The sequence below is a fragment of the Agromyces sp. NPDC058484 genome (assembly GCF_042720415.1).
Classification (GTDB): domain Bacteria; phylum Actinomycetota; class Actinomycetes; order Actinomycetales; family Microbacteriaceae; genus Agromyces.
This window is the reverse complement of record NZ_JBHXMP010000015.1, coordinates 1-99,401: the sequence shown is the minus strand read 5'-3', so window position 1 is coordinate 99,401 and position 99,401 is coordinate 1. Positions and strand designations below refer to the sequence as shown.

General features: G+C 70.5%; 87 protein-coding genes and 1 pseudogene. 40 read left to right on the top strand and 48 right to left on the bottom strand.

Going from position 1 to position 99,401, the window contains the following annotated elements:
- Positions 1–348 precede the first annotated feature (348 nt).
- A complete protein-coding gene (locus ACFWN7_RS13185; RefSeq protein ID WP_376939268.1) occupies positions 349–885 on the bottom strand; it encodes a YbhB/YbcL family Raf kinase inhibitor-like protein in 537 nt (178 codons plus the stop codon).
- Between the two features lie 101 nt (positions 886–986).
- On the opposite strand from ACFWN7_RS13185, the gene ACFWN7_RS13180 reads away from it, so the two are divergent.
- Positions 987–1,907: a rhodanese-related sulfurtransferase gene (locus ACFWN7_RS13180; RefSeq protein WP_376939267.1), complete on the top strand. Its 921-nt coding sequence runs from the start codon at positions 987–989 to the stop codon at positions 1,905–1,907.
- On the opposite strand, the gene ACFWN7_RS13175 is transcribed toward ACFWN7_RS13180, so the two are convergent.
- The 3 genes from ACFWN7_RS13175 to ACFWN7_RS13165 all read right to left on the bottom strand — a co-directional run bounded on the left by ACFWN7_RS13175 (position 1,898) and on the right by ACFWN7_RS13165 (position 3,824).
- Entirely contained in the window at positions 1,898–2,422 is a 525-nt protein-coding gene (locus tag ACFWN7_RS13175) for a hypothetical protein (RefSeq protein ID WP_376939266.1), read from the bottom strand. The genes ACFWN7_RS13180 and ACFWN7_RS13175 overlap by 10 nt on opposite strands.
- Complete coding sequence (locus tag ACFWN7_RS13170) at positions 2,419–3,309, bottom strand: LssY C-terminal domain-containing protein (RefSeq protein WP_376939265.1); 891 nt, start codon at positions 3,307–3,309, stop codon at positions 2,419–2,421. Before ACFWN7_RS13170 ends, ACFWN7_RS13175 begins: the two co-directional genes overlap by 4 nt.
- A 92-nt stretch (positions 3,310–3,401) precedes the next feature.
- Complete coding sequence (locus ACFWN7_RS13165) at positions 3,402–3,824, bottom strand: ester cyclase (protein ID WP_376939264.1); 423 nt, start codon at positions 3,822–3,824, stop codon at positions 3,402–3,404.
- Between the two features lie 156 nt (positions 3,825–3,980).
- Here ACFWN7_RS13165 and ACFWN7_RS13160 point away from each other — a divergent pair, with 156 nt between their 5' ends.
- The 3 genes from ACFWN7_RS13160 to ACFWN7_RS13150 all read left to right on the top strand — a co-directional run bounded on the left by ACFWN7_RS13160 (position 3,981) and on the right by ACFWN7_RS13150 (position 7,653).
- Positions 3,981–5,225, top strand: coding sequence for a cysteine desulfurase-like protein (locus ACFWN7_RS13160; RefSeq protein ID WP_376939263.1), 1,245 nt, complete (start codon positions 3,981–3,983; stop codon positions 5,223–5,225).
- A 267-nt stretch (positions 5,226–5,492) separates the two neighbouring features.
- Positions 5,493–7,244 carry a hypothetical protein gene (locus ACFWN7_RS13155; RefSeq protein WP_376939262.1) on the top strand — a complete coding sequence of 584 codons (1,752 nt, stop codon included), beginning with the start codon at positions 5,493–5,495 and terminating at the stop codon, positions 7,242–7,244.
- A 22-nt stretch (positions 7,245–7,266) separates the two neighbouring features.
- Positions 7,267–7,653, top strand: a complete 387-nt coding sequence (locus ACFWN7_RS13150) for a hypothetical protein (protein WP_376939261.1) — start codon at positions 7,267–7,269, stop codon at positions 7,651–7,653.
- A gap of 211 nt (positions 7,654–7,864) precedes the next feature.
- Here the strand turns inward: ACFWN7_RS13150 and ACFWN7_RS13145 are convergent, their stop codons facing one another.
- The 4 genes from ACFWN7_RS13145 to ACFWN7_RS13130 all read right to left on the bottom strand — a co-directional run bounded on the left by ACFWN7_RS13145 (position 7,865) and on the right by ACFWN7_RS13130 (position 10,555).
- Positions 7,865–8,401 carry a hypothetical protein gene (locus ACFWN7_RS13145; protein WP_376939260.1) on the bottom strand — a complete coding sequence of 179 codons (537 nt, stop codon included), beginning with the start codon at positions 8,399–8,401 and terminating at the stop codon, positions 7,865–7,867.
- Between the two features lie 178 nt (positions 8,402–8,579).
- The gene (locus ACFWN7_RS13140; protein ID WP_376939259.1) at positions 8,580–8,906 is read right to left on the bottom strand and encodes a hypothetical protein; all 327 of its coding nucleotides are present in this window, start codon (positions 8,904–8,906) and stop codon (positions 8,580–8,582) included.
- Between the two features lie 573 nt (positions 8,907–9,479).
- Positions 9,480–9,938: a hypothetical protein gene (locus tag ACFWN7_RS13135; protein WP_376939258.1), complete on the bottom strand. Its 459-nt coding sequence runs from the start codon at positions 9,936–9,938 to the stop codon at positions 9,480–9,482.
- Between the two features lie 77 nt (positions 9,939–10,015).
- Positions 10,016–10,555 carry a helix-turn-helix domain-containing protein gene (locus tag ACFWN7_RS13130; protein WP_376939257.1) on the bottom strand — a complete coding sequence of 180 codons (540 nt, stop codon included), beginning with the start codon at positions 10,553–10,555 and terminating at the stop codon, positions 10,016–10,018.
- Positions 10,556–10,735: 180 nt separating this feature from the next.
- Here ACFWN7_RS13130 and ACFWN7_RS13125 point away from each other — a divergent pair, with 180 nt between their 5' ends.
- From ACFWN7_RS13125 to ACFWN7_RS13115, 3 genes are read left to right on the top strand one after another with little or no spacing between them, the layout of a single operon-like run.
- Positions 10,736–11,632 (top strand): ATP-binding cassette domain-containing protein, encoded by an 897-nt coding sequence (locus ACFWN7_RS13125; protein ID WP_376939256.1) that lies wholly within the window; start codon positions 10,736–10,738, stop codon positions 11,630–11,632.
- The gene (locus ACFWN7_RS13120) at positions 11,632–12,459 is read left to right on the top strand and encodes an ABC transporter permease (RefSeq protein ID WP_376939255.1); all 828 of its coding nucleotides are present in this window, start codon (positions 11,632–11,634) and stop codon (positions 12,457–12,459) included. The genes ACFWN7_RS13125 and ACFWN7_RS13120 overlap by 1 nt, the downstream gene beginning before the upstream one ends.
- Positions 12,460–12,461: 2 nt before the next feature.
- Positions 12,462–13,610 carry a winged helix DNA-binding domain-containing protein gene (locus ACFWN7_RS13115; protein ID WP_376939254.1) on the top strand — a complete coding sequence of 383 codons (1,149 nt, stop codon included), beginning with the start codon at positions 12,462–12,464 and terminating at the stop codon, positions 13,608–13,610.
- Between the two features lie 102 nt (positions 13,611–13,712).
- Here ACFWN7_RS13115 and ACFWN7_RS13110 read toward each other — a convergent pair whose 3' ends face one another.
- The 11 genes from ACFWN7_RS13110 to ACFWN7_RS13060 all read right to left on the bottom strand — a co-directional run bounded on the left by ACFWN7_RS13110 (position 13,713) and on the right by ACFWN7_RS13060 (position 22,887).
- Positions 13,713–14,084, bottom strand: a complete 372-nt coding sequence (locus ACFWN7_RS13110) for a hypothetical protein (protein WP_376939253.1) — start codon at positions 14,082–14,084, stop codon at positions 13,713–13,715.
- A 98-nt stretch (positions 14,085–14,182) separates the two neighbouring features.
- On the bottom strand, positions 14,183–15,619 hold the full coding sequence (gene hemL, locus ACFWN7_RS13105; protein ID WP_376939252.1) for a glutamate-1-semialdehyde 2,1-aminomutase: 1,437 nt from the start codon (positions 15,617–15,619) through the stop codon (positions 14,183–14,185).
- Complete coding sequence (gene hemB, locus ACFWN7_RS13100; protein ID WP_376939251.1) at positions 15,616–16,614, bottom strand: porphobilinogen synthase; 999 nt, start codon at positions 16,612–16,614, stop codon at positions 15,616–15,618. The genes hemL and hemB overlap by 4 nt, the downstream gene beginning before the upstream one ends.
- A gap of 80 nt (positions 16,615–16,694) precedes the next feature.
- Positions 16,695–17,510: a uroporphyrinogen-III synthase gene (locus ACFWN7_RS13095; protein ID WP_376939250.1), complete on the bottom strand. Its 816-nt coding sequence runs from the start codon at positions 17,508–17,510 to the stop codon at positions 16,695–16,697.
- Complete coding sequence (hemC, locus tag ACFWN7_RS13090; protein ID WP_376939249.1) at positions 17,507–18,460, bottom strand: hydroxymethylbilane synthase; 954 nt, start codon at positions 18,458–18,460, stop codon at positions 17,507–17,509. The genes ACFWN7_RS13095 and hemC overlap by 4 nt, the downstream gene beginning before the upstream one ends.
- Positions 18,457–19,599 (bottom strand): ferrochelatase, encoded by a 1,143-nt coding sequence (locus tag ACFWN7_RS13085; protein ID WP_376939248.1) that lies wholly within the window; start codon positions 19,597–19,599, stop codon positions 18,457–18,459. The genes hemC and ACFWN7_RS13085 overlap by 4 nt, the downstream gene beginning before the upstream one ends.
- Complete coding sequence (gene hemQ, locus ACFWN7_RS13080; protein ID WP_376939247.1) at positions 19,599–20,336, bottom strand: hydrogen peroxide-dependent heme synthase; 738 nt, start codon at positions 20,334–20,336, stop codon at positions 19,599–19,601. Before hemQ ends, ACFWN7_RS13085 begins: the two co-directional genes overlap by 1 nt.
- 67 nt (positions 20,337–20,403) lie before the next feature.
- On the bottom strand, positions 20,404–21,513 hold the full coding sequence (locus ACFWN7_RS13075; protein ID WP_376939246.1) for a class I SAM-dependent methyltransferase: 1,110 nt from the start codon (positions 21,511–21,513) through the stop codon (positions 20,404–20,406).
- Between the two features lie 126 nt (positions 21,514–21,639).
- Positions 21,640–21,951: a DUF3618 domain-containing protein gene (locus ACFWN7_RS13070; RefSeq protein WP_376939245.1), complete on the bottom strand. Its 312-nt coding sequence runs from the start codon at positions 21,949–21,951 to the stop codon at positions 21,640–21,642.
- The gene (locus ACFWN7_RS13065; protein ID WP_376939244.1) at positions 21,938–22,342 is read right to left on the bottom strand and encodes a phage holin family protein; all 405 of its coding nucleotides are present in this window, start codon (positions 22,340–22,342) and stop codon (positions 21,938–21,940) included. Before ACFWN7_RS13065 ends, ACFWN7_RS13070 begins: the two co-directional genes overlap by 14 nt.
- Before the next feature lie 14 nt (positions 22,343–22,356).
- Positions 22,357–22,887 (bottom strand): hypothetical protein, encoded by a 531-nt coding sequence (locus ACFWN7_RS13060; protein ID WP_376939243.1) that lies wholly within the window; start codon positions 22,885–22,887, stop codon positions 22,357–22,359.
- A 179-nt stretch (positions 22,888–23,066) separates the two neighbouring features.
- Between ACFWN7_RS13060 and ACFWN7_RS13055 the strand changes: the two genes are divergently transcribed.
- Together ACFWN7_RS13055 and ACFWN7_RS13050 are read left to right on the top strand one after the other, a co-directional pair.
- On the top strand, positions 23,067–23,813 hold the full coding sequence (locus ACFWN7_RS13055; RefSeq protein ID WP_376939242.1) for a hypothetical protein: 747 nt from the start codon (positions 23,067–23,069) through the stop codon (positions 23,811–23,813).
- Entirely contained in the window at positions 23,810–24,250 is a 441-nt protein-coding gene (locus ACFWN7_RS13050) for a helix-turn-helix domain-containing protein (protein ID WP_376939241.1), read from the top strand. The genes ACFWN7_RS13055 and ACFWN7_RS13050 overlap by 4 nt, the downstream gene beginning before the upstream one ends.
- A 17-nt stretch (positions 24,251–24,267) precedes the next feature.
- Here ACFWN7_RS13050 and hemG read toward each other — a convergent pair whose 3' ends face one another.
- Together hemG and hemE are read right to left on the bottom strand one after the other, a co-directional pair.
- Entirely contained in the window at positions 24,268–25,845 is a 1,578-nt protein-coding gene (gene hemG / locus ACFWN7_RS13045; RefSeq protein ID WP_376939240.1) for a protoporphyrinogen oxidase, read from the bottom strand.
- Positions 25,842–27,038, bottom strand: a complete 1,197-nt coding sequence (hemE, locus tag ACFWN7_RS13040; protein ID WP_376939239.1) for a uroporphyrinogen decarboxylase — start codon at positions 27,036–27,038, stop codon at positions 25,842–25,844. The genes hemG and hemE overlap by 4 nt, the downstream gene beginning before the upstream one ends.
- 73 nt (positions 27,039–27,111) lie before the next feature.
- Here hemE and ACFWN7_RS13035 point away from each other — a divergent pair, with 73 nt between their 5' ends.
- The 3 genes from ACFWN7_RS13035 (at position 27,112) to ACFWN7_RS13025 (ending at position 28,357) form a co-directional block, all read left to right on the top strand.
- A complete protein-coding gene (locus tag ACFWN7_RS13035; RefSeq protein WP_376939238.1) occupies positions 27,112–27,345 on the top strand; it encodes a type II toxin-antitoxin system Phd/YefM family antitoxin in 234 nt (77 codons plus the stop codon).
- Positions 27,345–27,749 (top strand): type II toxin-antitoxin system VapC family toxin, encoded by a 405-nt coding sequence (locus ACFWN7_RS13030; protein WP_376939237.1) that lies wholly within the window; start codon positions 27,345–27,347, stop codon positions 27,747–27,749. The genes ACFWN7_RS13035 and ACFWN7_RS13030 overlap by 1 nt, the downstream gene beginning before the upstream one ends.
- A 113-nt stretch (positions 27,750–27,862) precedes the next feature.
- Positions 27,863–28,357 (top strand): hypothetical protein, encoded by a 495-nt coding sequence (locus ACFWN7_RS13025; protein ID WP_376939236.1) that lies wholly within the window; start codon positions 27,863–27,865, stop codon positions 28,355–28,357.
- 33 nt (positions 28,358–28,390) lie between these two features.
- On the opposite strand, the gene ACFWN7_RS13020 is transcribed toward ACFWN7_RS13025, so the two are convergent.
- Together ACFWN7_RS13020 and ACFWN7_RS13015 are read right to left on the bottom strand one after the other, a co-directional pair.
- Positions 28,391–28,714: an antitoxin gene (locus ACFWN7_RS13020; protein ID WP_376939271.1), complete on the bottom strand. Its 324-nt coding sequence runs from the start codon at positions 28,712–28,714 to the stop codon at positions 28,391–28,393.
- Positions 28,715–28,881: 167 nt separating this feature from the next.
- A pseudogene (locus ACFWN7_RS13015) lies at positions 28,882–29,127 on the bottom strand (nucleotidyltransferase family protein); the annotation flags it as partial.
- A gap of 271 nt (positions 29,128–29,398) precedes the next feature.
- Between ACFWN7_RS13015 and ACFWN7_RS13010 the strand changes: the two are divergent.
- The 3 genes from ACFWN7_RS13010 (at position 29,399) to ACFWN7_RS13000 (ending at position 32,592) form a co-directional block, all read left to right on the top strand.
- On the top strand, positions 29,399–30,136 hold the full coding sequence (locus ACFWN7_RS13010) for a hypothetical protein (protein ID WP_376939235.1): 738 nt from the start codon (positions 29,399–29,401) through the stop codon (positions 30,134–30,136).
- A gap of 81 nt (positions 30,137–30,217) precedes the next feature.
- Complete coding sequence (locus ACFWN7_RS13005; protein ID WP_376939234.1) at positions 30,218–31,768, top strand: glutamyl-tRNA reductase; 1,551 nt, start codon at positions 30,218–30,220, stop codon at positions 31,766–31,768.
- A complete protein-coding gene (locus tag ACFWN7_RS13000; RefSeq protein ID WP_376939233.1) occupies positions 31,765–32,592 on the top strand; it encodes a GNAT family N-acetyltransferase in 828 nt (275 codons plus the stop codon). Before ACFWN7_RS13005 ends, ACFWN7_RS13000 begins: the two co-directional genes overlap by 4 nt.
- A 191-nt stretch (positions 32,593–32,783) precedes the next feature.
- On the opposite strand, the gene ACFWN7_RS12995 is transcribed toward ACFWN7_RS13000, so the two are convergent.
- Positions 32,784–32,951 carry a hypothetical protein gene (locus ACFWN7_RS12995; protein WP_376939232.1) on the bottom strand — a complete coding sequence of 56 codons (168 nt, stop codon included), beginning with the start codon at positions 32,949–32,951 and terminating at the stop codon, positions 32,784–32,786.
- 78 nt (positions 32,952–33,029) lie between these two features.
- Between ACFWN7_RS12995 and ACFWN7_RS12990 the strand changes: the two genes are divergently transcribed.
- Positions 33,030–34,418: a DUF222 domain-containing protein gene (locus tag ACFWN7_RS12990; protein WP_376939231.1), complete on the top strand. Its 1,389-nt coding sequence runs from the start codon at positions 33,030–33,032 to the stop codon at positions 34,416–34,418.
- A gap of 511 nt (positions 34,419–34,929) precedes the next feature.
- Here the strand turns inward: ACFWN7_RS12990 and ACFWN7_RS12985 are convergent.
- The 3 genes from ACFWN7_RS12985 to ACFWN7_RS12975 all read right to left on the bottom strand — a co-directional run bounded on the left by ACFWN7_RS12985 (position 34,930) and on the right by ACFWN7_RS12975 (position 37,765).
- The gene (locus ACFWN7_RS12985) at positions 34,930–35,670 is read right to left on the bottom strand and encodes a cytochrome c biogenesis CcdA family protein (RefSeq protein ID WP_376939230.1); all 741 of its coding nucleotides are present in this window, start codon (positions 35,668–35,670) and stop codon (positions 34,930–34,932) included.
- Positions 35,670–36,179, bottom strand: a complete 510-nt coding sequence (locus tag ACFWN7_RS12980) for a thioredoxin family protein (protein ID WP_376939229.1) — start codon at positions 36,177–36,179, stop codon at positions 35,670–35,672. The genes ACFWN7_RS12985 and ACFWN7_RS12980 overlap by 1 nt, the downstream gene beginning before the upstream one ends.
- A gap of 200 nt (positions 36,180–36,379) precedes the next feature.
- A complete protein-coding gene (locus ACFWN7_RS12975; protein ID WP_376939228.1) occupies positions 36,380–37,765 on the bottom strand; it encodes a glycine--tRNA ligase in 1,386 nt (461 codons plus the stop codon).
- A 128-nt stretch (positions 37,766–37,893) separates the two neighbouring features.
- Between ACFWN7_RS12975 and ACFWN7_RS12970 the strand changes: the two genes are divergently transcribed.
- From ACFWN7_RS12970 to ACFWN7_RS12950, 5 genes are all read left to right on the top strand, one after another.
- On the top strand, positions 37,894–39,405 hold the full coding sequence (locus ACFWN7_RS12970) for an alpha/beta hydrolase-fold protein (protein ID WP_376939227.1): 1,512 nt from the start codon (positions 37,894–37,896) through the stop codon (positions 39,403–39,405).
- A 14-nt stretch (positions 39,406–39,419) separates the two neighbouring features.
- Complete coding sequence (locus tag ACFWN7_RS12965) at positions 39,420–41,975, top strand: rhomboid family intramembrane serine protease (RefSeq protein ID WP_376939226.1); 2,556 nt, start codon at positions 39,420–39,422, stop codon at positions 41,973–41,975.
- A gap of 77 nt (positions 41,976–42,052) precedes the next feature.
- Complete coding sequence (locus ACFWN7_RS12960; protein WP_376939225.1) at positions 42,053–42,904, top strand: polysaccharide deacetylase family protein; 852 nt, start codon at positions 42,053–42,055, stop codon at positions 42,902–42,904.
- A gap of 32 nt (positions 42,905–42,936) precedes the next feature.
- Positions 42,937–43,482 (top strand): hypothetical protein, encoded by a 546-nt coding sequence (locus tag ACFWN7_RS12955; protein ID WP_376939224.1) that lies wholly within the window; start codon positions 42,937–42,939, stop codon positions 43,480–43,482.
- Positions 43,483–43,491: 9 nt separating this feature from the next.
- On the top strand, positions 43,492–44,988 hold the full coding sequence (locus ACFWN7_RS12950; protein ID WP_376939223.1) for an alpha/beta fold hydrolase: 1,497 nt from the start codon (positions 43,492–43,494) through the stop codon (positions 44,986–44,988).
- Positions 44,989–45,080: 92 nt separating this feature from the next.
- On the opposite strand, the gene ACFWN7_RS12945 is transcribed toward ACFWN7_RS12950, so the two are convergent.
- Positions 45,081–47,174: a glycogen debranching N-terminal domain-containing protein gene (locus tag ACFWN7_RS12945; RefSeq protein ID WP_376939222.1), complete on the bottom strand. Its 2,094-nt coding sequence runs from the start codon at positions 47,172–47,174 to the stop codon at positions 45,081–45,083.
- Between the two features lie 166 nt (positions 47,175–47,340).
- On the opposite strand from ACFWN7_RS12945, the gene ACFWN7_RS12940 reads away from it, so the two are divergent.
- The 4 genes from ACFWN7_RS12940 to ACFWN7_RS12925 are packed head-to-tail and all read left to right on the top strand — an operon-like array spanning position 47,341 to position 51,788.
- A complete protein-coding gene (locus ACFWN7_RS12940; protein WP_376939221.1) occupies positions 47,341–48,396 on the top strand; it encodes a LacI family DNA-binding transcriptional regulator in 1,056 nt (351 codons plus the stop codon).
- A gap of 29 nt (positions 48,397–48,425) precedes the next feature.
- Positions 48,426–49,658, top strand: coding sequence for an extracellular solute-binding protein (locus tag ACFWN7_RS12935; protein ID WP_376939220.1), 1,233 nt, complete (start codon positions 48,426–48,428; stop codon positions 49,656–49,658).
- Positions 49,659–49,662: 4 nt separating this feature from the next.
- Positions 49,663–50,865: a carbohydrate ABC transporter permease gene (locus ACFWN7_RS12930; protein ID WP_376939219.1), complete on the top strand. Its 1,203-nt coding sequence runs from the start codon at positions 49,663–49,665 to the stop codon at positions 50,863–50,865.
- Positions 50,862–51,788, top strand: a complete 927-nt coding sequence (locus ACFWN7_RS12925; protein ID WP_376939218.1) for a carbohydrate ABC transporter permease — start codon at positions 50,862–50,864, stop codon at positions 51,786–51,788. The genes ACFWN7_RS12930 and ACFWN7_RS12925 overlap by 4 nt, the downstream gene beginning before the upstream one ends.
- A gap of 93 nt (positions 51,789–51,881) precedes the next feature.
- On the opposite strand, the gene ACFWN7_RS12920 is transcribed toward ACFWN7_RS12925, so the two are convergent.
- The 4 genes from ACFWN7_RS12920 to ACFWN7_RS12905 form a co-directional block, all read right to left on the bottom strand.
- A complete protein-coding gene (locus ACFWN7_RS12920) occupies positions 51,882–52,787 on the bottom strand; it encodes a serine hydrolase (protein WP_376939217.1) in 906 nt (301 codons plus the stop codon).
- A gap of 97 nt (positions 52,788–52,884) precedes the next feature.
- Positions 52,885–54,984 carry a M13 family metallopeptidase gene (locus ACFWN7_RS12915; RefSeq protein ID WP_376939216.1) on the bottom strand — a complete coding sequence of 700 codons (2,100 nt, stop codon included), beginning with the start codon at positions 54,982–54,984 and terminating at the stop codon, positions 52,885–52,887.
- Between the two features lie 31 nt (positions 54,985–55,015).
- The gene (locus ACFWN7_RS12910; RefSeq protein ID WP_376939215.1) at positions 55,016–55,714 is read right to left on the bottom strand and encodes a potassium channel family protein; all 699 of its coding nucleotides are present in this window, start codon (positions 55,712–55,714) and stop codon (positions 55,016–55,018) included.
- The gene (locus tag ACFWN7_RS12905; protein WP_376939270.1) at positions 55,707–57,047 is read right to left on the bottom strand and encodes a TrkH family potassium uptake protein; all 1,341 of its coding nucleotides are present in this window, start codon (positions 57,045–57,047) and stop codon (positions 55,707–55,709) included. Before ACFWN7_RS12905 ends, ACFWN7_RS12910 begins: the two co-directional genes overlap by 8 nt.
- A 163-nt stretch (positions 57,048–57,210) precedes the next feature.
- Between ACFWN7_RS12905 and ACFWN7_RS12900 the strand changes: the two genes are divergently transcribed.
- Entirely contained in the window at positions 57,211–58,557 is a 1,347-nt protein-coding gene (locus ACFWN7_RS12900; protein WP_376939214.1) for an MATE family efflux transporter, read from the top strand.
- A complete protein-coding gene (locus ACFWN7_RS12895) occupies positions 58,554–59,306 on the top strand; it encodes an SDR family oxidoreductase (protein WP_376939213.1) in 753 nt (250 codons plus the stop codon). The genes ACFWN7_RS12900 and ACFWN7_RS12895 overlap by 4 nt, the downstream gene beginning before the upstream one ends.
- Before the next feature lie 87 nt (positions 59,307–59,393).
- On the opposite strand, the gene ACFWN7_RS12890 is transcribed toward ACFWN7_RS12895, so the two are convergent.
- The 8 genes from ACFWN7_RS12890 to ACFWN7_RS12855 form a co-directional block, all read right to left on the bottom strand.
- Positions 59,394–60,473 carry a LacI family DNA-binding transcriptional regulator gene (locus ACFWN7_RS12890; protein ID WP_376939212.1) on the bottom strand — a complete coding sequence of 360 codons (1,080 nt, stop codon included), beginning with the start codon at positions 60,471–60,473 and terminating at the stop codon, positions 59,394–59,396.
- A gap of 337 nt (positions 60,474–60,810) precedes the next feature.
- A complete protein-coding gene (locus ACFWN7_RS12885) occupies positions 60,811–62,010 on the bottom strand; it encodes a glycine C-acetyltransferase (RefSeq protein ID WP_376939211.1) in 1,200 nt (399 codons plus the stop codon).
- A gap of 14 nt (positions 62,011–62,024) precedes the next feature.
- Complete coding sequence (tdh, locus tag ACFWN7_RS12880; protein ID WP_376939210.1) at positions 62,025–63,068, bottom strand: L-threonine 3-dehydrogenase; 1,044 nt, start codon at positions 63,066–63,068, stop codon at positions 62,025–62,027.
- Positions 63,069–63,308: 240 nt separating this feature from the next.
- Positions 63,309–64,541, bottom strand: coding sequence for a Gfo/Idh/MocA family protein (locus ACFWN7_RS12875; protein WP_376939209.1), 1,233 nt, complete (start codon positions 64,539–64,541; stop codon positions 63,309–63,311).
- A 44-nt stretch (positions 64,542–64,585) separates the two neighbouring features.
- Positions 64,586–65,725 (bottom strand): LacI family DNA-binding transcriptional regulator, encoded by a 1,140-nt coding sequence (locus tag ACFWN7_RS12870; RefSeq protein WP_376939208.1) that lies wholly within the window; start codon positions 65,723–65,725, stop codon positions 64,586–64,588.
- Between the two features lie 3 nt (positions 65,726–65,728).
- A complete protein-coding gene (locus tag ACFWN7_RS12865; RefSeq protein WP_376939207.1) occupies positions 65,729–66,628 on the bottom strand; it encodes a carbohydrate ABC transporter permease in 900 nt (299 codons plus the stop codon).
- Positions 66,621–67,595: a carbohydrate ABC transporter permease gene (locus ACFWN7_RS12860; protein WP_376939206.1), complete on the bottom strand. Its 975-nt coding sequence runs from the start codon at positions 67,593–67,595 to the stop codon at positions 66,621–66,623. The genes ACFWN7_RS12865 and ACFWN7_RS12860 overlap by 8 nt, the downstream gene beginning before the upstream one ends.
- Before the next feature lie 5 nt (positions 67,596–67,600).
- Entirely contained in the window at positions 67,601–68,881 is a 1,281-nt protein-coding gene (locus ACFWN7_RS12855) for an ABC transporter substrate-binding protein (protein ID WP_376939205.1), read from the bottom strand.
- 316 nt (positions 68,882–69,197) lie between these two features.
- On the opposite strand from ACFWN7_RS12855, the gene ACFWN7_RS12850 reads away from it, so the two are divergent.
- Positions 69,198–70,436 carry an MFS transporter gene (locus ACFWN7_RS12850; protein ID WP_376939204.1) on the top strand — a complete coding sequence of 413 codons (1,239 nt, stop codon included), beginning with the start codon at positions 69,198–69,200 and terminating at the stop codon, positions 70,434–70,436.
- A 237-nt stretch (positions 70,437–70,673) separates the two neighbouring features.
- Here the strand turns inward: ACFWN7_RS12850 and ACFWN7_RS12845 are convergent, their stop codons facing one another.
- Positions 70,674–74,237, bottom strand: a complete 3,564-nt coding sequence (locus tag ACFWN7_RS12845; protein WP_376939203.1) for a family 20 glycosylhydrolase — start codon at positions 74,235–74,237, stop codon at positions 70,674–70,676.
- 1,406 nt (positions 74,238–75,643) lie between these two features.
- Between ACFWN7_RS12845 and ACFWN7_RS12840 the strand changes: the two genes are divergently transcribed.
- The 3 genes from ACFWN7_RS12840 to ACFWN7_RS12830 all read left to right on the top strand — a co-directional run bounded on the left by ACFWN7_RS12840 (position 75,644) and on the right by ACFWN7_RS12830 (position 78,378).
- Positions 75,644–76,747: an ATP-binding protein gene (locus ACFWN7_RS12840; protein ID WP_376939202.1), complete on the top strand. Its 1,104-nt coding sequence runs from the start codon at positions 75,644–75,646 to the stop codon at positions 76,745–76,747.
- A gap of 127 nt (positions 76,748–76,874) precedes the next feature.
- A complete protein-coding gene (gene nucS, locus ACFWN7_RS12835; RefSeq protein ID WP_376939201.1) occupies positions 76,875–77,570 on the top strand; it encodes an endonuclease NucS in 696 nt (231 codons plus the stop codon).
- Positions 77,571–77,652: 82 nt separating this feature from the next.
- Positions 77,653–78,378 carry an HAD hydrolase-like protein gene (locus ACFWN7_RS12830; protein WP_376939200.1) on the top strand — a complete coding sequence of 242 codons (726 nt, stop codon included), beginning with the start codon at positions 77,653–77,655 and terminating at the stop codon, positions 78,376–78,378.
- Here ACFWN7_RS12830 and ACFWN7_RS12825 read toward each other — a convergent pair.
- On the bottom strand, positions 78,375–78,800 hold the full coding sequence (locus tag ACFWN7_RS12825) for a hypothetical protein (RefSeq protein WP_376939199.1): 426 nt from the start codon (positions 78,798–78,800) through the stop codon (positions 78,375–78,377). The two genes, ACFWN7_RS12830 and ACFWN7_RS12825, sit on opposite strands and share 4 nt — an antisense overlap.
- Before the next feature lie 302 nt (positions 78,801–79,102).
- Between ACFWN7_RS12825 and ACFWN7_RS12820 the strand changes: the two genes are divergently transcribed.
- Positions 79,103–81,973, top strand: a complete 2,871-nt coding sequence (locus ACFWN7_RS12820; protein ID WP_376939198.1) for an immune inhibitor A domain-containing protein — start codon at positions 79,103–79,105, stop codon at positions 81,971–81,973.
- An 81-nt stretch (positions 81,974–82,054) separates the two neighbouring features.
- Here the strand turns inward: ACFWN7_RS12820 and ACFWN7_RS12815 are convergent, their stop codons facing one another.
- Positions 82,055–82,711, bottom strand: a complete 657-nt coding sequence (locus ACFWN7_RS12815) for a TetR/AcrR family transcriptional regulator (RefSeq protein WP_376939197.1) — start codon at positions 82,709–82,711, stop codon at positions 82,055–82,057.
- Positions 82,712–82,906: 195 nt separating this feature from the next.
- On the opposite strand from ACFWN7_RS12815, the gene ACFWN7_RS12810 reads away from it, so the two are divergent.
- Entirely contained in the window at positions 82,907–83,605 is a 699-nt protein-coding gene (locus ACFWN7_RS12810) for a GAF and ANTAR domain-containing protein (protein ID WP_376939196.1), read from the top strand.
- Positions 83,606–83,642: 37 nt separating this feature from the next.
- Positions 83,643–84,416, top strand: coding sequence for a GAF and ANTAR domain-containing protein (locus ACFWN7_RS12805; RefSeq protein ID WP_376939195.1), 774 nt, complete (start codon positions 83,643–83,645; stop codon positions 84,414–84,416).
- A gap of 78 nt (positions 84,417–84,494) precedes the next feature.
- On the opposite strand, the gene ACFWN7_RS12800 is transcribed toward ACFWN7_RS12805, so the two are convergent.
- A complete protein-coding gene (locus ACFWN7_RS12800) occupies positions 84,495–84,812 on the bottom strand; it encodes an ATP-dependent DNA ligase (RefSeq protein ID WP_376939194.1) in 318 nt (105 codons plus the stop codon).
- A 206-nt stretch (positions 84,813–85,018) separates the two neighbouring features.
- On the opposite strand from ACFWN7_RS12800, the gene ACFWN7_RS12795 reads away from it, so the two are divergent.
- Together ACFWN7_RS12795 and ACFWN7_RS12790 are read left to right on the top strand one after the other, a co-directional pair.
- Complete coding sequence (locus ACFWN7_RS12795) at positions 85,019–86,536, top strand: leucyl aminopeptidase family protein (RefSeq protein ID WP_376939193.1); 1,518 nt, start codon at positions 85,019–85,021, stop codon at positions 86,534–86,536.
- Between the two features lie 113 nt (positions 86,537–86,649).
- Positions 86,650–89,307: a DUF4062 domain-containing protein gene (locus ACFWN7_RS12790; RefSeq protein ID WP_376939192.1), complete on the top strand. Its 2,658-nt coding sequence runs from the start codon at positions 86,650–86,652 to the stop codon at positions 89,305–89,307.
- Positions 89,308–89,322: 15 nt separating this feature from the next.
- On the opposite strand, the gene ACFWN7_RS12785 is transcribed toward ACFWN7_RS12790, so the two are convergent.
- The 3 genes from ACFWN7_RS12785 to ACFWN7_RS12775 form a co-directional block, all read right to left on the bottom strand.
- Positions 89,323–92,358 carry an AAA family ATPase gene (locus tag ACFWN7_RS12785; protein WP_376939269.1) on the bottom strand — a complete coding sequence of 1,012 codons (3,036 nt, stop codon included), beginning with the start codon at positions 92,356–92,358 and terminating at the stop codon, positions 89,323–89,325.
- An 86-nt stretch (positions 92,359–92,444) separates the two neighbouring features.
- A complete protein-coding gene (locus tag ACFWN7_RS12780) occupies positions 92,445–92,633 on the bottom strand; it encodes a hypothetical protein (protein ID WP_376939191.1) in 189 nt (62 codons plus the stop codon).
- 364 nt (positions 92,634–92,997) lie between these two features.
- Complete coding sequence (locus ACFWN7_RS12775; protein ID WP_376939190.1) at positions 92,998–93,483, bottom strand: pyridoxamine 5'-phosphate oxidase family protein; 486 nt, start codon at positions 93,481–93,483, stop codon at positions 92,998–93,000.
- 11 nt (positions 93,484–93,494) lie between these two features.
- Between ACFWN7_RS12775 and ACFWN7_RS12770 the strand changes: the two genes are divergently transcribed.
- From ACFWN7_RS12770 to ACFWN7_RS12755, 4 genes are all read left to right on the top strand, one after another.
- Complete coding sequence (locus ACFWN7_RS12770) at positions 93,495–93,935, top strand: LysM peptidoglycan-binding domain-containing protein (protein ID WP_376939189.1); 441 nt, start codon at positions 93,495–93,497, stop codon at positions 93,933–93,935.
- A gap of 288 nt (positions 93,936–94,223) precedes the next feature.
- Entirely contained in the window at positions 94,224–95,270 is a 1,047-nt protein-coding gene (locus tag ACFWN7_RS12765; protein WP_376939188.1) for an iron ABC transporter substrate-binding protein, read from the top strand.
- A gap of 104 nt (positions 95,271–95,374) precedes the next feature.
- Positions 95,375–96,856, top strand: a complete 1,482-nt coding sequence (locus tag ACFWN7_RS12760) for an ABC transporter permease (protein ID WP_376939187.1) — start codon at positions 95,375–95,377, stop codon at positions 96,854–96,856.
- Entirely contained in the window at positions 96,853–97,962 is a 1,110-nt protein-coding gene (locus ACFWN7_RS12755; RefSeq protein WP_376939186.1) for an ABC transporter ATP-binding protein, read from the top strand. Before ACFWN7_RS12760 ends, ACFWN7_RS12755 begins: the two co-directional genes overlap by 4 nt.
- Positions 97,963–98,459: 497 nt before the next feature.
- Here ACFWN7_RS12755 and ACFWN7_RS12750 read toward each other — a convergent pair.
- Positions 98,460–99,401: transposase (locus ACFWN7_RS12750; RefSeq protein ID WP_376939185.1), on the bottom strand; the 942-nt coding region annotated here is incomplete at its 5' end.

Below are 99,401 nucleotides of genomic sequence, written 5' to 3'. Positions count from 1 at the left end.
GCGCTGTGCGAGGCACCCGCGAAGTTGCGGCGCTGTGCGAGGCACCCGCGAAGTTGCCGCGCCGCGCGAGGCACCCGCGACGTTGCGGCGCTGTGCGAGGCACCCGCGACGTTGCCGCGCCGCGCGAGGCAACCGCGGAGTTGCCGCGCCGCGCGAGGCACCCGCGAAGTTGCGGCGCTGTGCGAGGCACCCGCGACGTTGCGGCGCTGTGCGAGGCACCGCGGTGTTGTGGCGCCGCGCGAGGCACCCGCGGAGTTGCAACGTCGCGCGAGGCAACACCGCTGTTGCGGCGCCGGGCGAGGCACCCGCGCAGCTGCGGCGATGTGAGCCACCGGCGTCCGGCAGCGATCAGTCGCCTGACGCGGTGCCGATCAGGATGCCGCGGGCGATGCCGTGGAAGTGCAGACGCATGCCGAGCACGGCCGGTGCGGCGTCCGGCGGGACGGCGACACTCGGCACGTTGAGCGCCGTCACGACGAAGAAATACCGGTGCACGCCGGTGCCCCGAGGCGGCGTCGGCCCCGCGTACCGCCGCTCGCGATCGTCGTTGGGCAACGTGAGCGCGCCGGCGGGGAGCTTGGCGCCGCGTGCGGCGCCGGCATCCGTGTCGAGGCTCGTCACCGTGGCCGGGATGTTCGCGACCAGCCAGTGCCACCAGCCCGATGCGCTCGGTGCGTCGGGGTCGAAGCAGGTGACCGCGAAGCTGACCGTGCCGGGCGGGAAGCCCGACCAGCGCAGCTGCGGCGACGCGTCGCGACCGCCGGCCGCGGCGCCCCACTGCGGGCGTGCGAGCTCGTGTCCGTGTCGCACGTCGTCGCTCGTGAGCGAGAACGTGCCCATCGGCTTCAGCTGCTGGAGCAGCGCGTACGGATCGAAGTCGAGCATCGCGACCCTCCTCGGCGGATGCCGCCAGCCTACGCGCGCCGGCACACGGCGAGCACGTGGCATCCGCTCGTGGAATCTGCGTCTGCCCGTAAGATCTGGGGGTGGCCGTCGCCAAGATCCTCCTCTACTACGCCTTCACCCCGCTCGCCGACCCCGACGCGGTGCGGCTGTGGCAGCGCGACCTCGCCTCCTCGCTCGGACTCCGCGGGCGCATCCTCGTGTCGGAGCACGGCCTGAACGGCACCCTCGGCGGCGAGATGGGCGCACTGAAGCGCTACGTGCGCAAGACACGCGACTACCCCGCGTTCCGGCACATCGACTTCAAGTGGAGCGAGGGCACCGGCCTCGACGACGCCGGCGAGAGCCTCGACTTCCCGAAGCTCAGCGTGAAGGTGCGCGACGAGATCGTCTCGTTCGGAGCGCCCGGCGAGCTGCGCGTCGACGACCGTGGCGTGGTCGGCGGCGGCACGAGGCTCACGCCCGACGCGCTGCACGCACTCGTCGCCGAACGCGGCGACGACGTGGTCTTCTTCGACGGGCGCAACGCGCTCGAGGCGATGATCGGGCGATTCCGCGGCGCCGTGATGCCCGATGTCGAGACGACGCGCGACTTCGTCGAACTCCTCGACTCGGGCGAGTTCGACGAGCTGAAGGGCAGGCCCGTCGTGACGTACTGCACCGGCGGCATCCGTTGCGAGGTGCTCTCGAGCCTGATGGCGAGCCGCGGCTTCGGCGAGGTGTACCAGCTCGAGGGCGGCATCGTGCGATACGGCGAGCGCTTCGGCGACGACGGCCTGTGGCAGGGCTCGCTCTACGTCTTCGACGGGCGCGGCTCGATCGACTTCAGCGACCACGCCGCGGTGATCGGCGTGTGCACGGGTTGCGGCGCCGGCACGAACCGCACCGTCAACTGCACGGATGCCGCGTGCGACGCCGAGTTCGTGCTCTGTGCGTCGTGCGGGGCTGCCCGGTGCCCGACCCCGGCGGCTCAGCGGAGCGACCCGCAGCCGGGTTACGCGTGACGCGCGGGCCGCGGCCGTCGCGCGTACGCGCGGGCGGCGCGACTCGAGAGCGCGAGCATCACGAGGATGTCGAGCGAGAGCGTGAGGAGGGTGGTCTGCAACGTGATCTCCTGGTCGCCCGCCCACCAGGTCACGAACGACCCGCCGATGCTGAGCGTCGCGAACACCATCACCACGATGCGCGGCCAGTTGAGGCCGAACCAGATGAGCACGGCGAGCACGAGCTCCACCGACAGCACGACACCGCCGGCGACGAGCACCAGCGCGAGTGCGCCATCGGCGGCCGCCTCGAGGTCCTCGCTCGACATCTCGAGGCCGGAATCCCCGACCCCGCCCGCGAGGATGCCACGCCACTGGAACGCCAGCGCCGCGAGCCACAGCACGCCGGCGAGCACCCGCAACACGACGAGCGCCGCCCCGACGCTCGTCGCTGCCGGCCGGCGCATCGCGGGGTCCACAGGCACCGGTGCGACGAGCACCGTCGGCGACTCGAACGCGGAGCGCTTGTCGGTCATGACACCGGCTCCGCGGCATCCGTCGCCTCGATGGCGGTGACGGGCATCGCTCGCACATCGATCACCGGCAGGTCGCCGTCGGTGCGGATGGTGTCACCGCCGCCGTTGCGCGAGTGGTAGCCGGTCGAGAAGTCACGGATCTCCTCGACCTCGACCGCGGGGTCGGCATCACGGAGCGTCGCCACGATGTGGTCGCGTTCCACGTCGGTGTCGGTGTCGATCTTGTGCGTGATCTGCAGGGTGAAGAGCGAGAAGCCCACGGCGCGGTCGAAGGTTCCTGCGGCGAGCCAGTCCACGCGATACCCGCCGGGGAGCAGCCACCCCTCGGGGCAGCGCCAGAACCGCACATGATGTCGCTTGGCGGGATTGCCCGCCACCTCCTGCTGGTAGGCGGCATCCTGCTGCCGACCGAAGAGGAAGAGCGGGCTCACGGGCGCCTCGTCGTAGCTGCGGCGGGTCAGGGTCGACGTGATGATGCGCCAGGATGAACGCGCCGTGATCTCGTCGGCCCGGGTCCAGCCGGCCTGGAGCATCGCCGCGTGCAGCTGTCGCGCGTCGCCGCGCACGGCGAGGTTCACCGGATCGCCGAGCAGGCCGTCGCTCGTGCGTGCCCTGCCGATGAAGTAGTCGGGCACGTAGATCGTCGTGAGAATCCGGTGCAGTCGGGGCAGCACCAGGTACGCGAGCACCGCCCAGAACAGGATGAGTCCGAGGATGCCCCACCAGCCGAACGTGAACGACTCGCTGAACAGCAGCCACGCGAGCCAGATCGCGGCAAGCCCGGCGAACACGAAGAAGAAGCCGTCGAGGGCGGCGTTGACCGAGTACCGGCGCCGCGTCGCAGATCGCAGTGCCGTGTCGGATGCCGCGGCCCCCGCCCCGTTCATGTGATGCATGGTATCCCGGGCGAAGCGGCCGGCGTCGGTCGAAACCCGTGCTCGGCGTGGGTATCGGTCTGGCGCCGGGCCCCAGCCGTGGGTCATCCGCTGAGCGGGATGACGCCGAGTTGCCGGTAGAGCCCGAGCCGGTCGTACTCCACCCAGTCCTCCGCGAGCCTGCCGTCGGCGAAGCGGCCGATGATGATGACGGTCCATTCCGCCGCTTTGCCGGACGCGGCGATCCCGGCCCAGTCACCGTGCTGGGTGCCGCGCCAGTGGCCCCGCCACACGCCGCGGTCGCCGGCGAAGAACAGCTCATCGAGGGTGTACGTGAGATCCGGAAACGCGGTGAAGAAGTCCGTCATCGCCGCCCGCCACGCGCGGAGTCCGTGCAGGGTCTGCTGACCCAGCCAGTGGGACGACAGGTCTTCGATCCAGTACGATCCCAGATCGTCGAGCTCATGCCGGTTGAACACGGCCTCGATGTAGTCGCGGATCAACGTCTCGTGTGGCGATGCTGACACGGCAATGGCTCCTTGAGACTCGGCTGCTGATGGTGGGCATGATTTCGCCTCTCCTTCAGGCTGGCCCGAACGGGCCGACCGCGTCAATCGGGCAACGTGCAATGTTTCCGAGGCGATCAAGGTGCCAACCGCCGGGCCGTCGGTAGGCTTCCCGTCATGGCCTACGACGTCGCGCGCATCCGTTCGGAGTTCCCGTCGCTCGAGAGCGGGTGGGCGCAGTTCGACGGGCCGGGCGGCACGCAGACCCCACGGGCGGTGGGCGACGCCGTGGCATCCGTGCTCACCGGTCCGCTGTCGAACCGCGGCACCATCGGCGTGTCCGAGGAGCGGGCCGAAGCCGCGGTGCACGGGTTCCGGCTCGCGATGGCCGACCTCGTGAACGGGCATCCGCGCGGCATCGTGCACGGCCGCAGCGCGACGCAGCTCACCTACGACTTCTCACGCCACCTCTCGCGGGCGTGGGGCCCGGGCGACGAACTCGTCGTCACCCGGCTCGACCACGACTCGAACGTCAGGCCGTGGGTGCAGGCCGCCGAGCATGTCGGCGCGACCGTGCGCTGGGTCGACTTCGACCCCGAGACGGGCGAGCTCGCGACCGAGGCGGTCGCTGCCGTGCTGTCGGAGCGCACCCGGCTGGTCGCCGTGACCGCCGCCTCGAACCTCATCGGCACGATGCCAGACGTGGCTGCGATCGCCGCGGCCGTGCACGACGCCGGCGCACTGCTCTACGTCGACGGCGTGCACTACACGGCGCACGAGCTGCCCGATGTGGCCGGGCTCGGCGCCGACTTCTTCACGTGCTCGCCGTACAAGTTCCTCGGCCCGCACTGCGGCGTGCTGGTCGCGCGTCCCGAACTGCTCGAGACGATCGCGCCCGACAAGCTGCTCCCCGCGACGAACGCCGTGCCCGAGCGCTTCGAGTTCGGCACGCTGCCCTACGAGCTGCTCGCCGGTGTCACCGCGGCCGTCGACGTGCTCTCGGGGCTCTCGGAGGCCGCGGCTCCCTCGGGCGAGGCGGATGCCGCGGACGGCACGCATGCCGCGCACTCGCGCCGCGACCGGCTGGTCGCGTCGTACACCGCCCTCCACGAACACGAGGAGGGGCTGCGCGCGCGACTCGAGGAGGGACTCGCCGACCTGCCCGGCGTGACGCTATGGTCGCGGGCGTCGCGGCGTACGCCGACGCTGCTCGCCACGTTCACCGGCCACGCGGCATCCGACATCACGAAGGCCCTCGCCGCCGGCAAGGTACTCGCCCCGTCGGGAAATTTCTACGCGCTCGAGGCGTCGCGGCGCCTCGGACTCGGCGACGACGGCGGCCTGCGGGTCGGCCTCGCCCCGTACACGGATGAGTCCGACGTCGACCGGCTGCTCGAGGGGCTCGCGGCCGCGCTCACCTGAAACGCAACCCGCTCGAGTCGCGCCGTCTGGGGAGTCACACGACCGGCGGCGTGTATCGCATGTTCCCGAGTTCAGGTCGGCGTCTCTTCATGTACCCGTAGCGCCCAAACTGGACACGGTCTCGGCCGGCCCTTTGGAGCCGGTAACGCCCAAGTAACGGACGGGACGTACAAAAGGCACACGAGATGACCCGAATTCGGCTCATATCGGGAGGCCGAGAGAGTGTCCGCTTGCAAGAGGGTCCGAACCTGGATCACCAGGAATGTCTTGGTACCAGTCACTGCGTTCATTACGGAGGCACGAAAGAAGTGCCAGGAAGTACGGCAGTGGGTCGAAGAGAAGATCAGCAAGCCTATCGAGCGGTGGGAATCGCGACAGGAGAAGCTCTGCAAGAAGCTGCCGTGGTGGAACCCGCTGCGTTGGTTCTGCGAACTCGTCATGGTCATCGTCAAGGTGATCGTGTGGGTGGTTGTGACGGTCGTCAAGTGGGTCGTTACCATCGTGTGCCAAGTAGTCACCTTTGTGGTCGGCATCATCATCAAGTTTGTTCTGCGGGTAATCGGCTGGTTTGTCAGTTTTCTTGTCTGCCTATTCACAGATCCGCTCGAAGCACTCAAGTCCTTCCGTGACCTCTGGCCGATTGTCGTCGACGTGGTCGGAGAGATCTTCGACTTCATCGGAATACTGATCGATGACGTGATCGGGATCCTGCAAGACCTCGAGGATCTGCTCGATTCGTTGGCGGCGTCGATGGGATGGCTGGGCGTGATCCTGGGCTTTGTCAAAGGGATCGTCGGACTCATCCGCGGATGGATATCCGTCATCAAGGACGCAGTGGGCGCCCTTGGCGCCATCATCCAGGGCATTCTTAATCTCAACCTTTGTGATGTGATCCGCGGCCTCATCGATCTGGGAACGGCGATTGGCCGCGCGCTCTTGACCACAGGATTCGCCGCACTGCTTGTCATCTGGTTCCCATGGCTGGCCGCGATACTCCTGCTTGTGCGCGTTCTGGGTGCAGGCGCGGGTGGCGTGCGTGACACCGTCGACCGCATGCGCCTCGAGAAGGTCATCACCGACGCCATCAACACGGCTTTTGGTCAGGGCAGCGAACGAGCCACCCGCTCTATCGACTCCGTCGGCATCGGAGCAGCCCCGATGGGACTACCCTTCCACGCTGACGCCCGACGCCTCTACTTGGGTTCGGACGACCGCGAACCGGATCTCCGAGCACTCCATGAGGCAGGGATCATCGACCTGTACGCTCTCGCTGGCTATCTTTCGGACTGCGACGGTGCCCTAAATGAGCCCGACGGCGAGGTCGTCTACGCCGGAACAGACCTTCGGGTCTCTTATGCCGACCTTGAAACGTTCCTCAACGACGGACCCGGCTCAACGCCCGAGTTTCACGTCTTCCCCATTACGCGCGACCTGTTCCGCGTGCATCTGGAGACAGCACAACGCAAGGCGGCTCATCTGGGCGTCCAGCTCTTCTATTCGATCGGCGAGCTTAAGGCCACGTCACCCGATCATTTGCCACTCAACGTGGGCGAGGAGCGTCCCCCCGCAGGGCCCGGTGATGCCGTCCAACAAAGCCTGTTCGAACAGATGGGTCGCACAGGCGTCGACGACGATCTGTCGAGAATCCCTGCCATAAGCCATTTCCACTACGTCCTCGACAGTGACGGCAAGGAACTGTTCGGTCTCGCATCGTGGTTCCGCCCGTCGGTGAGGGACGCACGAAAGAGCGGAGTTACCTATCGGAATCGTGCGCCCGCCTGGGGATTCCTCTGGGTCTTGGTTCATGAGCTGGGCCACTATTGGGGCCTCAGCCACACGAACCGTTCCGGCGGCACCCGTAGTTTCAACGAGATCATGTACAAGAAGGATCCAGACGTGACGCTTGATGTGCTCCTTGAATACCTTCTGCTCGGCGGTGAACCGCGCTTCACACACGACGATGCTCTTACTACATGGGATTGGATCACCACCGACGGCGCAGCATCCCTGTTGCCGTAAGGATCACCGTGAGGAAGATCTGATGGACATCATCATCGAAAACCCAACCGAACTCCATACCCTCACCAACCGGCGCGCACGTCGTGGCGTAGAGCGGGTCACACTAGTCATCCCCGGCGCAGAAGAAGAAGCTCTCCGTCGGACCGAACGAGCCATCAACCGTGGCCTCCACGCCTGCGGCTGTGAGACCGGCGCAGTGTTCTTGGTCGCCGGTGCCGTCCTGCTCGCCGGTAGGGCACTGCTAGACCCGAACCAGATGGAATGGGCCAGTCCTCCGACGTGGTGGGGCGCAGGTCTCGTACTATTCACCGCAACGCTACTCGGAAAGATGGTCGGATTGGTCTGGGCGGAGTGGCAATTTCGCGCGGCCATCAACCGATTCCCGGAAGTGACAGACAGCGAACACTGAGCGGAGGCCACGCGATGGCCGAAGCCTTTCAGCTCGCTCTTCAAAGCCGAGTGCATCCGACCCCGCCATGCGCTCAAGGGCGGCTAGAAGCACGTCGGCGACGTAGAGATCGCCGCCAAGTACATCGACTCGTTCAACCACCGACGCCTGCACGGCGAACCTGGACAAACTCGCACCCGTTGAGCACGAGAACTGACGGACCCGAGGTCCGTTACGTACGCAGGATTAGACTGCTGGTTGGGGACGTCCCCATCACAGGCGTCGTGGCCGCATTGGCCGCCTTCCCCCAAACGTCGAAGCTGTAGATGCAGCCGGGCTGGAAGGCCAAGGTGTTGATGTCGTAGCCGACGGTCAGGCTGCTGGGAGCCTGCATGTCTGTCACCTCCCCCTCCGCTCGTGCCATCGGCTTTCCGTCGCGGAGCCCGGGGCCGTCCTTCTGACTGAGGTCATCCCCGATCGGGCAGGTCTCCCCGATCGTCATCCAGAGTTCGACGTAGCTCACGCCTCCTGGGTCCTCGGCCTTCACCGCGATGGTTCCTCCCGGCATCGTGAGCTCGACGTTCTTCTGCCCGGTGATGCTCAACAAACCCGTGTCCACTTGCTTCGCAGCAGTGACCGTCAGCGATAGCTCAGGCGCGGTGGTGTCGCCGGTGTCGCGGGTCACCGGCGGACCTTGGCAGGCCGTCAACAGCAGGATAGTGCTGGCGGTAACGCCCAGCACCAGCTCCGTCTTCCTGATCCGCCACATCTCGCGCCCTCCTCGTCGTTGAGCGCTTTCGCGTTGATGTCTCCGAAGCCCAGAGCGCGATCACGACCTTCGGCGTCGGCTGGCGGGCCACCGGGTGAATGGCCGTTGATGACCACGGAAGCCCCGGTCGGTCTCGGACCTGAAACGGGGTACCGCAACGTGGTCGACCGATGGCGCGCTAGTCAGCCCACCAGTGGCACCGGTTCCACCACCAGTGGCAGCACCGGTAGTAGGGATATCGGTAGTGCCACCACCAGCACCACAACGGGCGCCACGGGAAGTAGACCTCCGGGCGAAGGAAGGGATGCACGGGGACGAAGTCGGGCAGTTTCAGCTCGGCGAGGACCCGCTCGTCGATCTCGAGCCCGGCACTGCGGGCGACATCGAGGATTGAAAGTTGACTTTCCCCCTCGTCCACCTTTCCATTCACGATCTTGAACAGGGCTCCGAAAGCCTCGTTCGCCTCAGCATTCGCTCGCAGATAGACATCGTCGTCTTCAGACATTCCCGTTCCCCCCTCGTCTTGACGCATCGGACCCCGTCCGGTCCGATTCGGTCGAACGTAGCAAGGAGGCGTTACCTTTGCGTTATCGCCAGTCGCCCAGCACCACACGGGACGGTGACCCATTGATCCTCGCCGGGATGCCGGGCAGGGCAGGTCATCCTGACCTTGAGAGAGAATCAAAGCGAGTGACCGCTGCCGCTATTGCGGCTGTTCCTCGCAAATGGTTGGCGATGCTCCAATCTCGATGGAATAAGGCGCTGTGAAACGGCATCCGCTCGCGCCCCGCGGCCCGGGCGTGAGGCGCGACCGATCTACCCGACCGCGGAGTGCGCCGCTGCCGTTCGCGGCAGCCCGTCGGCGTCGGGCCGCCACCACAGCCCACAGCTCACCGGCGATCACGTGCATGGAGAGACCAAGCCAGAGGCCGGGGCGAAGCTCGACTCGAACGGCAGAAGACCGGTAGCGATGAACAGGCCGATCCACAACCTGATCGTGCCCACCCCGAGCCCGACGGCGAACGCGCGGATCCTCCACCGCCGGTGAATCCGTACGTTCCCCGCCCGACGTTGCGCATCACACTTCCACGGATGCGCGTCGGCGAGCCCTGCCGAGCGCCCACGGAAGCAATCCCCACAACACGAGCAGCGGGCTGATCAGTGCAAGCGGGCTGATGCGAGGGTCGGCGTCGTCCGCCACAGACGCGCTGCCGACGAATATCCACACGCCGGTGGCGACGGCGGCGAACCCCGCGCTGAAGATGACGGCGGCGGGCGACGCATCTGCGTTCCGTAGCGCCGACGTCGCGAGCATGCTGCACCCCCCACCGATCACGATCGCGCCGAGGGCGACGAGCCAGCCGGGCATGGTCGAGACGATCTCGTCTCCGTTCCACCGCGTCGGAAGGTCGACACTGAGAAGCCGCCCCCAGATCACGGTGAACACGATTGCGATCGCCGGTGGCACCCAGCAGAGCACGGTGGCGAGCGTCAACCGGGTGCGGGAGCGCGGAGCCGCGGTACTGACGTCGTCCATCCCTTTCAAGGTATGCCACTGAAGATGGTGGAGCCCACGGGTGGCCCCCTCGTGCACCTCGATGACGCTTTGCGGCATCAACCGGGGTCCGGGTCGGGCAGGAGCGTCGTCGAGAGCACGACGCGCTGCTTGCCTTCGCCCGGGTCGGTGAGGTACGGGCCGAGGAGCGCGGCGAGGCCCTCCTGGATCGTGGCGAGATCGGCGGTCGAGACGTAGAGGGGCGCTTGGCCGAATCCCAGGTATTCGCGAAGGTCGGCCGCGTTCACGGCGCCGGCGAACCGGTCGAAATCCCGGCCGAGGTGGGCGAGGAAGGTGACGAAGAACCGCTGCAGGTCCTCCGACTCCATGGCACGGAGTTCGGGCGCCTCGACCTGCGCCATGCGCGGGCCGAGGGTGAGCGTGCGTTCGACGGCGCCTCGCACGCGGCGCTCTTCGGCGACGGCGACGATCTCGGCGTCGACCAGCGCGGCGACGTGCCGATAGAGCGTGGCCTGGGCGACGTCGGGAAGCGCGGCTCGGAGCTCAGCGGTGGTGAGGTCGCGACCGCCGAGCTGCTGGATGATGCGCATCCGAACGGGATGCATGACGACATCGGCCAGGCGAAGCGATGAAGGCATCCGTTCCACCATTCTCAGCGTGATAACATTCTCGTTGTTGGCTCGATTCTACCGATCCGACAGCAGCTCATCGCTTGATGACGGCCTTCAAGATCCCTCGCACGACGGACGCCCCTGGCACGCATCGCTGGCTAGGGTGGCCGTGAGCCCGGGCCCATCCCCAACAGGTAAGGAGTGTGCATGCCGAGCGGCATCCCCATCGAGATCACCGGACTGAGCAAGCGATTCGGGCCGGTGACGGCCGTCGACGATCTCAGCTTCACCGTGCAACCGGGCCGGGTCACCGGGTTCCTGGGCCCGAACGGCGCCGGCAAGACCACGACCCTGCGGGTGCTGCTCGGCCTCGAGCGCGCGACCGCGGGCGGCGCGACCTTTGCGGGCACCACGTACCGCGACCTGCCGCGACCGCTCGCAACCGTGGGCGCCTCGCTGGACGCGAGCTTCCACCCGGGCCGCACCGCCCGCAACCACCTCAGCGTCTATGCCACTGCGGCCGGCATCCCCGCCTCGCGCGTGCCCGTCGTGCTCGACCAGGTCGGCATCGGCCAGTACGCGAACCGGCGCGTCGGCGGGTTCTCGCTCGGCATGCGGCAACGCCTCGCGCTCGCCTTCACCCTGCTCGGCGACCCCGGCGTCTTCGTGCTCGATGAGCCGGTCAACGGGCTCGACCCCGAGGGCATCAAGTGGATCCGTGGGTTCATGCGGGCACTCGCCGCCGAAGGCCGCACCGTGCTCGTGAGCTCGCACCTGCTCAGCGAGGTGCAGCAGAGCGTCGACGACGTCGTCATCATCTCGAAGGGCCGACTGGTCAAGAGCGGCACGCTCGCAAGCCTCGAGGCCGACATCGCGCCCCGCACGGTGGTCGACTCGCCCGACCGGCTGCGACTCGCTGCCGCTCTGGATGCCGCGAGGCTCTCCTACGCCGAGAACTCCCACGGGTTCATCGTCGACGAGCCCGATCCCGCGCTCGTCGGCCACGCGGCGTTCGTCGGCGGCGTCGAACTCGTCGCGCTGCACCGGATGACCACCGGACTCGAGGACTCGTTCCTCGCGCTCGTGGGCGGAGGTGCGGAGTGATGTCGTTCTTCCGCGCGACCGCCGCAGAGTTCTCGAAGGTCTTCACGACGCGCATGTGGTGGCTGCTCGCCATCCTGCTCGTCGCCTACGTCGCATTCATGGCGGGCGGGTTCGGCGCGTTCCTCGGCTGGGCGGTCGGGAATCCCGATGCCGCGGCCGGCGCCGGCCAGGCCCCGCTGCCGACCGGGATGCCGCTGGCACCGCTGCTCTACAGCTTCGCCTCGTCGATCGGCTACGTGTTCCCGGTGCTGCTCGGTGCCCTCGCCGTGACCGGGGAGTTCCGGCACAAGACGCTGACGCCCACGTTCCTCGCGGAGCCGCGCCGGTCGAACGTGCTCAGCGCCAAGTTCGGTTCTCAGCTCATCGTCGGCGCGGGCCTCGGTGCCGTCGCCTTCGCCACGTCGGTCGCCACCGGCGCGGCCGCCCTCGCGGCGTTCGGCCTCGACACCGAACTCGGCTCGAGCGACACGTGGGCACTCATCGGCCGCGGCGTGCTCGCGATGGCGCTGTGGGGCGCCGTCGGCGTCGGCCTCGGCGCGCTCGTGCCGAACCAGGTCGCGGCGATCGTGATCGTCATCGCGTTCACGCAGTTCATCGAGCCCATCCTGCGGCTGGCGGCGTCCCTGAACGACGTCACGGCGAACATCGGGCAGTTCCTGCCGGGCGCCGCGAGCGACGCATTGGTCGGGGCATCGTTCTACACCATCGCCGCGATGGGCTCACCCGAGTCGCTCGAATGGTGGCAGGGCGGGCTCGTGCTGTTCGCCATCGGCGCAGTCGCGGCGATCATCGGCGGCCTGACGACCTGGCGCAGGGACGTGTCGTAACGGTGGACCTCGCCGAACTCCGGTCGAGGCGGCTGTTCGCACAGGGGTTGCGCGGCGGTCCGCCGGTGACGGCGACGCCGACACCGGTCGAGGTGGTTTCGCGATCGATGGCGGTGCAGGCGCAGGAGTACCTCCCCGCCCAGTGGGGGCTCGCCCAGCGCCTCTCGGGCGACGGGCGACCGGATGCCGCGGGGGTCGCCGCGCTCGTCGACGGCGGTGAGATCCTGCGCACGCACGTGCTCCGGCCGACCTGGCACTTCGTGACCCCGGCCGATGCGCGGTGGCTCGTCGAGTTGTCGGCCGAGCGGGTGCACCGGGTGAACGGAACGTACTACCGTCGGCACGGCGTCGACGGAGCGGATGCCACGGCGAGCCTCGACGTCGTCGCCGCCGCGCTCGCGGACGGGCACCGCACCCGGGCCGAGCTGTCGGCCGCGCTCGAGGCCGCCGGCCGGCCGTCGAGCGGACTCGGATTCACCCTGCTGCTCATGTACGCCGAGCTCGAGCGCATCGCGATCTCGGGCGCGAGCGCCGGCAAGCAGCGCACGTACGCGGCTTTCGACGAGCGGGTGCCGGCCGCTCCGCCGAGGCCGCGCGCCGACGCGCTCGCCGAGCTCGCCGAGCGGTTCCTCCTCACCCGCGGCCCCGCTTCGGCGCGCGACTTCTCGGCGTGGTCCGGCTTCTCCCTCGGCGATGCCCGCACCGCGCTCGCCGACGCAGCCGACCGCACTGCAGGCCGTATCGAGCCGATCACGGGGCCCGACGACGAACAGCAGTGGCAGGATGCCGCGATCGCCGCCGCCTGGAGGGCGCGGTACCGGCCCGACGACCCCGGTCGGAACGTCGTCGACCTGCTGCAGGCGTACGACGAGTACATCATGGGCCATGCCGCGCCGCGCGCGTACCTGCAGCCGTCCGACCGCGCCGACCCCGTACACCCCGAGTTCCCGCTGCACGCGATGATGGTCGACGGCGTGATGGTCGGTCGGTGGGCGCCGGTGCTGGAGGCGAAGCGCGCGGCCGTGCGCATCGTTCCGTGGCGAGTGTTCTCGCGCGCCGAGGAGCGGTCACTCGCGGCATCCGTCGCCGAGGTCGAACGGTTCCTCGGCGTGCCCGTCACCGTTGAGCGAGAAGAGCCCACCGGGCCCTGATCGCCGGGCAGGCTACTCGTCGGGTTCGTGCTGTTCCTGTTCGTCTGAGCTCGCGCCCTCGGATGGGCCGAAGATCGATGAGCCGGTCGGGTCGGGCGCAGGTCACTCCGCGGGTTCGTCGGCCGCGGGTTCGACCTTCAGGCGATCGATGAGGGCCGCCGCGTGGTTGGTGCTCAGGATGATGCGGGCGAACTCGCCGGCGGCGAGCTCGAGCACGACGGCCTGGCGCTTGCCCTTCACGATGACGAAGTCGGTGCCGCCGTGGTACTTCCACGCGCCGACCGCGACCACGAGGGGAACTTCGGCGCCGCGCCGGCGGATCCCCCGGATCCATACCCACGGGTCGTCGGTGACGGTCGCCGAGCGGATGTCGTCGCGCTGCACGACGAGGTCTTCGGCGCGCAGCGCGAGCGTCTTCTCGGCCGGGGTGAGGTGAACCTCGATCCGGTCGTTGTGCACGCGAAGCCTGGCCATGGTTCCATCCTGCCCGAGTCGCCCGCCGAGGGCGGTGTCGACGCCCCACAAAGGCGCAACGCGTTCGTATCCCGTTTCCTGCGAACCGGGCGAGCCGGTTACGCGGATCGAGCGGATGCCGCGGCCCGAGCCGCGGCCGGAAGCGCCTCGATGATGCGGCCGATCGCCGCGTCGTCGTGTGCGGCCGTCACGAACCACGCCTCGAACACGCTCGGCGGCAGGGAGACGCCCGCGTCGAGCATCGCGTGGAAGAACGGCGGATACCGCCACGCCTCCTGGCGCTGCACCGTCGCGTAGTCGCGCACCTCGCCCGCGGCGGCCTCCTCGCCGAACACGAAGCTGAACAGGTTGCCGGCACGCTGCACCCGGTGCGCGACGCCCTCCGCGGCGAACGCGTCGGAGACGGCGTCGCCGATCGTCTCGGCGGCGGCGTCGAGCGTCGCGTACACCGCGGCATCCGCTGCCCTGAGGGTGGTGAGGCCGGCGGCGACGGCGACCGGGTTTCCCGAGAGGGTGCCGGCCTGGTAGACGGGCCCGAGGGGGGCGAGCCGGTCCATGATGTCGGCGCGGCCGCCGAGGGCGGCGACGGGCATGCCGCCGCCGATGACCTTGCCGAAGGTCATGAGGTCGGGCGTGTACGTATCGCTCGCTGAGCCCGCCGAAGCGCGCCCTTCGGCAAGCTCAGGGACCGAGTTCTCGAGCCCCCACCAGCCCGCCGCTCCGACGCGGAACCCCGTGAGCACCTCGTCGGAGATCACGAGCGCGCCGTGCGCGTGCGCGAGCTCGACGAGCGCGCGATTGAAACCCGGGGCGGGCGGCACGACGCCCATGTTCGCCGCGGCCGCCTCGACGATGACGGCGGCGATGCGATCGCCGTGCTCGGCGAAGGCCGCGCGCACCGCGTCGAGGTTGTTGTAGGGCAGCACGAGCGTGAGCGCCGCGATGTCGGCGGGCACGCCCGCCGAGCCCGGCAGCGCGAACGTCGCGAGCCCCGAACCCGCATCGGCGAGGAGCCCGTCGGAGTGCCCGTGGTAGTGCCCGGCGAACTTCACGAGCACGTCGCGGCCGGTGAATCCGCGGGCGAGGCGGATGGCGCTCATCGTCGCCTCGGTGCCGGTGGAGACGAGGCGCAGCTTCTCGACCGGCGCGACGCGTGCCTCGACGAGCTCGGCGAGCTCGGTCTCGACGGGCGTCGACGAGCCGAACGAGAGACCGCGGCTCGCGGCATCCGTCACCGCCTCGATCACGCGCGGGTCCGCGTGGCCGAGGATCGCGGGACCCCAGCCTGCGACGAGGTCGACGTACTCGCGTCCCTCGGCGTCCGTGACGTACGCGCCGCGTGCCGACACGAGGAAGCGCGGCGTGCCGCCCACCGACCGGAAGGCGCGCACGGGCGAGTTGACGCCGCCCGGGATCGCGGCCTGCGCGCGGGCGAAGAGCTCGGCGTTCGTCGCCCCGGTCCCTGAGCTTGCCGAAGGGCGCGTGCCGGTCGTGTTCCCTTCGACGGGCTCAGGGAACGAAGCGGTGCCGGTCATGCGGCGTCTCCGTTCCGGATCCACTCGGCCAGTTCGACCGCCCAGTACGTGAGCACGGCGTCGGCACCGGCACGGCGGATGCCGCGCACCGACTCGATCACCGCGCGCGTGCGGTCGATCCAGCCGTGGGCCGCGGCGGCCTCGATCATCGCGTACTCGCCCGACACCTGGTATGCCCAGACGGGGACGTCGCTCGCGGCGGCGACATCCGACAGCACATCGAGGTAGCTGCCCGCGGGCTTCACCATGACGACGTCGGCGCCCTCCTCGATGTCGATCATCGCCTCGCGCAACCCCTCACGGCGGTTACCGGGGTCGAGCTGATACGAGCGGCGGTCGCCCTCGAGGGTCGACTCGACCGCGTCGCGGAACGGGCCGTAGAAGGCGCTCGCGTACTTGGCCGAGTAGGCGAGGATCGCGACATCGGTGAAGCCGTCGTCGTCGAGCGCATCGCGCACGGCGGCGACCTGACCGTCCATCATGCCCGAGAGGCCGAGGAGCTGCGAGCCCGCGCGGGCCTGTTCGAGCCCCATCGCGACGTAGCGCTCGAGCGTCGCGTCGTTGTCGACCCGCCCGCGCTCGTCGAGCACACCGCAGTGTCCGTGGTCGGTGAACTCGTCGAGGCAGAGGTCGGTCTGCACGACCAGGCGGCCCGCGGATGCCCGGGCGGCGACGCGCGTGGCGACGTTCAGGATGCCTTCGGGGTCGGTGGCGCCCGTTCCGGTCGCGTCGCGATGCTCGGGGACGCCGAACAGCATGACGCCGCCGATGCCGGCGGCTGCGGCATCCGTCACCGCCTGCGGCAGGCTCGCGAGCGAGTGCTGCACGACGCCCGGCATCGACGAGATCGGCACCGGGGCGGAGACGCCCTCACGCACGAAGATCGGCAGCACGAGCTCGGCGGGGGCGAGTCGGGTCTCGGAGACGAGTCGTCGCATCGCGGAGGTCTCACGGAGGCGGCGCGGGCGGACACGGGGAAGGGGGGTGGGACTCACCCGAACAGCCTACGTCGGGGCGCCTGGGCGGGCGCCCGCCGGAGGCCCGGCCTCACGGGGGTGTGCGAACCCCGCCCGCGTCAGGCGCTCGCGGTCGCCGTGTTCACGACCGCGTCGATGAGCGACTCGGCGGTGCGCTCGCGCGCGACCACGTCGACGCGGAGCCCGAGCCTGGCGGCGTCCCGCTGCGTCTGGGGGCCGATCGCGGCGACGAGCGTCGACTCGGGAATCGGACCGAGCTGCTGCTGCACCTGCTCGGCGACGCTTCCGGATGTCACGAGCACGGCATTGACCCGCCCGGCGCGCACATCGTCGGCGACCTTCGACGCGACGGGCACGCCGACGGTGCGGTATGCGATGACCGCCTCGACATGGTGCCCGGCCCGCGCGAGCCCGACGGAGAGCACCTGCTTCGCGATGGCGGAGCGCAGGGCGAGCACGCGAAGCGGCCTGACGCCCTCGGTGGCCGCCTCCCACTCCTCGAGGAGGCCCCGGGCGGAGTTGTCTTCGGAGGGCACGATGTCGGCGTGGTAGCCGGCAGCGGTGAGCGCGGCCGCGGTGGTCTCCCCCACCGCGGCGACCCTCGTCGAGGCCGGGATGACCGCGCCATAGGAGGAGAGCACGTCGACCGTGGTCGCGCTCGTGATGGTGACCCAGTCGAATCCGCCGGCGGCGAGCTTCGCGAGCGCCGTCTCGAGGGCCGGCTGGTCGTCGGTCGGCGCGAAGTTGATGAGCGGTGCGATGACCGGCGAGGCGCCCCTCGCGCGGAGTGCCGCTGCGACGCCGTCGCCCCAGGGCCCGCCCCTCGGCACGAGCACGCGCCAACCCGCGAGCGGCTTCCCGCCGCCGGCGACGGGGATGTTGATGGCGCCCGTCAACGCCTCGAATTCGCTCACCGTGACTCCTCAGGTGGTGCAAGATCGGCGGCGCCGTTGCCGAGGAGTTCTGCGACGGCCCGTTCGGCGACGTCGCGTGCCGCGTCCGCCAGGTCTGCGGGCGAGCGGCTGTCAGGGGTGGCCGCGTGCGAGCTGGTCAGCCGCCGCGTCCCGTCGGCACTGTACACCGTCGCGGTCAGGAAGAGAAGTTCGTCGTCGAGGAAGGCGGTCGCGCCGATCGGCGCGGAGCACCCGGCCTCGAGGCCGGCGAGCACCAGCCGCTCGGCAAGCACGGTCGCACGTGAGGGGCCGTGGTCGATCGCATCGAGCGCCTGCTCGAGGTCGCGGTCGCCGCGCTCGCGCCGCACCTCGATCGCGAGGGCGCCCTGCCCCGGCGCGGTGGGCCACACGTCGAGGCCCAGGAGTTCGGTCGCGGCATCCGCTCGTCCGAGCCGACCGAGTCCTGCGGCGGCGAGCACCACGGCGTCGAGCTCTCCGGACTCGACCCGGCCGAGGCGCGAGTCGACGTTGCCGCGGATGTCGACGGCGACGACGTCCGGCCGGGCGGCGCGCAGCTGCGCGATGCGCCGCGGCGATCCGGTGCCGACGCGGGCGCCCTCGGGGAGGGTCGCGAGCGTGAGCCCGTCGCGGGCGCAGAGCGCGTCGCGGGCGTCGGCGCGCTTCGGCACGGCGGCGAGGCGGAGACCGGGATGCTCGGCGGTGGGCAGGTCCTTCAGGGAGTGCACGACCACGTCGCACTCGCCGCGGAGCAGGGCCTCGCGCAGTGCGGCGGCGAACACGCCCATGCCGCCGATCGATGCGAGCGAAGCCCGCGAAGTGTCGCCCTCCGTCGTCACCGGCACGAGCTCGATGTCGGCCTTCGCGGCCTTCGCGATGCGCTCGGCGACCTGCGTCGTCTGCGCCATCGCGAGTGCGCTCGCGCGGGTACCGACCCGGATGACGTCGGTCATCGCGGCGTCGCCTCCGCCGGGGTGCTCGCTGAGCCCGCCGAGGCGAGGTCAGCGTTCGCGGCGCCCCCTTCGACGGGCTCAGGGAGCGATGGCACTACCCGACCGGCGGCCACCCGCTCGTGGTCGGGCCACGGCCCGAGCGACGTGACGTGCGGCCGCTCGCCCTGCGGCACGTCGTTCACGCGCTCGAGCACCAGGTCGACGAGACCGGACACGAACGACGGATGCACGCCGGGCGTGGGGACGCGCCGCACCGCGAGCCCGTGCTCGCCCGCCGTCTCGACGGCCTCGTTGTCGAGGTCCCAGAGCACCTCCATGTGGTCGCTCACGAACCCGAACGGCACGATCACGACGGCGTCGATCGATCTGGTCCCTGAGCCTGCCGAAGGTGCGAGCTCGGCGATGGCGTCGTTGATGTCGGGCTCGAGCCACGGCGTGCGCGGGTCGCCCGAGCGCGACTGGTAGACGAGCGACCACGGCGAGACCGGCGCGGCGGCGTCGTTGATGACGGATGCCACGGCCAGATGCTGCGCGACGTACGCGCCGCCCTCGCCGAACTCGGGCCCCGAGGCGTCCGCGGCCGCGGTCGGGATGGAGTGCGTGACGTAGAGCACATGCGTGCGTGACGGCGCGACGCCCTCGGCCGCGAGGGAGGCCGCGGCATCCGTCACGCCCCCGATGAGGGGATTCACGAACCCGGGGTGATCGAAGTACTCGCGGATGCGGTCGATCGAGACATCCGTGCCCGTCGTGGCCTTCTCGAAGTCCTCGCGGTACTGGCCGACTCCCGAGTACGACGTGTAGGCGCTCGTGACGAGCCCGAGCAACCGGGTGTGCCCGGCCGCCGACGCCTCGCGCACGACATCGCCGAAGTACGGCGGCCAGTTGCGGTTGCCCCAGTAGACGGGCAGGTCGATGCCGCGGGCGGCGAGTTCGGCCTCGAGGGCCGCCTTCAGCTGCCGGTTCTGCTCGTTGATCGGGCTGACGCCGCCGAAGTGGCGATAGTGCTGCGCCACCTCCTCGAGCCGCTCGTCGGGGATGCCGCGGCCGGCGGTGACGTTGCGGAGGAACGGGATGACGTCGTCTTGGCCCTCGGGGCCGCCGAAGCTCGAGAGCAGGATCGCGTCGTACTCGGCCACTACTGCACCACCTCGACGAGTTCGGCGGTCGAGATGCGGCGGCCGGTGTAGAACGGCACCTCCTCGCGCACGTGGCGCCGCGCGGCGGTGGCGCGCAGGTCGCGCATGAGATCGACGAGGTCGGTGAGCTCGTCGGCCTCGATCGGCAGCAGCCACTCGTAGTCGCCGAGCGCGAAGGCGCTGACGGTGTTGGCGACGGCGCCCGTGAACGCAGCGCCCCTGCGCCCGTGCTCTGCGAGCATCCGGCTGCGCTCCTCGGGCGGCAGCAGGTACCACTCGTAGCTGCGCACGAACGGGTAGATCGTGAGCCACGACTTGGGCTCGACGCCGCGGAGGAACCCGGGCACGTGCTGCCGGTTGAACTCGGCGTCGCGGTGCACGCCCATGGCGTTCCAGGTGGGCAGCAGCGCACGGAACAGTCGCGTGCGGCGCAGCTCGCGGAGCGCCCACTGCAGCCCCTCGGCGGTGGGGCCGTGCAGCCACAGCATCACGTCGGCGTCGGCCCGCAGGCCCGAGACGTCGTAGATGCCGCGCAGGGTCACGCCCTCGTTCTCGACGAGCGAGATGACGTCGTCGAGCTCGCGCACGAAGCGCGGCACGTCGTGTCCGTCGAGGTCGTCGGGTCGGGCCGGGTCCTTCCGGAGCACGGCGAACACCGTGTAGCCCTCGGGAGACTGCTCGGCTTCGGGTTCGGTCTGGAGCGCGTCGGCTGCCGCTTCGGCAGCGGGGGAAGACATGTCTCCAGTCTCCCCCTTTCATCGTCATCGGCCAAAAGCACGAACGACGGATGCCGCGCACCCGCGTTCAGCGCAGCAGGCGCGTGAACCGGAAGAACGCGAACCCCTCGATCGGCAGTTCCTCGATCCCGGCGAAGCCCGCCTCGCGGGCGTAGCGCTCGAGCGTCGACTGCCGCATGACCGTTCCGGTACCGACCGAGTCGGGCGTCGACAGGCTGTCGGGCAGGCAGACGAGCAGGCTGTAGCCGTACATGATGCGTTCGACGTCGTCCCCCTCGGGCGCGAAGCCGGATGCCACCGCCTCGTCCATGATCACGACCTCGCCGTCGGGCTTCACCGCGCGGCGGATCGCCGCGAGCACGTCCACCGGGAACGGCATGTCGTGCAGCGCCTCGAAGACGAACGCGACGTCGAAGTGGGCGTCATCGGGGAGCGCCTCACCCGCGACGTGGTGGAAGCGCACGCGGTCGGCGACGCCCGCCGCCTCCGCGTGCTTGCGCGCAGCCGCGATCGAGGGGCCGTCGACGTCGAACCCCTCGACACGTGCGTCGGGATACCCCTGCGCGATCCCGATCGCCGACCAGCCGTGCCCGCTGCCGACATCCGCGATCCGGGCTCCCGGGCGCGAGAGCACCGAATGCACGGAGGGAACTCCGGCGAGCGCGGGGGCGAGTCGCTGCAGGAACCATGGGCGGTTGATGTCGCCCTGGGCGTCGCGGGCGTCCTCGCCGAGCCGCGCCCACGCGACCCCGCCGCCCGTTCGGTACGCGTCGAGCAGCGCAGGGAACTGTCCCGCCGTCGCGGCCAGGAAGCGCCCGAGCGGCGCCAGATAGGCGAGGGAGTCCGGGTTCGCGAGCACCTCGGCGTGCGCGGGCGGCAGGGAGAAACGGCGAGCGGATGCCGCAGCATCGGCGTTCTCGACGGTCACGATGCCGCTCACGGCCTGGTGCTCGAGCCACTCTCGCGCGTAGCGCTCGTGGGTGCCGGTGCGGGCGGCGAGCGTCGGCGCATCGAGCGGCTCGCCATCGGCGAGGGCGCGATACCAGCCGAGCCGGTCGCCGAGGTAGATGCTGAACAGCTCGATGCCGCCGAGCGCCGACGCGAAGACGCGGTCGGCGAACGCCGTCACCGCGTCTTCGCCGTCGTGATCGCCCTGGGTGCTCTGTTCCGAGGTCATCGTCGTTCCCCTTCGATCCGGTGACTCATCGCCGGCGTCTCACCGCCGACGAGCGGGCGGATGGTCTGCTCGACGTGCGCGCCTGCCGTGTCGCGGGGCGGTATCGCGGCGTCCGCTCGCTCTGGGCTACTTGCCGTCGACGGCAGCGCGAACGACGAGCCAGACGGTGACGCCCACCGCGGCGACGACGCCCACGGCGACCGCGACCGCGGCGACGGGGTTCTCGTCGGCGAACCTGCGCGCCTTCGCCTTGACCTCTGCCGACGTGCGACGCACCTGCTTCGGCACGTTGAGCTTGTCTTCGAGCGCGTTCAGCGTGCCGGCGAACTCGGCACGCGCCCGCTCGGAGTTCACCCTCGCCTCGAGCCGGGTGAGGTTGCGCTGGCGCGTCTTGGCGTCGCGCTTCTTGACCGGCCGGCCGGGGTCAGTAGCGGTCATACTCGCCGGTTCCCTTCACCACGTCGAGGTCTTTGCGAAGACTCTCGATCGACTCGAGCGGCTCGCTGCCGCGCTTGAAGTTGACCACCGCGATCCAGACGAGGATCGCGATGACGACCAGCAGGATGCCCGAGACGGTCAGCGCCGCAGCCCACCCCGGCATCACCAGGGCGAGCGCGAAGATGGCGGCGACGATGAGCGTGAAGAGCAGGAACACACCGACGACCGCGGCGCCGGCGGCGAGGCCGGCACCGATGCCGAAGTGCTTGACCTTGTAGCTGATCTCGGCCTTGATCTGGTCGATCTCGGCGCGAACCAGGTCGGAGACCCGGTCGGGGAGCTCCCCGACGAGGGTGAACAGCGAGCGTTCGTCATTCGACGGTGCGGCCATGTTCTCCTCCGCGATCAGGAGTCGGAGTCGGATGTCGCGGAGGAGCCGCCGGAGCCCGACTTCGACGCGGTCGCGGACTTCGACGCGGTCGCCGACTTCGAGGCGGCATCCGATGCGGTCGCCGACTTCGATGCGGTCGCCGACTTCGATGCGGTCGCCGGCTTCGATGCGACATCCGATGCGTCGTCGATCGCGTCGTCGAGCTTCGAGGCGGCGGTGTCGACGGCTGACTTCGCGGCATCCGCTGCCTTCGAGATGTTCTGCTTCGCCGAGCGGGCGGCGCTTCTCACATCGTGCTTCGTGGCGCCCGAGCCCTTGGTCGCGTTGCCGATGAGGCCCTTCACCCCGTCGAGCACGGTGTCGCCGAGGTCGCCGACGCGGGTCTTCGCGAACTCCTTCACGGTGCCGACGCCCTGCTGCACCGCCGGCGTGTTCCACACGCTCTCGGCGGCCTTGCGGATCTGCTCGTACCGTTCGCGGCCGGCACGAGTGCCGAGGACGTACCCGACGCCGAGCCCGACGACGAAGAGGACCTTGCCCTTCATGTGCACCCCATCTCCCCTGTGGATCGCGCTCGGTCGATCACCGTGGCGCCCATTTCCAGCGTAGACCCCGAGCCGAGGGGCGCAAGGGGGTTGCGCCGGAGTATTCCGTTTCGGCTATGTGTTCCCATCCGGACAGCGACGAGGCTTCCACTGTGTATCAGATCAGATACACTTAGTGCATGGCTGCACCGTCCGGCGAAGCAGGAGCGAACCTCCCGCACGCGTATGGCGAGCTCCATCCCGACCTGCAGCGAGTGCTCGAGTCCGCAGCGCAGCTGCAGGAACTCGTCGACGACACCGTGCTCGTCGGTGGTTCCGCAGCCTCGCTCTACGCGCAGCATCGCGCTTCGTACGACCACGACCACACGCTGCGCGACCTCCGCGACCGGTTCGACGTCGTGCTCGACGCACTCGAACGCGAGGGCGAGTTCGTGTTGAACCGGGTCGTGCACGGCAAGATCATCCTGGGCGAACTCGGCGGGATCGAGACCGGCCTGCGCCAGCTCATCCGCACGCGCCCGCTCGAGACACAGCGATTCCGGCTGCCCTCGGGTCGATCACTCACGGTCCCGACGATGGCCGAAACCCTGCGGATCAAGGCCTACCTCGTCGTGAAGCGCAACCAGACGCGCGATTACCTCGATGTCGCCGCGCTCGCAGCGCGCTTCGGCGCCGACGCGGCAGCCCGCGAGCTCGCGGCGATCGACGAGTACTACGCCGACGACTCCAAACCGGCCGACGAGCGCTCGGTGCGCGACCAGCTGATCCGCCAGCTCGCCGAACCGCTGCCGAAGGATCGGCGCACGACCGCGCGACTCGCGCAGTACAAGGGGCTCGTCGCCCGCTGGCAGGACTGGAACGACGTCACGGAGGCCTGTCGTGAGCTCGCCCGCGCGATCCTCGACGTCGTCGGGGGTGATGCATGATGGCGCTGCGGTTCCGAAACCTCACCGTGACCCCCGACGACTCGGTCGACCGGTGGGGCGTCGAGGGCATCCTCGCCGCGATCGACCGCGGCGGCGCATCGAACTGGGCGAAGGTCGCACACGCCGTCGAGGCGGCACCGCACGGCCCGGTCGCCGCCGATCTCGAGGAGGCGCTCTCGATCGCCGAATCGGTCGGTGTCACCGCACTCTTGCGCGCCGTGCTCGATGACGCTCGCGCGACACCAGAGCAACGCACGGTTCGCCGCCTACGCCGGCTCGCTCGTGCCACCGACCTGTCGCAGCAACAGCTCGCCGAACGGCTCGGCACCTCACGGAGCCGGCTGAACAGCTACCTGAACGGCGCCGTGACCCCCTCGGCCGCGGTGCTCATGCGGCTCGAGGACATCGCCCGCAAGCGGCGGGCGGAGATCGTCTGACCCCGATCCGGGGCGCGTCATGCGTCGTCGCCGGGCGAGACCGCGAGGTGACGGATGCGTCGTGCCGCCTCGAGCGCGTGCGGAATCACCGATGCCAGCCCCGTGCCGGCGACCCACGATCCGGTCGCCTCGATGCCGGGCTCGCCGGCGAGCAGGTCTTCGAGGGCGCGCACGCGGTCGCGCTGGCCGATCGCCGCCTGCGAGAGGGCGTCGCGCCAGGCGCTGCGGCCCGCGGCACGGAGATGCGAGGCGTCGAGCGGCACGCCGAGCAGCGTGCTCGCGTCGGCGAGCGCGAGCGCGGCCACCTCGTCGTCGGTGCGTCCGCCGAGCGGGTTCGGCTCACCCGCCCGCCCGTACGAGAGGCGCACCACATGGCGTGGGCCCGCGGCATCCGCGAGCCATCGCCACTTGGCGGTCGAGTGCGTGAGGGCCTTCGCGGCGACGCCGGGGGTTCCGGCCGCGACGAGCACGCCGGTTCCGCGCGGGGCGGCGTCGAGCGCGGGCGCGTCGAGCACGAGGGTCACGAGCTCGACGGATGCCGCGGCGGGCCACTCCGAGGCATCCGCCCAGCCGATCTCCGCCTCGTCGAGGAGCCGGCGCGACGTGTCGGCGGGTGCGGCGACGATGACGTGGGTCGCGTCGATTCGCAGGGGCGGCTCGTCGCCGCGGTCGGCCTCGACCCACCAGGCGGGAGCTTCGTGCTGAATCGCCGGGTTTCGAGACGCGCCGGGCTTCGCCGGGCGCCCCTCGGCCCGCGAGGCGAGACGACCGAGCGCCGTGGCCTCGGCGCCGGTGACGACCTCGACCCCGAAGCGGTCGAGCTCGGCGGCGAGCGCGTCGACGAGCCGGTGCATGCCGCCGCGCAGGCCGAGCACGGCGCTGCCGGCCTTGCGCTCCTCGACGAGCTGGCCGACGCCGCCCGAGAGCGAGCCCACACGGGTCATCGCCTCGTTGAGGCCGGGCGCGACGAGGTCGAGCTCGAGCTCGTTCGGGTCGCTGGAGTACACGCCCGCCGAGATCGGGGTGACGAGCCGGTCGAGCACCAGCGCGCCCATGCGCGAGCGCACGAGTCGGCCGAGGCTGTGCGCGCGCCCGATGCGGAGGATCGGCATCAGCCGGTCGGCATACGCACGGATCGCACCCCTCCAGCCGATGATGCGGCGCACGTCGTCGCCGAGCGGGTTCGCGGGGATGCCGAGCATGCCCGTGCGCGGAAGCGGCGCCGCATCTGGCGCGCCGCCGCCGCCCGGCCACACGAGCCAGGCGCCGGCGGGATTCGGCTTCACGATGTCGTCGGCGAGGCCGAGGTGCTCGAGGAGCTCGGCGACGCTTCCGCCGCGGGTGGCGAAGGACTCGGCGCCGCTGTCGAGGGTGAGTTCGTCGAGCTCGATGCGGCCGGCGCATCCGCCGATCGCGTCACGACGTTCGAGCACGGTCACCTGCAGACCGATCTTCGCGCACTCGAGCGCGGCGACGAGGCCTGCGACGCCGCCGCCGACCACGACGACGTCGGCGGTGCGGGGCGGGGCGGCGTGCTCGTCCGCGTCGGCGGCGTCGTCCATGTGTGCGTCGTTCCCGCCGGTCGCGGCGCTCATGCGGCGCCCGCCTCGTGCACGAGCTCGACCACGCGGGTGAGCACGGTCGGGTCGGTCTCGGGCGGCACGCCGTGTCCGAGGTTGAAGACGTGCGCCGGGGCGGCCGCGCCGCGCGCGAGCACGTCGCGCACCGCCGCCTCGAGCACGGGCCACGGCGCCGCCAGCAGCGCGGGGTCGAGGTTGCCCTGCAACGGCACGTCGGCGCCGACGCGCTGGGCTGCGACATCCAACGGAATGCGGTAGTCGACGCCGACCGTGTCGACGCCGATGTCGTGCATCGCGCCGAGCAGCTCGCCGGTGCCGACGCCGAAGTGCACCACCGGGACGGGTCGGGTGATCGCCGCGCCCGCGGCATCCGCGCTGTCCTGAGGCTCTCGAAGGGTCGTCTCGTACTCGAGGTCGTGCACGAACGACAGGGCCCTCGCCGACGCCGGCGCCACGTGCCGCTCGTAGTCGGCCAGCGAGAGCGCGCCCGCCCACGAGTCGAAGAGCTGCGCGGCGGATGCCCCGGCGAGCACCTGCGTGCGCAGGAACCGCCCGGTGAGCTCGGCCGTCCAGTCCATGAGCGCGCGCCAGGCGCCCGGGTCGGCATGCATGAGCGTGCGGGCGGCGAGGTGATCCTTCGACGGGCCGCCCTCGGCGAGGTACGCGGCGAGCGTGAAGGGTGCGCCGGCGAAGCCGATGAGCGGGGTCGCAGCGCCGGATCGGACCTGCCCTGAGGCCGTCGAAGGGTCGGTCGTGTTGAGCTCCGCGACCGTGCGCTCGACGGCCTCGGTGATCGGCCCGGATGCCTCGTCGAGTCGCGCGGGGTCGATGCCCGTCAGCTCGGCGACGCCCGCGGCATCCGCATATCCCCTGCTGAAGACCGGCCCGCGGCCCGGCTGGATCTCGACGTCGACGCCCACGAGCTTCAGCGGCACGACGATGTCGCTGAAGAAGATGCCGGCGTCGACCCGGTGTCGTCGCACCGGCTGCAGCGTGATCTCGCTCGCCAGCGCGGTGTCGAGGCACGCGTCGAGCATGCGGGTGCCGACGCGCAGCTCGCGGTACTCGGGCAGCGACCGGCCCGCCTGCCGCATGAACCACACGGGTGTCGTGTCGGAGCGCTCTCCTCGATAGGCGCGCACGAGGCGCGAATCGCCCGTCAGGCCGGCGGACAGGGGATGCTGCGGGGGGAGGATCACGCGTGCCATTGTCGCGTATCGCGCTGGGTGACACTGCACGAGAGGCTTTCAAATTAGACCCGTCTTCGACTAGTCTTTATGAGTGAGCACGATCAGCGCATACGACGCCAAGACCCATTTCTCGTCCCTCCTGGAACGTGCCGGCGAGGGTGAGACCGTCATCATCACGAAGCACGGGCGGCCCGTCGCCAAGATCGTTCCGGTCGACGCGCAGCGGCCTGTCGGCGACATCATCGATACGCTGCTCGAAGCGCGCGCGGGGGTTCGACTCGGGCTGACCGCACGCGAGCTCATCGACGACGGGCGCCGCTACTGATGGCGTTCGTACTCGACGCATCGGTCACGCTCGCGTGGTGCTTCGAAGACGAGGCGACGACCGAGTCCGACGCTCTCCTCGCCCGACTTCGCAGCGATACCGCGACCGCCCCCTCGATCTGGGTCTTCGAGATCGCGAATGCCCTCACCGTCGCCCAGCGCAGAGGGCGACTCGTCGAGGCGAAGGCCCTGCTGTTCGCCTCGACCCTGCGCTCGCTGCCCATCGAGGTCGCCCCCGTGCAACCGATGGCCTCGATCATGGCCGTCGCCATGACGCACGGGCTCAGCGCCTACGACGCGGCCTACCTCGAGTTGGCCGAACGCACCGGCAGGCCGCTCGCCGCGCTCGACGGACGGCTCCGCGACGCCGCGATCACCGCCGGCGTCGACGTGCTCCCGGAGTGACCGATCGCGCGGCCGACGCTCACGCGCCTGACCCTTCGTGCCCTGTGGATTCGAACGGGGGAGGTCACCCGCGCTGGAAACGCTACGGAGGCACCGGCATGAGAAGGGGAACGATGTCGCACGATCTCGTCACGCGCAGTTCGGTCGCGCCGCTGGGCGCCGAGCACTCCGCATCGAGCGCCTCGACGGCCGATTCGGACTTCAGTGAGCGAGTCTGGTCGGTGGACGACGTACCCCGTCTCCGAGACTTGTTCGAGGCGCTCGGAGTGTTCCGACGCAAGCGACGGCGATACCTCGACACACTTGCCGCTGCACAGCAGTGGGAGCGACTCTTCAACTCCGCCTCACGTGGCGGACGGCAGCTCCAATGGATCATCCAGTCGGCACCGATCATGAACGGCCAGAAGACGAACGCGTTGACCCAGTCTGCAGATGGAACCACGCGATCCGATCTGTGGATCTGGGGCTGGTTTCCGAGCGGACTCTGGATCGACTACCTGACGGCGAGCCAGTCGGTGGCCGGCTTCGCTCCGGATTCCGCCCAGAGGGCGTGGCACGCGCTGGATCGCCGAGCGCGCAATGCTCCGTCCACTCGTCCGCGCGCATAGACGATCACGAGGAACCACGTTTCGCTCGGCACGTCAGCGCGATTCGTCGGTTACGGCGTCGCGGAGCCTTCGCACGAGACCCGGAAGGTACGTCGTCACGGTCGACCAGAAGACCTCGTCGTTCATATCAGCGTTTCCGCCGTGCGAGATGATCTTCCGGATCGTCTGCAAGCCCCGGGACTCCTCCTCGGTGAGCACTTCACGAGCGCGCGCGGACTCCGACCGCTCGAGTATCCCGGCAAGCCGTACGACGGCGATCGAGGCCGAGTCGTACGTCGGCGATCCGTCACGGAAGTCGTTCCGGTCCGACTGGCGCACCCGCTCGAGTCGTTGATCGATCTTGGCGAGCTCCGCCAAGAAGCCGAAGCGATCGCGCTCGGTGCCGCTCGAGGAATCACGGCGCCCTGCGCGACCGAACCGCCCCGTTCTCTCCGGCGGCTCATCGGTCGCGGTGGAACCGCTTCCCGAACGATCCTCGCCGCGCCGGCGGTTCCGGACGCGCCGGGATCGGCGACGACATCGGTCGGGAACCCCGTGAGTTCCTCTACGTCGGCGGCCAGCGCCGCGAGCGTGAACAGCGTCGCCTGCTCGGACGGCGATACCAGCAGGTCGATGTCGCTGTGGAAGTGATCGTCACCACGAGCCACAGACCCGAAGACTCGTGGGTACCTGAGGCCGCGATGTTCGGCGAGCTCGCGTATCCGCGCTGCGTATCGCTCGACCGGAAGCGACGGCCGATAATCGGCCGCGCCGAGGATGCGTTCCAGCATTTCGGGCGACGGGGTTTCGCACTGTCGCGCGAGTCGTTCATCCGCTCGAATCTGGGACGAATGCCCCACAGATCGGCGTTTCGCCCTGTTGCACGCGAGCGCTCCCGCGCTAGGGTCGGTTCCGTTGTGCTTCCCCCCGAGTACGACGACGCGCCACCGGCGGCGCGCCTCCGCCACCCACGGAGAAGAAGGACGACGTGTTCCCGATCGTGTCGACGTTCCCGCCCATCACCAGTCCGAGTGGCCGGATGCCGCGCGCCCGAGCCGTGCGATGAACCCCGCCGCCCCGCACCGTGCCGTCCTCACCGTGCTCGTCGCACTCGTCGCGGCCGCGGTCGTCGCGGGACTCATCGCCGGCTCGCCGGTGCTCGACCGGCTCGTGCCCAGGCTCCCCTCGATGCCCGAGCCGCAGATCGGCGTCGCGTTCGCCGCCGCCGGCCTCGCGGCCCTCACGGTCTGGGCGGTCGTGCGACTCGCGGGGGTGGCGCGCACCCGCGCCCGTCGCGCCGCGATCGCGGCCACGCTGCGTGGAGAGCTCAGCTGCGGCATCCGGAGCCGGCTGCTCGTGCAGCGCCTGAACGAGCTCGTCCCCGAAGACGGCAACCCGGTGCGGCTCGGCAGCCGCTACTCGATCGTGGTCGACGAGCTCGGCATCGCGTTCTGGAACGGCGGGAGCCGGCCCCGGCGCGCGATGCACGTTCCGTGGCGCGAGGTGCGGAACATCCGCAGCGACTCGATGGTCGTGGGCGGGTCGGTCGTGTCGGTGCTCGAGCTGCGCGTGCGGCGGGGCGGCGTCAGCATCGAGCTGCCGATCGTGCTGGGCGACCGTCGCGTGGGGCGCTATGCGCTCGCAGATGCGCCGTTCTTCGCGGTCGTGCGCAGCTGGAAGGCGAAGCACCGCGCGGCGCTCGCGGCGCTCGCGGCCGAGGGTATCGAGCCGCCGCCACTCACGGCGCCGATCCCGATCATCGGCGCCGAGTCGGCTTCGGCCGACGGAGTTCGTCGGTAGGCGGCAGCTGCGGCATCCGGATGTCTCGTCCGGTGTCAGCCCTGATCGGACCCCCATTCGAGGGCAGGTAGAATCCCTTTCGTGCTCATCTGCCTCACCGCGAGTCACAAGAACGCCGGGTTCGACATGCTCGAGCGTCTCTCGGCGACCGCGGAGCACGCGGCAACGCGCATCCTCGATGGACACGACGCCGTGCGGGGCGCGGTCGTCGTCGCCACGTGCAACCGCTACGAGGCCTACCTCGACCTCGACACTCCCGAAGGTGCGTCGCCGGTTCCCGCGGTCCACGAGGCGGTGCGGGCGGTCGGCACGGTCGCAGGCCTCCAGGCCGACGAGCTCCGCACTACCTTCGGCTTCGTGCACGGCAACGCGGTGGCCGGGCATCTCTTCTCGGTGGCGTCCGGGCTCGAGTCAGTCGTCGTCGGCGAGGGCGAGATCGCCGGCCAGGTGCGCCGCTCGCTCGAGCGCGCGCGCACCGAGGGCACCACGACGCCCGAGCTGGAGCGCCTCTTCCAGCGCGCCTCGCAGACCTCGCGCCGGGTGAAGAACGACACCGGCATCGGCGGCGAAGGGCGCTCGCTCGTGCGTCTCGCGCTCGACCTCGCCGAGAGCCGCGTCACCGACTGGGCGCAGACGCGGGTGCTGCTCGTCGGCACCGGACGCTTCGCCGGCGCCTCGCTCGCCGCGCTCCGCGACCGCGGCGTCACCGACGTTCGCGTGTACTCCCCGTCGGGCCGCGCCGGCCGGTTCGCCGCCGGCCACGACATCGCGGCCGTGGCGCGCGGCGAGTACGCCGTCGCCGCCGCGAGCGCCGACATCGTCGTCACCTGCACCACGGCCGAGCACCACGTGGTCGACCGGGCGCTGCTGGCCGCCGGGCGCGGTGAGCTCGCGGCATCCGTCGCCCGGATTTCCGGGGGCGGTGCGACCGACGACGCTGCGCTGCCTGGCCGTGCTGCGCTGCCCGACGCTGCGCTGCCCGGCCGTGCTGCGCTGCCCGACATCCGCCAGCTCGTGATCGACCTCGGACTTCCCCGCAACGTCGCGCCCGACGTCATCGAGGTGCCCGGGGTGGAGCTGCTCGACCTCGAGACCATTCGCATCCACGCGCCGCTCGAAGAGCTCGGAGCGACGGATGCCGCGCGCGCGATCGTGCGCCGCGACGCCCGCGCCTTCGGCGACATCGCCGAGGAGCGCGACCTCGCCCCCGCGGTCGTCGCGCTGCGCCGGCACGTGTTCGACATCCTCGACGCCGAGATCGCGCGCGCGACGGCCAGGGGCGACGACGACGGACGCACCGAGTCCGCCCTGCGCCACATGGCCGGCGTGCTGCTGCACACGCCGATGGTGCGTTCCCGCGAGCTCGCCCGGTCGGGCGAGCAGGCCGCGTGGATCGACGGGCTCGAGGCGCTGTTCGGCGTGAAGCCCGACGAGGCGGCGCAGGGTGTGCGGGGCGTGCCTGGCGCGCGGGGCGTGCCTGGCGCGCGGGGCGTGCCTGGCGCGCGGGGCGTGCCTGGCGCGCGGGGCGTGCCTGGCGCGCGGGGCGTGCACGGCGCGCAGGGCGTGCACGGCGCGCACGACTTCCGGTCGGCGGATGCCGCTGACGGCGGCGCGCGCGCCGACGCCTCGTGACGGGCGGCGCCGTTCCGACCGAGGCCGGCCGGGTCGCGGCATCCGATTCCGACGGGCCGCCCGCGCTGCGGTTCCCGTACGACGCGTCGGTGCTCGCGGAGCGGCCGCTCCGAACGGAACGTCTCGTGCTGCGTCCGCTCGCGGCATCCGACGCCGCCGATGTCTTCGAGTACCAGCGCCTCCCCGAGGTGATCCGCTACCTGCCGTGGCCTGAGCGCGATCGTGCCGAGGGCTACGCGCACACCGCGAAGCGCGCCGCCGCACGCGTGCTCGCCGCCGACGGCGACTTCGTCGTGTTCGCCGCGACCCTGAACGGCGAACCGGCAACCGGCTCGCCGCCCCGCGCCGCCGCCCCACGCGATCGTGTCGGTGTCGGCGCCCCCCGCGACCGTGTCGGTGTCGGCGCCTCCCGCGACCGTGTCGGTGTCGGCGCCCCACGCGACCGCGTCGGTGTCGGTGCCCTCCGCGACCGCGTCGGTGTCGGTGCCCTCCGCGACCGCGTGATCGGCGACGTCATGGTGCGCGTCTCGAGCGTTGAACACGCGCAGCTCGAGCTCGGATGGGTGCTGCACCCCGACTTCCAGAGGCGCGGGTTCGCGCGCGAGGCCGCCGGAGCTGTGCTCGCCTTCGCGTTCGAGACGTTGAACCCCCACCGCGTGCAGGCCTTCCTCGACGCGCGGAACGCGGCATCCGCTGCGCTCTGCGAACGACTCGGGATGCGTCGCGAGGCGACCATCCTCGAGGAGGAGTACCACGATGGTGAGTGGACGGATACCGCGGTGTACGGCATGCTGCGCCGGGAGTGGGCGGCGGCGCGGGGCTGAGGGCGCGGGCTGAGGGCGCGGGGCGTGTCGCGACGCCTGCGCCATCTTCCCACCGCCGCATCCGTCGCCGCCGCCGCCGCGGCATCCGTTGCTACCGCCGACGGCCCCGCGGCATCCGTCGCGCCGCCGCGGCATCCGCTACTACCGCCACCGGCCCCGCGGCATCCGTCGCGCCGCCGCGGCATCCGCTACTACCGCCGCCGGCCCCGCGGCATCCGTCGCGCCGCCGCCCGCCCCGCGGCATCCGTCACTACCGCCACCGACCCTGCGGCATGCGTCACTGCCGCCGCGGCATCCGCTACCACCGCCCCCGCGGCATCCGTCACTACCGCCGCCGCCCGCCCGCGGCACTCGTCCACGGCCCGGCGTTTCTCCACAAGTTCTCCACAACTGTGGAACACATGTTCGAATGTCTGTCGTCCGCGAGAGAATGAGACATGGCCGAATCACCCGCCGACACCCCAGACTTCCCCGACATCGTCGGGCGTCTTGTCGGGCCGGCGGTGTCATCGGCCACGTTCCACACGCTCGACGATGCGGCGCTCCTTTCTGCCGTCGAGTCACTCACCGCGCTCCGACACGAGGTCGAACGAGGCCAGGCCCTCGCCACGGCCGAGGTGGCACGACGCTCCAGCACGCGCTTCGGCGTCCAGGGCCTCGCTCGGCGCACCGGTCATGCGACCACGGGTCATCTGCTGCAGTCGATCACGCGATCCTCCAAGCGCGAGACGGCGTCGCTCGTCGACGTGGGGCAGATGATCGCGGCGACGGATGCCGCGGCCGAACTCGAACGGGCGAGGCAGGCCGATCCGGCCGTCGCCGACCTAATGCCAGAGCCCATGCCGCCGTGGTTCGCCGAGCTCGGAGCGGCTGTGGCGACCGGGATGCTGACCGTGGAGGTGGCGGGGGCGATCCGCTCGGGGCTCGGTGAGCCCGGCGGCGATGCCGACGAGGCGATGCTGGCGGCCGAACTGTCTTCCCTCATTCCCGCGTGCCGCCACGCGAACGTCGACGCGGCCCGCCGAGCGGCGAGGCAGGTCCGCGACCGCATCGACGCAGCGAGTGTCGCCGCCCGCGCCGACCGGCAGCGCCACGATCAGTTCTGGCGGCTCTGGGTGAAGGCCGATGGCATGATCCGCGGGGAGTTCGAGCTCGAACCCGAAGGCGGCATGCTGGTGAAGGCCGTATTCGACCAGCTCACGCATCCGCGGCACACCGACGAGAAGATCCGGCGCTCGTTCGGCCATCCGCAGCTCGGTGACGAGCACTACGCCGAAGCCCGCGCGGCACGCGAGCGCGAAGCCGCCGATGGCCTCGTGCAGCTCCTCAGGGCGGGCGCCTCTGCGGACTCGACCAGACTGCTCAACGAGAAGAAGCCGTCGGTGCGACTCGTGGTCAACACCAACACGCTGGCGACCGGTCACGGCACCGGCATGATCGAGGGGCACCCCGATCGGGTCCCGCTCGCCTCGATCCACACCGGGCTCTGCGAGGGCTACCTCCCGGTGAAGTTCGATGACGACGGCGCATGCCTCGACCTCGGGCGCGACGAGCGACTCTTCACCGAGAAGCAGAAGATCGCCCTCGCCATCCGCGACGGCGGGTGCATGGACCCAGGCTGCACACGACCACCGTCGTGGACCGAGGCGCATCACATCGAACATTGGCTCCGCGACGACGGTCGCACCGATTCGCCGACGGCATCCTCCTCTGCCGACGAGATCACCTCCGGTATCACAACCAGGGATGGGAGGTGCGGCGCGATGGCACGACCTACTGGCTCATCCCGCCGCCGACCGTCGATCCCGAGCAGACCCCGAGGTTGATGAGGCCGAAGACGCCGACCGACATCATCAACCCGGTCGATCCGGTCCGTCTCCCGTGGCGGGTCCGAGACGCCAGACCGCCGGAGCCGCTCCTCGCTACAGGGTAGGGGTCTGCCAGAAGCGTCGGGCAGGCGAAGCGCCGGTGGGCCGGTAGCGGCGTGCCGAAGGCGCCGCGCTGACTGAGCGCCGGTGGGCCGGTAGCAGCGTGCCGAAGGCACCGCGCTGACTGAGCGCCGGTGGGCCAGTAGCAGCGAGCTGAAGGCGCCGCGCTGTCGAAGCGTCGCATTGTCGAGGCTTGCCTGCCGGGTGGAGGTCTGCCGAAGCTCGGCATGCCGTGGCAGAGCCCCTCCTGCGACATCCGACGTCTGAGGGACTCAGCTGTCCGCGCTGCCCGGCCCGACGTCGCCGGCAACGGGCGCAAGCGCGATGCGGAACCGACTACCCGCTCGACGCGGCGTTCGACCATGACCGTGCCATCGTGCGGAGCACGAACCGACCGTCGAGCGCCGACTCAGCCGCCACCGATGAGCTCCTCGAGCTGCGCGATCGGCGCGTACCAGCCGAGATCGAGGATGAGCGACTGCAGCTGCTTGTCGAACCCGACGACCACGACGACACCGACGAGGATGAACACGATGCCGACGATACGCCGGAACCACCCGCGCGGGTCGGCGAGCCATCCGAGGCGTCGCACGAGCGAGCGCCCGAGGAGCGCCACGAGCAGCAGCATCGCGGCGAGCCCGACCGCATAGGCGATGACGTAGCCGAGTCCTTCGACGAACGAGACCGGCAGCACCGCCGCGACGATGAGGGCATAGGTGGGGCTGCAGCTGCTGAAGACCGGGCCGAGGGCCGCACCGGTGAGGATGTCGCCGCCGACGCTCTGCCGAGACACCGAGTGATCGAGCATCGCCGCACTTCGCGACTGGAGCCCGAGCGCGATCGACACCCGATCCCACAGCGACGGGAACAGCAGGTCGATGCCGAGCACGATGACGATCGCGCCTGAGATCACCTGCCACACCTGTGGCGGCACCCCGAGCAGGGCCGTCGTCGCCTTGAGCAGCAGGGTGAACGCCACGACGCTCACGGCAAGGGAGGCGGCGATGACATAGGGGCGCCAGCGAGCGCGCCGCTCGTCGCCGCCCCGAACGATCGACCCCCCGACGATCACCGGCAGGAGCGGCAGCACGCACGGGGCGGCGACGGTGAGCACACCCGCGGCGAGGCTGAGGACGAGCGACGCGGTCATCAGTCCGGCATCGCGGCGACGAGCGATGCGACCGACGGGTCGTCGTAGAGCACCGTGCTCGAGATGGCGTCGCCCGTGTCGTCGACGAACACGATCGTCGTCTGCAAGGTCACGCCGTACCGCTGGCGCAGGTCGGTGCGGCTGTCGTAGTCGACCTTGAACACCGTGAGCCCGTCTGGCACGCCTGCCGTGAGGAGGTCTTCCTCGAGCGCGCGGCACTTCGGGCACCAACTCGCGTGGAAGAACAGCGCCTTCGCGCCCGTCGTCGCCTCGATCACGCCGTCGGTGTAGTCGACATACGCGCCGGGTGTCGCTGCGGGCTGCGGCGCCTCGGATACCGCATCAGCAGGCGGAGCCGAAGTGGTCGGAACCGGCGTGGTCGTCGGCGATGGGGCGGTGGTCTCGACCGCCGGCGGCGACGAGGCGGCATCCGTGGACGAGGCGGCGCAACCCGACAAGGCCAGGACGGCCACGAGCACCGCGGCGGCACGGCTCGTTCGTGCATGCATGGCCTGCTCCTGACCGCGGGCGAATCGGGGTCCCACTCGGTTCCACGGTAGCGTCGTGCGCGCCGCGCGGGAGCTGGAAGTGATTACGGAATCGTGACGGCGGGCGGGCGGGCGGATGGGTCTCGATACCCGGCTTCGCCGCTACTCGACCGGCGTGCGAACCCGGCTTCGCCGCTACTCGACCGGCGTGCGACTGAAGCTCACGCGCCGACGAGGCGCGCCGCCAGGAACCCCTCGAGTTCCGCGATGGGCACCCGCTCCTGCCCCATGGTGTCGCGGTCGCGCACGGTCACGGCGTCGTCGTCGAGGGAGTCGAAGTCCACCGTGATGCAGAGCGGCGTGCCGATCTCGTCCTGACGCCGGTACCGACGGCCGATCGCGCCGGCGTCGTCGAAGTCGACGTTCCAGTGCCTGCGCAGCGTCGACGCGATCTCGCGCGCGAGCGGCGACAGCCGCTCATTTCGACTGAGCGGAAGCACCGCCGCCTTGACCGGCGCGAGGCGTGGGTCGAGCTTGAGCACGGTGCGGGTGTCGGTGCCGCCTTTCGCGTTCGGCACCTCCTCCACGTGATAGGCGTCGACGAGGAAGGCCATGAGCGAACGGGTCAGGCCCGCCGCCGGCTCGATCACGTACGGCGTCCACCGCTCGTTCTTCGACTGGTCGAAGTACGACAGATCCTTGCCGGAATGTTCGGAGTGGGTCGACAGGTCGAAGTCGGTGCGGTTCGCGACACCCTCGAGCTCGCCCCACTCGCCGCCCGTGAAGCCGAAGCGGTACTCGATGTCGATCGTGCGCTTGGAGTAGTGCGACAGCTTGTCGGCGGGGTGCTCGAACAGCCGGAGGTTCGACGGGTCGATGCCGAGATCGGTGTACCACGCCCACCGGTAGTCGACCCAGTACTGGAACCACTCGTCGTCGGAGCCCGGCTCCACGAAGAACTCGAGCTCCATCTGCTCGAACTCCCGCGTGCGGAAGATGAAGTTGCCCGGTGTGATCTCGTTGCGGAACGACTTGCCGATCTGGCCGATGCCGAACGGCGGCTTCATGCGCGCGGCCTGCAGCACGTTCGCGAAGTTCGTGAAGATGCCCTGCGCGGTCTCGGGGCGGAGGTAGTGCAGCCCCGCGTCATCCTCCACCGGGCCCAGGAACGTCCGAAGCATCATGTTGAAGTCGCGGGGCGGGGTCCACTGGCCGCGGGTGCCGCAGTTCGGGCACGCGATGTCGCCCATGCCGTTCTCGGGGGCGCGGCCCTTCTTCTCCTCGAACGCCTCGAGCAGGTGGTCTTCGCGGAATCGCTTGTGGCAGTGCAGGCACTCGACGAGGGGGTCGGTGAAGACTCCGACGTGACCGGATGCCACCCACACCTGCTTCGGCAGGATGACACTCGAGTCGAGGCCGACGACGTCGTCGCGCGAGGTGACCATGTACCGCCACCACTGCCGCTTGATGTTCTCCTTCAGCTCGACGCCGAGGGGGCCGTAGTCCCAGGCGGAACGGGAGCCGCCGTAGATCTCACCGGCCTGGAAGACGAAGCCCCGATGCTGGGCGAGCGCGATGACGGATTCGAGACGGCTGGGTGCGGCCACGGTGGCTCCAATGGTCGTGAGTTCTGAACTGATGCTGAGATCGGGCGACTGCCCGGAAACGACACGGCCCCACCATCCTATGGGCGCTACGCTGTGGCCTGACACGACCACGGTCGGAGGGGGCGACGGTGCCGGATCTCGTGCGCGACGTCGACCTCGTCGGGGGGACGGGCATCCTCCAGGGGACGTTCGACAACGTCGAGGGGACGTTCGACAACGTCGAGGGGACGTTCGACAACGTCGATGGGGCATTCGACAACATCGAGGGGACGTCCGACGCCGTCGAGGGCACGTTCGACGCCGTCGAGGGCACGTTCGACCTCGGCGAGGGCACGACGGTGTGGCACCTGGTGCTCGACGTCAGCGTCGTCGACGGCCCGTTCCTTATCACGATGTGCCTCATCGCCGCCGCGTTCTTCATCTACCTCCTCGGTCGCGGCGACGGATGGTCGTGGGTGCTCACGGCGATCGTCGTGCTCGTCGTCGGCGCGATCGTCGGCGGCGGCATCCTCTGGGTCGCGGTGAACGTGCTCGACTCGTTCGGCGGCCCGGTGGCGGATGACACGTGGCTCTGGATATCCGCCGCGTTCGCCGGCATCGCACTCGCGATCTGGAACCTCTGGCACTCGAGGTGGTGGCGCAAGCTGATCGCCGTCGTCGCGATCCCGGTGTTCTCCCTGACGGCGATGTTCGGCATCAACGCCGCCTACGGACTCGACCCGACGCTCGGCGCCCTGCTCGGCATCTCCACGGCCGACACCATCGACGTCGACCCGCCCGGCGAGACCGCGGCGGCCGACCCGGCCGAACCGCTGTACCTCACCTGGACACCGCCGCCCGACATGCCCGCGACGGGCACGATCGGCATCGTGGGCGACGGCGTGCCCAACACGAACTCCGGCTTTCCGGCTCGGCCGGCCCAGCTCTACCTGCCACCTGCCGCGCTGGTGACGGATGCCCCGCGCCTCCCCTTGGTCATCATGATGATGGGTCAGCCCGGCGACCCCGAGGCGAGCTTCATCGGCGCGGTGCTCGACGGGTTCGCCGCGGAGCACGACGGCCTCGCGCCGATCGCGCTCGTCGTCGACCAGCTGGGCGATCCGGCGCAGGACCCGCTCTGCCTCGACACCGACCTGGGAGACGTCGAGACCTACCTCATGCAGGACGTCGTGCCGTGGGCGAGGGCGAATCTCAACGTGCTGCAGGGCCGGCAGTTCACCACGGTCGCCGGGTATTCGAACGGCGGAGGGTGCGCGGCGTACTTCGGTGCGAAGCACCCCGACGTCTTCGGCAACCTCCTCGCCATCTCCCCCGTCGAGTTCGCGGGCGCCGAGCGGCGCGATGACGTGCTCGCCTCGGCCTTCGACGGCGACAAGCTCGCATACAACGCGGTGAAGCCGGCGAACATCATGGCCGCGATGGCGCCCTATCCCGACACGACGGCGATCTTCACCGTCGGTGCGAATGACGGTGCGTTCGTACCGGGTACGCAGCGGTTGGCGGATGCCGCCCTGGCCGCCGGCATGGCGACGACCTTCTTCCTCGTCCCCGATGCCGACCACGGCGTCTCGGGACTGAACGGCGGCCTCGAGAAGGGCTTCGAGGTGCTGTACCCCCGACTGGGACTCTCGGAGCGATGACGGAGGCAAGCAGCATGGAACCCGTGCCGAACGACGTGATCGACGCCGAGCCCGCGGGACGGCTGCGCACGACCGCCGAGTCACTCGGAGGATTCATCCGGCGCGTGCCGTTCAGCATCGCGCTCGCGGCGGTGCTCGTGGCGACCTCGATCGTGACCGGCACGATGTTCGGCAGCGCGTCCGAGGCGACGACGGCGACCTGGGCCGCCGGCGTCACCACGACGATCGAGGCGGGCCGATGGTGGACAGCGGTGACGGCCCTGTTCATCCCGTTCGACCCGTTCCAGCTCGTGTTCGGCGTTCTCGCGGCGGTGCTGCTGCTCGGCGTCGCCGAACGGCGCATGGGAACCCTGCGGACGATCGCCGCGTTCCTGGTCACGGGCGTCGCCGGCGTCGCGCTCGGCACGCTGCTGCAATGGATCGGGTCGCTCGCGGGTGAGTGGTGGGCCGCCGGCACGGCCGCCGACCTGACCCTCGACCCGCTCACCGGCATCGTGGGCGCGCTCATCACGGCGACCGCGTTCATGGGGGCGCTGTGGCGCCGGCGCATCCGGATCGTGACGCTCGCCTTCATCCTGGTGTTCGTGCTCTACGACGGCGACTCGTCGAACGCGTACCGGCTCATCGCGGCCATCGCTGGCACCTTCCTCGGCGCGATCCTGACGGGCGACGCATCGACCCTGCGAGCGCACCGGAGCTCGCACCAGGAGACGCGAACCCTCGTCGCCGCGATCGTCGCCGTGACCGCGATCGGCCCGATCGTGGCGCTCGTGAACCGCACCGACCTCACGCCGTTCAGCTTCGGCTCCTACCTGTTCGCCGACGAGCCGATCGACCTCGACACCGTCAGGTCGCAGTGCGACGCCACCGCGACCGCGCTCGGCGACGAGTGCCTGAGACAGCTCACCCTCTTGAACGCGCAGGGATTCGGGATGTTCCTGCTCTCATTCGTGCCGGTACTGCTGCTCCTGCTCGCCGCGTGGGGCCTGCGCATCGGGCGCCGGTTCGCCCTGTGGCTCGCGATCGCCGTGAATGTCGCGATCCTGCTCTTCGCACGCACCGCGTTCGAGGTCACGATCACGACGGCCGACGTGGAGGCGGGCATCTGGTCGGTGTTCGACATCGGCGAGCTGATCGTCTGGGCGCTCGCGGTGCTCGCCCTGCCGGTCGGCATCATCGTGATGCTCATCGTGACCCGCCGTCACTTCCAGATCAGGTCGCCGCACGTGCCGTTCGTGCGCTTCGTGGTCACGGTGACGGCCGCCTTCCTGCTGCTCGCGGCCCTGTACTTCGTGATCGGCCTGATGACCATCGGCGAGTACTGGCCGGCCGCCACCCCGGTCGACCTGCTGATCGACACGTTCAAGCGGTTCGTGCCCCCGCACTTCCTCGCGGTGATCGACCCGATCGTCCTGCCCGGCCACGACCTCGCGAGCGTCGCGTACCAGGTGGTCGGTCCGCTGTTCTGGGCGTTCTTCATCGTCTCCGCGGTGCTGCTGATGCGTCGGACCGATTCGACGACCCGGTTCGCGGATGCCGCGAACATCCGCAGGCTCCTCCGCCGCAGCGGCGGCGGCACCCTCGGCTTCATGGCCACGTGGCCGGGCAACGCGTACTGGTTCAGCGACGACCGGGACTCCGCCGTCGCGTACCGGGTCATCAACGGGATCGCGATCACGACGTCCGACCCGATCTGCGCGCCCGAGAAGGCCGGCCGCGTCATCCGCGAGTTCGCCGCCTTCTGCGATGCGCGCAGCTGGACGCCCGTGTTCTACAGCGTGCACCCGCAGTACCTCCCGGTGTTCGAGGAGCTCGGCTGGCAGCACACCTCGGTCGGCGAGGAGACGCTCGTGCGCACGACCGGGCTCGAGCTCACCGGCAAGCCGTGGCAGAAGGTGCGGCAGGCGTTGAATCGCGGCATCAAGGAGGGCATGACGACGGTCTGGACGAGCTGGGACGAGCTGCCGCTCGCCACCGTCGCCGAGATCAACGCGATCTCCGAGGAGTGGGTCGCCGAGAAGGAGCTGCCCGAGATGGGCTTCACGCTCGGCGGCATGGAGGAGCTGAAGGACCCCGAGGTGCGCCTCATGCTCGCGGTCGCGCCCGACGGCCGGTTGCAGGCCGTGACGAGCTGGCTCCCCGTGCATCGCGACGGCGAGGTCGTCGGCTGGACGATCGACTTCATGCGCCGAGCCGACGGCAGCATGAACGGCATCATGGAGTTCCTCATCGCCTCGGCGGCGCTGCACATGAAGGACACGGGCGCCGAGGTGCTGAGCCTGTCGGGCGCGCCGCTGGCGACGAAGCCGCTCGCCGACGGCGAGGAACCGCCCGAGCCCACCGTGATGACCCGGCTGCTCGAATTCCTCGGCAACACCCTGGAGCCGGCCTACGGGTTCACGTCGCTGTTCCGGTTCAAGGCGAAGTTCAACCCCGACTACGAGACCATCTCGATGGCCTACCCCGACCCGCTCGCGCTGCCGACGATCGGCCTCGCGATCGGCAAGGCCTACCTGCCCGAGGTGTCGCCGCGCGAGATGGTCGCGCTCGTGCGAACGCTGACGAAGTAGGACCGGAAACGAAGAAGCGAAGAAGAAGAAGAAGAAGAAGAAGAAGAAGAAGAAGCGAAAGAGAGAGGGAGTCACGGATGCCCCAGCCGACCCGTCGTGCAATGCTCGCGTTGGGCGCGGCCGCCGCCGTCGGCGCGCTCGCGGGGTGCGCCCAGGCGCCGGGGCCGGGCTCCGGCTCGACCGCGACCGCGACCACCGGAGCGTCTGCGTCCGGGCGCCCGCAGCCTGCGAATGCGCCGCCGCCGGCACCCGTCGACGTGCCCCCGGCGCCCCCGCCGGCACCCGACCTCGTCAAGGCGCCCGCGCCGCACGGCACGATCGATGCCCTGCCCGGCGAGGGTTCACTGCTCGCATGGACCGTCGACGACGGCTCGAGCGCCGAGGTCATCGGCGCGTACGCGGCGTTCGCGGCGGCGAGCGGCACCCGGCTCACCATGTTCGTGACCGGCACGTACCCCGCGTGGGGTGAGAATGCGGCGACCCTCGCCCCGCTCGTCGCGTCGGGGCAGGTGCAACTCGGGAACCACACCTGGTCGCACGCCGATCTCACCACTCTCAGCGACGCGGGAATCGTCGACGAGCTGCAGCGCACCCACGACTTCATCGGCGACACCTTCGGGGTCGACGCGCGGCCCTTCTTCCGACCGCCGTACGGCTTCCACGACGACCGGGTCGACGCGATCGCCGCCGACCTCGGCTACACCGTGCCGACGCTCTGGTACGGCTCGCTGTCGGATTCCGGCGAGATCCCCGCGGAGATGATCGTCGACTTCGCCCGCCAGTGGTTCCTGCCGCAGCACATCGTGATCGGCCACCTGAACTTCCCGCCGGTGACGACGGTGTTCGACCAGCTGCGGGCGATCATCACCGAGCGCGGGCTGACGACCGTCACGCTGAACGACGTGTTCTCGAGCGAGTACCACCCGTGACGTGGTTTCCCCGCTTGAGCGGGCTCGCGGCGGTGCTCGGCGGGCTGCTGCTGGCGCTCGCCGCGGGCCTGCATGCCCTGGAGCCATCGGGATGCGCCGGCGCGGAGTGCGACGTCCGGCCGATGCGCACCGCCACCACCGTCGTCTCGATCCTGGCGCCGGTCGCTGCGCTCCTGATCCTGATCGGACTCGGTGGGCTGACCCTCCTGGCGCGTCGGGCCGGGCGCCGTCGGGCGCTGGCGACGTCCGGTCTGATCTGTGCGGGCGCAGGCGTGGTGATCCTGTTCTCAGCCGGAGTGATCCAGGCGTTCTTCTTCGCCGGCGACTTTCCCTGGATGCCGTTCTTCGTCCTTCCGGGAATGCTCTGCGTCATCGTCGGCGTGGTGCTGCTCGGGGTGTTCATCCTCCGCTCGGGAGTGCTCCCGCGCTGGCTCGGCATCCTCCTCGCGGTAAGCGGTGCCCTTCTCCTGTTGGCCAACGAGCAGTTCGTGACGGTCCTCCTCGCGATGCCGTTCGGGCTGACCATGGCCGTCGTCGGGCTCTTCATGTGGAACTCGGGTGAGCAGACCCGCGCCTAGACTGCGGTCATGGCGACGACCCGCGAGTTCGTGAGCGGCACGCGCGTCATCGTCATCCGCGAGTCGGGCACCGGCACCGGCCCCGCCTACGTGCTCGTGCACGGGCTGGGGATGGCGCACGAGTACTGGCACGCCGTCGCGAGGGTGCTCGAACCGACGGGCACCGTGTACGCGCTCGACCTGCCCGGGTTCGGCGACTCGCCCGAGCCGGAGGAGCCGCTCAGCATGGCCGAGTCCGGCGAGCTGCTCGCCGAACTGCTCGTGGCCGAGGGCATCGCACGCGCCGTGCTCGTCGGCCACTCCACCGGCGCGCAGGTCGTCGCGGAGACGGCGTCGCGGCATCCGGAGCTCGTCGACCGCGTGGTGCTCATCGGAGCCACCGTCAACCCGCGGGAGCGGACGCTCGCGAAGCAGTCGCTGCGGTTCCTGCAGGACATCGCCCTCGTGAACCCCAGGGCGCTCGCGGTCGGCCTCACCGCCTACCTGCAGGTCCGGCCGCGGTGGCTCATCGCGAACCTGAGGCCGATGCTCGAGCACCGCATCGAGCTCGCCCTTCCGCGCATTACGGCCGAGACGCTCGTGATCCGCGGCGAGGACGACCGCGTCGTGCCGCGCTACTGGGGCGAGGAGATGGCGGCACTCACGCCGCGCGGCCGCTTCGCGGAGGTGCCCGGCCGCGGCCACGAGGCCATGCTCGTCACCGGGCTGCGCGTCGGCGAGCTCGTCGCCGCGCACGCTCGCGGCGAGGCCGTCGGTCGCGCCGTGGCGCAGCCGACACCGCTGCCGCCGCCGGCCGAGCGGATGAACCGGCTGAGCGCCGCGGGCTGGTGGGCGCGCGACTACGCCTATGCCGTCGGGAGGCAGTTCGCCGTGTTCGGGGCGCGACGGCCGCCTGCGCGATGGCGCACCGGGGATTCCGCCAGGCCCGAGATCGTGCTGCTGCCCGGGGTGTACGAGCACTGGTCGTTCCTGCGCCCCCTCGGCGACACCCTGAACGCGGCCGGTCATCGCGTCGCGGTGGTGCACGGCCTCGGCGCGAACCGGCTGCCGATCGCCGAGACCTCGGCACGCCTCGAGCGGGCGCTCGGACGAGTGCGGGTTCCCGCCGCCGGACGCGTGATCGTGGGGCACAGCAAGGGCGGCCTCATCGGCAAGCACCTGCTGTTCGACGGTCGCGGCGAGGCGCTCGGCATCCGGGGCGTCGTGGCCGTGTGCACGCCCTTCGCCGGGGCGAGGCGGGCACGGCTCTTCCGCGACCCGAGCATCCGGGCGCTGCTGCCGGGCGACGAGACGATCGTGATGCTCGGGAGCGCGGCATCCGTCAACTCGCGCATCGTGTCGATCTTCGGCACGTTCGACCCGCACGTGCCCGACGGCAGCGTGCTCGACGGCGCGACGAACGTGCGGGTGCCCGTGGCCGGCCATTTCCGGGTGCTCGGTGAGCCCGAGACCGTGCTCGCGGTGCTCGACGGCGTCGCGCGGCTCGTCGCGGCGACCGCTCCCTGAGCTCGTCGCGGCGACCGCTCCCTGAGCTCGTCGCGGCGACCGCTCCCTGAGCTCGTCGCGGCGACCGCTCCCTGAGCTCGTCGAAGGGCGCCTCAGCCCACGCGAACCGACACGTCGCGCGCGCCGAGGCGGAGCCCGTCGACCGAGACGGCGCCGAACGACGACACCGGGGTCGTGTGCAGCTCGTCGCCGTCGGGTTGGAGTCCGAGCACGGCGGTGAGCACCGCGACGGATGCCGCGGCCGACCACGCCTGCGGTCGGCACGCCGCCGGGTAGGGCACGGGCACCGCCACCTCGGTGGCCGGGTCCCCGGAGTGCAGCTCCGGCATCCGGAAGCCGAATGCGGATGCCGCACGCAGCAGCCCCTCGATGAGACTCGCCGCGTCGGAGCCGCGTCCCTCGCGGGCGAGCCCGAGGATCGCGATCGCGGTGTCGTGCGCCCACACCGAGCCGCCGTGGTAGCTGAGCGGCCAGTATCCGGCGGCGTCGGTCGACATGGTGCGCAGGCCGTAGCCCGAGTCGAGCGCCGGGCTCGTGAGCCGGCGCACGACGAGCTCGACCTGGTCGGCGTCGAGGATGCCGGTGCCGAGCAGGTGTCCGAGGTTCGAGGTGACGGTGTCGACCGGGCGCTTGGCCGCGTCGAGCGCGATCGCCGGGTAGGCGCCGGCGGGGTCGTCGATCCAGAACTCCGAGAGGAAGCGCTCGCGGAGTCGTGCCGCCCAGGTGCGCCACTCGTCGACGGTCTCCGCAGCGGCCCCGAACGCCTCGAGCAGCTCGGCTCCGCGCATCGCCGCCTCGAAACCGTACCCCTGCACCTCGGCGAGCGCGATCGGGCCCTCGGCGAGCGATCCGTCGCGCCACTGCACCGAGTCGCCGGAGTCCTTCCACCCCTGGTTCGCGAGGCCCCGACCCGAGCGGTCGATGTACTCCAGCAGCCCGTCGCCGTCGGCATCGCCGTGGTCGCGCATCCAGGCGAGGGCGGCCTCGAGATGCGGCAGCAGCGCCCGCACCTCGTCGTCGGGCAGACCCCACCGCCACGCGTCGGCGAGCAGCACGATCCAGAGGGCGGTCGCGTCGACCGTGCCGTAGTAGAGCGGCGGCAACCGCCCTGCACCGTCGTCGAGCGTGAGCGCGGCCCGTCGCAGCTCGTGCATGATCTTGCCGGGTTCCTCGGCGGTGGCGTCGTCGACGACGCGCCCCTGCATTCCCGCGAGCACGCGCAGGGTGTCGCCGGCGAGCGTCGTGCCGAGCGGCAGCAGGAAGCGCGCGGTCCAGATCGAGTCGCGGCCGAAGAGGGTGAAGAACCACGGCGCTCCCGCCGCCACGAACTCGGCGTCGGGGTGACGCACGGCCGTCATCCGCAGCGCGTCGAGATCGGCGAGCGCGCGAGCGATCCACTTCGCGAGGCGGTCGTCGGAGGCGTGCACCGTCGGCGTGCTCCACGGCGCCGGCCCGGCCACGCCGCGCACGACGGCGGCGGCATCCGTCGCATCGAGGCGCCAGGCGACCCGGGTCTCGCCGGCCGCGGGCACGACGAGATCGGCGACCAGGCGGATGCCGCGGTCGCCCGCCTGCACGTCGAGCCCCTCGCCGCGCAACGACGCCGAGACCTGCCCGGCGCCCCACGTCGCGACGCCGTCGGCGACGACGGGCGCGGGCGCCGGGGCACCCGCTCGATCGGCGACACCGAGCTTGACGAGATCGACCGGGCTCGCATCGGTGTCGAGCTCGACGACGAGGTGTGCGTCGAGGGCGACCGGGCGCCGGTTGCATACGGTGATGGTGTCGGTCAGGCCGGTCGCATCGACGACGCGGTCGAGCGCGAGACGCACGCCCGGGTCGGGCGACGGGTCGTCGAGCCGGCGCAGCAGCGCGTCGATGCGCACCGCGTCGCTGCGCTCGCCGCCGGTGGCCAGGTGCTCGGGCACAGTGCCGTCGACGGTCATGCGGATGCCTCGGACCAACCGCACGTCGGAGAAGTACACGCCGTGCACGGGCGCCGACCCGATCGTGCCGTCGGGCGCCGACCACACCTGCGTCGGGGCGCGGAGCACGGCCAGCGCATCGTGCAGCAGCGGCTGGAGCGGCGGCGGCAGCGGTTGCCGCAGCGGTTGCCGCAGCGGTTCGTGCGGCGGCTCCGGCTGCAGCGCTTGGAGCGGCCGGTGCCGCTGATGCGATGCAGTCACGATGTGCCCTCGTTTCTCGATCGTTACACGGTGGTGTCCGGCGAGCCTTGACACCGCTGTCGTGACGTGCGCAACATTAGCAAAGGATTTGATCGATCAAATCGGCGAATCCGCGGCTCGTCCGCACGGACGCGGCGGAGCGCTCCCGAGGCCGAAGGAGGCGCGAGTGTCACGGAAGCCGACGGTCGACGACGTGGCCGAGGCCGCCCGGGTCTCCCGTCAGACCGTCTCGAACGTGCTCAACAGCCCGGCGATCGTGCGGGAGGACACCCGCAAGCGCGTGCTCGACGCGATCGACCTCCTCGGCTATCGGCCGCATGCCTCCGCACGGCGGCTGCGCACCCGCAAGTCCTCCACCATCGGCGTGCGCATCGACCCGATGCGCGACGGCATCTCGGGCGCGGTGCTCGACCGGTTCCTGCACAAGCTCACCGAGCACGCCGACGCACGCGACCTGCGCGTCATGCTCTTCACCGCCGCCGACCCGCAGGACGAGATCGCGCACATCCGGCGCCTGCGAGACGGGTCCGATATCGATGCCTTCGTGCTCACCGCAACCGTGCACGGCGACCCTCGCATCGCCTGGCTCATCGAACAGGACGTGCCGTTCGTGTCGTTCGGGCGCCCATGGGACCCCGGCGCGCAGACGCCCCGCCACCGCTGGGTGGACGTCGACGGCAGGGTCGGGGTCGCCGAGGCGGTACGCCACCTGCGAGCGGGCGGATCCACCACCGTCGCCTGGATCGGATGGCCCGAGGGCTCGGGCAGCGGCGACGAACGGCGCGCGGGCTGGCAGTCCGAGTGCGGGCTCTCGGCCGATGCCCGGACGCACTACTCCCGCCGCACCCTCGACGACGTCACCGAGAGCACCCGAGCTGCGGCCGAACTGCTCGACCTGCCCGAACCTCCCGACGCCATCGTCTGCGCGAGCGACTCGCTCGCCCTCGGTGCGATGACGGCGGCCCGCATGGCCGGGCTGCCTGCGCTGCCCGTCGTCGGCTTCGACGACACCCCCGTCGCCCGGGCCGTCGGCATGTCGAGCATCGAGCAGCCCCTCGACGAGGTCGTCGCCGCGGCGCTCACCCTCCTCTTCGGCCCCGAGGGCGACGACGTGCGCCCGAACCCCCGCAACGACGAGGAGCCGACGAATCGCCTCCTCGCACCCCGGCTCGTCGAGCGGAGGCCTGGACACCTGCAACTCGACGCGACAACCGGCGGATGAGGCCGGCAATCACATCGAAGGGATACATCGTGAGGACATCGCAATGGAGTGCCGCCATCCTCGCAGCGGGACTCGTCACCATCCTGGCCGCGTGCTCCCCCGGAGGGGGAGGAGACGGCGGCGGTGAGACATCCGGCCAGGAGCTCACCATCCTCATCGGGTCCTCGGGCCAAGCCGAGACCACCGCGGTGGAGGAGGCCGCGAACGCGTGGGCCGACGAGACGGGCAACACGGTCGAGGTCATCGCGGCGAACGAGCTGGTGCAGCAGCTGGGCCAGGGATTCGCCGGAGGAGATCCGCCCGACCTATTCTACGGGCCGTGGGACCAGTTCCAGACCTACGCGTCGCAGGGGTTCCTCGAGCCCTACGCCGAGAACCTCGAGAACGCCGACCAGTTCATCCCTGCGCTTCGCGAGCAGTTCAGCTACGACGGAACGTTCACCTGCGCGCCGAAGGACTTCTCGACCCTCGGCCTGCAGATCAACACGGACGCCTGGGCGGCCGCAGGCCTCACCGACGCCGACATCCCGACCGATTGGGAGAGCCTCACCGCGGCGGCGCAGAAGCTCACAACGCCAGAGCAGGTGGGTCTGTCGTTCGGGCGCGAGTACGCGCGACTCGGCGTGTTCATGAACCAGGCCGGAGGCGGCGTGCTCACCGACGACGAGATCACGGCCGACTCGCCCGAGAACGTCGAAGCGCTCTCCTACGTGCAGTCGCTCATCGACGCGGGCTCGCTCAAGTGGCCGCAGGACCTCGAAGCCGGCTGGGCCGGTGAGGCGTTCGGCCTCGGCAAGGCGGCGATGGTGATCGAGGGTCCGTGGATCGAGGGCGCCATGAAGAACGACTTCCCCGACCGCAAGTACCTCACCGTCGAGCTCCCCGCAGGGCCCGACGGGCCGTCGACGTTCGCGTTCAGCAACTGCTGGGGCATTCCGGCCGGATCGGAGACGCTCGAGGCGACCGTGTCGCTCGTCGAACACCTCACGAGCGAGGAGCAGCAGCTCGCGTTCGCCGAGGCGTTCGGTGTGATCCCGTCGATCGAGTCGGCCGCCGAGGCGTATGCCGAGCAGTTCCCCGACAACGAGGCGTTCGTCACGGGCGTCGAGTACGCGGTGGGCCCGGTCGCCTTCCCCGGCGCCGCCGATGCGATCGCCGACTTCAACGCCTCGATCGAGACCGACGGCCTCAGCAACCCAGGGGCCGTCCTCGCGCCACTGCAGGAGAACCTGCAGGCTGCGTACGAAGAGGCCAACGGCTGACGACATGAGCAGGGCCGCGTCCGGGTCTCGTCGCGGCGGAGGCATCCGCCGCGGCGAGACCCGCGCGGGCTGGCTCTTCGTTCTGCCCGCGATCGTCATCACCGGGGTGTTCCTCGTCATCCCGATCTTCCTCGCCCTCTGGGTGAGCTTCAGCGGCTGGAACGGGTTCCGTTCGCCGCTTGCGCCGACCGTCGACTTCGTCGGCCTCGAGAACTACGCCGCCATCACCGTCGAGCCCGGCCTCGACCAGGAGAACTTCGGCACCGCGGTGCGGAACAACTTCTACTACGTGCTCTTCGTCGTGCCGCTGCAGACGATCGTCGCCCTCCTCCTCGCGGTGCAGGTGAACCGCGCGGTACTGCGCGGTCGCGGGTTCTTCCGCACGGCGTTCTACTTCCCGTCGGTCACCTCGGTGGTGGCGATCGTCATCGTGTTCCAGTTCCTGTTCACGGCGTCCGGTGCGGTGAACGCCGTGCTCGGCTTCTTCGGCATCGACGGGCCGAACTGGCTCAACGACGGCACGGGCATCTTCCACGCCGCCGCAGCCGGACTCGGGGTCGAGAGTCCGCCGCAGGCGCTCGAGACCGACGGACCGCTCGGCATCACGTGGTGGGACTGGCTGGCCGGCCCCTCGGTCGCGATGTCGACGCTCATCATGCTGGCGATCTTCACCACCTCGGGCACGTTCATGCTCTTGTTCCTCGCCGGCCTCCAGAGCATCGGCGCAGAGATCGAGGAAGCAGCGCTCGTCGATGGCGCGGGCCCGGTGCGCACCTTCTTCTCGATCACCCTGCCGATGCTGCGCCCGACGCTGTTCACCGTGCTCACGCTCGGCCTGATCGCTTCGTGGCAGGTCTTCGACCAGATCTACGTGCTCGGCGGCACGACCGCGGGCGGCACGATCGCCACTCCGGCCTTCCTCGCGTACAGCACGTCATTCCAAGACCTGCAGTGGGGCCAGGGTGCGGCGATCGCGTTCATCCTGTTCGTGTTCATCATCCTGCTCACGCTGCTGCAGCGATGGCTCCTCCGTGAGCGCACGCGGGAGTTCCGTCCGCGATCGCCGCGTGCCGGGCAGAACCCGGATGTCGCGGCCGGCGTCGTGGGCGGCGACCCGACGGACCGCGCGCTGGTCGGCGCGTCCGACCCCGGCGACGACGAGGCCCGACCGGATCGGGCTCGGCCGAATCGGAAGGGGTCGCCATGAGCGTCGACACGCCGGCCACGGCTTCCCCGGTCGAGAACCGTGCGGATGCGACATCCGCTGATCGCAGTGCGCCCAAGCGGCGTCGTCAGGTGCCCCTGAAAGTACGGTCGGGTCTCTGGCTGAGCTACCTGATCCTGGTGCTGCTGGCGCTCGTCTACATCTACCCGTTCGTCGTGTCGGTCGCGGCCTCGTTCAAGACCGACGCGGATGCCACGCAGAACCCGCTCTCGCTCGTGCCCGAGACGATCACCTTCGCGGCGTACGACCGGTTGTTCACCGACGTGCCGTTCCCACTGTGGTTCGGCAACACCGTCTTCATCTCGATCGTGGTGACGCTCGGCCGGGTGTTCTTCGACTCGCTCGCGGGATACGCGCTGTCACGATTGAAGTTCCGCGGGCGTACGTCCGTGTTCGTCGGGTTCATCGCGGTGCTCGCCGTGCCGAGCGTGGTGCTCCTCATCCCGAGATTCCTGATCCTGAAGGAACTCGGGATGTACGACACCTACGCCGGCATGATCGTGCCGCTGCTGTCGACGGCGGCCGGCGTGTTCATCATGAAGCAGTTCTTCGATTCGATCCCGGTGTCGGTCGAGGAGGCGGCGCGCATCGACGGGGCCGGCACGTTCCGCACGTTCTGGACGATCGTGCTGCCGATGGCCCGGCCCGCGCTGATCACGCTGTTCATCCTGTCGTTCCAGGGATCGTGGAACGAGCTCGCCCACTTCATCGTGTCGCGGCAGAGCCCCGAGCTGAACACGCTCACCACCGGTGTCGCGTCGCTCGTGTCGGGTCAGCTCGGTATGGGCAACCAGTTCCCGCTGCAGCTCGCCGCCGCGGTGCTCATGACGATCCCGGTGGCGATCCTGTTCTTCATCTTCCAGCGCCGGATCATGAGCACGACGGAGGGCGCCGAGAAGGGGTAGGCCGGCGGTCGAGGTGCAACGAAGCCCCCGGTGCCTGAGCTCGTCGAAGGGCGCCGAATCGTGCGCATCGCGGCATCCGCTCAGTGCACGGGCTCAGTGCGCGTACTCGAGCAGGTCGAGCCCGACCTGGCGCATGCCGTCGAGCACCGCGAGGCGCGACGAGAGCATCGTGTCGGCGTAGTACATCGACACCGCGTAGGCGATGCCCGCGCGGGGCCCGCGGAGCACGCCGACCTCGCTGCGCACGCCGCCGTCGGTGCCGGTCTTGTTCATGAGCAGCACGCCGTGGTCGGGCCTGCGATGCGCGAGCGGGTCGAGCCCGAACGCGCTCGCGACCATCGAGAGGTCGGAGTTCAGCGACAGCCAGCCGACGACACGCTGCGACACCTCGGGGCTCACGATCTCGCCGCGGGCGAGCGAGGCGAACAGCCATGTGAGCTCCTTCGCCGAACCGATCGAGAGCTGCGGCGCGTCGTCAGGGCCGCGGTGGTCGCGCACCAGGTCGAGGAGCGCCGTGCGGGTGAGTCCGAGCGCCTCGGTGCGGGAGCGCACGGCCTCGAGGCCGACGTGGCGGATGAGCACGTTCGTCGCGAGGTTGTCGCTCGTCGCGCCGATGAGCGCGGCGAGGTCGGCGAGCGGGAGCGATGGCGACTGCATGTGCTGCCAGATGCCGGAGTCGCCGACCGAGTCGCGCGGCGCGCGGTCGAGCACCGTGAAGGCCTCGGAGTTCGCGCCCGACAGGCGCGAGGCGACCTCGACGAGGAGCAGCACCTTTCCGATCGACGCCGTCGGCATCACCACGTGGTCGTCGACCGAGAAGAGCACCTTGCCCGTCGCGAGGTCGGTGGCGCGAGCCGACACCTGCACGCCCGCGAGCGCGAGCTCGCCGAGGGCGTTGAAGCCGCGCGCGAAGTTCTCGTCGTGCTCCTCCGTGCGGTGCCGCCCGTGCCGGATGCTCGCATGCCTCGCTCGCCGCTCCGAACCCTGCGACGACGTCACCACGGTGATTGCACGCTCTTCCTCTGCGCTCGGCGCTCCCCCACCGCGGGACGCGGCGCGCACGAGAAGGATGGACTGGACGGTTGGCTGAAGTCGACTACCAGATGGTCACCCGCTCGGCCGGATCGAGCCAGAGGGCGTCTTCGGAGGTCACTCCGAAGCCAGTGTAGAACTCATCGATGTTGCGCACGATCTGGTTGCACCGGAACTCGTTCGGCGAGTGCGGATCGATCGCGAGCAGGCGGATGACCTCCTCGTCACGACCCTTCATCTGCCATGCCTGCGCCCACGAGAGGAAGAACCGCTGCGCGCCCGTCAGCCCGTCGATCACGGGACCCACGCTCGCTGAGCTCGTCGAAGCGTTCTCGCTCCCTTCGGCAGGCTCAGGGAACGAAGTGCCGAGCGACAGCACGTACGCCTTCCACGCGATCGCGAGGCCACCGAGGTCGCCGATGTTCTCGCCGATCGTGAGGGCGCCGTTCACGTTGTGGTCGTCTCCGTGCTCCTCGAGGTCGAGCTGGGCGGGCCGCAGCGCGTCGTACTGGGCGATGAGCGCCTTCGTGCGGTCTTCGAACGCCGCGCGGTCGGCCTCGGTCCACCAGTCGGTGAGCCTGCCGTCGCCGTCGTACTTCGAGCCCTGGTCGTCGAAGCCGTGCCCGATCTCGTGCCCGATCACGGCGCCGATCGCACCATAGTTCGCCGCGGCATCCCGACCCGCGTCGAAGAACGGGAACTGCAGGATCGCGGCAGGGAACACGATCTCGTTGAACCCGGGGTTGTAGTACGCGTTGATCGTCTGCGGGGTCATGAACCACTCGTCGCGGTCGATCGGCTTGCCGATCTTGCCGAGCTCGCGGTTGAACTCGAACTCGGCCGTCGCGCGCACGTTGCCGACGAGGTCGGAGGGGTCGACCTCGAGCGAGGAGTAATCGCGCCACTTCACGGGGAAGCCGATCTTCGGCGTGAACTTCTCGAGCTTGTCGAGCGCCTTCGCACGGGTGTCGTCGCCCATCCAGCCGAGCGCCGTGATCGACTGCCGGTACGCCTCGACGAGGTTCGCGACGAGGTCGTCCATCGCCGTCTTCGCCGCCGGCGGGAAGTGCCGCTCCACGTAGATGCGACCGACCGCCTCGCCCATGGCGCCCTCGACGAGCGAGACGCCGCGCTTCCAGCGCTCGCGCAACTGCGGCGTGCCCGTGAGGGTGCGGCCGTAGAAGTCGAAGTTGGCCTCGACGAAGTCGTTCGAGAGGTACGCCGCGTTCGAGCGGATCACCTGCCAGGCGAGCCAGTCCTTCCACGCCGGCAGGCGCTCGGCGGTGAGCAGGGCTCCGAGTCCGGTGACGAAGCTCGGCTCGCGCAGCACGAGCTCGTCGAACGCACCGTCGGGCACGCCCATCGCGTCGCGCCACACCTGCAGCAAGGTCGCTGAGCCGGACTCCCCTGAGCCTCGTCGAAGGGTCGAAGCGCCCCCTTCGACGGGCTCAGGGAGCGAAGCGAACGCGGCCGCGGCATCCGGCCACTGGTACAGGTTGTACGTCTTCTCGCTGTCGCGGGTGTCGACGTTGTTCCAGTGCGCCGCGGCGATCGCGGTCTCGAGGTCGAAGACCCGCACGGCGCGATCGGCGGCGTCATCGAGCCGGGCGAGCGCGAACATCCGCTCGAGGTGGGAGTTGTAGGCGCTGCGCACCTCGGCGAACCGCTCCTCGCGGAAGTAGCTCTCGTCGGGCAGGCCGATGCCGCCCTGCTCGACGAAGACGAGGTAGCGCGAGGGGTTGCCGGGGTCGTTGTCGACGTAGAGCTGCACGAACCCCGAGACGCCCTGCCGTTCGAGGCGCCCGAGGGTGCCGAGAAACGACTCGATCGAGTCGATGAGCGACACGTCGACGAGCTGGCCCGCGATCGGCGCGGCGCCGAGCAGGTCGACGTGCTGCTCGTCCATGAAGCTCGCGTAGAGGTCGCCGACCTTGCGCGCCTCGGTGCCGGGCTCGGCCTGCTGCGCCTCCTCGATGATCTCGCGCACGGCGTGCTCGGCCTCTTCGTGCAGCACGAGGAACGAGCCGTAGCGGGCCTTGTCGGCCGGGATCTCGGTGCGTTCGATCCACCGCCCGTTGACGTGCCGGAACAGGTCGTCTTGCGGTCGCACCTCCCCGTCGAGTTCGTCCTTCGCGATGCCTGAGGGGAGCGTGACGTCGGTCATCCCCCCAGCCTAAGCGGGCGGATGCCGCAGCTCACCGCAGCTGGGCGAAGTTCTCGGCGCTCGAGGTGGGTCCGACCACGAGGATCGTGTCGCCCGACTCGAGGATCGTGTCGGCGTCGGCGTTCTTCCACGATTCCGCGTCGCGCTTGAACGCGGCGATCGTCACCCCGTAGGCGCTGCGGAGCCCCGTGTCGCCGAGGCGCTTGCCGAGGAGCACGGCGGGCGCGGAGGCCTTCACGAGCGCGTAGCCCCGGTCGACCTCGATGTAGTCGAGCGCCGCGCCGCGCACGAGGTGCGCGACCCTGCGGCCCATGTCCTTCTCGGGGTAGATCACGTGATGCACGCCGAGCTGCTCGAGGATGAGCCCGTGCCGGTCGTCGACGGCCTTCGCCCAGATGACGGGAATGCCCATGCCGAGCAGCACCGAGCACGTGAGGATCGATGCCGAGATGTCGTCGCCGATCGCCACGACGACCCGGTCGAACTCGTCGATCGCGAGCTGGCGCAGCGCCTCCTCCTTCGTGGAGTCCGTGCGCACCACCTGCGTGAGCCGGCCGTTCAGCGCCTGCACGAGGTCTTCGTCGAGGTCGATGCCGAGCACCTCGGTGCCGTGGGCCATGAGCTCGAGGGCGAGCGAGCTGCCGAAGCGCCCGAGGCCGATGACCGCGACCGAATCGGCCTCGGCGATGCGGCGGGAGGTGTCGCCGCTGAAGAGCGAGAATCTAGCCAATGGCGGGCCTTTCCTTGGGGTACTCATAGAGGATGCGGCGCTCGCGCAACGCGATCGCCGAGCCGAGGGTCAGCGGCCCGAGCCGGCCGAGGAACATCAGTGCCACGAGCACGAGCTTCGCGGCATCCGGCAGGTCGGCTGTGATGCCGGTGGAGAGGCCGACGGTGCCGAACGCGGAGACCGCCTCGAAGAGCAGCCGATCGAGGTCGAGCCCGGTGAGGAACATGAGCGCCAGGGTGCCCGCCATGACCGCCGCAACCGCGATCAGCACGACGGTGATCGCCTGGCGGTGCACCGCCCGTGAGAGGCGCTTGCCGAAGATGTTCACCGCACCCTCGCCGCGCAGCTCGGTCATGAGGATGAAGAACAGCACGGCGAAGGTCGTCACCTTGATGCCGCCGGCCGTGCCCGCGGGCCCTGCGCCGATGAACATGAGCACGTCCATGCCGAGCCACGTCTCGTCGTGCATGGCGCCGATGTCGATCGCGTTGAAGCCCGCGGTGCGCGTCTGAACCGAGTGGAAGAACCCCGCGAGCACGCGTGCGGCCGGATCGAGCGCGCCGAGGGTGGCGGGGTTGTTCCACTCGATGAGGGTGATGTACGCCGTGCCGACGACGAGGAGCACGACCGTGCCCCACAGCACGAGCTTGGTGTTCATCGTCCAGTGAAGCGGGCGCCGGAACTCCCGGCGCAATTGCATGATGACCGGGAACCCGAGACCGCCGAGGATGATCGCCGCCGCGATCGGCAGGCAGATGAACGGGTCGCTCGCGAACCCGATGAGGTTGTCGCTGTACAGCGCGAAGCCCGCGTTGTTGAACGCGGACACCGCGTGGAACCCGGCGTGCCAGGCCGCCTCGCCGACGGCGTAGCCGTACCCGAGGAGGAACCGGAGGAACAGCAGCAGGAACGCCGCCGCCTCGATCACGAAGGAGATGAGCACGATGCCGCGCACGAGCCCGCGCACGTCGTCGATCCCGACGGCCTTCGCCTCGGTCAGCGTGTTCAGCCGCGAGCGCACCGACATCTTGCGCGCGAGCACGAGCCCGATGAGCGAGGCGAAGATCATGATGCCGAGGCCGCCGAGCTGGATGAGCAGCATGATCGCGACCTGGCCGAACGGACTCCAGAAGGTCGGTGTGTCGAGCACGGCGAGGCCCGTGACGCAGACGGCGGATGTCGCGGTGAAGAGCGCGTCGACGAACGACGGCGACCGGCCGTCCATCGTCGAGACGGGCAGCAGCAGGAGCGCGGTGCCCGCGAGGATCGCGGCCGCGAATCCGACCACCACGGCCTGGGCCGGGTGGAGGCCGAAACCGCGGCGCCGGGGCATCCGTCGATCGGAGCGCAGCGACTCGCGTGTGGTCACGGAGCCACACTAGACCCGGCGTGGGAAGGAAGGGCCGAGCGGATGCCGCGAGCGAATGCCCGGGCGGATGCCGCGAGCGGATGCCGCACCCCCGGTGTCGGCGGCCACGCGTAGGCTCGACGCGGACATGACCGACACCACCGCCTCCCGCCGCATCGTCGACCGCGACATCCTGCGCCTCGCCGTGCCCGCGCTCGGCGCGCTCGTCGCCGAGCCGCTGTTCCTGCTCGCCGACACCGCGATGGTCGGGCACCTCGGCGCGACCCCGTTGGCAGGCCTCGGCCTCGCGAGCGCGGTGCTGCAGACGATCATCGGGCTCATGGTGTTCCTCGCCTACGCGACGACGCCCGCCGTGGCGCGCCGGTTCGGGGCCGGCGACGAGCGGGGCGCCGTGGCATCCGGCGTCGACGGGCTGTGGCTCGCGCTCGCACTCGGCGTCGTGCTCGCGCTCGCGGGTTGGGTGTCCACACCGTGGCTCGTCGGGGCGTTCGGGGCGTCGGCCGAGGTCGCGGCCGCGGCATCCGTCTACCTCTCGATCTCGATGGCGGGGCTCCCGGCGATGCTCGTCGTGTTCGCATCCACCGGGCTGCTGCGCGGCCTGCAGGACACCCGCACCCCGCTCTGGGTCGCCGGCATCGGATTCGCCGCGAACATCGCGCTGAACGCGGTCTTCATCTACGGACTCGGCTGGGCCATCGCGGGGTCGGCGGTCGGCACGGTCATCGCGCAGTGGGGCATGGTCGCGGCGTACGTCGTCGTGGTCTCGCGGCACGCGGGCCGGGTGGGTGCGAGCCCGTGGCCGCACCATGCGGGGGTGCTGCGGGGCGCGGCATCCGGCGGCTGGCTCTTCCTGCGCACCCTCAGCCTGCGCGCGGCGCTGCTGCTCGCGACCTGGGCGGCGACCTCGCTCGGCTCCGACGAGCTCGCGGCCTACCAGGTGGCGATCACGCTGTACTTCACGCTCGGCTTCGCGCTCGACGCGCTCGCGATCGCGGCCCAGGCGCTCATCGGGCGCGCGCTCGGCGCGGGCGACCTCGAGCAGGTGCGTGCCGTGCTGCGCCGCTGCGTGCAGTGGGGCGTCGGCTCGGGCGCTGTGCTCGGCGCGCTCGTGATCGCGACCGCCTGGGTGCTGCCCGCAGTGTTCACCTCATCGGCCTCGGTGGCGGCACTGCTGCCGCCGTCGCTCGTGCTGCTCGGGCTCTCGGCGCCGCTCGGCGGGCTCGTGTTCGTGCTCGACGGCGTGCTCATCGGCGCGGGCGACGCGCGATACCTCGCGTGGACGGGCCTCGTGAACCTCGCCGCATTCGTGCCGCTCGCGCTCGGCACGGTCCGGTGGGCGGATGCCGCGGGGCTGGCCGGCGCGGCCGCACTCGCGTGGCTCACCGCGTCGTTCGCGATCGGCTACCTCGCCGCCCGAGGTGTGACGCTCGGGTTGCGGGCGCGCGGCACGGCGTGGATGGTCGTGGGCGTATGAGCTCGATCCTCGTCACCGGCGGCACCGGCCGTCTCGGCGTCCCGACGGTCGAACATCTGCGCGCGGCGGGTCATGACGTGCGCGTGCTGAGCCGCCGCGATGGCCCCGGGCACGTCATCGGCGACCTGCGCACCGGTGCAGGTGTTCGCGAGGCGGTCGCCGGAACCGATACCGTCGTGCATCTCGCGACCGCGAACGGTCTCGGCGCCGGAGAGGCGGCGCTCATGAAGACGCTCCTCGCCGCATCGCGCGATGCCGACATCGGCCAGCTCGTCTTCATCTCGATCGTCGGTATCGACCGGATCCCGCTCGGGTACTACCGCCAGAAGCTCGAGGCGGAGCGCGTGCTCGAGGCGTCGGGGCTTCCGCACACCATCCTGCGTGCGACGCAGTTCCACGACCTCGTCGTCGCGCTCTTCGCGGCGCAGCGGTTCAGCCCGGTGGTCTTCGCCCCGAACCTCTCCTTCCAGCCGATCGCCACCGGCGACGTGGCGGTCCGGCTCGGCGAGCTGGTCGCCGGCACCCCCGCCGGCCGCGCTGCCGACGTCGGCGGACCCGAGCAGCTCGCGGCCCGGGAGCTCGCACGGCAGTGGGCGGATGCGGCATCCGTGCGCCGTCGGATCGTTCCCGTGTCGTTGCCGGGCAAGACCTTCGCCGCGTTCGCCGCGGGGCACAACCTCGCTCCCGGTTCCTCGTACGGCACGACCACGTTCTCGGAGTTCCTGGCCCGCCATGGGGTACGCGCATGACGCCGGTGCCGGGCTGGCCCTGAACTGACGCCGGTGCCGGCGCGACGCGGCGAGTCTTCCTCGATGAGCAGTGCAACCCTGCCGCGCTCAGCGGCGCGGCGGGGCCGTCGTGTCGCCGATGTGGAGGGTGCTCGTGAAGCACGTCGAGACCGGCGGCTCGCCCGCGAGCAGGCTCACCACCGCCTCGCCCGCCGCGCGCCCCTTCGCGACGCTCGGCTGCACGAGGGTCGTGAGGTCGTGCTGCAGGCCGTCGACGCGGATCCCGTCGAAGCCGATCACGCTCAGCTCGGCGGGCACGGCGATCTCGAGCTCCTCCGCCGCCTGCAGCACCCCCGCGGCGAGCAAATCGCTCTGCGCGATGATCGCCGTGGGCCGGTGCGCCGGATCGGCGAGCAGCGCAAGGCCGGCCTCGCGCCCCTCCTCGATCGAGCTCGCGGCGGCGGCGCGGCCCGTGACCTCGGGGAACACGTCGCGGGCGCCGCGCAGGCGCTCGGTCGTGGTGTCGGCGGTGCTGTCGCGCTCGAGTTCGGGCGTCACCGGACCCCGCGTGCGGGCCGCATCGAACGGGAGCGTGACGAGCGCGACATCCGTGTGCCCGATCTCGCGCAGGTACCGGGCGCCGAGTCGCGTGGCCTCGCGGTTGTCGATCGAGATCTCGGGGATGTCCTCACCAGCGGCGCCCTCGATCGCGACGGCCGGGATGCCGCGGCGGCGCAGGGCCTCGACCGAGTGCCCGAGCCGCGGGCTGCAGCCGATGAGCACCACCGCGTCGACGGGGGCGCTCTCGATGCCCACGGCGTGCCCGCCCTCCTCGCCCGTGTCGGTGAGCAGCAGCAGGCCCGCGCCGAGCGGTGCGATGCCCTCGGTGATGCCGTCGAGCATCTGGATCTTCACGGGGTCGAGGAACGCCGCGCGCACGCGCTCCTCGAGCACCACGCCGACGATCCCCGAGCGGCCGCGACGGAGTGAACGGGCGCGCGGGTCGGGCCCCCCGTAGCCGAGAGCGGATGCCGCGGCGAGCACGCGCTCCTTCGTGGCCTCCGACACCGGACCCGAGCCGCTGAACGCGAGCGACGCCGTCGACGCGGAAACGCCGGCCTTCGTCGCGACATCGGCGAGCGTCGGGCGCACGATCGGCTCGGTTCGCGGAGCCGGCTCGGTCTGCATGCGCGCCATCCTAGCTCGAATCGATTCGACCCGGTCGGTCCCTTCCGTCGGTCCGAGCACCGCGACGGGTGGCGAGCTCCCCTTCGCGGCCTGCCGGCCACCCTCGCCTGGCGTTCGCAGGACGAGCGCACGTTCGCACCCTCCCAGGAGGGGTGTGTCGGCTCTCATCCTGCGAACGCTTCAGCGGATGCGCCGCAAACGCTGGGGCGGTCGAGGTGCGGCGCAGCCGCGCATCGAGACCGGCGGACGGGGTCTCGGTACGCTCCTTCGTCGCTACCCGACCGGCGGAGTCGCACCTCGATCAGCGGAGTCGCCCTACTCGACCGGCGGAGTCGCCCTACTCGACACGCGATGCCGTCGCCATCACCTCGTCCCGCGCCGCCACGAACGCGGCGACGCAGCGGCGGATCTCGTCCTCCGAGTGCGCCGCCGAGAGCTGCACGCGGATGCGCGCCGCCCCGCGCGGCACCACCGGGAAGCTGAACGCCGTCACGTACACCCCGCGAGCCTGCAGCGCGTCGGCGATGCGCGCGGTGAGCGCCGCATCGCCGAACATCACGGGCACGATGGGGTGCTCGCCGGGCAGCAGGTCGAAACCGGCATCCGTCATCAGGGAACGGAACAGCGCCGCGTTCGACTGCAAGCGCGCGCGCAGCTCGCCCGAACCCTCTACGAGCTCGAGCGCCTTCAGAGTGCCCGCGACGATCGCCGGCGCGAGCGTGTTCGAGAACAGGTACGGCCGGGCACGCTGGCGCAGCAGGTCGACGATCTCCTGGCGGGCGGCGACGTAGCCGCCGGATGCCCCGCCCAGCGCCTTTCCGAACGTGCCCGTCGTGATGTCGACCCGGCCCTCCACCCCGCAGTACTCGGGCGTGCCCCGCCCGTGCTCCCCGACGAAGCCGACGGCGTGCGAGTCGTCGACGAGCACGAGCGCGTCGTACCGGTCGGCGAGGTCGCAGATCTCGCGCAGCGGCGCGATGTAGCCGTCCATCGAGAAGACGCCGTCGGTCACGATCACCCGACGCCGGGCATCGGATGCCGCGACCAGCTGCGCCTCGAGGTCGGCCAGGTCGCGATTCCTGTAGCGGTAGCGCCGCGCCTTCGAGAGCCGGATGCCGTCGATGATCGACGCGTGGTTCAGCTCGTCGGAGATGATCGCGTCATCCGGCCCGAAGAGCACCTCGAAGACCCCGCCATTCGCGTCGAAGCACGACGAGAACAGGATCGTGTCGTCGTACCCGAGGAACGAGGAGACCCGCCGCTCGAGCTCGAGGTGCAGCTCCTGCGTGCCGCAGATGAACCGCACGCTCGCGAGGCCGTAGCCCCACTCGTCGAGGCCGCCGTGCGCGGCCGCCACGATGCGCGGATCGTTCGCGAGCCCGAGGTAGTTGTTCGCGCAGAAGTTCAGCACCTCGCGCCCCGCGACCTCGATCTCGGAGGACTGCGGGCCACGGATGCCGCGCTCCCGCTTCGTGAGCCCGGCCGCCTCGATCTCGTCGAGCTCGGCTCGCAGCTGGTCTTTCACCGATCCGTACATGCGCGACCCCGTTCCTACAGTTCGGTCCAGTCGAGGATGACCTTGCCGACGCCGCCGGATGCCGCGGCGTCGAACGCCGCACGCCACTCGCGCGCCGGGTACCGGTCGCTGATGATCGACGCGATGCTCGCACGCAGCTCGGAGCTGGTCTGCAGCATGGCGCTCATCGAGTTCCACGTCTCGAACATCTCGCGTCCGTAGATGCCCTTCATCGTGAGCATGTGGGTGACCATCTTGCCCCAGTCGATCGCGAACGGCTCGGCGGGCAGGCCGAGCAACGCGATGCGGCCGCCGTGGTTCATGTTCTCGATCATCTCGGGGAGCGCGCGAGGCGACCCCGACATCTCGAATCCGACGTCGAAGCCCTCGCGCATGCCGAGCCTGGGCTGCACGTCGGCGACGCGCTCGCGCGAGACGTCCACGACCGCGTCGGCGCCCATCGACATCGCGAGCTCGAGGCGTGCGGGCGAGACATCCGAGGCGACGATGAACCGCGCGCCGACGTGACGGGCGACGGCGATCGACATGAGCCCGATCGGGCCGCAGCCCGTGACCAGCACGTCCTCGCCGACGACCGAGAACGCGAGCGCGGTGTGCACTGCGTTGCCGAATGGGTCGAAGATCGCACCGACCTCGGGCTCGACCGACGCGTGGTGCACCCAGACGTTCTCGCCGGGGATGACGATGTACTCCGCGAATGCGCCGTCGCGGTGGAGGCCCACGCCCTTGGTGCGGATGCACATCTGGCGGCGCCCGGCGCGGCAGTTGCGGCACATGCCGCACACGATGTGCCCCTCGCCCGACACGTGGTCGCCCACGGCGACATCGTGCACGAGGTCGCCGACCTCGACGACCTCGCCGTAGAACTCGTGGCCCGGAATGAGCGGCGCCGCGATCTCGGCGGCCGCCCAGTCGTCCCACTTCTCGATGTGCAGGTCGGTGCCGCAGATGCCGGTGCGCAGCACCCGGATCTTCACGTCCTCGGGACCCGTCTCGGGCTCGGGCCGGTCGACGTACTCCAGGCCGGCGTTGGGTGCCGGTTTGAACAGGGCCTTCATCGATACCTCGTCGTTCGGTGCGTGAGCCGCTGGATGCGGCGGCTCACGCGAGTGGTCCGGTGGGTGCGCCGGATGTCCCAGCCCATCGTATCGGCGGGTTCGGCGGCGGTCGGTTCGGCGGTGGTCGGTTCGGCGGTGTCGGGTGGGCGGCGATCAGGCGCGGGCGCCGACGGCGCCGTCCTGAGCCTGCCGAAGGGATGCCGCGACATCCGTCGGCCGCTCGCGCCGCAAAGCCTCGGGTCACGCCTTCGAGAGTGCAGTCGTTGGTGCTTCTCCGGCGGCAACTGCACGCTCGGTGGGCTCAGCGGCCTGCCCGCGCTCGAAGTACTCGACGAGGTCGGCATCGAGCTGAGGCACGTCGAGCGTGTTGCTGCCGCCCCGCAGCGACTCGGTTGCACGGATGCCGGCCACCACCGCCTCGCGCGCCGCGACCGGCGACGTCTCGGTGCGCCCGCCTTCGCGCACGAAGCGCAGGAACTCCGCGACGAGCAGCGCGTCGGCGCCGTCGTGCCCGGAGTCGGGCGCCGCCTCGGGCACGATGAACGTCTCGTCGGCGGCCGCCGCGCCGTTGTGGCGGCGGTTCCACAGCCGCACCTCCGACCCCGCGACGTCCCCGAAGTTCTCGATCCGCCCCTCGGTGCCGATGACGGTGTAGTTTCGCCAGTAGTCGGGTGTGAAGTGGCACTGCTGGTACGACGCGAGCACGCCGTTGCCGAGGCGCAGGTTCACCATCGAGATGTCCTCGACGTCGATGACCGGGTTCAGGCCCGTCTGCGCCTTCGGGGGCCAGTTGTCGAGGCTGAACCAGTCGCGCATCCGCTCGCCGGAGCGGTCGCGGCGGTCGGCGATGTCGCCGTAGACGCTGAGCGAGCCCATCGCCTGCACCTCGGTGGTGTAGGCGCCGGCGAGCCAGTGGATGACATCGAGATCGTGCGCGCCTTTCTGCAGCAGCAGGCCCGTCGTCTTCGACCGCTCGGCATGCCAGTCCTTGAAGTAGTAGTCGCCGCCGTTGCCCACGAAGTGCCGGCACCAGATCGCCTTCACCTCGCCGATGCGCCCCTCCAGGATGAGCCGGCGCATCAGCAGCACGACCGACATGTGCCGCATGTTGTGGCCGACGTACAGTCGCGTGCCGGTGCGACGCGCGGTCTGGAGGATCGCGTCGGCATCCTCCACCGTGATCGCGAGCGGCTTCTCGCAGAACACCGGCACCCCGGCCTCGAGCGCGGCGATCGCGACCGGCGCGTGCTGGTGGTCGGGCGTGAGCACCATGACCGCGTCGACGCCGCTCGCGAGCAGCCCGTCGAGTGAATCGGTGACGGATGCCTCCGGCAGGGCCGACCGCGCCTGGTCGCGAGACCGCTCGGCGAGATCGCACACGGCGGTCACGCGCGAGCCGTGCCCGGGCCGGTGCGCCTCCTTCCACAGCGAGGCGCGCGCGCCGAAGCCGACGATGCCGATGTTCAGGTCCACGGGATGGTGCTCCTTCGGGTGCAACCGGTTCTGCCGGTCGGGTGTCACGGGGTGCGCTCCGCGCGCGGCGGGGCGTCGAGGTCGGTCGAGCCGCCCGGGAAGAGCGACCAGGGGAAGTCGTGGAGCGTCGGCTCCGGGGTGTGGGGCTCGAGCGCCCGGGCGACGATGATCTGAGCCTGGCGGTCGTAGAAGTCGGTCGGGCCGACGGTGGTCAGGGTGGGTGTGCTGAGCCGGGCGTCCGGCGTGTTGCCGACGCCGACGACGGCCACGTCGTGCGGCACGCGCAGGCCGAGCATGTGCGCCGCGTTGATCGCCGCGATCGCCGCGAAGTCGGTGGTCGCGTAGATCGCGGTCGGCCGGTCGTGCTGCGAGAGCAGGGCGACGGCCGCGGCGAACGCGCTCGCCTGCGTTCCGGCGTAGGTCGCGGTGTGCGCCGGATCGACAGGGAGCCCGCGCTCGCGCATCCGCTCGAGGTAGGGCGTGTACCGCGAGCGCCCGGCACCCTCGGCCGCGCGCTCGGCGTCGTCGGCCGCACGCACGGCGCCCTCGGCCGCGAGGCATCCGATCGCCGTGTGCCGCTCCAGCAGGTGGTCCATCGCGAGGAAGCACCCGGGAATCGCGTCTGAGCGGATCACGTCGTAGCCGTCGGGTTCGAGCGTCTCGGAGAACACGACGAGCCGCTGGCCGCGCTCCACGAGGGCGGCCAGCTTGCGCCTGCCCTCGTCGGTGTCGGCCGCGCCGTCGAGGTAGGCGACGTCGCTCTCGACCCGGTCGAGCGACGCGTACCAGTCGCCGTCGGCGAGGATCAGCGTCGTGAGGCCGTGCCGGACCGCCTCCGCGTTCACCGCGCCCGCCACCGCGAGCGACCACGGGTCGCTCAGCATGTGCAGCGAGAGCTGCACGGTGTCGCTGCGGCCGGTGCGGATGGTGCGCGCGGCCCGGTTCGGCCGGTAGTTCAGCTGTTCGGCGGCGTCGAGCACGCGCCGCTCGGTGTCGGGCGCCACGCCCGAGTCGCCGCCGTTCCGGCCCGAGAACACGTACGACACGGTCGCGGTCGAGACGCCGGCGGCGTCGGCGACCATCCGCAGCGTCGGCCGGCGGCGGCGGCCGGCCACGACCACGCGTTCGCCGGCCGTGTCGGCGTGCGGCACGGTCGCCTGGCCCGTCTCATCAGCTCGCGACATCCGTCACCCCTTCGTCCCAGAGAACGCGATGCCCTGGATGAACTGCTTCTGCAGGATCATGAACGTGATCAGCATCGGCAGCGTCGCGAGCAGCGCGCCGGCCATCAGCACAGGGTAGTCGGTGCCGTGCAGGCCCACGAGCTGCGCCAGCCCGACGGAGAGCGGCATCTTCTCGGGATCGGTCGTGACGATCAGCGGCCACAGCAGGTCGTTCCACGACCACAGCACGGTGAACACGACCAGGGCGACGACGCCCGGCTTCGCGAGCGGCACCATGATGCGCCAGAACGTCTGCCACGGATTCGCGCCGTCGATGCGGGCGGCCTCCTCGAGCTCCGACGGCAGCGACATGAAGAACTGCCGCATCAGGAACGTGCCGAACGCGCTGAAGATGCCGGGCACGATGAGCGCCTGCAGCGTGTTCAGCCAGCCGAGCGACTGCATGATCTCGTACTGCGGCAACAGGAACAGCTGCGAGGGAACCATGAGCACCGAGAGGAACAACACGAACACGACGTTGCGGCCCCGGAACGGGATGCGCGCGAACGCATAGCCCGCCATGGTGCACAGGACCACCTGGCCGATCGTGCGCCCGATCGTGAGCACGACCGAGTTCAGGAACATCTGACCGAACGGCATCGACTCGAACACCTCGGCGAAGTTCGTGAACACCCACGGGTCGGGCAGGATCGTCGGCGGCACCTGCACCGAGTCCTGGAACGTCTTGAACGCCGTGAGGGTCTGCCACACGAACGGGAAGACCATCGCGATCGCGCCGACCGCCAGAATGAGATGCACCAGCCAGTGACCGCGCGTCGTGCGACGACCCCGGCGGGCGCCACGGGCATCGGATGCCTCGGGCGCGCCCGTCATGGCGCGGGTGTCGAGGGCCTGGTCACTCATAGTGCACCCACTTCTTCTGCAGCCGGAACTGCACCGCGGTCAGCACCAGGATGATGACCAGCAGCAGGAACGCGATCGCAGCCGCGTAGCCCTGCTCGTTGTCGAGGAAGCCCGCCCCATAGAAGAGGTAGACGATGGTTCGGGTGTTCGGCATCGCCGGGTTGCTCGCGCCGAGCATCATGTAGATGAGGTCGAACACCTGCAGGGCGCCGATCACGCTGATCACGGTCACGAAGAAGATGCTCGGGCTGAGCAGCGGAATCGTGATCGAGAAGAACTTGCGCACCGGGCCCGCGCCGTCGAGATCGGCGGCCTCGAGGATGGTGTCGGGGATGCCCTGAAGGCCCGCCAGGAAGATCACGACGGCGGAGCCGAGGCCGGCCCAGATGCCGACCACCGCGATCGCTGCGAGCGCCGTGTTCGGGTCGGTCAGCCAGCTGTTGCCCGGGATGCCGAACACGCCGAGCACCTCGTTGAGCACGCCGTAGTCGCCGTTGTAGATCATCTTCCACACGAGTGCAATGGCCGCGGGCATCGTGACGACCGGGATGAAGTACAGGGTGCGGTAGACACTGCGCCCACGGAGCCCGTGGGTGTTGAGGAGGGCGGCGATGGCCACAGCGATCGGGATGCCGATCATCACGATGATCGTGTACAGCGCCGTGTTGCGAAGGGCGCCGATCAGCTCGGGATCCTGGAACAGCTCGATGTAGTTGTCGAACCCGACGAACTCGAGATCGCCGCCGAACGGCCCCGTCTCGGTGAACGAGAGGATGAAGGTTCGTACGGTCGGCCAGAGGTAGAACACGAGAAGACCCGCGGCGGTGGGGCCGATGAACAGGAGCGCCCACCAGCTGGACTGCCCGGGGCCGCGGCGGCGGCGGGCCTTGGGGGCGGCCGACCCCGGCCGCCCCCCGTCCAGCTCGGAGATCGGCGCCGCGGTGCGCTGCGCGATCAGGTCACTCATGAGGACTACTCCGACTCCTCGTCGAGTGCGGCCTGCATCTCATCCGCGAGTCGCTTCAGGCCCTCCTCGGGGGTGACGTTGCCCGCCCAGACCTGCGCGAGAATCTCGCTCTCGAGCGAGGTCCATGCCGAGGTGTTCTTCGACACCGGGTACGGCACGGCCGTCTCGAGCGCGTCGATGTAGACCTGCAGGTCGTACTGCGGCAGCGCGTCGACCCATGCCTGCTGCGTGCCGTTGAACGCCGGGATCACCGTGCCCGTCTCGGCCATGATGTTCGCGGCCTCCTCGCCGCTCGCGAAGGCCGCGAACTGCTTGGCAGTGTCGAGGTGCTCGCTCTTCGCGTTCGCGACATTGGCGATGCCGTGGATGACGCTCTGGTTGCCGGCGGGTCCCTCGGGCAGCGGCGCGACGTTCACCTGGTCGGCGATGTCGGGGTTGTCGGCGTACGCGATGGCGGCCCAGGATCCGTTCTGGAACATGGCGACCTTGCCCGAGAGGAAGATGTCCTCGGGGTTCGTGTCGATCATCTGCTGAGCGGTCGGCGAGTAGCCCGCCGCGATGAGGTCGGTCCAGAGCGTGATGCCCTCGAGCGCCTCGGGAGTGTCGTATCCCGTCTTCGTGCCGTCGGCGTTGATCACCTCACCGCCAGCCTGGGCGATCGAGTTGTAGAAGTTCTCCTGCCCGTACTGCGAGGCGGCGATGCCCCACTGGCCCTTCGCCGGGTCGGTGAGCTTTGCCGCTGCGGCCGTGAAGTCGTCCCAGGTCCAGCCGGCCTCGGGATACGCGACGCCGGCCGCGTCGAAGAGCGCCTTGTTGTACCAGAGGGCGACGGTGTCGAAGTCCTTCGGTGCGCCGTAGACCTCACCGTCGAACGTGTACAGGTCGATGAGGCCCTCGGGGTAGTCGGCCGCGTCGACGAGATCGCCGAGCGGGGCGAGCACGCCGTTCGACGCGTAGAGCTGGAAGTTCGGGCCGTTCATCCAGAAGACATCGGGTGCCTCGCCGCCCGAGACGGCGGTCTGCAGCTTGGTGAAGTACTGGTCGTACGGCGTGAGCTGGATGTCGACCGTCACGTTCGGGTGCTCCGCGGTGAACGCGGCGGCGATCTCCTCCATCGCGGGCTGCTGGTTCTCGTCCCAGATGCCGTACGAGATGGTGACGTCGCCGGACTCGTCGCCGCCGCCGCCGCTTCCGCCGGCGGCGCAGGCGCTGAATCCGAGCAGGGCCGCGGCCGACACGGCGATGGCGGCCGCGACGGTGCGACCGGTTCGGGTGTTGCGGAGCATGGTTCTCCTTCTTGGAGGTCTTCGGTGAGTGCGGAAACGAGTTGTTAATCGTTTAGCAGAGGAAATTAGCGTGCTCGAACGGATGCCGCAAGACCCGTGCCGCAAGTTCGGGACGAGTGGCTGGCGGAGGCGGTCGTACGACCGTTCTGTCGCACGACGACCTTTCGGAAACTCCGTACGCCGGGAGAAGGGTCGTACGGCATTTCCGACCGGCCAGAGAAGGCCACCGCCCGGTTGCGAGCGCCGAGGCCGGCGGATAAGGTTCACGAGAGGCGTATCGAATCGATTCGACACCCACCACGACGTACCGGAGAAGATGACGGAACCAGCACCGCAGACGGTCCATCGCCGCCGCGCAACCCGCGAGCTCGTGGCCTGGCGCAACGCGATCTTCGCGATCTTCTTCCTCTCCGGGCTGAGCCTCGCGAGCTGGGTCGCCCGGCTCCCGGCGATCCGCGACGACCTCGAGCTCAGCACGCAGGGCGTCGGGCTCATCATCCTCGCGGGTTCGATCGGCTCGGTCCTCGGCCTCGTCGCCGCACCGTGGCTCATGGCCCGCTTCGGCGCACGTCTCGGCATGGCCGGGGTGCTCATCGTGGTCGCGGTCGGCCTGACGCTCGTCGGCGTCGGCGGCTCGATCGCCCCGTCGGTGCCGCTCGTCGTGGTCGGCCTCGCGCTGTTCGGCTTCGGCAACGGCGCCGTCGACGTGATGATGAACGTCGAGGGCGCCGAGGCCGAGCGCGAGATCGGCAAGACCCTCATGCCGCTCATGCATGCGTTCTTCAGCTTCGGCACGGTCGCCGGCGCCGGGCTCGCGGCCGCGGCATCCGCCATCTCACTGCCGGTGTGGGCGCACCTCGGCGCCATCGCCGTCGTGATCGCGCTCGCGGTCGTCGTCGCGGTGCGCTTCGTACCCGTGCGCGAAGAGCTCGGCGACGACGCGCACACCGGCGCCCCGCGCGACCCGTGGACGGTGCGGCTCAGGCGGAGCCTCAGCGTCTGGGCCGACGCGCGGCTGCTGCTCATCGGCGTGATCATGCTCGGCATGTCATTCGCCGAGGGCAGCGCGAACGACTGGCTGGCCATCGCCGTGGTCGACGGGCACGGCTACGACGAGACCATCGGCGCCGTCGTGTTCACCGTGTTCACGATCGCCATCACCGGCGCACGCGTGCTCGGCGGCCCGTTCATCGACCGGTTCGGCCGAGTCGCGATGCTGCGGAGCATGTCGGTCATCGGCGTTGCGGGCCTTGCGCTGTTCATCTTCTCGAGCGAGCCGTGGATGTTCATCGTCGGCACCCTGCTCTGGGGCATCGGCTGCTCCCTCGCGTTCCCGGTCGGCATGTCGGCCGCTGCCGATGTTCCCGATCGAGCGGATGCCGCGGCTCGCGTCAGCGCCGTGGCCATGATCGGCTACTGCGCGTTCCTGGTCGGCCCGCCCCTGATCGGATTCCTCGGCGAGCAGTTCGGCATCCTCAACGCGCTCATCCTGCTGCTCGGGCTCATGGCGGTGGCGGGGCTCGCCGCGCCGGCCGCGCGAGAGCGGTCGCGCTGAGAGCGGGCTCGCCTCCCGTACGCTCGCGGCCGCGCTACCCGGGCACAGGAGAGCGGCCGCGCAACCGGGCACAGGAGAGCGGCCGCGCAACCCGGGCACAGGAGAGCGGCCGCGCTACCCGGGCACAGGAGAGCGGCCGCGCTACCCGGGCACAGGAGAGCGGCCGCGCAACCCGCACGACCGCTCTCCTGCCCCCGTCATGCCGGCTTCACCTGAGGCTCACCGGCGATCCCCACGTCACTGGCACGACGCCGCCTCATAGGGCGCATCGACGGAGACCGTCACCGGCACCCCGTCGACCGTCGCCGTCGCCCGGGCGGTCACCGATCCCGCCGGCACGCTCGCCGCGCGCGTCGTGAACGCGTGCACCGCGTTCTTACCCGGCGCGACCGACGCGAACGACTTGGTGCCGTACGCCGACTCGATCGTCAGCGCCACCGGAACGTCCTCGTTGTTCGTCGCCTTCGCCGAAACGAACACCTTTCCGGCGATGCATCGCGTCGACGCGACCGCCGACACGTCCAGGGCCGGCCCGGGCAGCGTGCCGCCGATGTTGATCTCCGCGGCGCCGGCGAAGGCGTTGCCGAGCAGCGAGTTGAGCCCGACCAGCTTCACGTAACGGCCCCGCGTGACCTCGAGCGCCACGTTCTGCGGCGTCTTGGCCGTCGAGAACGAACCCGACGCCACCGGCTCGCCCCACGTCACGCCATCGGCCGAGACGTACACCTCGTAGTCCTTGATCACCGAGTTGTCCTGGTTCTGGCGCCGCACGTACTGCAGGCCGCTCACGTCGTACTCGGTGCCGAGGTCGATGGTGATGTGGTGCGGGAACGCGGGCTGCGCTCCCTGCCACTGCGTGTGCCAGAACGTCGCGGGGTTGCCGTCGATCGCGTTCGTCGCGGCGCCGTTCTCGCCGACCGTCTCCTGGCTGTCGACATCGGCGATCCGCAGCGTCGACTGGTCGATCAGGTCGGGCAGCGGCCGCACGTCGGAGTCGACGACGACGGATGCCTCCGCGGTGCGCGTTCCCTCGACGGCCGTCACGGTCGCCGCACCCGCCTCCGTCGCGGCCGGCACCGGCACGTAGCCGTCGAAGGCGCCGGCGGGGCCGGTGCGCACCGTGGCGAACGGCGTGGAGCCGATGCGCAGCTCCACGTACTGGCGGTCCTCGAAACCGTCGAGCTGCACCCGGGTCCAGTCGCCGGCGACGAGGTCGGCCTCGCCGTCGTTGATCACGAGCTCGGGGTCGGTGGTCGGCGAGAACGGCTCGGCCGGCAGCGCGGCATCCGCGGCGACCTCCACCCCGACCGGCGTCGAGGCCACCAGGCCGCCACTCGTCTCGAGAGTGCACGACTCTGCGGCGGTGAAGGCGCGCGACGCGGTCGCGGTGTAGAGTGCCGCCCCGTGCAGGTTGTCGCGCACCTGTTCGGTCGTGAACGCGACCGGCGTCGTGCCCGACGGGCAGACGAGCTGCGCGGTCACGGGCGCGGTGAGCGCCGAGCGGCTCGCCTGGTCGCCGTCACTGGTGACGGTGTCGGGCGTGAGCGTCGCACCGTCGGCGGAGACCTTCGTACCGGGGGCGGCGATGCTGCCCACCGGCCAGTCGGCCTCGGTGCCGGTGCGGGCGGAGAGCACGCTGCCGGAGACCGAGGCATCCCACGTGGCGCGGGCGGACTCGTAGTAGTTGCTGTCCTCAACGGTCAGACGCTTGCCGAGCAGGCCGAGCCGCTGCGTGAAGTCGTCGACGTTCTTCGCGTCCTTGGCCGTCCAGCCCGTCTCGAGCACGGCGATGGCACGCGGAAGCACGAGGTACTCGGACTGGTCGCCGCCGCGCACCGTCTCCGACCACAGGGGCGCCTCGACGCCGAGCACTCCGGCCTCGGCGACCCCGCCGGCGACCGTCGTGGTGGGATCCCAGTTGTAGTAGCGGTCGAAGTCGCAGCTGCCGGAGCACGCCCAGGTCAGGCCGATCGCCGTGCTCGAGTCGTACTTCTGGTCGAGGTAAGCGCCGCCGGCCGCCGAGACGATCGCCTTGCCGCCCTTGGCCACGAAGTCGCGCACCCAGTCGCCAGAGCCGATCCAGTACTGCACGACGGACCCGTTCCAATAGCCCGCGCCCTGGCTCAGCCCGGCCTCGGCGTACTCGCTCCATCCGATCGTGCCCACTCCCGTGGCTTCGCGCACGCGGGGAACCACCTCGGTGACGAAGTCGACGTAGCGGGTGTGCCCCATCGCGTGCGACTCGTCGCCGCCGATGTGCACGTAGTCGCTGCCCGTCAGCTCGGCGAGCTGCGAGAACACGTGCTCGACGAAGACGTAGCTGAGCTCGTGCTGCTCGTCGAGCGCCGAGTAGCCCACGTTGCCGGTGCCGTTCCATCCCACGACGCCGGTCTGCGGGTCGCGTGCCGGGAGCGAGCGAGCGGTGTTCAGCTCGGGGATGGCGTGCAGCGCCGCGTTCGTGTGGCCGGGCACGTCGACCTCGGGCACGACCTGGACGAACCGGTCGCGGGCGTACTCGACGATCTCGGTGTAGTCGGCTTGCGTGTAGAAGCCGGTGCGCCCGATCTCGCCGCGGTACCCGTGCAGGTTCATCGCCGTGTTGGCCGAGACATCCGTCAACCGGCTGTAGTCGATGGGGTCGCCGGCTGCCTTGCCCTCGTTGGTGATCTCGATGCGCCATCCCTGGTCGTCGGCGAGGTGCAGGTGCAGCGTGTTCATCTTGACGCCAGCGAGCGTGTCGATCTGCGCCTTGATCTCGTCGACGGTCTGGAACGAGCGCGCGACGTCGATCATCACGCCGCGGTAGCCGAACCGGGGGGCGTCGCCGATCTCGACGGCGGGCACGGTGAGCGGGGTGGTCGTCGGGGTCTCCGATGCCGCCCACACCGGCAGCAGCTGCCGCAGGGTCTGCACGCCGTTGAACACGCCGTGCCCGGTGGCCCCGGTGATGACGACGCCGGACTCCGTGCTCTCGAGGAGGTACGCCTCGTCGGCGACATCCTGGCCCGCGCCCCCCGCCGGGTAGTCGGCGTCGACGTCGACGGTGAGCCTGATGTCGCCGTCGCCGTCCGACGTCTCCTCCACCGGGATCGCGAACCCGGTCGCCTGTCGCAGCTGCTCGGCGAGGAGTGCGGCCGGTCCGGCCGCGTCACCGGATGCCACGATGGCGGTGTTCTGCGAGACCGTGAACGGTGCCGCGTCGGTGTGCTGCTCGACCGACAGCGGCTTCGGCACGAGCGGAAGCACCGCGGCCGGCGCCGCCTCGGGGCCGTCCCAGACCTCGAGCTCCCAGAGCGACACGCCGTACTTCTGGCCGCCGATGGGTGTGCGTGCGATGGTCTGCATCTTCACGTACTGGTACGCGGTCGCCGGGTCGGCCGATGCGCCGATCGTCTGCGTGTCCTCGGTGCCGCAGGTGGGCGCCACAGTGCCGGTCGCGTCGACCCACGTGGTGCCATCGGTAGAGACCTGGAGCTTGTACTGCGCCGCGCACGCGGACTCCCAGTGGATGTCGACGTGGTCGATTACCGTCGGCGCGGCGAGCTTCACCGTGATCCAGGCCGAGTCGGAGTAGTCGGACGACCACCGCGACGTGTTCTGACCGGCGGGTCCCGACGTGATGCCGTCGATCACCTTGGCGGGCGTCCAGCCGTAGCTGCCGTTACCCTCGCTTCCGGAGGCTGTGACGGTGCCGCCGGCGCTCGCCAGCGCCACATTCGTGCCCGGGCCGGCGGCCGCGGCCGCCGCGACATCCTCAGATGCCGGTGCTGCGAACGCCGCGCCGGCCGCCGGAATCGCCATGGCGGTGGCGAGGGCGAGAGCGCATGCGACGCGAAGAGATCGTCTGGTTGTGCGGGCCAAGTCTGCTCCACTTCGTCGTAAAGATGCCTGACACGCGTCCACGGTGTGCGTGGAATTGAGTGATTCGCGTGACTTACAGTCAGGTTCGGTCAAAAGCTAGCGAAGCGGCGACGGGTTAGTACACCCTCCAAACAAAACCCGTTATCGAATCGTTATGCGCTTCGGGATGATTGAAGTCCGGTTTCACAAGATTCCCGGTCCTGAATCAAGCTGCCGGGGCCGGTCGAGCGCTGGTGAAGTTGTTCACCTCAGATCTTCAGCCCGCCAGGGACCGGCACCCTGCGGTCTCGTCCAGTCAGCTCAGCAACGGGAGTCGTCACCAGCGCCCCTCCGCTGAGGGATCGGCATCCGGGTCGGCGCGAACGCGTCGCCGACAATCACAGTCCGGCACCCGTCGGCTGCATTGCCTTCCAGCGGGCACGGGGCTGCCCTAAGCTGGCGCACTTGGCTGATCGCGGGCTAGTTCTCGTCCGCGCAGGTCCGTGTGAAACTGAAAGACCAGGAGCACACGTGACGAACAACACCAGCCTCGTGCCGATGACCCCCGCAGCAACCGCTGTGATCGAAGCGATCGCTGCCGCCGGCAGTCGACCCCTGGGCGTCGGCGGTTCCGTCCGTGACGCGCTCCTCGGCCATCCGAGCAGGACGTCGATCTTGAGATTCACGGACACACCGGCATCGACGAGCTCACGGGCCGGCTCTCCGCACTCGGACAGGTCGATCACCGCGGTCCGTCCGCGAAGCCGAGCCCGGCGAGCCCGTGGCTCGAAGTCGCCGCAGACACAATGGTCGGCGACGCACCACGGAAGGGCATTCTCACAGGCGAGCACCTCATCGCGCGTGGGTACGCACCCGGGCCGGGGTTCAAGCCCGCACTCTCCGCCGCGGTCGAGGCGCAAGACGACGGCGTGATCCACGACGAGGACAGTGCTCTCGTATGGCTCGACCAGTACGAAGCGAGTCACAGCGACGCTCAGGGCCCCCAGTCCTGATCCAGCACCCGTGACGGGGCGAGAGCCCCGATCGCGCCAGCATCGCGGTGGGCCCTCCGGTTCCGGCCCGGCTCGAACGGGCTGCCACCCTCACCGAGTTGCTGGTAGGTCGCGACCTTACCGGGTAGGCGCGACTTGGGCGGAATCACGTCAAGGATAACCAGCGGGGCCTGGTAGGGGATCCCTTGCGGGCGCATTCCGGACGGTCGAGGCTGTTGCGCAGCAGGTGACAGGTCTAGGACGCTTCGCTCAGCGATGGACGTGAGGATCGCAAGGGGCTCGGGATCTCGAGTATACAGATACATCGGATACACTGAAGTACACTGTGTACACAGCAGATCACACGAGGATCCGATGACGATCGACCAGATACAGAACCCTTTCCGACCCACGGCGGGTGCCGAGCCCCCGCAATTGATCGGCCGTGCCGGGTTGCTGGACGAGTTCGTCTACGGACTCCGTATCCGCTCCGGGGCGCCGGGCCTCTTGACCATCTTCACCGGCGCTAGGGGCATCGGCAAGACCGTCATGCTGGGCGAGGCCGAGGACGCCGCGCGCACCCGAGGATGGGTCGTGGTATCGGAGACCGCAACGCGTGGGTTCCTGGGTCGGATCGGCGAGTCCATGCGCACGGTCGCCGAGGAACTCGGAGACGGACCCGTCGGTCGGAGGGTCACCGGGATCGGCGCGGCGGGGTTCTCCATCACCACCGAACTCCCCCCGGGGCAGCAGGCCGGATGGCGCCAGGTGGGCGAAAAGCTGCTGCGACTGCTGGATGGACAACGAACCGGGCTGGCCATCACCCTGGATGAGATCCACGGTGCCGACCGGGACGAACTGGCCCAGCTGGCCGCCTCCGTCCAGCATTTCATCCGCGACGGACTGCCGATCGCCCTGGTCTTCGCAGGTCTTCCCGCGGCCGTGTCCGACCTGCTCAACGAAGGCGTGGCGACATTCCTGCGGCGCGCCGACCGTATCGACCTGCACACCGCGGCAATCGACGAGGTCGAGACCTCCTACCGCGAGACGTTCGCCGGACTCACCCACCCGCTGGATCCCACGCTCATCCGGACCGCCGCCGTGTCGACCGGCGGCTACCCGTTCCTGATCCAACTGGTCGGTTACCACATCTGGCAGCTGGCCGAAGTCACCGAGGCTCCGCTGACGGCCGAGGACGTCGACCTCGCCCTGTCCGTCGCTCACCGGCGCAACACTCGCGTCGTCATCGACGCCGCACTCTCCACCGTGTCACCCAAAGACCTCGACTTCCTGCGGGCCATGTCCGAAGACGACGGACCCGCGACGACCGCGGACATTGGTCGGCGGCTCGGAAACCAGAAGAACACCATAGGCAACTACCGCGCCCGGCTCATCGACGCAGGCCTGATCCAGCCGGCGGGACGAGGCCGGCTCGACTTCGCAATCCCCGGCCTGCGTGAGCACCTCCGCCGAATCTGAAGTTCCAGCCCGCCCGGTCGGGCCCACCTTCGAGGGAGGATGACCCGAACCCACTCGACCAGCCCAGCAAGGGCGAGGTCGCCGGGCTGGCGCTCATCCTCCCTTTCGCGGATCGTAGACTCGTCGGGTGCGCCTCGTCATCGCCCGCTGCTCCGTCGACTATGCGGGCCGGCTCTCCGCCCACCTGCCGCTCGCGACGCGACTGCTCATGGTGAAGGGCGACGGCAGCCTTCTCGTGCACTCCGACGGCGGCAGCTACAAGCCGCTCAACTGGATGAGCCCGCCGTGCACGCTCGCGACCGTCGAGCCCGACGACGACCAGCGGTCCGCGGGCGTCGTCGAGGTCTGGAAGGTCACGCATCAGAAGACCGCCGACCAGCTCCTCGTCTCCATCCACCAGGTGCTGCACGACTCGGCGCACGAGCTCGGTATCGATCCCGGCCTCCGGAAAGACGGGGTCGAGGCCCACCTGCAGCAGCTGCTCGCCGAGCAGATCGAGCTCCTCGGCGAGGGTCACCGGCTCGTTCGGCGCGAGTACATGACGGCCATCGGCCCGGTCGACATCCTGGCGACGGATGCCGCGGGCGCGAGCGTGGCCGTCGAGCTGAAGCGGCGCGGCGACATCGACGGCGTGGAGCAGCTCACCCGCTACCTCGATCTCATGAACCGCGACCCGCGGCTCGCCCCCGTGACGGGCGTCTTCGCGGCCCAGGAGATCAAACCGCAGGCTCGCACGCTCGCGGAGGATCGCGGCATCCGGTGCGTCGTGCTCGACTACGACGCCATGCGCGGCATCGAGGGCGGGCACGCTCGGCTGTTCTGAGTCGATTCGTGCACCCTCGTTCCGAGCCCTCACCACCACGTTCCTGAGAACCTCTCAGGGTGAATCCTCGTAGACTGACCCGATGACCACGATGCCCACAAGGACCGTGGCGCCTACCCGAACCTGGTCGACCGTGCTGTTCGATCTCGACGGCACCATCGTCGACTCGGCAGCCGACATCACGGCGTCACTTGCCCACATGTTCACGCAGCTCGGGCTCGACGTGCCATCCGACGACGCGCTCCGCTCGTACGTCGGCCCGCCGCTGCTCGACAGCCTGCGCCTCACCGCCGGCTTCGACGACGCCGAGGCCTGGGCGGCGCTCAACCTCTACCGCGACCACTACGGCGAGCACGTGCTGCGCTCGCCCGTGTTCCCCGGCGTGGCGGGCGTGCTCGAGCGGCTTCACGCCGCCGGCATCCCGGTCGCACTCGCGACATCGAAACCCGAGTCGATGGCGCGCACCGTGCTCGACCACCACGACCTCGCGAAGTACTTCACGGTGATCGCCGGCGCGAGCGACGACGAGGAGCTCAGCACGAAGGCCGATGTCGTGCGCGAGGCGCTCCGCCGCCTGCAGGCGAAGGGCATCGACACGTCGAATGCGGTCATGGTGGGCGACCGCGGCTACGACGCGCTCGGCGCCGCGGCGAACGGCGTGCCCACGATCATGGTCGAGTGGGGCTACGGCTCCCCCGCCGAGGCCGGCGACGCCATGTCCGTCGTGCACTCGGCCGACCAGCTGCGCAACCTCCTGCTCGACCACGGGCGCACTGCCCAAACGACGGCCCAGGACGCGCTCCGCTAGTACCCCGTCGTCTTCGGCACGACCTCCACCGTGAAGGTCAGCGTGTCGCCGGTCTCGCCGTTCTCGAGCGTCACCTCGGTGTCGCCGACCGACTTCGCAGTCAGGCCCGGGTTGAACTGTGCGCTCCCGTCGTCACGGCCGGGCACGAACTCGACGACCTCGGGATCGGAGATCTCGGCCGTCCACTCGGTGGTGGTCTCGTCGTCGCCGGTCAGGTCGACGGCACCGCCCTCGGGCACCTCCACCGTCGTGCCGTCGACGGTGTCGAGTTCCACGATCACCGGCGGCAGCGCCGACGAATCGCCTGACGACCCTGCCGGCGAGCATCCGGCCAGGCCGAGCGACCCCGCTCCCAGCACGAACACCCCCGTGACGGATGCCGCCACGCCACCCCGTGCGATCGATCCGCGAATCTTCCGCATCGTGCATCACCCCCTGCGACAGATCGTACGCCGCAGCGCGCTGCCGCGGCATCTGGAGCCTGATCGGCGCGCCTGTCGTTGGAGCTGACAAGACCTCAACTTCGGCGCCAAGTGCCCCTCGTACGGGGGTGAGACGGATGATTCGTGCGAACGGGCGCAACGGATCTGCGTCGTTCTCCACAGATTTCGGATCGGTCTTTCGCCGATGCCGAGCGGCAGGGCAGGATTCCGCTTACGTCCGTCTACAGGCGGGCGTCATGTTGTGCCCAGCGGGATCCCGCCGGGCACTCGAAGGGAGATGCATGTCTGGAAAGACCACACGCGCGCGCAGGCGCGTGGTGGCCGCCATCCCGGTCTTCGCGCTCGCAGCCGCCGGGCTGGCGGCCGTGGGCACGACGGGGGCTGCCGCCGCACCCGGTCCGATCACCGCTCCGGTGATCAGCGACTCGGAGTACTACATGAACTATGTCGAACCGCGCGCCGAGGAGGCGTTCGGCACCGACCTGTTGGTCACCGAGGGCGTGAACGCCGAGCAGTCGAGGTCTGCGATGGAGGTCGCCGAAGCCGTCGACCAGAAGTTCGCCTCGGGCAACCCGATCGCCGCGCAGGGCCTCGCGCAGCTCGAAGCCGCGTCGATCGAGACCGGCAAGAGCCCGAAGGAGTTGAAGCGCGAACGCGATCGCGATCGCGATCGCGACAAGAACAGGCACGGGAAGCGCGACTACAAGCAGGCCGACGAGACGCAGGAAGCGAAGCTGCTCACGATCCTGGTCGAGTTCAACCCGAACGCGAACGACGACTTCACCGGCACGCAGGTGCCGACCGAGTTCGGCGCGACCGACTGCAAGCCCGGAGACGTGCAGAACGGGCCGCTGCACAACAGCATCCCGAACCCCGCCGACTACGAGCTCGAAGACAACAACTCGATGTGGGTGCCCGACTTCTCGCCCGAGCACTTCAACAAGATGCTCTTCACCGACGAAGGCATCACCGAGCGAGTGCGCAAGGACCTGAGGGGTCCCGACGGCCGTCGCGGCATCGACATCTCGGGCTACACGATGAAGGCGATGTACGAGGAGATGTCGCACGGCGCCTACACCGTCGGCGGTGAGGCGACGCCGTGGATCACCGTGCCGCACTCCGAGGCCTACTACGGCGCGAGCGTCTGCTTCCAGAACGAGGAGGGCGTCTACGAGGCCGGCGCCGTCCAGGACATGCAGGGCCACCCCGACAACCCGCTCGGACCGGGTCAGCTCCCGATCGACGCCGTTGCGGCGCTCGCCGAGGCGGATCCCGGCTTCCCGTGGGCCGACTACGACATCGAAGACCAGGGCGACCGCGACGGCGACGGGAACTTCCTCGAGGCCGACGGCGTCATCGACCACGTCGTGCTCGTGCACGCCGGCGAGGACAAGTCGGGTGGCGGAGGCGCAGAGGGCACCGGTGCCATCTGGGCGCACTCATCGACCGTGGTCGGCGGCGCGTCGATCCCCGGCACCGATCTCGTGCTCTCGAACTACATCGTGCAGCCCGAGGACTCGGGTGTCGGCGTGTTCGCTCACGAGTACGGCCACGATCTCGGCCTGCCCGACCTGTACGACACCTCCGGCGCCGGCAACTCCGACGTCGACTTCTGGGACCTCATGTCGTCGGGCTCGCATTCGGGACCGATCTTCCAGTCGATGCCCACGCACATGGGCCTCTGGGACAAGTGGGTGCTCGGCTGGGCCGACCCGCTCGAGATGAACCCGGGCGACGCGCCGCAGTCGGTCAAGGTCGGCCAGAACTCCCGCCCGCTCAAGGGCACGGAGGACGGCATCAAGATCAACCTCCCCGACAAGGTCGTCACGCTGGCCGCTCCGCACAGCGGAGCGAACATGTGGTACTCGAGCGCCGACCAGGACTGGGCCGACGTGCGCCTGAGCCGCAGCCTCGGCACGGTTCCGGCCGACGCGAAGTTCTGGATGTACAACGACTACGTCATCGAAGCGGAATGGGACTTCGGCTTCGTCGAGGTCTCCACCGACGGCGGTGCCACCTGGACGGAGGCGAAGGTGTACGACGAGACCGGAGCCGAGGTCTCGACGCCCGACGGATACGGCGACCCGAACGGCCGCATGGTCGACTTCGGCAACAAGAAGTACGGGCTCACCGGCTCGACCGAGGGCTGGGCGCACCAGTACATCGACCTCGCTGCCTACGCTGGACAGACCGTCGAGGTGCGGCTCCGCATGGCCACCGACGAGGCGTTCGCCGAGCGCGGTTGGTTCTCCGACGACTTCTCGCTGACCAGCGGCGCGGAGACGGTGTGGAGCGATGACGTCGAAACGGGCGACAACGGCTGGACTCCCGAGGTGGCCTCGTTCGCCGGCACCACCGGCGAGGGTTGGCACATCGACTCCGGCACCTCGACGCAGGCGCAGTACTACCTGGTCGAGTGGCGCAACTTCGACGGCTTCGACGAGGGCCTCAAGTACGCCTACGACACGGTGTACAGCGACGGCGCGTGGAAGGTCGACAAGCTCAAGTACAACGCGCCCGGCGCACTCGTCTGGTACCGCGACACCACGTACGGCGACGCCAACCACGTGAAGGGCAACCTCACCGCGATGCCGAGCGGCGGCGCCAAGGGCGGCCTGCTCATCGTCGACAGCCACTTCGACCCGCTGCGGCGCACGGGCGAAGCGGCGACGGTCGACCCGACGGTGTTGAAGAACCTGCCGTCGCGTGCCCAGTCGTCGAACGCCGCGTTCGGCCTGAAGCGCACGTACCCGTTCACCGAGTGCATCACCGGCGCCGTGCCGACCGATGAGTACTGCACCCAGGTGCCCGCACTGGACCCGGTGCGCACCTTCACCGACGAACAGGGCTGGGTGCCCGGGCTCGAGGTCGTGGAGACCGGAGACCCCGAGGTCGACGGGTTCTACTGGCGCTTCTCCGACGGCTCGGCGGTCGTTCCCTCGGTCGGGAACTCGCCGTACACGACGCGGGTCGTGCACTCCGACGGCAGCCCGTACACCGAGTTGTACGGCACTGACCTCGGCTTCAGCCTCGCGGGAAGCGGCAATCCCGCCGACGCCGGAGTCGGGTTCGGCACCGTCGTCGAGGTGAAGAGGTCCTACAAGCACAACACCACCGCCCTGATCGAGGTCACCCCGCCTCGCGCGGAGTGACCTGAGACGAGGCACCAACGGCGAGGCGCCGGCACCCTGGGGTCGGCGCCTCGTCGTGTCGCGTGACGGGCGCCTGGCCGATCAGGAAGCGGAGAGTGCCGCTGGAACCGCGACCAGCCCGTCGAACAGTCGGTCGAGACCCCAGCGGAATGCGTCGTCGGCGCGGGCGGCGTCGGCCGTCGCCGCGGTGAGGGGGAAGCGCGCGGCATCCGTCCACAGGGCCTCGGGCCCGGTCGAACCGACGGATGTCGCGCCGTCGCCGGCGCGCTCGGCCGCGTCGATCGCGGCGACCCCGAGCACGTACGCGCGCACCGCGTGCGCGGCGCGGGCGGCGTCGGCCGGCGGCATCCCCTCGGCGGTGAATCCGGCGATGAGCGCCTCGTTGAGGCCCAGCGCGTGGGGGCCGTCGAGCGGACCGCTCGTCATGAGCACCATCGCTCCGGTGTGCTCGGCGAGCCGAGCGCGGAGCGCCCCGGCGAGCGCGCCCACCCGGTCGCGCCAGGCGAGCCGGGCATCGGATGCCGCACCGAGATCGATCGTCGACAGCAGCTGCTCGACCATCGCCCGGAGCAGGGCGTTCTTCGACGCGAAGTACGTGTACATCGCGGTGGGCGTGAGGCCGAGCGCCGCGGCCACGCCACGCACCGACACCGCGGCGAAGCCCTTCTCCTCGAGGATGCGGAACGCCGCGTCGACGATGTCGACCTGGCTGATGCTGCGCCTCGGTCCGGGTCTCATGCTGCTGGCGGCTCCTCGTGGTTCAGCCACTCACGCTAACGCACGGAGAGGCGCCCCGGATCCCCGGGGCGCCGGGGCGTGAGGTCTCGGCAACCGCTCGCTCATGGCAAGGGGTTGTTCTGGTCGACCTTCTGCGCGAGATTGGTTCTGCAACCGGTGGTGTTCGTCCGGTTCGGTGAGGTCTGAGAGCGGCGGATGATCGACGATGGCGCAGGGACGCGGGCCGATCCGGGTGGCGCGCCGTCGCCCGGCGCCGAGCTCTGTTCGCGGTTCGTCGAGCTCCTTCCCGTGACGGGGGTGTCGATCTCGGCGATCGGTGCGCCCGGGCAGTCGACGATCGGCGCGAGCGACACGGTCGCCGCACGGCTCGAGGAGTTGCAGTTCGAGCTGGGTGAGGGGCCGCACTGGGAGGCGCTGCGGAGCGGTCAGGCCGTCCTCGTGCCGGATGTGGGCGAGCGCGACCATTCGTGGCCGGTCTTCGGCGCCGCTGTGCTCGAGCTCGGCGTGGGCGCGCTGTTCGCCTTTCCCCTTGTCATGGGGGCGGTCACCGTCGGCGTGGTGGACATGTACCGTTCCGCACCGGGGAAGCTGGATGCCCGGGAGATCGCGACGGCCCACTCGCTCGCCGCATCGACCGCGGGCACCGCCCTGCGCCTCGCCGCCCGATCCGCGGGCGAGGATTCGCCGGCCCGTGGGGGCATGGGTCCCGAGCTGCGACGCGAGGTGCATCAGGCCACCGGGATGGTCCTGGTGCAGCTTCAGGTGACGGCCACGGAGGCGTTCGCCCGCCTGCAGGCCCATGCCTTTTCGACGGGCCAGACGGTAGAATTGGTCGCGCACGCGGTGGTGACGCGGCGGCTGAGATTCCTCATCGACGGTGTCGAAGAGGCGTAGCCATCCCGGTCTCGTCGGAAGGGCGGGTGACTGTCGTATGACCCAGAACTCGAGAGAAGCACGACTCAATGCCGCGTTCGTCACGCTCGCCGACACGTTGACCGCCGAGTACGACGTCGTCGATCTCCTCCACACCCTGATGAGTGAGTGCATCGAACTCGTGGATGTGCAGGCGGGTGGCATGGTGCTCGCGAACGGCCACGGCGAACTGGAGCTCGTTGCGTCCACCAGTGAGCGGGCCGACTTCGTCGAAGTGCTGCAGCTGAACGCGGGGGCGGGGCCATGCGTGGCGTGCTTCGAGGAAGGAAGGGCCATCTCGGTCGCCGATGTGAGCGAAACGGGCGCGGACTGGTCGGAGTTCCGTGATGCGGCCCTCGTCCAGGGATTCCACGCGGTGCATGCGGTGCCGATGCGGCTGCGTAAGGAGGTCATCGGTGCGATGAATCTCTTCCGCACGAGCATCGGCGAACTGAGCGCACGCGACGCAGCGGTCACTCAGGCGCTCGCGGATGTCGCCACGATCGGCATCCTGCAGGAGCGTCTCATCCGCGAAAGCGCCATCGTCACCGAGCAGCTCCAGCGTGCGCTCGACAGCAGGATCCTGATCGAACAGGCCAAAGGGGTGGTTGCAGAGTCCGGAGGAATCGACATGGATGAGGCGTTCGGGATGCTCCGCACATACGCGCGCGCCAACAACCTCACCCTGCGTTCCGTTGCCGAAGGGGTCATCGGGCGCACGTTGGACGTCTTCAGCGACTCGCGTTCGGAGACATCCGACTCGCGTTCGGAGACATCCGAATCGACGCGATAGCCGGCCTCAGCCACCAGCCTTCGCAGGCGCCTCGGATTTCGCAGGCGCGGCGGCTCCCTGCCCGATCGCGGCTTCGCCCTACCTGGTCCCGGCCTCGGCGATGACCTGGTCGGGGATGATCTGCAGGCCCGCGACCTGGAAGGTCGTGTTCATCAGGCCCGTGGCCCATTCCCGGCTCATCTCCGGCACCACGCTCGTCGGATAGTCGAAGACGACGGGGATGTGCCGATCGATCCACACGCTGGTTCGCCCGCCGCCGGCCTCTTCGGCCTTGGTCCAGCTGAAGATGAACGACTCGTTCCGGCGCAGCTTGGTCATGATGACCCATTGCAGGTGCGCCAAGAGCCGATCCTCGAACTCCACCGTGAGCGTGCCGTTGTACGTGAATGTGCCCATGTCGACTCCTTGCGAGAATCAGGGCTGCGCATTCGCGACGGGGTCTGGGTCACCGCCGGCCGGCGGGTGAACAGACAGCTGTGAGCATTATATCCCGGGCGCTCCTGCTCGGCCGGATATTCTCGCATCAGGGAGCCGGGCCCAGCGCCCGGCATGGCGATCTGGGGGCCACCATGAGTTCAGCTACGACACCTTCTGCTTCGACGATGACCCGCAGCCCGAACAAGCTCATCCCCGACGACTTCACCGCGACGCCCTCGCTCGCCGCCCCGGCCGCCGTCGCCGTGGTCGACGAACTCGACGAGAGCGGCCTCGACGCCGTCGGCGTGCTCGTCACGAATGATGGCGACCTCCCCGCGGGCATCGACCTCGACCGCGAGGCGCTCACCCGAGCCGGGTTCGAGGCGACGGCCGGCACGTCGCTCCTGCTGCCGTACGGCGCGGGCCCGCTCACGGTGCTCGTCGGCGCGGGTCCGACGGGTGTGCTCGACGCAGCCCGCCTGCGCGATGCCGCGGCCGCGTTCGCGCGCGCCACGTCGCGGTTCGGCCGCATCGGCCTGCGGGTGCCGACGATCGGATCAGCGGATGCCGCGGCCGCCGCGCAGGCGCTGGCCGAGGGCGCACTGCTCGCCCGCTACCGCTTCGCCGCCCTGAAGCGCGAGCCGAAGGACGTGCCGCTCGAGCGGCTCGAGCTCCTGATCGACGGGGTCGATCGCGTCGCGGCATCCGCCGGCGCGAAGACCGGCACCGTCACCGCGCGCGCCACCGGCATCGCCCGCGACCTCGCCAACTGCCCGCCCGGGCACCTCACCGCGACCGAGATGGCCGACGTCGCGGTCGCGCTCGGCAAGCGGTTCGGGTTCGACGCCCTGGTGTTCGACAGGCAGCAGCTCATCGACCTCGGCTGCGGCGGCCTCCTCGGGGTGAACGCCGGCAGTGCCGAGGAGCCGCGCATGGTGAAGCTGCGCTACACGCCGCCCGGGCGCTCATCGGGACACCTCGGCCTGGTCGGCAAGGGCATCATGTACGACTCGGGCGGCATCAGCCTGAAGCCGTCGGATCCGATGCACCTGCTCATGAAGATGGACATGGGCGGTGCGGCATCCGTGCTCGCGACGTTCACGGCGCTGCGCGCGCTGCACGCCACCGCCGCCGTGACCGGCTGGCTCATGTGCACCGACAACATGCCGTCGGGATCGGCGTACAAGCTCGGCGACGTGCTGACGGCGCGCGGCGGGCGCACCGTCGAGGTGAAGAACACCGACGCCGAGGGCCGGATCGCGATGATGGATGCGATCGTGCTCGCGAACGAAGACGGCGTGGACGCCATCATCGACATCGCCACCCTCACGGGTGCGGCGCTCATGGCGCTCGGGCCGTCGATCGCGGCGGTCATCGGCAACGATGCGGCGACGATCGGTTTGGTGAAGGATGCCGCGGCCTCGACCGACGAGCCCGTCTGGGAGCTGCCGCTCGAGCGGAAGTATCGTCCTCAGCTCGATTCGGATGTCGCCGACATCTCGAACCTCGGCGGCCCGTACGCCGGTGCGACCACCGCGGCGCTGTTCCTCGCCGAGTTCGTGGGCGAGACGCCCTGGGCGCACCTCGACATCGCCGGCACCATGCAGTCGGAGAAAGACGACCTGTGGAGGTCGAAGGGCGCGACGGGATTCGGCACTCGCATCCTCATCGACGTCGCGCGGGGGTTCCGGCCGAGCAGCTGACCTGGCGCAGGCGCCGCTCTGCTCGGGGTGGTGGACGACGGCGCGAGCGCGCCCCACAATGTCTGCATGGGCCGTCGAACGGGATGCACCCCGGTGAAGCAGGCCGTCTCGCCATGAGCGGCAGCGCTCCCGAGGCCCGGATCCGCACGCCCGACCAGCGACTGCGGGTTTTCGTGAGCTCGACCCTGAAGGAGCTGGAGCCCGAGCGGAGGGCCGCACGGGCGGCCATCGAGCGGCTGCATCTCGCGCCGGTGATGTTCGAGCTCGGCGCCAGGCCGCACCCGCCGCGCGCGCTGTACCGCGCCTACCTCGAGCAGAGCGAGGTGTTCGTCGGCATCTACTGGCAGAAGTACGGGTGGGCCGCGGCAGGCGAGGAGGTCTCCGGCCTCGAGGACGAGTACCGGCTCGCGCCGCACGACATGCCGAAGCTCATCTACCTGAAGCTTCCGGCGGAGCGCGAAGAGCGGCTCGCGCGGCTCGTCGCGGCCATCCGCGACGACGACACGACCTCGTACAAGACGTTCGAGACCCCGGCCGAACTGGCTGACTTCCTCGAGGCCGACCTCGCGACCCTGCTCGCCGAGCGGTTCGAAGCCTCGCGGGAGCGGGCGACCGGGGACCCTGCCCCCGACCCGGCCTCGGCACCCGACGCGGGTGCCTCCGACGACGCAGCCGATCACCTCCCCGCGTCGTCGGACGAGGTGCTCGGCCGGGAGACCGACCTCGCGACCCTCCTCGAATGGCTGGGCGGCGGCGATCCTCGGCGGCTCGTCACGCTCGTCGGACCGGGTGGGATCGGGAAGACCCGACTCGCCGTCGAGGCAGCGAGGCAGGCCCGTGACCGGTTCGACCGGGTGACGTTCGTATCGCTCCAGAATCTCCGCGATGCAGCGGGGGTGCTGCCCGCCGTCGCCCGTGAGCTCGGCGTGCGCGACGACGGCGGCGCAGCCCCGCTCGAACGGCTCGCCGTCGCGCGTCGGCGCCGCCGAGACCTCATCGTGCTCGACAACTTCGAGCAGGTCATGGCCGCCGCCCCGCAGGTCACCGAACTGCTCACCGAGCTGCCTGACGCGACCGTGCTGGTGACGAGCCGGTCGCGGCTCCGGATCCACGGCGAGCAGGTGTTCGACGTCGAGCCACTCGGGCTGCCAGACGATTCCGCCGCGGAGTCGCTCGCGGAGATCGCCGAGGCGCCCGCCGTACGCCTGTTCCTCGAGCGCGCGCACGCCGCCGACTCGAGGTTCGACCTCACCGTCGAGAACGCTCGAGACATCGCCGACATCTCCCGAGCACTCGACGGCGTGCCTCTCGCGATCGAACTCGCCGCCGCGTGGATCCGCGTGCTCACGCCGAGAGCAATGCTCGAGCGACTCCACCACGTGCTCCCGCTCCTGACGACCGCCGACCGGGATGTCCCGGAGCGCCAGCGCACGATCCGGGCGACCGTGGAGTGGAGCATCGACCTGCTCGGGCCTGGCGCACGGGCCCTGTTCGTGCGGCTCGGCGTCTTCGCCGGCGACTTCAGCCTCGCGGCCGTCGAGGCGGTGGCGGGCGACGAGGCGTGGGCTGTCGACCTGCCGGTCACGCTCCTCGAACTCGTCGACGGCAGCCTGCTGCGCCAGCGCGATGTCGGGGGCGTCTCGTTCTTCTCGATGCTCGTCCCTGTGCGCGAACTCGCGGCGCTTCGGTTCGGGCGCGAAGCGGATGTCGCGGCGGCGCGCCGAGCCCACGCCGAGTACTACGTGCGACTCGCCGTCCAGCTCGAGCCGCTGCTGCGGGGCTCCACCCAGCAATCCACTGTGGAACGACTGCAGGCCGAACGGGACAACCTCCGCGCCGGCTACCTGCACCTCATCGCGATCGGCGAGGTGGACACCGTCGCGGACGCGGTCTGGCGGCTGCTCCTGTACTGGTGGATCCGCAACCTGCTCCCGACGGCGAAGGCCTGGATGGACCGCCTCCTCGACACCGGCGTGCCGCTCGCGGACCGCAGCCGCGCGATCGCGATCACGTTCTCGTCGTGGGTCGCACTGTCGCATCCCGGCGCCGAGGTGGACCGCGGGCCGCTCCAGGAAGCGGCCGGCCTGTTCCGGGCGGCCGGCGACCGATTCGGCGAGGGCTCTGCATTGACGGTGCAGGGGATCGCGTGCGCGACCGCGTCGATCCCCGACCTCGAGAGCGCCGAGGCGCTCCAACGGCGAGCCCTCGAACTCGTCGGCCCCGACGACGACGCGACCTTCCATGCGCTGTTCCGCGGTCAGCTCGCCAGCGTTTCGCTCATCCGCGGCCGCACCGCCGACTCGCTCGCCACGTTCGAGCAGCTCATCGCGGACGCGGCGCGACTCGGCGATCGGTTCGTCGAGATGATCGAGGACTCGAACGCGGGGTGGGCACGGCTCGCACTCGGCGAGGCACATCCCGAACTCTTCGCGCGGCAGCTCGAGCTGACGCTCCGGCTCGGCAACGAGGAGGGCGTCGAGAATGCCATCGAGGGGCTCGCCGCCTGCGCCGTAGTGCTCGGCGACCTCGAGCGTGCCGGGACGCTCTTCGGCGCAGTCGACACGCTGCGTACGCGCATGGGCCGGGTCTCCCAGCGCACCTACGTCACCTCGGGCCCGATCATCGAACGCGTGCTCGACTCCGACCGCGCGGCGGAGTTCGACGAGGCACGGGCGCGCGGGCGCGAGATGTCCCGCCGGGCGGTGCTGCGATACGCATTCGGGTGGGTGGAGGCCGAGGCGGCGCGTGCCTCGACACCGTCGGCGTCGTGACCGCGGTGGGCCGTGCTATCGCAGCGCGCCCGCGCGGTAGGCGGCCTCGGTGCGGGTGGCGGCGCCAAGCTTGCGCAGGATCGCCGAGACATGCACGCTCGCGGTCTTGCCGCTGATGAAGAGGCGCTCGCCGATCTGGCGGTTGCTGAGCCCTTCGGCGATGAGATCGAGCACCTGTCGCTCGCGGGCCGTGAGCTCGGCCGCCGCCAGCACGTCGGCATCTGACGCCGAAGCCGCCACGCCGCCCTCGTGCACGACCAGCGCGGCACCGCCGCCGACGCCCTCGAGGGCGATGCCCGCCGCCGCCGCCACGCGCAGCACGCGGTCGCGCACCGCGAGCACGCCGCCGGACTCGGCGACGTCGAACGCGGCCTGGAGCGACGGGCGTGCAGCCGTTCGGTCGGCGGCGGCCAGTTCGGCCTCGGCCTGGCGCAGCAGCGCGTAGGGCGCGAGGAAGCCGGGCGCCGCCGGGGCGGCGGACGACTCGACGGCGGAACGCCACGCGGCGACCTCACTGCCCGGCACGCCCGCTCCGGCGCCGTCGGGCGCCTCGGCGAGCTCGGCCTCGAAGAGTGCCGCCCACACCGGGTGCGTCGGCCAGGACGAGAGCCGCCCGAGCAGGGCCCGCAAGTCGGGCACCGACGCCTCGATCTCGTCGACCATCGACTCGCTGACGGCATGGGGCCGGGCGCGCGCGGCCGCGACCACCCGGGCGGCCACCCAGAGGAACGGCAACGCGTAGCCGGCGAGGGGCCGATACGGCTCGTGCAGGAGGGCCCGCGACTCGCGCCAGGCACCGGGCAGATCGTCGCCCGCGAGCGCGAGCTCGGCGGCGACACGGCCGACCCCGAGCCGGGTCTGCATCTCGACCTCCATCACGGCGACCATCGCCGGCCGGGCGCTGCGGTACAGCCGATCGGCCCGCTCGATCTCGCCGCGCCACAGCAGCGCCCAGATGCGGGCCCGCTGCAGGTACACCGTGAACGTCGTGGGCGGGTCGAGTGCGAGGGCCCGGTCGATGAGCTCTTCGGCGCGTTCCCATTCGCCGAGGGCGAAGAGTGCGTCGACCGCGTTCGAAGCCAGGATGACCCCCGAGCTGCGCTCCACGCCCTGCGCGCGCGCCTGCGCGAGTCCCTCCTCGGCGAGCCGCACGGCCTCGTGGAAGTTGCCGACCAGGTAGTGCTGGTCGGACGCGTTCACCCAGTACCGCAGCAGGGCCGCGCCGTCGCCGTCGGCGAGCTCGCGGGCACGCTCGAGGAGGGCGAGCCCCTCGTCGACCTCCCCGCGGTCGGCGCGGCTGATGCCGGAGATGTTGGTGGCGATGGACGCGTAGCGGGCCGAGCCGATCTCGGTGGCGACCTCGAGCGCGCGCCCGGCCGTCTCGACCGCGTCGTCAAGGCGACCGTCGATCATGAGGCGGCCGGCCAGCGCGGTGAGCGTCGTCGCGCGGAGCTCGCTCGGGCCGGTCTCGCCGCGCGCGTCGAGTGCTTCGAGCGCCTGCTCGAGCACGGCCACCGAGCCGCCCTTGCCCACGTTCGCGAGGTAGAGGGCCTTGTCGCGTAGGAGCCGGGGATAGTTCGGGTCGTCGCGCGGGCACTCGGCGAGCGCCGCCTTCACGAGCGCCAGGCTGCGCTCGCCCTCGCCGGCGTTGCGCAGGTGCGAGGCGGTGCGGCCCATGAGCTCGAGCTTGCTCATGCCCGCGGCCGCGGCCGGGTCTGGCACCACGTCCCACAGGCCGAGGGCCCGCTCGCCGAGCTGGGCCGCTGTGGCGTATGCGGCGGCGGCCCGCGCCTCGCGCATCGCCTGCATCGTGGCGGGGAACGCCCGCGCGGCGTCGTGCGCACCGAGCCAGTGGAAGGAGATCTCGGCGGCGAGCCGGCGCGCCCCCGCCGCCGCGGCCGCCTCGTAGGCCTCGGCATAGCGCGCGTGGAATCGCGCCCGCTCGCCGGGCAGCAGGTCGTCGAGGATCGCCTCGCGCACGAGCGCGTGCCGGAAGGCATAGTCGTCGCCCTCGATCGTGAGCACCCCGAGGTGCACGCTCTGCCGGGCGGCGGCGTCGAGCTCGTCGGCCGCGCCGGTGTACACGGCGGCGAGCATCGCGTGCGAGATGCGCACGCCGCCCGTGGAGATGAGGCGCAACAGCTCTTGAGCCGCGTCGGGGAGCCGCTCGTAGCGGGCGAGCAGCAGCTCGCGGAGGGTGTCGGGCACGAAGCCCTCGTCGCGGCATCCGTCGATGCCGACGAGCTCCTCGACGAAGAAGGGGACGCCGTCGCTGCGGCGGAACACCGTGTCGAGCACGCGATTGCTCGGCGACTCGTCGACGATGAGCGACTTGGCCAGCTTCTTCACCTGCCCCCTGGTGAGCCGGCCGAGCTCGCGGCGCTCGACCCACCGGTCGCGCTCGGCCTCGGAGAGGAAGTCGCGCACCGGATGCCCCCGCGTCACGTCTTCGGTGCGGTAGCTCAGCACGGTGAGCACGCGGCTCGACCCGAGCGCGCGCATGAGGAAGCGGAGGAGCGCGAGGCTCGCCGCGTCGATCCAGTGGAGGTCTTCGATGACGAAGACGATCGGCCGCTCGCGCGAGAACGTCTCGAGGAGCACGGCGATGGCCTCGTGCAGCTGCCCGGCCGCGGCGCCGGCTGCGGCCGGTGCGGATGCGGTCGTCACGGCCGCGGCCGCGGCATCCGTCGCCGTCTCTGCACCGGATGCACCGGATGCCGCGAGCTCGGGCAGAAGGGCGACGAGGGCGGCTCGCCCGGGGCCGACCGCCTCGAGCACGCGCTCTGCGCCCTCTTCCGCGACGAGCGTGCGCAGCGCCGCCTTCACCGGCGCGTACGGCGCCGCGACGCTGCCGAGGTCGACGCACTGCCCGGCGAGGAGCCGCACATCGGGCGGGAGGCCGCGCTCGAACTCGCGGATGAGCCGCGTCTTGCCGATGCCGGCTTCGCCGCCGACGATGACGGTGAAGGGCGCGCCCGCCCGCACCTCGTCGAGGCGTTCGTCGAGTCTCGCGAGATCGGCGTCACGGCCGATCATCGCCGGCGCTGACATGGTCACCTCTCCATGGTGCCACTCACCGCCGACATTGCGCGGCGAGCCCGCGCTACGCGGCGCCGAGAGCCCCGCGCCCGCCACGCTCAACGAAGTGCGAGGCGGGGCGCACGGCGGTGCACGCGGTGGCGGCGGTGCGAGGCGGGTTCGGGCGACGCCCCCGCGTCGCCCGAGCCGCGCTCCTCGGCACGCATGCGCAGGCCGATCTCACGCTCGGCGCGCTGCACGTCGGCGTGGTGCATCCCGAGTGCGACGAAGTCTGCCGAGAGTTGCATGATTCCTCCTGATGTCGGTCCGATGCTTCCGATCGGATGCCTTCAGCGTGCGCGCTAAGGCATCCGTCACCCATCGGGCGATCGCCCTATTTCGGGGCTTGGGTGGGCTCAGGCACCTCAGATGCCTGAGGTGGCGGTCTGAGGCGACCGGGCGTCAGCGTGCCCGGGCGTGCCGTTCGACGGGAGCCGAGCGGGAGGCGCGTTCGTTCGTCGGGTCGTGTCGACTCGAGTGCCGGCTCAGTGCAGCAGGGTCGGCCGACGGTGGTAGCCGTCACGCCGGAACTGCACGAGCGCGGTCGTGATCGCCGCAACGGCGATCAGTCCGAGCACGAGCAATGTCGCGAACATCGCGCACCTCCTTCCATCAGTGAAGTCTGTGCTCCGCGCGGGAGCGAGTCGTCAGGGCGACCACCGAATCCGGGGTCGGGGTCCCCGCTGGCGTCAGCGGAGAGGGCTCGGGCGCGCCCCAGGTGCGCCCGAGCGGCACGACGCCGGCCCAGACCGTGTGGTCCTCGCCATCGCCCTGGTCTTCGGATGCCCCGGCCGCACGCGACTTCATCACGACGTCGTCGAGGGCGAGCCGCAGCACGCGGGTCGCTGCGACCTCCTTGCGCGTCATGGCACGCACCTCGGCGGCCCGGCCCGGCATGAGCCGTTCGGAGAGGGCGAGCAACGCGGCATCCGCCCGCTCGTCGTCGATGGGCTCGAGTACGCCGTAGACGACGGCGCAGGGATTGCGCCGGCCCGCCGGATCGATAGGCTGGCCCGAGCCGGCGCGCCGACCCAGGTGCGCCGTTCGGCACGTCGGTCGGGGGCGCAGTGGGGCGAGGAATCGGTAAGGCGGCGGCATCCGTCGGTCTCGTGGGATGTGCCGCCCTGTTGCTCGGCGGATGCATCGCGGCGCCCATCCCCACCCCGCCGCCGGTCACCGTCACGGCGACGGTCACGCCGACGCCGACGCCGACGCCCACGCCGGCGCCGACCCCCGAGCCCGTGCCGCCCGCCCCGGCCCCCGAGCCGGCCGCCCCCGAGCCCGTGCCGAACGCGCCCGCGCCCGTCGTCGAGTGGGGTCCGGCCTACGACACCGGCTCGCGACCCGGCGCCACCGGATCCCCCGTGCTCGACGGCGCCGGCGTGCCCGCGAGCTACGCCGTCGTCGAGGGCGACAGCTTCTTCGACATCGCCCAGCGATTCGAGCTGCCGCAGCAGCAACTGCTGCGCATGAACCCGCAGGTCCACGACTTCGGCGAGACCGTCTACATCGGCGACGTCATCAACCTCGACTGGACGAAGACGAGCTGAGCCGCCGAGCCGAGCGGATGCCGCGAGCGTACGCGCTGAGGCAGGTCCGCGCGCATCTCCGCGCGTTCGTGTGAGGGTGCCGGCGCCCACCGAACGAAGGACCTTGGGCCGATCACCCTCCGTGGGGGCCGTGAATCGCCTCTGGTCCTGCGAACGGTTGAGTGAGGCGACGCGACACCAGCGGCCCGCGAGGGGCGGGGAGCGTCTTCCGGTGAGAACACGGAACGTCATACCCGCGGCCGGCGGGTTAGGATAGCCTTTCCTGCCACGCGACTGCGAGAGAGCCTCATGAAACCCCGCCGACTCCTCACCTCCATCGTGCCCATCGCCATCGCCGCGGCCGCCCTCACCGGCTGCGCCGCCGACGGTGCAGGCGCAGGGGCAGGCGGCGAGGCCCCCGCCTCCGATGACGCGCTGGTCGTCTACAACGCCCAGCACGAGCAGCTCACCGAGGAGTGGGTCGCGGCGTTCACCGAGGAGACCGGCATCGAGGTCGTGCTGCGCAACGGCAACGACAGCGAACTCGGCAACCAACTCGTCGAGGAGGGCGACGCGTCGCGTGCCGATGTGTTCCTCACCGAGAACTCGCCCGCCATCTCGCTCGTCGAGAACGCCGGGCTGCTCGCGCCCGTCGACCAGGCGACGCTCGACCTCGTGCCCGAGCAGTACCGCCCGTCGAGCGGCCTGTGGACCGGCATCGCCGCGCGCTCGACGGTGTTCGTGTACAACCCCGAGCTGCTCGACGAGTCCGAGCTGCCCGCTTCGCTCCTCGATCTCGCGAATGCCTCGTGGAAGGGTCGCTGGGGCGGCGCTCCCGGCGGCGCCGACTTCCAGGCCATCGTCTCGGCGATCCTCGAGCTCACCGGCCCGGAGGCCGCGGCCGAGTGGCTGAGCGGTATGGACGAGAACGCGACGGTGTACCAGAACAACATCGCGACGATGAAGGCCGTGAACGCCGGCGAGGTTCCGGGCGGGGTGATCTACCACTACTACTGGTACCGCGACCAGGACGGCACCGAGGAGAACAGCGCGAACACGAAACTGCACTACTTCGGCAACCAGGACCCCGGTGCCTTCGTGAGCGTCTCGGGCGGTGGCGTGCTGAAGTCGAGCACGCACCCCGACCAGGCGCAGCAGTTCCTCGCGTTCCTCGCGGGTGCACAGGGTCAGGAGATCCTCGGCGAGGGCTACAGCTTCGAGTACCCGGTCGCGAGCGGCGTGCCGGCGAAGCAGCCGCTCCCGCCGCTCGACACCCTCGACGCGCCGGCCGTCGATCCGTCCACCCTCAACGGACCCGAGGTCATCGACCTCATGACGGAGGCGGGGCTGCTCTGACCTCGACGGCGATTCCGGCACCGAGCCGTGAAGCCCCGGCCCGCAAAGCACGCCGCGGCGGATCGGGCGACGGCAGGAGGCCGTCGGCCACCCTCCTCGCGCTCGTGGCCGTGCTCGCCGTCGCCATGCTCATCCCGGTCGGCTACGTCGTCGCGACCGTGCTCGACCTCGGCTGGGCGGAGCTGCAGCCGCTCGTCTTCCGGCCCAAAGTCGGCGAGCTCCTCATGAACACCGTGCTCCTCCTCGCGCTCGGCGTGCCGGCGACCGTCGTGCTCGGCGTCGGCGGCGCGTGGCTCGTCGAGCGCACGGATCTGCCCGGCCGCCGCTTCTTCGCGGTGCTGCTCGTGGCACCGCTCGCCATCCCGGCGTTCGTCTCGAGCTACGGCTGGGCGAGCGCCATCCCGTCGATCAACGGGCTCGGCGGCGGGCTGCTCGTCGCCACCCTCGCCTACTACCCGCTCGTCTACCTGCCCGCGCTCGCGACGCTCCGCGGCCTCGACCCTGCGCTCGAGGAGTCGGCCCGGTCGCTCGGTCAGAGCTCGTGGGCGGTGTTCGGCCGCGTCATCCTGCCGCAGCTGCGCCTCGCGATCCTCGGCGGCGGCCTCGTCGTCGCGCTGCACCTGCTCGCCGAGTACGGCGCGTTCGCGTTCATCCGGTTCGACACGTTCACCACCGCCATCGTGGTCGCGTACCAGTCGACGTTCGCCGGGTCGTCCGCCGCCGCGCTCGGCGTCGTGCTCGCCACGCTCTGCCTCGTGCTCCTCGTGATCGAGGCGGCGGCGCGCGGACGCGCCCGGTATGCGCGCGTCGGCACGGGGAGTCCGCATCCGGCGGTGCCCGTGCCGCTCGGGCGGGTGACGCCGCTCGCGATCGCGGCGCTCGTCGTGCTCGGGGCGGCGGCCACGGTCGTGCCGCTCGTGAACGTGGTGCGGTGGCTCGCGGCATCCGACCCCGCCGCCCTCGGTGAGATGCCGGCGGCGATCGCGCAGACCGTGCTGCTCGCGACCGGCGGGGCGATCGGTGCGCTGCTCGTGGCGCTGCCGGTCGCATGGCTCTCGGCGCGGCACCCGGGCCGGCTGAGCCGCGCGCTCGAGGCGCCGTACTACGTGGCGAGCAGCCTGCCCGCGATCATCGTGGCGCTCGCGCTCGTCACGGTGACGCTGCGGCTCGTGCCCGCGATGTATCAGACCGCCGCCACGGTCATGGCCGCGTACGTCGTGATCTTCCTGCCGCGCGCGCTGGTGTCGCTGCGCGCCGGCATCGCGCAGGTGCCCGAATCGCTCGAGGAGGCGGCGAGATCGCTCGGCGCTGCGCCGATCGCGGCCCGCCTACGCGTCACCGCGCCGCTGCTCCTGCCGGCGATCGCGGCCGGCGGCGCCCTCGTCGCGCTGGGCGCCGCGAACGAGCTCACCGCGACGCTCCTGCTCGCGCCGACCGGCACGCGCACGCTCGCGACCCAGTTCTGGTCGGCCGCGTCGGCCATCGACTATCCGAGTGCTGCGCCGTATGCGCTGCTGCTCATCCTGCTGTCGGTTCCGGCCGTGGCACTCATGTTCGCCCAGACCCGAGGAGGTCGCTCCCGATGATGCTCACCGTCTCCGGCGTCTCGAAGTCATTCGGCAGCACCCCCGTGCTCGAGGACGTCTCGCTCGCCGTGCCGCAGGGGTCCCGCACCGCGATCGTCGGGGCATCCGGCAGCGGCAAGAGCACACTGCTGCGACTCATCGCCGGATTCGAGCAACCGGATGCCGGGAGCATCCGCCTCGGCGATCGCACCCTCGCGGCGCCCGGCACGACGGTGCCGGCGCACCGTCGCGACATCGGCTACGTCGCGCAGGACGGGGCGCTGTTCCCGCACCTCAGCGTGGCGGGCAACATCGCGTTCGGACTGCCGCGGGGACGCGGCCGGGATCGTGCCGCCCGCGTACGGGAGGTCATGGAGCTCGCCGCCCTCGACCCCGCCCTCGCCGATCGGTACCCGCACCAGCTCTCGGGCGGACAGCAGCAGCGCGTGGCACTGGCCCGTGCGCTGGCGCCGCGACCGGGCATCATCCTCCTCGACGAGCCGTTCAGCGCGCTCGACACCGGCCTGCGCGAGCAGACCCGCCGCGCGGTGATCGACGCACTCGGGCGCAGCGGCATCACCGCGGTGCTCGTCACCCACGACCAGGACGAGGCGCTCTCGTTCGGCCACGCGATCGGCGTGATGGTCGACGGCCGGCTCGCGCAGGCCGGCGCGCCCGACGCCGTCTTCGACTCCCCCGAGACCCCCGAGATCGCCGCCTTCCTCGGTCCGGCCGTGCTGCTTCCCGCCAGGCCCGGCGACGGATGCGTCGACTGCGCGCTCGGCCGCATCCCGCTGCGGCACGACCGGGGCAACGGCGCGGTGGCCGGGCTCGCTATGGTGCGTCCGGCGCAGATCGACCTGAGCACGAGCACGGATGCCGCGGAGCTGAACGCCGTCGTCAACGACGTGCGCCCCATGGGACCCATCGCCGAGGTGTCGCTGCTCGCCGGCGACGCCGACCCTGTGCTCATCGACGTGCGCGTGCCGCTGCACGAGCTCGGCGACCTGCGCCCCGGATCCCGGGTCGCGGTGCGCGTCGACGGCGGCGCGGTGTTCTACCCGGCCGACGGGCCCGCCGCGCTCGACCGCGTCGGCGGCGAGGCGCCGCAACCGGTCGGCGTCTGAGCCGCGACATCCGTTCCCTGTCCTCACCGTTCGTCGGCGACGCGCCGAAGCCGGTCGGCGCGTAGCACGCGCGGGTTCGCTGCACTACGCCGCTGCCGCCGCCGCTACCGCTACCGCCGTTGCCGCCGCCGCATCGAATCCCGCCTTGGTGCGACTTCACCCGCACAAACCCGGGACTCGACAGGCGAGGAGTTCCCTCGGCCGCGGCGTCCCACGACTTCCGCGCGGCCGCTGCCGCCCACATCGACGCCCGGGTTTCGGCGTGTCGACCCGCAGGAACCCGGAACTCGATCGGCTGGGCGGCGAGCGCAGCTAGGAGACCGCTGAACAAGTGGGTGGTTGGTCGGCGTGGCGGCGGGCGAGGTGCCACCAATGGCCGTCAAGCGGCGTGTTCTGGTCAGCACTCAATGGTGCGACAACGGGGTCATCTCGCCCACCTCTGACCATCGTCACCCGTGCGTGGGTAGTCGTCAATGGGTTCGTGGCGCTGGTGTTCGTCAGACCAGCGCCCATGCCTCGTTCTGGCGGGTCAGGCCGAGTGCGAGGAGGCGTTTGAGGTTGATCCCGGCGGCTCGGGTGGCCCACCAGGCGTTGTTCTTGGCCACACCGCGGTAGGGGACGCGGCGTGCGCCGCGGGTGAGCCACGCGATCGAACGTTCGACCATGGGCCGGTGTTGCCGGTACACGGCTTGGAACTCGGGCTCACGGGCGTGCGCGCGGTGCTCGCGTTTGATGCGGTCGTGCGGGGTCAGATCGAGCTTGCGCCCCCGCGCCGAGGTCGTGCAGGCCGCCTTGAGCGGGCAGCCGGTGCAGGCCGCACCGTAGGTGACGCGCCCTTTGGGGCTGATCGGCCGGGTGGTCCCGGCCGGGCAGGTCGCGGTACCGGCGGCCTCGTCGACGGTGAAGTCATCGATCGTGTACCCGCCCGGGACCGGGCGGGGCAACGGCATCGGTTTGATGAGCGGGGTGTGCCCGGCTGCGGTGATCTGGGCGAGGAGTTCACCGCTACCGTACGCCGAGTCGGCCAGCACCTGCACCGGCCCGTCGATGCCCCGGTCCGCGGCGAGCAGTTCCGCCCCGCGGACCGCGTCGCTGTTGCCCTGCCCGGCAGCCTTGGTCAGCACCGCGGCGGTGACCAGGCCCGTGTCGGGCTCGATCACGACGTGCGCCTTGAAGCCGTCCTGCTTCTTCTCCCGGGTCTTGTGCGCGTGCCGGGTGTCGGGGTCCACGGTCGAGATCACCCGGTCCGGTGCGACCTTCCGGGCGATCCGCCACCGCCCATCGGTGCCGTCCGAGTCCTCGGCGGGTTCGACGTCCTGCCCGGCGACCAATGCCAGCAACGCGACGGCGTCTTGCTGCTTCTGGTTCAGTTCGGCACCCTCCAACCCGGCGAGCAGGGTCAGCGCGTCGCCGACCAGGCGAGAGACGAGCTCGTCCCT

Bases quoted from the DNA above. Each gene is read 5' to 3' on its own strand.
- ACFWN7_RS12915 (WP_376939216.1), bottom strand. From the start codon at position 54,984: ATGACCGACGTCACGCTCCCCTCAGGCATCGCGAAGGACGAACTCGAC.
- hemG (WP_376939240.1), bottom strand. From the start codon at position 25,845: ATGAGCGCCGCGACCGGCGGGAACGACGCACACATGGACGACGCCGCC.
- ACFWN7_RS12925 (WP_376939218.1), top strand. From the start codon at position 50,862: ATGAGCGTCGACACGCCGGCCACGGCTTCCCCGGTCGAGAACCGTGCG.
- ACFWN7_RS12980 (WP_376939229.1), bottom strand. From the start codon at position 36,179: ATGCATGCACGAACGAGCCGTGCCGCCGCGGTGCTCGTGGCCGTCCTG.
- ACFWN7_RS12950 (WP_376939223.1), top strand. From the start codon at position 43,492: ATGGCGACGACCCGCGAGTTCGTGAGCGGCACGCGCGTCATCGTCATC.
- ACFWN7_RS12790 (WP_376939192.1), top strand. From the start codon at position 86,650: ATGAGCGGCAGCGCTCCCGAGGCCCGGATCCGCACGCCCGACCAGCGA.
- ACFWN7_RS13170 (WP_376939265.1), bottom strand. From the start codon at position 3,309: ATGAACGGGGCGGGGGCCGCGGCATCCGACACGGCACTGCGATCTGCG.
- ACFWN7_RS12885 (WP_376939211.1), bottom strand. From the start codon at position 62,010: ATGTACGGATCGGTGAAAGACCAGCTGCGAGCCGAGCTCGACGAGATC.
- ACFWN7_RS13140 (WP_376939259.1), bottom strand. From the start codon at position 8,906: ATGTCTGAAGACGACGATGTCTATCTGCGAGCGAATGCTGAGGCGAAC.
- ACFWN7_RS13065 (WP_376939244.1), bottom strand. From the start codon at position 22,342: ATGGCCGCACCGTCGAATGACGAACGCTCGCTGTTCACCCTCGTCGGG.
- ACFWN7_RS13025 (WP_376939236.1), top strand. From the start codon at position 27,863: ATGTCGCACGATCTCGTCACGCGCAGTTCGGTCGCGCCGCTGGGCGCC.
- ACFWN7_RS13145 (WP_376939260.1), bottom strand. From the start codon at position 8,401: ATGTGGCGGATCAGGAAGACGGAGCTGGTGCTGGGCGTTACCGCCAGC.
- hemE (WP_376939239.1), bottom strand. From the start codon at position 27,038: ATGGCACGCGTGATCCTCCCCCCGCAGCATCCCCTGTCCGCCGGCCTG.
- ACFWN7_RS12785 (WP_376939269.1), bottom strand. From the start codon at position 92,358: ATGTCAGCGCCGGCGATGATCGGCCGTGACGCCGATCTCGCGAGACTC.
- ACFWN7_RS12755 (WP_376939186.1), top strand. From the start codon at position 96,853: ATGATGCTCACCGTCTCCGGCGTCTCGAAGTCATTCGGCAGCACCCCC.
- ACFWN7_RS13150 (WP_376939261.1), top strand. From the start codon at position 7,267: ATGGACATCATCATCGAAAACCCAACCGAACTCCATACCCTCACCAAC.
- ACFWN7_RS13010 (WP_376939235.1), top strand. From the start codon at position 29,399: ATGAACCCCGCCGCCCCGCACCGTGCCGTCCTCACCGTGCTCGTCGCA.
- ACFWN7_RS12830 (WP_376939200.1), top strand. From the start codon at position 77,653: ATGACCACGATGCCCACAAGGACCGTGGCGCCTACCCGAACCTGGTCG.
- ACFWN7_RS12895 (WP_376939213.1), top strand. From the start codon at position 58,554: ATGAGCTCGATCCTCGTCACCGGCGGCACCGGCCGTCTCGGCGTCCCG.
- ACFWN7_RS12815 (WP_376939197.1), bottom strand. From the start codon at position 82,711: ATGAGACCCGGACCGAGGCGCAGCATCAGCCAGGTCGACATCGTCGAC.
- ACFWN7_RS12780 (WP_376939191.1), bottom strand. From the start codon at position 92,633: ATGCAACTCTCGGCAGACTTCGTCGCACTCGGGATGCACCACGCCGAC.
- ACFWN7_RS12865 (WP_376939207.1), bottom strand. From the start codon at position 66,628: ATGAGTGACCAGGCCCTCGACACCCGCGCCATGACGGGCGCGCCCGAG.
- tdh (WP_376939210.1), bottom strand. From the start codon at position 63,068: ATGAAGGCCCTGTTCAAACCGGCACCCAACGCCGGCCTGGAGTACGTC.
- ACFWN7_RS13075 (WP_376939246.1), bottom strand. From the start codon at position 21,513: ATGACCTCGGAACAGAGCACCCAGGGCGATCACGACGGCGAAGACGCG.
- ACFWN7_RS13160 (WP_376939263.1), top strand. From the start codon at position 3,981: ATGGCCTACGACGTCGCGCGCATCCGTTCGGAGTTCCCGTCGCTCGAG.
- ACFWN7_RS13060 (WP_376939243.1), bottom strand. From the start codon at position 22,887: ATGAAGGGCAAGGTCCTCTTCGTCGTCGGGCTCGGCGTCGGGTACGTC.
- ACFWN7_RS12775 (WP_376939190.1), bottom strand. From the start codon at position 93,483: ATGCCGCCGCCTTACCGATTCCTCGCCCCACTGCGCCCCCGACCGACG.
- ACFWN7_RS12905 (WP_376939270.1), bottom strand. From the start codon at position 57,047: ATGCCCCGGCGCCGCGGTTTCGGCCTCCACCCGGCCCAGGCCGTGGTG.
- ACFWN7_RS12960 (WP_376939225.1), top strand. From the start codon at position 42,053: ATGCCCCAGCCGACCCGTCGTGCAATGCTCGCGTTGGGCGCGGCCGCC.
- hemQ (WP_376939247.1), bottom strand. From the start codon at position 20,336: ATGTCTTCCCCCGCTGCCGAAGCGGCAGCCGACGCGCTCCAGACCGAA.
- ACFWN7_RS12805 (WP_376939195.1), top strand. From the start codon at position 83,643: ATGACCCAGAACTCGAGAGAAGCACGACTCAATGCCGCGTTCGTCACG.
- hemL (WP_376939252.1), bottom strand. From the start codon at position 15,619: ATGACCGGCACCGCTTCGTTCCCTGAGCCCGTCGAAGGGAACACGACC.
- ACFWN7_RS12870 (WP_376939208.1), bottom strand. From the start codon at position 65,725: ATGTCGCGAGCTGATGAGACGGGCCAGGCGACCGTGCCGCACGCCGAC.
- ACFWN7_RS13070 (WP_376939245.1), bottom strand. From the start codon at position 21,951: ATGACCGCTACTGACCCCGGCCGGCCGGTCAAGAAGCGCGACGCCAAG.
- ACFWN7_RS13130 (WP_376939257.1), bottom strand. From the start codon at position 10,555: ATGCCTTCATCGCTTCGCCTGGCCGATGTCGTCATGCATCCCGTTCGG.
- ACFWN7_RS12845 (WP_376939203.1), bottom strand. From the start codon at position 74,237: ATGGCGATTCCGGCGGCCGGCGCGGCGTTCGCAGCACCGGCATCTGAG.
- ACFWN7_RS12860 (WP_376939206.1), bottom strand. From the start codon at position 67,595: ATGAGTGACCTGATCGCGCAGCGCACCGCGGCGCCGATCTCCGAGCTG.
- ACFWN7_RS12795 (WP_376939193.1), top strand. From the start codon at position 85,019: ATGACCCGCAGCCCGAACAAGCTCATCCCCGACGACTTCACCGCGACG.
- ACFWN7_RS13125 (WP_376939256.1), top strand. From the start codon at position 10,736: ATGCCGAGCGGCATCCCCATCGAGATCACCGGACTGAGCAAGCGATTC.
- ACFWN7_RS12855 (WP_376939205.1), bottom strand. From the start codon at position 68,881: ATGCTCCGCAACACCCGAACCGGTCGCACCGTCGCGGCCGCCATCGCC.
- ACFWN7_RS12890 (WP_376939212.1), bottom strand. From the start codon at position 60,473: ATGCAGACCGAGCCGGCTCCGCGAACCGAGCCGATCGTGCGCCCGACG.
- ACFWN7_RS12810 (WP_376939196.1), top strand. From the start codon at position 82,907: ATGATCGACGATGGCGCAGGGACGCGGGCCGATCCGGGTGGCGCGCCG.
- ACFWN7_RS12825 (WP_376939199.1), bottom strand. From the start codon at position 78,800: ATGCGGAAGATTCGCGGATCGATCGCACGGGGTGGCGTGGCGGCATCC.
- ACFWN7_RS12820 (WP_376939198.1), top strand. From the start codon at position 79,103: ATGTCTGGAAAGACCACACGCGCGCGCAGGCGCGTGGTGGCCGCCATC.
- ACFWN7_RS12965 (WP_376939226.1), top strand. From the start codon at position 39,420: ATGGAACCCGTGCCGAACGACGTGATCGACGCCGAGCCCGCGGGACGG.
- ACFWN7_RS12930 (WP_376939219.1), top strand. From the start codon at position 49,663: ATGAGCAGGGCCGCGTCCGGGTCTCGTCGCGGCGGAGGCATCCGCCGC.
- ACFWN7_RS12765 (WP_376939188.1), top strand. From the start codon at position 94,224: ATGAAACCCCGCCGACTCCTCACCTCCATCGTGCCCATCGCCATCGCC.
- ACFWN7_RS12990 (WP_376939231.1), top strand. From the start codon at position 33,030: ATGGCCGAATCACCCGCCGACACCCCAGACTTCCCCGACATCGTCGGG.
- ACFWN7_RS13120 (WP_376939255.1), top strand. From the start codon at position 11,632: ATGTCGTTCTTCCGCGCGACCGCCGCAGAGTTCTCGAAGGTCTTCACG.
- ACFWN7_RS13055 (WP_376939242.1), top strand. From the start codon at position 23,067: ATGGCTGCACCGTCCGGCGAAGCAGGAGCGAACCTCCCGCACGCGTAT.
- ACFWN7_RS13135 (WP_376939258.1), bottom strand. From the start codon at position 9,938: ATGGACGACGTCAGTACCGCGGCTCCGCGCTCCCGCACCCGGTTGACG.
- ACFWN7_RS13175 (WP_376939266.1), bottom strand. From the start codon at position 2,422: ATGACCGACAAGCGCTCCGCGTTCGAGTCGCCGACGGTGCTCGTCGCA.
- ACFWN7_RS12850 (WP_376939204.1), top strand. From the start codon at position 69,198: ATGACGGAACCAGCACCGCAGACGGTCCATCGCCGCCGCGCAACCCGC.
- ACFWN7_RS12900 (WP_376939214.1), top strand. From the start codon at position 57,211: ATGACCGACACCACCGCCTCCCGCCGCATCGTCGACCGCGACATCCTG.
- hemC (WP_376939249.1), bottom strand. From the start codon at position 18,460: ATGACCGACGTCATCCGGGTCGGTACCCGCGCGAGCGCACTCGCGATG.
- ACFWN7_RS13110 (WP_376939253.1), bottom strand. From the start codon at position 14,084: ATGGCCAGGCTTCGCGTGCACAACGACCGGATCGAGGTTCACCTCACC.
- ACFWN7_RS13185 (WP_376939268.1), bottom strand. From the start codon at position 885: ATGCTCGACTTCGATCCGTACGCGCTGCTCCAGCAGCTGAAGCCGATG.
- ACFWN7_RS12800 (WP_376939194.1), bottom strand. From the start codon at position 84,812: ATGGGCACATTCACGTACAACGGCACGCTCACGGTGGAGTTCGAGGAT.
- ACFWN7_RS12840 (WP_376939202.1), top strand. From the start codon at position 75,644: ATGACGATCGACCAGATACAGAACCCTTTCCGACCCACGGCGGGTGCC.
- ACFWN7_RS12985 (WP_376939230.1), bottom strand. From the start codon at position 35,670: ATGACCGCGTCGCTCGTCCTCAGCCTCGCCGCGGGTGTGCTCACCGTC.
- ACFWN7_RS13050 (WP_376939241.1), top strand. From the start codon at position 23,810: ATGATGGCGCTGCGGTTCCGAAACCTCACCGTGACCCCCGACGACTCG.
- ACFWN7_RS13030 (WP_376939237.1), top strand. From the start codon at position 27,345: ATGGCGTTCGTACTCGACGCATCGGTCACGCTCGCGTGGTGCTTCGAA.